Source organism: Asaia sp. W19, from assembly GCF_003994335.1.
GTDB lineage: Bacteria > Pseudomonadota > Alphaproteobacteria > Acetobacterales > Acetobacteraceae > Asaia.
The window spans coordinates 1-115,343 of sequence record NZ_PNQZ01000066.1; the positions used below are offsets into that span (position 1 = coordinate 1).

Sequence of the window (115,343 nt, forward strand, 5' to 3'; positions counted from 1 at the left end):
CCGGGCGCAAAACCATCACCCGCTTTTCCAGGTCATGCTGGCGCTGGGCAATATGTGAATGCCGCAGATCGATATGCCCGGTCTGGAGGTCGGTTATCTCAGGGGCCGGACAGCGAGCGCCAAATTCGACCTGACGTTCAGCCTGACGGATCATGATGGCGGTCTTGGAGGTGAGATCGAGTTCGATACGGATCTGTTCGAGCGCAGCACGGTCAGTGCCATGGCCGAACGCTTCTGCATGATCCTGCAGAGCCTCGTTCTGAAGCCGGATGCGCTGGTAGGGGGGCTGGATATCCTGCTGCCCGAGGAGAGGGAGAAGGTTCTTGTTTCGTGGAACGACACGGCGATGTCGTATCCTGACACGCTGTGCCTGCATGAGTTGATCGAGCAGCAGGTGGCGATGACACCGGATGCACCGGCGGTGAGCTTTGAGGGGCATACGCTCAGCTATGCGGAGCTCAATATCCGGGCCAACCGTCTGGCGCATCATCTGATCGCGCTGGGTATCGGGCCTGACATGCCGGTTGCGGTCTGTCTGGACCGCTCGCCCGAGATGATGATTGCGCTTCTTGCGATCCTCAAGGCGGGCGGGGCCTATCTGCCGCTTGATCCGTCCTATGCCTCGGGCCGCCTGCAGCGTGTTCTTGACGATGCGCGCCCGGCGGTCCTGCTGCACGATGCCTCGGGACTTGCCGCACTGGGGGACTGGGCAGCACACGATACCATCCTGTGCAATGTCTGCGCGCCCGTCACACCCTGGCAGGCCCGGGAGGCAGGCAATCCTGATCGCCACCGTCTGGGACTGACCAGCCGCAACCTCGCCTATATCATCTACACCTCCGGCTCCACAGGGCAGCCAAAGGGGGTTGCGGTCGAGCATGTCAACGCCGTGGCTTTGCACGTTGCGCAAAAGCGTGATTTCGCCGCCACCTGCCGTAGCCGTGTTCTGCAGTTCTCGTCATGCAGTTTCGATGCCAGCATATTCGAAATCGTTATGGCGCTCACCGCAGGTGCAGAACTTTGTCTCATTACCCAGGAGCAGCGACAAAGCATCGAAACACTCTGGCATTTCATGATTCGCGAGAAAATCACGCATACGCTTCTTCCTCAGGCACTATTCAAAATCGATTTTGGCCTGGAATTCAATAATTCTCTCCAATATCTGTTTTTTGGGGGGGAAGCTCTCGGTGCGGATGTTATCACGCGTGTTCATGAAGTAAGTCAGTCCACAGTTATCAACATTTACGGCCCGACCGAAACAACTGTTTATGTCACGCACTGGGAGTGTCCGCGTGACATAACGGGTTTGCATTCTGTGCCGATCGGTCGTCCGATTGCGAATACGCAGCTCTATATTCTCGATCCTGCGGGCCATCCCGTGCCGCCCGGTGTATCAGGAGAGCTGCATATTGGCGGTCATGGTGTGGCGCGTGGCTATCTCAACCAGCCCGAACTGACGGCGGAGCGCTTCATCGCCGATCCCTTCTGCGCGGATGGTCGTGGCAGGCTCTATCGCACAGGCGATCTGGCCTGTTACCAGCCTGATGGGACCATTCTCTTCCTTGGGCGTATCGATCACCAGATCAAGATCCGCGGCTTTCGTGTGGAGCCGGGCGAGATCGAGACAAGGCTGCAGGAACAGCCCGGCCTGCGTGCGGCGGCGGTCATCCTGCGCGAGGACAGGAAGGACGATCCGCGTCTGGTTGCCTATGTGGTGCCGGAGCCGGGGCATGTTCCCGACAGCGCTGCGCTGCGCAATACGCTGGCGCATGAACTGCCCGACTACATGGTGCCGAGCGCCATTGTCGCGCTCGATGCCCTGCCGCTGACGACGAATGGCAAGCTCGACAGAAAGGCCTTGCCGGTTCCGGACTGTACGGCCGTGCAGATCGGACGCGCGCCCCGCACGCCGCGTGAGGCCGTGCTGTGTTCGCTGTTTGCCGAGCTTCTCGATCGCGAGAGCGTGGATATCGATACGAGCTTCTTCGATCTCGGCGGTCACTCCCTGCTGGCGACGCGCCTCATCAGCCGGATCCGCACTATTTTCTCCGTCAGCCTGCCCATACGCATCATCTTCGAGGCCCCCACCGTCTGCGCACTCGCTACCGCCATGGAGAAAATCGAAAATATCGACGGAGGTAGCCTCACCCTAATCAAGGCTGGAGGAGATCGAGAGCCCCTATTCTGTATTCACGGAGGCGCTGGACTTGTTTGGCCATTCCGGAATCTCGTCGACGATAAAGTCGGTGATAAATGTGAGCACAGGGCCATCTACGCTATCCAGGCCCGCGGTCTTGAAGACGGCGAGTGTCTTCCCGCGACCATGATGGAGCTGGTAGCGGATTATGTCGATCAAATCACAAGCAAGCAGCCGAGTGGTCCCTACTATATCTTGGGCTGGTCGTTCGGCGCCGTCGCCGCACATGCAATATGCGAAGCCCTAGAATCGCAAGGACGGGAGGTGGCCCATCTGATAATGCTTGACGGGTATTACGGCGAGATCAACAAGAGGGAGATGGGTACGCGCGCCGACACGGAGATTATTGATATCGCAAAGCGATATGGTCTCGATAATATCGATCATGAGATTATGGTTCGGGTGAATAATGTCTATCAAAATTGCGTTGCACTCCTGATTGGACACAATCCTCGGCCCGTGCAGGCCGATTGCGTGTTTGTGCAGTCGAGACAGTCATTACCCAGTCATGGAGACTTGCCGAACAAACTCTGGAAGCCCTTCGTGTGCAGTGCTTTCGAGGTCATCGAGACCGATATGGACCATTTCGATATGCTCTCGCCTGCGAATGGACGCGAAATCCGGCGCCTCATCCGAAAGTATCTCGGGTAAAGGGATGCAGGGGCATAAGAAGAGACTCCAGACGGTAGATTACACAGATGGCCCGATCTTAGGCCATCTGCTGAAATCATGTCCTGCAATTTTCCTGGGCATTGTGTTTCAGTCGCTCTGCCTGGTGGTAGACACGTATTGCGTTTCCTATTTCAGCGCGCAGGATGTTGCCGCTGTCTCTGCAGTTTTTACACTGTTGCTTCTCACTTCGGTGTTTTCGCAGGTCTTCTCTTCTGGCGGGATTGCCTGCCTCGCTCCTATTATCGGCAGCAAGGATAAGGCAGGATTTCTGAAAGCCGCGGCAGATGCTCTGAACTTTTCGTTAATCATCATGGTCGCCTATCTGGTACTGATCGCTCTATGTTCAGGCACGTATTTGAAGGCGATTGCAACCGACAGTCATGTCGATGCACTATCCAAACAGTATCTTTTGTTTTTCCTTCCCGCTCTTGTGCTCCCTCTGCCGATCGCTGCTATGAGCGCTTTTTTCAGAGCAAGCGGTATGCTAAGCGCACCCGTCGGTGCTCTATTGGTGATGATCGTCATCAACATTGTCCTTGCGCCCTGTCTGACCTTCGGATGGCTGATCTCCTATCCGTTAGGTGTTGTCGGAACCGCTATTGCCAGCTCTGTTTCCAATATAGTTGGCTTGGCGATATTGTTTGCATTATATGTCCGCGGTCATGACTCCTTGATATCGCTCGTACAGATCCCGTCGAGAGAAACAGTGTTTTCCATTTCTCGCGCTGGCATCCCGGCGTCAGGCGAGATTTTGATCATGTTTGTTGTTGGTGCGATTATATACTCACTAGTGAGTCCTTATGGAGCCGATGCTCAGGCCGGTCTCGGAATAGGATCAAGAACATTGCAGTTGTTGTTCTGGCCGGCTCTTTCCGCAGCTTTTGCGACAGCACCGATTATTGGGCAAAATCATGGAATTAAGCACAAAGAAAACATTTTAAAATCTATAAATTATGGCATTATTATTACGTCTATATTGATGTGTATCGGGATGATATTGATCATATTTCTGGGATATATGTTTATCAATGCCATCTCTGCAGATGAAAATATAGAAAAATATGCAATAACGTATATGAAAATAAAATGCCTCAGCTTTGTCCCGTTAGGTATTTCCATGGTGGTCTCCAACGCGCTGCAAGCGCTTGGAAGATCTGGATTGTCTTTCGGTGCAGCGGCCTCGCAGATGTTTCTCTTCGGCGCGCTGCTTGCGTTCCAATCTACCATTTCTGGTTTGTCTTTCGTATCATTGTCTATTGTCGAGGTATCTTCGTACGCTTGCCAAGCCATTCTATCTTTATACCTTCTGTGCTCAGCAATTCGACGCCTGGATTACTGAGTTGGTAGAACTAACGCGCGCATGGTGCGATTGCCTGCCTACGAATGTGATCGTTGCAAAAGCGGATCTCGAAGCTGGTCACTATCCGCTTTCGCAGACGGACGCTTTATCACTGCAACGCGTATCGGCCAGGCGCAGGCTAGAATTTGCTGCAGGCCGAGCTTGCGCGAGAGCGATCTGCTCGATGTTGGGTCGGTACGATGCAAATCTAGGCATTTCCGCCTCCGGTGCTCCTGTATGGCCAAGAGGGCTAGTGGGGACGATTACGCATTCAAGGAAAATGGCTTTAGCCGCGGGCGCATCCGCGAGAGACTACGAGAATATTGGGATCGATACCGAAATCGTGGGGCATATTGAGGACGGAATTTTAGATCTATTGTTTTCCAAGCGCGAAATAGAGTTCGTGGAGTCTCTGCCATATCCTGAGCAGGAGAAGGTCAAGACCGCTCTTTTCTGCTCGAAAGAGGCCTTTTTCAAAGCAAAGACTGCAATGCAGAAGTCGTTTAATAGCCCAAATGAAATTGAAATAGACGTGGATATTTCTACCAAAACTTTTCGCTCTCGGGTCGGTGATTGTACTGACGATATTGGCCTATACTATTTTCACGGGCTACACTGCGTCGCTTTTTATCTCTGTAAGACACAAATTCATATTTAGGTCACGTTAACGGCAGCACGGCAGATCTCGACGACAAGCGCGTCTTCAGTCGACTACGAACGGTACCGATTTCCGCTTAGTTGATCGCTACACGGTGTGGCTGCATTTCAGTGTCCCACTGAGCCTTTTTCTATTGGGAAAATGCTCCTCGATCGGGCCATTGTCGTCTCTTAGGCGGCAATCCATCGATGTAGTCTGAAATTCGTCTTCGTCCCCGTCGGCGCCCTGCGTCCTCAAAAAGCCTAATCCTGCTGATTTCCGGCATCTGGACGAGATTCGTTTCCTGATCCGTGTCTAGCTCGTGTTAACAAAAAACAAGCCAACGCCTTGTCGCGGCGGATTGAGGAAACCGACGAAGAACAAGGCATTCTTGTCGTCACGAGGTGCAGCTTTATCGCAATGGAATCATCGTAAAGAGGTCTTGGATCATCTGATACTTACGGAAACCGTTACCAGTTCCATAGCCCAGCTTTCCCTGGGCTATGGAACTGGTACGGTCATCGAGGCAGCTGCGGCTGTGTAGTCTGAAACCCGCCCCTCTGTGAAGACAGACCCGAAAGGACGTCCCTAATTGCCACATCCGGGGTGGATCGTGCTGATAAAGCCGCTGCGTGATCGACCCCAACCCTCCGAGCAAGCCCACCTTTTGGGCCTGTGGCTCGCGAATAGGCATAGGCTACAGCGTCGCATGGATCATGCGCTGCCAGTCATCACACAGTCCTCAATCTATCGTAGCTTGGAGGAAGGCGTCCCACATGCCATGTTCAGCCTAAAGCCTTCGTTTAGATGGCAGAGGCGGACTAATCAGCGCCGATTGCTGATCCGTCAGGTCACCCCGCGTCATATCTGTCTGCTCGCCCGTTATCCTACTTACACAGAGCTAATTGGATCTCAGGCGGCTCAAATAGGAACTTTTGGGAACGTCGCTAGCTGACTTACCAAGTGCGGGGGAGGCCTCGGACTGCCCCAGAAGAGGCTGGATATCCTTGGGCCCGTCCCAGCGAGAGTGGTAAGCGAACTCGATGGGGCGCAGTTTTAAAATATCCCATTCTCAGAACGATTCCGGGATAATCCCGGTCTGACGTCGCGAAAGCAAAAAAAACTATCAATTACGATAGAACATTTGAGAAAACTATGGATGCCTAACATCAATACCGCAATTGGTCTACATAGCTATTCCCAGTGATTTGAGGTATCTTTCTGTCTACGCGCTTTTTCCTGTTTCTTCCTATTCCCATTCTTGGGTAAACAATCCGGGGAGGCAAGAGCTGATTTCGAAGGTGCTCGTGGCTTGTAATGTGCTCGTCATGGTCGGGTGAATCATTGTACCGATCTGACATGTGATCTCGAGTTGTATGAGCGATTGATGGCTCCTCTATAAATCACAAAATATGCTTAGGGTGATCGATAGGTGGTGGGGATATCGATCATGCGTTGGAACTGGCGACTTCAGGACTCGACATGTTTCCAATTCGATAGGGCTCGTTGGTAAGGCGCTGAAAAGTGACTCTTAAAGGGCTCGGTTGTCTTCATTGGCTCTATGCAACACCTGGACGCTAACGCCACGCAGCAGCTTGTCGTGCAACTGCTGTCGCAAGAAACGATCCAGAGCTGGGCTACCGAAGGCGATCTTCTCATAAGAAGGTAGGTGCCGTTTGTAGCTGATTAGGGGGCGTTCTCATCGCTCGCACCCACCACGCCACGATTGATGCGACGTCGCCGGTGGAAATGCTGAGACGTCCTCTCTGAGATCGAAAGTCGAGAGGGAGGCAAAATCATTGATGATCACATATAATGACCCTCTGCACGGCGCTTGATAAAATTGCACAGGTTCGGCGCATGGCTCAGATGGGTTCGAACTGTTGCAAAAAAAATCTCATAGAAAATCCCGCAGAAGGAAAGTGCCGGCAGACAAGTGAAGACGACATGAGGTCGTTCTCATCGTGTGGTGACATAAGGATCGATATAAGTCTCCTGCTCTTCTGCCAGCCAAGATAGACGAGACCGCTTACGAAGCTTCGTGGCGCATCCCTCGTCCGAATTTACAATCTCGACCATGACGTGGATCCGTGACTGAATGTCGAGACCGAGACGTTTCAATTCGCTCTCGAGCAGGCTGAGAGAGATTTCAAATTTGACCACCCCCGGCTCATTGGAGAGCGTGATATCGCTCGCTCCGGCTTCCGAGCTTGTTGCTCGGGCAGCATTCAAAGAAGCCGAGCAATGGACGTAGGTGAGGGCGTCCCCAACATTGCCTTTATCGGGATGGGGTATCACACCTCGCTCGTGCCTGTCTCGATCACGCATGTGATCTTCCAGCACGCGCTAGATACAGTCCGTCTCCTGGAATGGAATGGAGCACACCATTCCCCATGGCCAAGCGTCCGCGGAGATAGGTGGCGACCGGCCACCCTGTCACCTCTCTGCCGTCATAGGGCGTGTAATCGATGGCACTCTCAAACAGCTCCGGTGAGATCGTTTTGCGAATGGCAGGATCCCATAAAACCAGGTCCGCGTCTGAGCCCGGCGCGATCGTTCCTTTTCTAGGATATAATCCGTAGCGTTTCGCAGGATTTGTGGCAGTAACGCGGACGAAATCTGTCAGATCGATCCGATCTCTGGTTATGGCCGCATCGAACAGAACAGGTAGGCGCGTCCCAAGTCCCGGCATACCATTTGGTATTTTGGAAAAATCGGCATTCCGCCCGTAGCGCGCCTTGCCTGAGGAGCCTTCATAAGTATAGCCACAGTGATCGGAAGAGACGACTGAGATCGTGCCGTCACGCAAAGCGCCCCACATACCCTCGCGTTCTACGGCGCTCCGCAAGGGGGGGCTGCATATGAATTTTGCCCCCTCGAACCCTTCGCGTTTGAGCTCATCTTCGGTCAGGGTCAGATAATGCGTGCATGTTTCTGCCGCTACCTGCACTCCGCGATCGCGCGCACGGGCAATCTCTGCTGCGACTTCCGGGCTCGAAACATGAAATATCTGTATCGGTTGACCGGTAACTTCGCTCAGAGCAATGGCTCGGGATGTGGCCTCGCGTTCGACACTCACTGGCCGCGATGTTGCGTGGCTGTGGGCGTGGATTTTACCCTCAGCTAGATGCTGGGACACCAGAAAGCGTATCGCCTCATAATTCTCGCAGTGGAGGGAGATGATCACGTCGTAAGGAAGTGCGGCAGAAAGCACCTGCAGGACCTGATCATCTGCAAGATGAAACGCGTCATACGTCATGAATACCTTCAGGCCTGCCGCGCCCAGTGCCACGACTTCAGGTATGCCCGTCTCCAACGTTTCCCGATCGGTGCGCGTGATGATTTGATGAATGGCATAGTCACAGCGCGATGCGTGGCCTTTATCGCGATAAGCCAGGAACTGCTCCTTAAGGCCTTTGCCGGGCAAATGGGCTGAGAAACACACAACTGTAGTGGTTCCACCGAGCAGCGCCGAGCCGGTGGCCGAGGCGAAACCGTCCTCATGAACGGTGCCATCCGCCTCATCTTGCTCAATATGGCAATGCCCGTCGACGCCTCCAGGCATCACGAGCAAGCCTGTTGCATCGACTTCTTTGTCGCCATGGAGATGATGTCCCAACGCGGCGATTTTCTCCCCGCTTATGCCGATATCGGCCCTGAAACGGTCGGTGGCGGTAACAATCAGGCCGTTCTTGATAACGAGGTCGTAGCGGGTCATTGCAAGCTCCTTCGAGGGCGGAGGACGTTAGCCGCCGCGTAGAATTTCCATGCAATCTGCAGCGACATTGCGCAGATGCGTGACCATGGCCTGCCGGGCAGCATTCACATCCCCCTCCAGCAAGGCATCGAGAATGGCGAGATGTTCAACAGTCGAGGCGGGCACACGACCAAGCGGGTATGAAACCTCGCAAAGTCTCGTAAGCGTGCGCAGGGAGTCGATCGTACGTACCATCACGCCATTTCCGGTTGTCTTGGGAAAAAGGAGATGAATGCGGTCGTCGAGCTGCCATTGCGCAGCAGTTTGCTCGGGTGTCTCTCCCAGCTCCACAACTTCCGCGCGCAGCGATCCGAGCATATTCCGGTCGAGCCGATCAAAGGAAAGCGCAATGGCTTCGCTTTCGAGGATTTCTCGAATATGGATGCCCTGGAAGAACTCGGCGGCAGAGACATTGCGTACGGCAAACGAGCGTGAGCCCTGTTTGACCAGAAGGTCTTCCGCGGCCAGGCGCATAAGCGCCTCGCGTACCGGTGTCCGCGAGATCTCGAGGTGATCGGCCAGTCTGCCCTCAACGACGGAGGTGCCACCCGGCAGTTTTTTCTCGAGAATCATCTGTCTGATCTGGGTGTAGGCCAGCTCTGCAAGATTCTGCTCGCGTTCAGCAACCCGGTACTCACTCATGCCTCTTCTTCCACTTTCATTGCGGCTTCCAGCGCGTGCTGAAGAACCAGCCATTCATTGGAAGAGAGGATATCAGAAGGTCGTCTGGTGCGGCAGGCGCTCCATTCTCCCATCATGACGAGGCATGCTTTGAGCCGCAACGTGGCCCTGCTGGACGGTGCCTTGCCATAGATCAGGTTGGCGAGCGGCTGGATCGCTTCATGGATCGTACGGGCTTTTGCCATATCGCCGCGCTCGACGGCATTCCAGAGCCGGCATATGGACCGTGGCAGTATGGCAGCGAGGCTGACGAGACTTCCTGTCGTGCCGATCGCAAAACAGGGAAGAAGATGCTCATCTCCCGAGGCCATGATCTGCACATGCGGTGCAACCCGCGCGGCCAGTCTCCTGTGGCGGTCATAGGCATTGGTCTCCCAACTGCCTTCCTTGACCGCAATGACGCCAGGCAGGCCGAGAAGGGTTTCGAGCAAGGGAAGGCTATAGGCCATGCCGCCACTGCCAATGGAGGATTGATACAGCATGACCGGCACCGATGACGCGGCGCATATGGCCTCGTGATGCGCGATAATTGCGGCATCGTCCTGCGCCACCGCCCATGAAAACGGGGGAAAGACGAGAAGGGCATCTGCCCCGGCATCAATAGCGTCCTGCGCATGGAGACAAGCCTCTGCCGTATCTTCGGCCAGAATCCCGCTCACGATCAGACGTCTCTCTCCAAGCGTCTCGCGTGCAACCTGTATGATCTGTTTCTTTTCTTTCCGGGCAAGCAGATGGTTTTCGCCTGCATGCCCGTTGCAGAGAATGCCGCTGATCTCGTCTGTTGCCGTGCAGGAGCGCAGATGAGCGCGCAGCAAGGAAAACTCGATACTCCCTGTCTCATCAAAAGGTACGAGGGTCGCGGCATAGATCCCCCTGAAATGAGAGGCCGTTTCGAAAGACGTCATGACGATCCTGTCAGGAGAGATTGAGGAGGCAGAGAGCCGGCCTTTGTCGGCGGTGGGGGAGTGAAACGACACGGGTCAAATGCCCGTAGGTCGGGGGCGCCCCCGAGGATCCGGTCTGCCAGAAGGCGGGCCATATACGGGCCGCTGGTAAAACCGGAATGGACGGAGCCGATGACGAACCGACTATCGTCCGTACCAAGCGCGCCGATCAGGGGCATAGCGTCAGGTGTTTCCGCCTCCTGCCCGAGCCAGACCCTGAGCACCATGGCGTTTCTGAGCGCGGGAATGACATGCTGGGCCAATCTCACATTGCCGCGCAGGTTTTCGGGTATGACGCGCGTCCCTCCTGCTTCAAGCGTACCTTCTCCCTGCCAACCACCGCCGATGAGAACACTTCCGTTGGTGAATTGCTTCAGCGAGAGCAGGCCGTTGGCGATGCTGATGACGCTGCCCATCACCTTGCTCATGGGCTCAGTGACGACGAGCTGGTTGAACAGACAGCGTATGGGGATGGGAAAACCCATCCAGCGAAGCATTTTCTCGAGCCAGGCACCTCCGCTCGCCACGATGCGCCCGGCACGAACAGGATGGGCGCGCTCACGCAGATAGATCGCGTGATCGCTCCCGTCACCCGTAACGATCCGCTCCACCTCGCTGTGTTCAAGCAGGGTGACGCCTCCTCGTTTCAGTGCGCGTGCATAGGCTGCCCCGACGCGATAGGACGGGATATGGCCGTCCAAAGCGCATGACGCCGCAGCACGTAGTCCCGGATTCAGTCCAGGTTCGATTTCCAGGGCTTTCCGGGCAGAAATAACATCGATTGGTGCGCCCGCTTCCGACCTGACATGCGCACGCGCTCGCAGCAGGGCTTCCTCAGCCTCGGTGAAGGCCAAGGACAGTCCGTGAGTGGAAACAGCGCCTACCGGCTCGCCAAGCCAACGCTCCGCGTCGAGCCACATCTCCCGCCCCCTGATGGCGTGGGGTATCAGTTGAGCGCGGGTCATATGCAGGGTCAGCGTGCCTGCGTTGATTCCCGAGGCAGCGCGAAAGAGCACTCCCCGATCCACGAGCGCCACCTTCATGCCTGCCTGGGCAAGGAATAACGCTGTTGTTGCGCCCATGACGCCCGCGCCAATGACAACGGTGTCGTAGCGTTCGGGGGCGGTTCCGATGGTCACGCTCATAATGGCGCCGCCTTCGGAAGCGGGATATCGTCATAAACGAACTCTCCCGAAATCGTACTCAGTGGAAGCGGGAAAAACGGGGTTCTTGCCGTGAGGATTCCGGTGTCCTGCGGGGATATATCCCCGGACTCCATCAGGATCTGACGCAGCCCGTCCTCGCAGGAGCGCCCCTGGCAGGGGCCCATGCCGCAGCGTGTCCACGCCTTGACCTGATTGACATCTCTTGCCCCTGCCGCGATGGCCTGGCGTACAGCCGAGGCCATGACCTGTTCGCAGCGACACAGGATCGTTGTATCCGGTATGGCAAGAGCGCAGTCATGACCGGACCGCATCAGGCGGCGCATCGTGACGGAAATCGCGGCCAGTTTTTGCAGGCGTCGAAGCGCCGGCGCCGCCAATGAGTCGAATTCGGCCTTGGTTATACGCCCGGTATCAAGCGCGATGGCATGGGCGGTGACAAGTCCTCTGAGCCGTGAAGCCTCCGCGCCCTCTATCCCGGCTGCATCGCCTGTCACATAGAGGTTAGTGATATCGGTGCGCCCCGCCGTATCAGTGACCGGTTTGAAGTAATCTCCTGACGGATCGTATTCATGCCGAGCTCCGGCTGCTCTCGAGAGGAGCGTTGTGGGCTTCAGGCCATCGCCATAGGCCAGTATGCTGGCATTCACGGTCGAGGAGGATTTCCTGCGATCCTTGGGGCAGATTGTCACGAGAACCCCATCTTCCAGATTCTGGATATCCGAGATGCGGGCATTGTAATGGATAGGGATGCGGGCAGCGGTGATCTGCGCCATCCATCGCGTGGCTTCCAGCAGACGCTCGGCGTCGCGATACAATTTCGTACCGAGTTCGATCCATTCCCCCACCCCTGCAGACGACACAATGGCCGCGACCTTGCCGCCAAGCGCAAGCACCTGGTGGGCGACCGAAAAGAGCAGCGGCCCGGATCCAGCCAGGACGATACTCCGACCGGGGAGCGTCCCACCCCCTCTCAGGAGAATGCTTGCACCTGCAAGGCCGATAACCCGCGGTGTCGTCCAGCCCGGTGCAGGAAGGAAACGCTCAACAGCGCCGTTGGCGATAACCAGTCGCTCGGCTCGGAGCTGAGCCATGCCATCGGGGCCAAGCAGATCGAGATCAAATCGCCCCGTCAGCCCCCATATGCGCGTAGCACGACGATGGTCGACCCCGGAAGCAGCAAGATGCTCACGTATCCTGTCGCCCTTTCTCCGTTCCTGGTCCGCACGGATTCTTTCTCTGGCATAGGGTGATGGGGCCCTGAAAACCTGTCCGCCTGCATCGGGCTGATCATCTATGAGCGTGACGGCAAACCCGTATCGAGAGAGTGCCACCGCGCAGGTGGTCCCGGAGACCCCGGCGCCTGCAACCGCGATATCGGGTCTGGGCTCAGAGGCGGTCATAGGGAAGAACCTGCATGTCGGTTTCAACAAAGGTGCGGCAGGCCTGTGCAGGCTTGCCATCAACGATGACACGGCACTCCTGACAAACACCCATGAAGCAAAAAGCCCCGCGCGTACCACGCTGGCCCTGACCCGGCATTCGGCTCTGTCCAAGGGCAAGATATCCAGCCCTGATCAGCGCAGCCGTCAGAGGCTCCCCTTTATAGGCTTCGAGCTTCTTGCCCTTGAAAGTGAGACGCACCAGGGTCACGATATTTCCTTATCAGAACGTTTTGATAGAGAATCTCAGAAACGGGTTTATTATCGTATACAAAGCGTATATTGCGATTAGATGAGGGGCGGGGAATCCGCAAGAGTAAACTCGCATCGGGGCAGGAAATCATCTTATGAGCAGCCTCACGGACAAGGCAGCGCAGAGCGTCAGGTGCGATGCCGGGTTGAATAGGTGTCGTGCCTTGTTCAGGCGTGGCGTCGCTGCGCGCGCGGCTGTTCTCTTCCTGAGTCTCCTCGGGTCTTGTGCTTTTGGTCCCGGGATGGCGCAGGCCCGTGATCTCGACGCGATACGAGCGAGCGGGCATCTGAATATAGGGGTGGAGCCCGGATTGCCCCCATTGGCTGGTTATGATGATCACAATCGCCTTGTGGGTTACGATCTCGATGTCGGCTCGTACCTCGCTCGCGAACTCAGGGTAGAGCCGCGCTTCGTCACGGTGACTTCAAGTGGGCGTATTCTCTATCTTCTGACGGGTAAGGTGGATGTCGTGCTCGGTGGGCTGACACGGACCGCCGATCGTGAGGCCGTCATCGCGTTTTCCGCGCCTCTCTATCGGGAGTCATTCGCGGCCATCATGCCGGGTTTTTCTCCGGTGCAGCATTTTGCCGATCTCACTACGGGCCGTTTTCGTCTGGTTGAGGTGCGTGGCTCCACCGCCGTTTCCTTTATGCGGGCACAGGCGCCCAGAGCGGCAATGCTCGCTCTTGATACATATGAGGATGCGATGCGCGCCCTCGCTCAGGGCCGGGGGGATGCACTGGTCGATGTCATTGACTATGTCGGGCATCTTGTTCCCCAAGATCCTCGCTCCCCCTGGCGCATAGAGAGGGGGTTTGCGCCGTCGGCCGGAGAGGACGGTATCGGGATGAATCCGCGAGACCGCGAACTCATCGCAGAGGTCAACAGGATCATTGAGGCGATGCGCAGGAGTGGCGCATTGCGTTCCATCGACAAGCGCTGGTTCGGTGCGGATACGCATTCAGAATGAGCGGCCTCGATTTTCATCCTGTCATGCTGAAGCTGCCTTTCCTGCTTGGAGGTGTTGGTACGACAATGCTGCTCGCGGGCATTTCCTTTGCTCTGGGTCTGCTTCTGGCGGTGGTGCTGGTGATCATGCGCGTCGATGGGCGTGGTCCGGTGAAACGGCTGAGCGTTATCTACGGGACGGCCCTGACGAATACGCCGCAATTGTCCCAGATCTTTGCGCTGTTTTATTCACTGCCGTTATTCGGCATGACGGTATCGCCTTTCATTTCCGTACTGACGGGCATGGCGCTCAATGCTGCGGCATACCTCGCAGAAATTCTGGCAACTGGTCTGCGAACCGTTCCGCATGCTTATCATGACGCTGCGCTCACGCTTGGGATGAACCGTTTTCAGATTTGGACCCGTGTTCTTCTTCCTCATGCCGGAAGGGCCATGTATCCGGCGCTTTCGAACCACTTCCAGATCATGATCCTCGGCTCCTCGATGGCCTCCATTTTTGGCGTGGAGGATCTGACCGGGCGTGCGTACGATATTGGCACCTCAAGCTTTCGTATCGTCGAAGTAATGAGCGTTACCGCAGGCCTTTATATCATCCTGTCCTTCGTCCTTGGGGGGCTTCTTGCGCTTTTCCATCACCTCTTGGAGCGCAGGGTCTGATGGTTTTCTCGGTCTATGATATCGCCCTTTTCGAACACGCTGTTCTGCGTACGGCCATTCTCTCACTGGGAGGCGGTTTGCTTGGGGTGGCTGGGGGTATTGCCCTGACCGCCATGCGTCTGTCGACTGTGAGATGGCTCCCGGGCCTTGGGCTGGTCGGTGCAGCCTATGTGCAGATCATGCGTCGGATTCCCTTCATCGTGACGCTTTATGGCCTTTTCTTTCTCGCTGGTGCATTGGGTGCCGATATCGGGGCAATGGGCGTGGCAATAGGGGCCATTGGCCTGATCGCCTCGGCCTATCTCTCGGAAATCATCCTGGGCGGTATTCGCACTGTCGGCCCTGAGCAATTCGATTCCGCACTCGCTCTCGACCTTCCTGTCTGGGCGCGCTGGCGCCATGTGGTTCTGCCGCAAGCCATGAGGGCCATTCTCCCGCCGGCAATTGGCTATCTCGTGCTCTTTATCAAGGATACGGCGCTGGCTTCCCAGATTGGTGTCGTGGAACTCAGCCAGGCGGGTGTGATCCTTTCAAGTCGCGGCTTGCCAGCGACACCCGTCTTTATTGTCGTCCTCTCACTATACTTCGCCTTGTCCTATCCGCTGACGCGGCTGAGTCGTGCTCTGGAGAAGCGTCTTGCCCTATCTTGATGTAAGCAATGTTTCTGTTCGAAAGGGTTGTAAGGAGATCCTCGGCGATGTGGGCTTTCAGGCCGGCCGTGGGGAAATCGTCAGCCTGATTGGGCCATCGGGTTCGGGCAAGACAACCATGCTGCGCGCCTTGATCGGGCTGCAGGGCGCTCAGTCGGGCACGGTTACCGTCGACGGACGCAGGATCGACCTCTCGGCGCCCAAGGCTGCCGCCTCTTTGAGACACAAGGCCGCAATCGTGTTTCAGAATTTCGGTCTGTTCGATCACATGTCGGTCCTGCGTAACCTGACCCTGGCACCCACGCTGGTGCATAAGCGGCCTGGCGACGAAGCCGAAAAAGAGGCGCGAACGCTCCTTGAAAGGCTCGGAATCGAGGACAAGGCCAAGTTGTCCCCGCGCGAACTCTCAGGGGGGCAGAAGCAGCGCGTCGCGATTGCCCGTGCCCTGATGCAGCGCCCTGCCTTGCTCCTGCTGGATGAGCCGACATCGGCTCTTGATCCGGCGCGTGTGCGCGAAGTCGGGCATCTGATGCAGGACCTGGCCGCTGAGGGCATGACAATCATTCAGGTTTCACATGCCATGCAGGCTGTGCGCAGCGTGTCGAGCCGCATCATTCTTCTGCAAGAGGGAAGGGTGATCCATGCCGCTGATAGCGCTGACGCCGCCACCCCCGATCATCCGATTGCGCGTTTCATGAATTCACAGGACGCCCAGGACAACATGGCCTGACCGCTTTGAAGGTCGGGGGACATCATTTTCAATTGAGAGTAAAATCATGAAATTTCGCGGCACTTATACGGTGATGATTACGCCTTTTGATCAAGAGGGTCAGGTGGATCTGTCTGTCCTGCGTCGTTTTACCGAATGGCAGATTGCGCAGGGTATTGCTGGTCTGATTCCGCTTGGTTCAACGGGTGAATTTCTGTCCCTTACCGACGAGGAGCGTCATCTCGTTGCCCGTACCGTTATCGAGCAGGCAGATGGTCGCGTTCCCGTTCTGATCGGAACAGGCGCTGAAAACACGCACGATGTCATCCGATACAGCCGCGAGGCTGAAACGCTGGGCGCAGATGGCGTCATGATCATCCCGCCATTTTATTCCACCCCGACCGATGACGAAATCTTCGCGCATTATCGCCTCGTTTCCGAGGCTATCGGCTTGCCGATCATGCTCTACAACAACCCAGCGACAGCCAATGTCGATCTGCGCCCCGAGCTGGTCGCACGGCTTTCGACCCTCGCCAATTGCCGCATGATCAAGGAATCGACAATGGATGTCACGCGTATACGCGACATCCAGCGCCTGTGCGGCGATGACATGGCCGTCTTCGGCGGGATTATGGGATATGAAAGTTTCCTCGAAGGGGCAGTGGGCTGGGTGGCCGTTGCCTCAAACGTCGCGCCGCACGCCATGAGCGAGATCTTCCGCCTTTGTGACGAATATCGCGACATCGCGCAGGCCAAAGCTCTCTATCATCGCTACCTCCCCCTGATCCAGCTTGTTGGCGGACAGGGGTATGTTGCGGGTAGCAAGGCGCTGCTGGGAATGATGGGCCTCGATGTTGGTCTTCCCCGGGCGCCGCGTCTCCCCCTCCCGGAGATGGCGCGCCTCAGGGCGGGCGAAATCGTGCGTGATCTCGATCTCAGGTTTGAGGGCCCGGTCTGAGATGCGGGGGAGGGGATTTATCTGCGCGGCCTTTTTCCTTTGGGTAGCAGCTATCGGGGCACCTTGCGGTTTTTCGTCGGAACTCGTTCCGGACAGAGCGCGTCCGACAAGAGGGGGGGAGGCCGAGATCGATAGCGCGACTGCTTCTGGCCATCTACCCGACGATGGTAACGCCAGCCGTCATGACTCCTGCCCGGTGCTTGATGGGTTGGTCAGGCCGGGAGAACTGGCCCTCGCGACAAATCCCACCTTGCCGCCACTCCAATATGTGGAGCCCTCCGGGGTGCTTGCCGGATTGCGTATCGATCTGGGTAGCGCCCTGGCGAGAAAACTATGCCTGCGAGCGGTCTATCACCGGGCATCCTTCGCCCAGCTCACGCTCGGGCTGCTCGAAAAGCGTTGGGATGTCATCGACACCGGTATGTTTTTCACACGCTATCGCGCGACGCTCATGACAATGGTGCCCTACGAGCTGCAGGCGATCAGTGTGTCGATGCAGGTCGATGATACGAGCAGGATACAGGATATCGCTGCACTTTCCGGGCACTCCGTGGGTGTCGAGATGGGGGGGATGGAGGAGGCTCAGGCCCGCGCCACCGATGAATCTCTGCGGAAATCAGGGCGGGCAGGGCTCGATATCAAGACGTTCCAGAACGTTGGCATTGCTTTTGCTGCGCTACGGGCCGGACAGGTTGCTGCCGTCCTGTCGATAGACGCGGTTGCGCAGCGCAATGCAGAGCAGGGCGGCGTAAAGCCTATATTGCGCGGGTTGTTTCCGACGCCTGTCACTCTGGCCTTTCGCGATCCCGGATTGGCACGTCTCGCGGCAACCGTGCTCGAACATATGCGCGTGAATGGCGAGCTGCTTCGTCTGATGGCGCCCTACGGCGTCGCGCCGTTCGATCATGTGATCATGGCGATCGGCCCCGATATGGCCGCCAGCAGAAGCCGATAAGGAGCCCCTCATGCAGGTCTGGAATTGGCAAGGTTTTTTCTCCTATCTCGAAAGCGGCTATCTTTTCCGTGGCGCGCTGATCACGATAGGTATGACGCTGATTGCGATCATCCTTGGCTTTGTGCTTGGTCTTGTACTGGCGCTGATGAAGCGCTCACCCGTTTTGTGGCTCTCGGCGCCAGCGCGACTTTATGTCTGGTTTTTCAGAGGGACGCCGCTGCTTGTACAGCTGGTGGTTATCTATGCCGGTCTGCCAAAGCTTGATATCCGCCTGAGCGTCTTGAGTTGCTCCATCATCGGGTTGACCCTCAACGAGGGGGCCTATCTTGCCGAGATCATCCGGGCGGGGCTGAATGCAGTCCCCAAGGGGCAAATTGCTGCAGCGCGTGCCTTGGGCCTGAGTGAAAGGCAGATCGCCAGGACGGTGACATTTCCGCAGGCATTCAGACTGATCATCCCGCCACTTGGCAACTCTGTGAACAGCCTGCTCAAGACGACGAGTGTTACTTCCGTGATTTCCATGGAGGAACTCATGCAGCGGGCACAGATCCTTGTGCAGGATCGGTTCATGGTGCTCGAGCTTTTCTCGGTGGCAGCCCTCTACTATCTGGCGATGACAACCGCCTGGGACGCTCTTCAAAGGCGCCTGGAAATCTATGCTGAGCGTCCGTACCGCCGGGAGAAGAGCGTGTCGGTAGGTCAGAAAGGCATTGCCATCGATCTCTCACAAGATGCTCGATAGGGGCATGCGATGCTAGATTTCACGTTCGAGGGCCGTCTGATTACCGCACAGCGCGGTCAGACAGTGAGTGCAGCCCTCCTTTCAGCGGGTGTGCTGGACCATCGTACGGCGTCCGACGGCACGAAGCGCGGTGCCTTTTGCGGCATAGGCGCCTGCCAGGAATGCCTGCTTTCGATTGATGGCGGTATGCCGCAGCGTGGGTGTCTCACCGAGGTCGCGCCGGGCATGAATGTCAGGCGTGCGCTCGCCCTTCCCGTTGACGAGAATGCGCCTGGCGTGTCGTCACAGGAGCCCCAGCGATCCGAAGCAATGCGTCCCGACAATCACGGGATGTCAGATGAAGCGCCGCTTGAAGAGATAGGGTGCGATATTCTGATCGTCGGGGCCGGCCCAGCCGGACTGGTGGTGGCGCGTGAACTCGCCAGAGGCGGGCGCGACGTTCTCCTTGTTGATGAGCGGCATCTTCCGGGCGGTCAGTATTTCAAGCAAAACGCTGTTGCCGCTGCCCAGGGCGACGCTCAAGCGAAGCGCGGAAGTATGCTGATTGAGGAAATGGTACATAGTGGCGCCCGTTATCTGGGCGATACCATGGTCTGGAGCGCTGCACGTGAAACAGATGGCCTGGTGCTAGGTGCAATAAAGGCAGGCCAGGCCTTTTACATCCGGCCTTCCCATCTGGTTATCGCGACAGGCGCGCAGGAAGCGCCGAGAGCGCGCCCCGGCTGGACCTTGCCTGGTGTGATGACCACCGGGGCCATGCAAACATTCGGGCGTGGTTATGAGGTAAGGCCAAAGGGGCCGCTCGTCATTGCGGGTAATGGTCCGCTCAATCTGCAACTGGCGGCAGAATATCTGGCGCATGGGGAGACGCAGATTAGCGTGGTGGAGGCTGCACCGCCACCCTGGCGTCGACTGCGCCAGATGGTTCTGGCCTTCATATGGTCGCCACGTCTGGCCCTGACCGGGGCACGGCATCTTTTGGCCCTCCGGCGAGCGGGGGTTGCGATTTTATGGGCGAGCGCTGCTTCGGCATTTGACGGTAAAGGCTCCTTGCAACGTGTCTGCATTCGGGGGAAGGACGGCAGTGAAAAATGGGTGGAGGCGCGTCTCTGTGCACTTGGTGACGGGTTTCTTCCCGCCAGTGAACTCGCGCGACTTCTGGGCTGCAGGACGCGGATCTCCACGCGTTTCGGGACGCATCCTGAGACCGGCCGCCGTCATGATGGCCGGACGGAGCAGGAAGATATCTCGATTATTGGCGAGGCAGGGAGTTTCGGCGGAGCGACTCTCGCCCAGGCTCAGGGGGTGCTCTGCGCAGATCGCCTTCTGACACCGCATCAGGGAAGCTCGATAAGGGACATAGCGTCCCGACTTGTACGTCGCTCCCTGGCGAGGCTTCGTTATGCTGTGGCTGCGCGCTTCCAATCCACGCTCTGGAAGCTCTATGAGCCGGATATCGTCCTCTCACGGTCCACCGGACATACGATCGTTTGTCGCTGCGAGTGTGTGACAGCCAAAACGGTCATCGAGCGGATCGAGCGCGATCACCTGTCTGATCTTGCCGCGATAAAGCGGGCAACGCGCGCTGGCATGGGCCGATGTCAGGGACGTTTCTGTCAGGCCACGTTGATGCAGTTCCTGCCCCAGCCGGAGGACGTGCAGGCTTTTACCGCCCCACAAATACCGCTTCGACCTGTTCCAATAGGGGCATTGGCGCGTCAGAAGCCCGAATGGCGGGGGCATCGTCGTGTCGAGACCCAGCGAGGGAGACCATCCCCGCGCCCGATCGACAAGACCCGCCATCGTGTCGCCGATGTGGCCGTCATCGGTGGCGGTCTCGTTGGCTTGTTCGCCGCCCGTGCTTTGGCCCAGGCGGGGCAGAAAGTGGTTGTGCTGGAAAAATCACGATTGGGCGCTCTTGCATCAGGGGGAAATGCGGGCAGCCTTCACGCCCAGCTCATGGCGTTCGATCCTGCTGAGGAAGGGGGCGGTGTTTCCTTGCAGGCGAGAACACTGGATCTGCAACGGCGTTCGATTGCGCTATGGCAGGCCCTCAGGCCCGAATTTGATCGCGATATCGAATTGAGTGTCTGCGGTGGTCTGGTGATTGCCGAGACTGATGCTGATATGGCCCGTTTGAGACGAAAGGTCGCGATAGAGCAGCAACTGGGTATTGCGTGCAGCATGGTGGACGCCCAGCAATTGCGTGTCATCGAACCAAAACTCAGGGAGGGTTTTCAGGGCGGAGCCTATTGTCTCGAAGAAGGCAAGATCAATCCCCTGGCAGCCACCCTAGCTCTGGCGCGGCTGCTCCGGGAGCGCGATGTCACGATTGAGGAGGGCCAGCGTGTCCGGGGTCTGAAGCAGGTTTCCAACGGTTTCGAAATCGATATGGATAACGAGGGCTGGTCGGTCGGGGCAGTGATCAATGCAGCCGGAGCCTATGCCGGTGATATCGCCGGTATGCTTGGTCAGTCTCTTCCGGTCTATGGCGCCCCCCTGCAGATGATCGTCACCGAGCCCGTGGCGCCTGTCGTGTCCTCGCTTCTCGCGCATGCCAGTCGGCATCTGACACTCAAGCAGGCGAAAAACGGATCGTTGCTGATTGGAGGCGGCTGGAGTGCCGGGATAGATCCGATACATGGTCATCCTCGTCCCTCGCGCGCCAGTCTCGAGGGAAATCTCTGGGTAGCGCTTCGCCTGCTGCCAGCTCTTTCCGGCGTCCGGGTTGTCAGAAGCTGGGGGGCGATGAACATCGATATCGATGGCGCACCTATTATCGGGGTGCAATGCGATAGGCCGGGATTCTGCTCGGCCGTAACGGCCAATGGCGTCACCCTTGCGCCGCTCATGGGGCAAGCCGCATGCGATCTCGTGCTGGGAAAAGACACAGGACTCGACCTTACCCCGTTTTCGCCTGATCGTTTCAGGAGCAATATTTCATGATCACGCTGGACAAGGTTTCCAAATCCTACGGCGATTTCCCTGTGTTGCAATCTTGCTCGGCAATTATCGGCCGAGGCGAAGTCGTTGTTGTATGTGGCCCCTCGGGTTCGGGTAAATCGACACTCATCAAATGCATCAATGCGATGGAAAACTTCGACGCCGGTCAGATTACTGCCGCAGGTATCGTCGTCGCACCCGGAACACGACCCATGACCGAATTGCGCCGCAAAGTTGGAATGGTGTTCCAGAGTTTTGAGCTTTTTTCGCATTTGACAATCGAGGACAATATCCTTCTGGCGCCGAAACTGGTTCTCAACCGTGGGCGTGACGAAAACAGGATGGTCGCGCAGTCTCTGCTAAAGCGCGTGGGGCTGGGCGAGCATGCAAGAAAATACCCCAGCGCCCTTTCCGGCGGACAGCAGCAGCGCGCCGCCATCGCGCGGGCTTTGGCCATGCAGCCTGAAATCCTGCTTTTCGACGAACCCACCTCTGCGCTCGATCCGGAGATGGTCCAGGAGGTGTTGCAGGTTATGACGGAGCTCGCGAATGATGGCATGACGATGATGTGCGTCACCCATGAAATGGGCTTCGCCCGACAGGTCGCGACACGGATTATCTTCGTCGATCGCGGCCAGATTCTCGATGATTGCAGCGCCGAGGCCTTTTTTGCGGGTCGCTGTTCCGTGAGGGCGCGGTCGTTCCTGACACATACATCTTCCGAGCTGCTCCGGTAAGCAGCGCCTGCCTTTCAGATGAGCTTTTGTCCAGGCGTGACCTGTGCCTGTGCCTGCATTTCACCTGAGGCGCGCCATTCCCTAGCATGATTGCTGGATGGACCCCGTTTCACAGAAAAATACACGGAATCGTAATATTTCGCTTCCTCATCGAACTCTCATTGTATACAAATCGAATATCAAATGAGGACAAGAGGTCGAGGGGAGCTGCGGTGCGCAAACTGGCCCAAAATGACAGGCAGGATTTGTCTGCTGAACTGATCAGTGTCATCGAGCGGAATTTTGAGCGGGAGCAGGTTCCGTTCCTGCAGGAGCTGGTTCGTGTTGCTTCCGACAATCCGGCAGGCGACTGCGCCCCGCATGCGGCCCATACGGCTATCCTGCTTGAGACCATGGGCTTCGAGGTGGAGCGTCATCCGGTCCCTGAGGCAGTTGTGCGCCAGCACGGGATGCTGAGCGTGACCAACCTCGTCATCCGCCGGATGTTTGGTGATGGTAAAGGTCCGGTTTTAGCCTTGAATGCCCATGGCGATGTCGTGCCGCCGGGTGGCGGCTGGACGTGTGATCCCTATGGTGGCACGATTATCGAAGGGCGCCTGTTCGGCCGGGGCGCTGCGGTATCAAAATCCGATTTCTCCACCTACATCTTTGCATTGAGAGCCCTTGCTGAACGCGGGAATGGCCTCAACGGGCAGGTCGAGGTTCACCTTACCTATGACGAGGAGACCGGTGGTCATCTTGGCCCAGGATGGCTGCTCGATCAGGGAATAACCCGCCCCGACTATGTTATCAGCGCAGGCTTCACCTACGATGTGATGATTGCTCATAATGGCAGCTTGCAGCTTGATGTAAGGCTCGCTGGCGTGGCAGCCCATTCGGCCTGGCCTGAAACCGGTCAGGATGCGATCGAAGCATGCACCCGGATCATGCAGGCCCTTTATCAATATCGAGACGGACTTTCCAACATTCGTTCCGCTGTCGAAAAAATAGATACGCCCACTCTGGTAATTGGCGTCATCTCTGGCGGGGTCGCAGCCAATATCGTGCCTGAAATGGCGCAGTTTCGTCTTGAGCGACGTATCCTCCCGGATGAAGATCCCGCCCTGGTCGAAGCCGATCTCAGGACACTGATCCTGGACACCGCAGGCGGAGTCCCCTGCCAGATCGAGCGCCATCTTCTGGCAGATCCACTCGTGCCGTCTGCTGGCCAGACCCCTCTCGTTGAGGCGCTTCAGGACGCCGGTCAGAGTGTTCTGGGTGAACTGATACCGGCGTCCGGCATGCCTCTTTTTACGGATGCCCGCCTCTACGCCAAAGCCGGCATTCCCACTGTCTTGTATGGCGCTGGCCCGAGAGATCCGCGTGAGGCCAATGGTCACCGCGCCAATGAGCACGTGGTTCTTGATGACTTGCGCCGCGCCACAGAGGTCGTCGCGTTGGCGCTGTCGCGTCTCCTTCAGTGAGACTTTTCCTCGCTTTCAAACGCGCCCCTGGGCGCGCGCCGATTTGGGGCACAGCCCCCGTATTCCTGGAAACCGATAATAGGCCGCGCATCTGCGGGATATGGAGCCGACCATGAAGATCAGAAAGCTTGCGCTATACTCAACGATCCTGTCGGTTGGCCTGTGGGGCAATCTGGCTCAGGCACAATCTTCCCCGGAGGTGAAGGCATCCGGCAAGGAGGTGCGTAAGGAACCGTCTCATGCAACGAGCAAGAACGGTCATGGTGCAAAGGCAAGGAAAGCCGCTCAGATCCGCAAGCCAGTCAGTGGCGGTGAGGAAGCGCTGATCGTAACCGGCACGCATTCCACAAATCGCAAGGCGCGACAAAGCACAAGCCCTATTACCGTTCTATCTTCGGCGACGCTGCGTCGTTCGGGGATGCTCAATCTTGCTGACGCACTGACGCGCACCTATCCGTCTATCAATATCAGCACGATGGGCAATGATGCTGGGGCATTGACATCGTTTATCCGTATGCGTGGTCTCAACCCGAACGAGGTTCTGGTGCTGGTCGATGGCAAGCGTCGTCACACCACCGCCAATATCAATGCCGATGCCGGTCCGAACTTCGGTGCGACGCCTGTCGATCTGAACATGCTTCCTTCGAACATGATCGATCATATCGAGATTCTCGAGGACGGCGCGGCGGCGATGTACGGGTCGGACGCCATTGCGGGTGTCGTGAATATCATTACCAAGAAGCAGGACCACGGCGCCTCCATGAGCGCACAGACGGGCGCGAATGCCTATAATGGTGACGGTTGGCAATATCAGCTGAATGCCGATGGCGGGACGAAGCTGGGCAAGGATGGGTTCCTGCATATCGGCGCGCAGATTTACCACACCGATCATTTCGTAACGAATACCGTTGATAACCGCCTTGCTGGCTACGTGCCGGCGGGCGCTGCAAATGAGCTCTATACCGGCTCGGTCAAAGTGCCGAAAAATTCGAACAAGATCATGAGTACACCCGAGGAGACACGCGAAAATCTCGGGATCAATTTTGGCAAGGATATTACCGAAGATCTGTCTTTTTACGGACAGGTTACCTACGCGCATCGTCATGCCGAGGCCTATGAAAATTATCGCGTGCCGTCTGGTACCAGCGCGAGCAATCCGGTCGTGTTCCCCTACGGGTACTCCCCTCTTGAGACCATTGATGAGAATGATTACGCGGCTACGCTGGGACTGAAGGGTGGCCATGTCTTCGGGTTTGACTGGGATCTGAGCACGACCTGGGGTGAGGATCTCGACAAGATCACGGTACAGAACACGACCAACCCCAATATGTATGCGGCGACAGGATACACGCCTACGACGGTGCGGGCTTCGAATTTTCGTATGGCGCAATGGACGAACAACCTGGATTTCAGGCGTAATTTCCGTATCGCGAATGCCGTGCCTGTGACTGTGGCTTTCGGTGGCGAGCATCGTCTTGAGCAATATACCATTCTCGCTGGAGAGCCGGCTTCCTACGAATACGGGGGCACATCCGCGCTGGCCGGCTTGACTCCACAGGATGCCGGGAAATGGGACCGTGACATATGGGCAGGTTATCTGGACGGGGATTTCCATCCTCTGAAGAACTGGGATCTCGATTTCGCCGGCCGGTTCGAGCATTACACCGATGTCGGCAATACCGAGAATGGCAAGGTATCGACACGGTATGATTTCACGCGCCGTATTGGAGTACGCGCGACGATCAGCAACGGCTTCCGGGCGCCCACAATGGCGGAGCAGCACTATAGTGCGATCAATGTCGGTCCGACCTCGGTGCTTGGCTTGCTGCCTGTCTCTTCGGAAGCTGCACGAGCCACAGGGGCGTCGCCGCTGAAGCCAGAGCGTTCGACCAGTGCGAGTGGAGGCATTGTACTGGAGCCGATCGACGGGTTTCATATCGAAACTGACGTGTATCAGATCAATATCCGTGATCGCGTCGTTCAGGGCGGGAATGTGACAGGACCGACGGCGATCGCGGCTTTGTCCAGCCTTGGCGTTTCATTGCCTGCCCTGACCCAACTTTCCGAAAATGCAGTCCAGACCTACTACTTTACCAACGGGGCCAGCACCCGGACACAGGGGTTGGATATCAAGGCAGACTACATGCTGCGCATGCACCGATACGGCAATGTCACACTGTCTATGGCGCTCGACCTCAACAGAACACGGCTCACGCATAACGGAATGTCATCGAGCGGCTCACCCCTCCTGAATGCTCAAAATATTGCCTATCTCACGACTGGTTTTCCACGCAGCAAGATCATCCTGAATGCCTATTGGACCCTGGGGGACTGGGACGTGAATTTGAGGCAGACCCGGTACGGTGAGACTGTCGGTATGATGACGTATCAGGACTGGACCCCAACCGCTGCGATCTGCCCGATTGACGGCAAGCAGTTACAGCAATCCAGCACATGCTTCGCCCAATTCAAGAATACGCCGCGCTGGCTCACCGACCTTGAAGTCGGTTACCGGATTTCACCACGCTGGCACATTGCGGTCGGTGCCAATAATATCTTCAATATTCGTCCCAGAAAACTGCCTGCGGAGCTCAATCAGCTGGGTGGCAATCCTTATGATACGTTCTCCTCCCAAGTGCCGATGACCGGCGGGTACTACTATGGAAGGGTCAATCTCACGCTTTAAGAGTTTTTGAGGCAGTTATTGGAGGCCTGCCCCTAATTTTTTATGTAAATGCCACAGCAAGCTGGACGGGCTTCCGGATACGTTTAATAGAGAAAGCGCTACTTATTCGGAGTGATGGAAATAGATCTCGGCAATATCATCTGAATGCTGCCGTTACGCGGGTTATAGGGATTGATTGGAACATGTACCCCGATTATCGGTGGCATGTTTTAGGAGCTCGGTTGCAGCCTAACATTGTATGAGGCCCATTAGGCTAAGGACTCATAGCCACAACATGAAGGTAGCGGCGAGGCAGATGGCTGAGAAGAAGACGGTCGGGCATCTGTCGTAGCGTGTGGCGACGCGCCTCCGGTCCTTGAGCCGGCCGAACATGATCTCGATACGATTGCGGCGCCGGTTTTGCGTTTGTCGTAGCTCACTGGCGTCGTGCGGGATCTCCGGCCTGGAATGCAGGGTCTGATCCCCTTTTCCTCCAGCTCGTCCCTGAATCAGTCGGCATCATAACCGCGATCAGCCGGGAGCCACTTTGCAGCGGGCAGATCGTCCAACAGGGCGGCAGCCCCGGTGTAATCGCTGGTCTGGCCTACCGTCAGGAAGAACCTGATCGGGCGGCCATTCCTGTCTGTCACCGCGAGCAGTTTCATGTTCATGCCGCCTTTGGTCCGCCCGATCAGGCGGCTTGGCCCCCCTTTTTTATCCGTAGGCTGGAAGCCGTGCGGTGCGCCTTCAGGTAAGTCGCGTCCATCATGATCGTCTGGTGATCCAATCTGCCGACCGCCAGACCATCCATCATCCGGGCAAAGATCCCCATGGCGCCCCAACGTTTCCAACGATTGCAGAGCGTTTTGTGCGAGCCATACTCTCGCGGAGCATCCCGCCAGCGCAGCCCGTTGCGGTTCACGAAGATGATCCCTCTCAATACACGCCGGTCTTCAACACGCGGTCTGCCATGGCTCCTTGGGAAAACCGGCTCCAAACGCGCCATTTGCTCGTCCGTCAGCCAAAACAGGTCGCTCATCTTCAGTCTCCTCAGGGAGCCTGAATCTGATTTACCCCCCCCCCCCAAATCAATGGATCCTGAGCCTAGTCGAGACTGTGTTCCGGAAGCTGTGGAAACAGACTTCCCTAGGAAGTCCGGCTCTCCTTCTGAGACGCGCGAAGGCCTGAGAGAAGCTCGCTGAGCGGACGCCCTTCTTAGTGACGACCAGATCCGGCATCAGCCAGACCTGATCAGGCTTCATGAAAGGCAGAATACCCTTTGCAGTCAGCTCAGGGTGGATTGGTACAATGCGTGTGCCAGTCTGTGTCTTCGGGGAAAATCCAGTCTCGACATTCGGGCGGATCTGGAAGCATGCGACACCCTCAATATTCCCAATGTCGGCGCCTCGCAGGTTGCAGATCTCACCGAGTCTCATACCTGTGTAGGCAGCAATATTGATGATCGCGGCTGCAGGGCGTGCAGAGGGCGTGCGGCTCGACCATGGTGTTGTACTGAGCTGCGCCAGCTCAGCATCGCTGAAGCAGCGTCGTTCGACCTTCTTCGTGACATGGTAGTCCCAGCCCGCCCAGACATTGCGTGACACCAGATCACGCTGCAACAGGAGCGCCCAAAGAGCGGAGAGACGAGAGAAGTGGTTCTTGACCGTCTTGGCGCTGATGGTCTCGAGCTTCTCGGTTTCAGCGCGCGCGACCTCGTCACGGATCGAACGACCGTTGCGCTCCTTGCCGTGGGTGGAGGGAAGACGGAAGAGGAGATCACGGAACTCGCCAGCGGTCTCGCCGGTAATCCGTTCGACCTCCATGTCGCCGAAGGCATCGATGAACAGGTTAAGCGCTTTGCGCGTGCCGCGTTTCGTATCCTCTGAGCGATTGGTATCCGGGTAAATAAAACGCTCCGCAGCCATGCTGACCGTCAGAAGCTTTGAGCGGGAGCCGGAGCTTGCCAGCTTTTTCTTTGGTGTGGTTGTTCCGCGCGGGTCTGGTTCAGCAGTCAGCGGCACTGGGGCGATAGATTCGCTCTTACTTGCCGTTCCGATGTCGACGACGATGCTTTTAAGGAGATTGACCTGAGCGGCCAGATTGGCGGCCTCCGCACGCGCTTCAGGCAGATCCTTCTTCACGATTTTCCGCATCGTTTCGAGCCGCTCGGTATCCTTGGCAAGATAGGGGCCGATGATAGAGAGAAAATGCGTCACGAGGTTGTTGAACTCGAGGAAGCGTACCTGAACCTCTGTCATCTCCCTCTCATGCTTGAGCTCGAGCAGGCGCATTTCGATGGCATGGGCAGACTCGGTATCGCGAACGAAGCTCTCATAAAAAGTGATGATCTCGTCCGGTGTGGGCGGTCGGTCTTTCGAGTCACTCATGGCGCGCACCTTGTCGAAGAACTGTCCGGTTCGGTCATATAGCTGCGCCGCCCGTCTGCGAGCCTCGAGTTTAGCCGAAGTATCAAGCGAAAGGGAGATCTCGGACCGCCCCATGAGAGGCTGGATATCCTTTGGCACGGCCCTGCGAAAATGGTAGCGGGACCCTATCAGACGCAGCATCAAAATTTCCCATTCTGGGAAGAATTCCGGGAAACTCCCGGTTTGACGCGTTGAGAGCCAAAAAACCTATCAATTTCAATGGGATAGTGGTCCGAACTATGGGACTCGAAACCATACAGGTTCGAAACGCACCAAGATAAGGCACTGAAAAACAACCATGTTTCTCAAGCGATGTTGCGTGATAGTGTAGCAGAGTTTGCTACATCCTCAAGCGTCAAATACATGTCGTGAGGCGCTGAATGGTTCTCAGTCCGACCCCATACTTCTTGGCCAAAGCAGTCCCGGTCTCTTCTCCATAGCGCCTGCGGATAGCTTCTTGGGCTTGTCTGCTGAGCGTGGGTTTCCTGCCCATTTTCACGCCACTCTCCATGGCTCTCTTCCTGCCAGATTGGGTGCGGTCGATGATGAGAGCGCGTTCGAACTCGGCAAAGGAAGCGAGGAGGTTCAACGTCAGGCTTCCCATCATGTCATCTCTGATAGTGCCAACCCCTTGGATGGTTGTAGCGATACCTTGCTGTCTGATGTTTTGAATTGAAAACGAAAACGAGTTCGATAGCGGATGGCCCGGTTCGGAGACGGTGTCGGAATAAATCGGTCTTACGCTGTGCGCGGCGCTGCCCCGCCTTCTAGCTGTGAATCTACCACAGAAATCTCGCAGGTCGGAGGTCGCGCTCGCGCCAGCGACACGACGTAACTAACTGCATTCTCGACGACGGGCGCAGCCTTTGGGATACAGAGGGGCACCTTCAAACGTAAAGCCGTAGCTGATAGACGAGTTTTACCTCGTGGTCTCTTGTAGGCTAGCCTGATAGCGTGCACCGCGGTTACAGTATCTCTCCACTTATGGGGGACAGGAGCGATAGTGGGTATTAGGGGATTCACGTCGGTTTTCGCGGCCGGGACTGATCAAGCGCTATCATCTGCGGCATTAGATATTGTGTTTGTTCATGGTTTGTCCGGAGGATTCGAGACAACTTGGAAGGCCGAAAATGGTGCCTTCTGGCCTCAGTGGCTTGCCGATGAGTTCGACTCCGCGAACGTGCACCTTGCTGGATACGATTCCGGTGCTTTCGCCAGTTTTTTACTTGGTAGCGGGGCATCGATCCAAGACCTCGCGAGTATTCTCGCTGATGGACTCATCAGCCTGCCGCACCCAGCAAAGGCGATTGTGCTCATTACCCATAGCCTAGGAGGCCTTATCGTCAAGCAGATGCTTCGCCGGTGTGTCGAGTCCGCGGATAGTCGTTTTCAAAATCTCGCAAAAAAGGTACGCGCCGTCGTTTTTTTGGGGACCCCACATCAGGGCGCAAGCTTGGCCAAGACGTTCGACACAATACTGCGGCCGTTCAAAAGCAGAGCTGCGCAGCAACTCGCCTACAGCAGCGACAATCTCATAGATCTTAATACCTTCTTTTCAAGTTTCGCTGTGCGCGAGAGGGTTGTAGTCCGGCCTTTCTACGAGACTGATAAAACGCAGGGTATCCAAATCGTTGATCGAGTCACCGCCAACCCCAACGTCCACGGTGCCGAGCCTATCGCGGTTCAGGCCGATCATATTAAGATCTGTAAGCCTGAGTCGAAGCAGTCTCTGGTGTATCGGTCAGTCTGCGAGCTCTTGCACTCACTACTTTCACCAAGTCGCAGCCTCGAGGTGGTTACGACGCCTGCCATCAATGACACAAATTCCTCTAGCACGACCCTTCTCTCGTCTCATTCAGCCTCGGAGTGTACGTATGCTCATGCACTAGCCACTCCCGGCGTTCCCGTATCATCCTCTGATGACAGAGTGCCCGACGGTATTACATCCGATATCCTTGAGGACTTCGCCTATTTTACTACAGTCGCATCGGATGATCGTCGCTCGCTTGCGCAAAAACTGCGTGATGCGGATCGCGGATATCAGATTGGTGATGCCACCCGGCGCAAGGAGCGTTTCGCGATGGTGCTCCATCGCCACATAGCACAACCCTCGGCGGTAACTCGTTATATGCAACTATTAGGCGCCATAGAAAGTCGGTTTAGCCGGCATGTACGCCGGCGTATCAGCGAGGGAGCGTCGCTGGAACAAGTCGACTATGCCATTCAGTCGGAAGTGTTAGATCCGTGTGCTCAACAGTTTTCCAATCCGGGTGCCGAGATTTCCTTGGCACTCGTAGATAACGCGCTTTGCTATCTTGCAGGTAATTGTCATGTGAGCTGGGACAAATGACCGAGCTTCGTATTTGGCACGCAGCTCGAGATCCTTATCATTGCGCCTTTCGTATGATCCGTTTGTTGACGTGGAAACACGATAAGCTACCGGTTGCTCAATTGCGTCTGCTCGACATGCTTCTTATGTATCCGTCACTCTCTTTACGAATGAAGTTGCCATCAACTGTGCGGGATAAATTGCGGGCTTTGCATCTGCCACCTATAAAGAAGCTTTTTATTAGTCTACCTAGTACTGCGTCTATCTGGCAGGACCTGCAATTGTACCAGTCGACGGCGCTCAAGCAGTTGGCTGGTCGTAGCTTGCTTGATCGAGACGCTCTACGTGATCACTATGCCGCGCTAGACTCAAACCAGCTTCCCATCCTTTTGCTTAATCGAGTGCATGCCGAGAACGCCGCTCAAGCCGCACTAATGAAATTCCTAATGAATGATATAGCTACGATCTCTGCAAGCGGCCCAGACAATATCTTCAAAAGAGCTGGCGTGCCAGTGAGGGGTTCATTTACGTGAGAAGTCAACTGATTGTCGACCGCATGCTCGTTTATCAAGCGAGCAACGTGCTTTACGACGAGCGCTTTCATCGCGGAGTAAACATAATTCATGGGTCAAACGGCTCGGGTAAATCGACTCTCGCAGATTTTATCTTCTTCGGTCTGGGCGGCGATCTTCGCGAGTGGAAGCCTTACGCATCGCGAGCGGACGCGGTCATGCTACAACTAACCACGCCGCAAGGCACCATCACAACCAAACGTTACATTTCGCCTGACGCTGCGCGACCGATGGACATATACTTCGGCCCTATGGATCAGGCACTGGCTGCCGGGACTGATCTTTGGCGGCGCTATTCATATAGCCGACCCGACAGTGATTACAGTTTCAGCCAAATCCTCTTCCGGGCGATCGGACTGCCCGAGGCGATCAGTGATGGCGCCAGTAATTTGACAATGCATCAAATTCTGCGATTTCTATATGTCGACCAACTTACGCCTATCCAGCGCATCTTTCGCGTCGATCGTTGGGACACTTGGCAGACCCGCCAAGCTATTGGCGAGTTGTTGGCTGGCGTCGGCGGGTACGAGCTTTACGACAAACAAATCTTGCTTCGGGAAGTAGAGAAGAAACATAAGGATGTGTCCGCGACACTGACAAACCTGATGGCAATTGCCTCGGGATACGGTGAAAACATCTTGGTCGATAATATCGAGACAAGTATTGCCTCCGCAAGCCAAGAGCGCGCGACCCTGCTCGCTGCAATCGAAAAGCTCAGCAACGACGAAGATGATGGCGTGGTGATGCGGGAACTGACAGCGGCCCAGGCGGAGGCCCTGAAATCGTTTCGTATAAGCCGTCGCAAAGTGGTGGATTTGACCGATGCGATTGAGACACTAGAGTACGAAATTGCCGATGCCGATGCTTTTCTAGAGCATTTAGACAATTCTTTGCGCGACTTTAACGACGCAGCGCTAACCTTTTCTGCTCTGGGCCGGCTCGACTTCGATTTTTGTCCAGCCTGCTTTGCAGTTGTGAAGGAGAAAGCAACTGGTCACTGTCAGCTGTGTGACGAGCCGCACAAGCCCGGTGCTAATGACTCACGCACATTGGCTGTCAAGCTCGATCTGCAAATGCAGTTGCGCGAGTCAGCTGTTTTACAGGAGCAACGACGTGCAGAACTGAAAACCATGACTACAAACCTGCGCATCGCGAAGGTTGAACTGCGCCGGATTACAACTACGATCGAAGTGTCACGTACAGGGCCGGCAAGCGAGCGTGAGGTCAACATTGCCACTCTGAGCCGCAAAGCAGGCTTCATTGATAGCCAGCTAGAGGTATTGCAAAAACGATTAGAGCTGGGACGCAATATCAGTGCGCTATCGCAACAGAAAGAAAATCTCAACGCTGATATGAATCGTTTAAAACGCCAGATTGAAGCGATTAGACTCTCCCAAGAGCAGAGGAAACACTCTGCATATAAGATGATATCGGACACCGCCAAGGGGCTACTCGACGACGACCTAGAGGAGCATTCCGACTTCGGTAAAGTCGATTACGTCAATTTCAGCTTTGCCGAGGATTGGGTCGCTGTCAACAATGATAAGAACAGAGCAGGCAGCGCGAGTGGCATGGTTGTTCTCAAAAATAGTTTCGCTGCGGCGACTCTGCTTTCGTCGATGACTGATGCTGATTTTTGTCTCCCGCGGTGGATGCTTTTGGACAACATAGAGGATAAAGGGATGGTAGAGGAGCGGTCATGGAATTTCCAACGCTTGTTGGTTTCGCGCTCCTCGCAGAGTGCGCATATTCACCAAGTAATTTTTACCACATCGAAGATTGCGCCAGAGCTGGAAGGTAGTGATCTCGTCGTGGGGCGGAAATATACTAAGAAAGCGCCATCACTCGACTTTATCGGATCTCTCGAGGCGCACAGGGATGCTTGATACGTTTTGCTAGGGTGCGGGGTTGGTGAGCGAATTCACGAACTCTTCCTCGTATTGATAGATAAAAATCGAAAACATCAATATTGGGTTTATCTGACGAAGATTTGGACGGTTAGTATTATGAATATTTTGATTCAAGGTGCCGCGTCAATGCGGGAGTTATCGGCATGAGTAGTAGAATGGTCGGCCGTAGGTATTGCGCATGTAGATATCAGTTCTTTGCTTTTCACGTTTGTCATTAGTCACTTGGTTCCTTCCTCGATCTTCCCGTCTGCTCATCCGGGTAGGAGCACGCAGGTGCTAGTCTTTCTCGCAGTAAATGTCAGAGAGGCGCTCTCCGTTGCTGAGCTGACGTGGCTCTTGTTCGTCACAATTGAATGAAAAATTGGATCTAACTTAGACCTTTCCCAGCTAAAAGAGCAGGAGGCATCACGATTTAGGTGTGGAGTGTGAGTCTACAAAAAACTTGTTCCAGACGTCAGCAGACGTGATAACTGTTTAAAAATTGCATTTTTAGAGGCTCACCTGATGCCGCAATATGACGCTATCACCTTCGATACACAGACTATAGAGCGGCAAGCATTCAATTTTGATGGTCCTCTCTTAGCATCGTTTCGTCAGTTTCATGATGGTAGGATCAAGGTAGTTATCTCCGATGTGGTGGCGGAGGAAATAAAGCGTCATATGATTCCGGTGATTGCAGACGCAAAGGAAAAATACATCAACGCCGTCAAAAAAGTGCAGAAATTCAACCTGATTTCCTCAGAAGCCAGCATTCCGGATTTGATATCTCTATCTCCTGAACAAATTGCGGAGAACCGGTTTTTCAAGTTTATTTCTGATATCGATGCTGAGATATTGCCTGCGGATCCGGTGTCAGCCGCTGAATTATATCGTAGATATACGGCTTCTCTCCCTCCTTTCTCAACGAATTTAAAAAATAAGAAGCACGAATTCCCGGACGCGATAGCCTTGCTCAGTCTCGAGAAGTGGGCTCATCAAGAGGGCAAAAGGATCATAGCGGTAAGTGGGGATAAGGACTGGGAGCTCTTTGCTGAACAAAGTCACCTTATTGACGTTGTAGAGGACCTTTCTGACGGAATATCCAAGCTTCTCGAAAGCACGACAGGATTGAAAGGACTTATCAAGGCCTATTTTCGCGAGGCAAGCGAGGCATACTTGGCCCATGGAGACCAGTTAATCCTCAATTTTCTCAACTCCAGCACTGACGAAATCACCATTGAAGCTGACGGGAATAGCCCGTATGAATTTGAATTAACTACTTACAGTGTCAAATTTCTTTCTTGGGAGGCTAATGTTGAATCCCCAGATGGAATACTGATTTTAGAATCAAAATTGGACCTAGTTCGCGTGAGTGTGAAGTTTATACTGGAGGCTGAAATTAATGGCGAATTTTTGCTAAGTGTTTGGGACTCCATCGATCACGAATTGATCCCTTTGACTGGGAGCGAAGAGCAAGTCACAGAAACACTGGAGGCAACAGCGATTGTGGATTTTGAGAAAGAAGAAGACGGCTCATTTTTTATTTCAAATTTTGAACTCGAACCATCAAGTGTATGGGTAGACTTTGGGGATATTGATCCAGATGCTTCTTTTTACGGGGATTATTGAGACAATTATCATTGAATGAAAATTGGAATATATGTGTGGCGTCACAAATATAAACCCTAGTCAATCTTGATAAGGCTTGATGTTTATTGGTAAATAATTATCTAATCACCATATAGTACGCTTGGTAAATGTAAATCTTATGTAAATAACATATACTAAAAAATAGATAAAGCGCTATCAGAAAATAGATGATTCGCACGACCGTCAGTCTAAACCAGTTGGCCGCAGGGAAGGGGCATTTTGTCGGTTATGAGATCTTCGGAGGCTAGGTCTACATTTTGCTGTTTCTCTTCATTTGAGACTTTACCGTCTCAAAAACACCTGTTTTGGGAATAGTTCATTTTTGCATGGCTGTGAGTCCGGTCATGCAATTATGGGACGGGGTTTGTGATACGGTTTTCAGGAGTTCATGGCGCGCCATGCCGTCATCTTGGAGACGTGCAGGAGCTTGGCGACCTCCCTTGCTGACAGCCCCTGCGCCTTGAGGCGTCTGGCCTGAGCAAGGTCTTCTTCGGGCAGGGAGGGGCGCCTTCCCAGACGTGTTCCTCTGGCCTTCGCCGTCTCCAGCCCTGACATCACACGCTCGCGGATGATGTTGCGCTCGAACTCCGCAAAGCCTGCGAGGAGCAACAGGAACAGCTTGCCTCCGGCGCCTGACGTATCAATGCCGAGATTGAGGATACGCACCGCCACACCTCGTTTTTTCAGCACATCAATAAGGGTCAGCACGTCCAGTGCGTTACGCCCCAGCCTGTCCAGCTTGGCGACAATCAGCGTGTCTCCCGCGTGGAGCTTCCGCACTAGTTTCCTGAGCGCCGGTCGCGTCTTCCATGAGGTCGCCCCCGAGATGGTCTCGGTCACGATGCTGTCCTCGTTCACGCCCTCACGGAGCAAATCCGTGACCTGATTGTCTGTCTGTTGTCGCGATGTGCTTACTCTCGCATAGCCATATTTTCCCATATTCCCGTCCTGTCATTGCGGGACAGCTTTTCGGTACGTCTGCACCCGGTTTCGCCATCCTCCCATTATCGTAACAGAATCAGGTGTTTACGGGATATCCTGGGGGCAGGTTCAGCACTGCACAGGGTGTGTGACGGCCTCATTCTGTTCGGAATGAGCGTCTGTTTTTCCCCTGTTTATCGGGAGGAATACCCTCGGGATGGATATCGAGATTTTCGGTCGCAAGGTTTGGATTTACGGAATCCAGGGACGGGTCAGCGGTTTGCGGTCATGGACCGAGACCCACACCACAACCTCGGGAGGACAGGTCAGGGATTGCGGGCCTGGCGGTCTTCAGGTGGATGCACCAAGGGTCAACGTCCATACCACCCATCACCAGAGCTTCTGGGTCATTTCGCCCTCAGGCCGTGAGTGGCAGGGGAGGGGTAACTATCCCCTGCGGGAAGGTCAGGAGGTGCGTGTTCTCTGGGCGGGCCTCGGTGGTCAAACCACAACGGGTCACGTCGTGATGCATAACCGGACGCTCCAGAAACTCTGGACCAATCCGGTGGATTTACCTGGTGCGCTGAGCTTCCATGGCATCAAGCGCCTGACCCTGAAATATCTTGCCGTGTTGGCTGTGGTGTTCGGCGTCTCCTTGTACTTCCCGCTCACCTACAGCGACGCTGGTGCTGGCGCCTTTTTCAAAGGTCTGTGCGTGTGTCTGGTTCTGGTCGCTATCGGCGCCATGCATCGCCTGCGGATGATACGGGACAACCAGAGCGAAGCTCTCTCCGTCATTCAGAAAGCCGTCGCGAATGACCCAGAGCTTCAACAGTCGCTTTCGGCCTGACGCACAGGGGCTGGCTTTGCCGTTCCGGCGCCCCGTCTTTTTCTTCCCCACCTACATAAGGACTGACATCTCATGAGACCCTTCGGTTCTCTGCTCTCTTTGCTCGTGCTTGCGGGTCTCACCGCCTGTGCCTCGGCTGGTGATGCGTCGATGAAAAACCTCACCGCCTCTGAGGTCGATAGCGCCATCCATGATGGTGTCACGACTGGTGATGAGGTCCAGCGTCGTTTCGGTGCGCCCTCCGAAGTTTCTCAGGAGAACGGGGCCACCATCTGGAGCTACGCCTATACGTCTGGCCGTGAGGATGGTCTTTCCATGGCTCAGGAGGCAGTCGGCCTCAGCTTCATCGGCACACGGACCAATAATGAGAGCAAATCCCTCGATGTCACGCTGAAGAACAACATCGTCCAGTCCCATCGCTTTGCCGTCAAGCATATCAGCGGTGGTAGCGGGGTGAGACAATGACCATGAAACACGCACTCGCCCTTCTCGTCCTGACGATGCCTGTCACGGCGCGGGCCCAGACCATGACCGAATGCATGATGGCGCGAAATCAGGGCATGATAAGCCCTGCCTGTGGCAAACTGCTCGGCCTGTCGGACAGGTCAGCCCAGCCTCCCGAGGATAATGGTGGGGTGCATCTGAAACAGACGCTCTCCTACATGCCTCTGGGCAATCGTCTGGGGAGTGCCAGTATCCTTGGTCTGTCTCTGGGTATGACGCAGGAGAAGGCCACGCAGAGTCTCAGGAGCTGGTGCCTGCGTGACCCGAACATCGTGAACACGGCTATCTCCACCACCTATAAAGGCGCGCATGTCGAGACGCAGTTCTTCCCGCGGCAGATGCAATGCTCCAAAGGCGATGACACCATCGAGATAACGCTTTCCGCTCCTGTGATGGGGTCGGTGGTCACGCAGATAGAGCGGAATGTCTCCTTCGCTCCGGACAGCGCTCCGACCTTTGCAACATTGCAGGAGGAAGTCGCCGGGAAATACGGTCTGCATCTGCCAGTTCCCGGCCCCTATGGGGAAGCCAGTCGCCAGCTCTATGCCAATATGGCAGGTCAGGAGGTCGAGGGGGTAATCCACGCGGTCTCGCCCCGAAGCGAAGACATTTCGACCTATGACGTGCCGGGAGAGACCGGGCTGTTGCAGGTGCGTCTCCAAGGCGTGTCAGGCAATCCGGCCAATATCGGTCATATCAGCTTCGACCTGCACGACATGCGGGCTGAACGCATGGTGGCGAGCGAATTGCTCAAGCAACTCAATGCATCCGTGGATGCGAAATTGGGCAAGGCGTCATCGCTGAAGCCCGAGCTTTGACGCTCTCATCCGGGGGGAGTTATCCCCTCGGCTAACTTGTCCTCTCACACAATGCCCATGATGCCAGACAGGGACGGGCGGGGACTGGCTGATGTGGGACGGGTTGGAGAAGGCGTATGTGAGGCATTGCGTGTTCTGTCGCCTCCGCCTGTGCCTGATTGCACATCATGTGTCTCCATCGCCCCTCTGTCTGCTCTCTGACGCAATGTGCTGACGCGGGCCTTGGCAGAGAGAAGGTTGATGCAGGCAATCTGCATGACCTCGCCATCCTGTGTGTCTGCGAGATAGGCCAGAACCTCTTTCAGGGCCTGCTTCTCCTTCAGATAGTCTTTCACCTCATGCAGGTTCATCCAGTCGCGGTGCTTGTGCTCGCGACTGCGAACAATCCAGTCCGCTATCCATTTCATGGCGTATGAAAAATTGCTGTCATCGCTCATATCGAGTTTGCCGATATCGTGTCGGTGATAGCCCAGAGTCTCCAACGCCTCATCGAAGACGGCTCTGGCCTTGCGGGCTTCTGCCCTGTGCCATGGCGTCCAGAGTGTCACACGGGATTCTGCATCCAGCCAGTTCTGTCTCACTCCAGTCAGGCGCTTCTCATGGCCAGCCCTGATATACGCTGTATCACGCGATTTTGGGTCGGGATGAGGTTCAGCAGGGAGATGAGACCAGCGGGACTGGAAGCTCTCGACCAGCTCGGTCAGCAGGTCAGCGAAACGCTTCTGGCCATGCAAATGGTCGCGGAGTTGCTGTTCCTTCTCTGCCTGCGCTTCGTTGAAATCAATGACGGCCTGCACCTCTGATTGTGTCATGCCCTTGGTAATACTGGCGCGTGTCTTAGGGGATGACGCAGATATGGTTCCAGTCCCTGCGACACTCCGAGTGATGGCGCCGGTTCTCAGGACAGGCCCTGATATTTTTCTCCCGCTTGCTGGTTCAAGGGTCGTGCTGACGGAATCCTCAGAGGAGTTGCGTGGGTCCGGTGAAGGTGTTCCATCCTCAACAGCAGAGGGGTCAACGGGGGTTTCCCCCTTGCCAGTTGGGTCTCGTGATGTGTCACGAGGGCCAGGGCTGGCTATGTCTTCCCTACCTCCCTGACGTATCGCGCTCTGTTCAGGCGTTTCGTGACCAAGAACAAAGGCGCTGAACTCTGATTTGCGAACACCCAGCAGGCGGGACAGTGAGCCCACGATGACGCCATGCTCGTCTTTGAGAAGCACCACGTTGGGCTTTTTGTCTCCTGCCATCAGAGACCAGCCTTGCGAAGATATTGCACTCTGGAAGGCTTGCCAGTCTGTGCTTCCGGCATAGAGGTCACGCAGGACATATTTGATGTCAAAGGGTCTGGCTCCCTGTCTCTGACTGCGTTTGGATTGTGGGTCGGAGAGGACGGAGTTTGGAAGAGCCCCCTCACAGAGCACCTGCAATCTCTCCCGATGTTCTTCCGGGACTGCGTGATACACAGCCAAATTGTGGCGTCCCTTGGTCAGCGCCAGTCCATGCTTCAGTTCAAACAGACGGGCGACTTTTTCCTGTCTTTCATAACGGTGTGACACGTCCAGAACCTTGCCTGTCTCGGGGTTCGTGGTGCGGACCAGAATATGACAGTGGCGGTTATCGGCCTCGTTATCGTGACGTGTCTTGGTGTGGATGACCGCAAGAGCAACATCGGACGCTTTGAATCCGAACTCCTGCGCCAGCATGGTGATGCAGTCTGCAAACTGCTCTGTGGTTAGTTTCTCGCGGGATGAGAGCTGAAAGTGCTGGACGGCATTGACGCGACCAAAAGCCGTGGCATCCGCAATGCAGTCCTCTATGTCCTGACGTCTGCCTTTCCAGACATGGATGCGTTCATTGTCGCCGGTTTTCTCGACGAGGTGATGATAGATGGCGCCGGAACCAGATGCGGTTTTGATGGGGTTGCTCTTGAGTATCATCTGACCCTCCCCAGCACGCGATTGATGCGGGCTTTGAGGTCATCAAGCTCAGGAAGCTTGGAGGTGATCTCCACCTGCTCCCCGCTATTCATGCGCCTAGCAATCTGGTTGAGGTTATTCCCTATGGCAGAGAGTTCCTGACGCAGGGCCAGAAGCTCCTGTGCAATCGAAATCCCTCCAGCCAGTTCGTCTAGCAGAACCCTGCGACACCAGACCGAGATCCTGCGTGTGCCTGCCTTACGTATCAGTCTTTTTCGTGCGTCCGGTGTGACTCTGATGTGTAATGTCTCCGTTTTCATGGTGTGCCCTCGTTTCCGAGAACTATTGTGGAACGGGGTTGTGCAAAGGAGACTCTTTGAGACGCTGAAGTTGGTATCATTTCGATACAAAAATGTTATAAAGAGGCAGATGCGATCAGCGTGAGGGATGGAACTGTGATTTCTGCGTATGAGAATCTCAAAAGAGAGCTGGGCAGTATCTTTGATTTTGATTGCGAATACGTAAAGGAATCTTGGATCGGTTTTTCTGTAAAACTGTCGCTGTGGGGAGTGCTCGGAGCATCGGTGGCAGTTTGCAATGAGATTGGACTATTTTACTATGGTACTGCGAATAAAATTATCGGATCACCTGAGAATTTTTATTTAAAGCCGATTTGGATGATGGCGGTTGTGGTGATCCTCTCGGGACTGCTGTATCTCGTCGTTCCCAGCGAACGCATAGCAAGGCACATAATACTTAAGGAAATTTCCTCTATATTGACCGCTATGATCTCATTCATTTGGTGCCAATCAATATTTTTCCTTGTTACTTCTTTATATCACCTAAGAAATGTCAAGAATCTCTCAAAGTTTGGACAAGAGTTTGAATACTCCTATCTGCATGATTTAGTGCTTTTTGTCCTAATAATGTTCCTCCTGCAGTTTGCAATCACGGCTTTACTGATCGCTCACAAGGCACGTCGGCTTGCCTTCAGCGGGCCTCGCTAAGTATTTTCCCTCAACAGGATGGGTCGGGGATGTGTTCCTGAGGAGGGCTTGGAGGAGGCTGTCCTCTGGAGCCCATACATTCGCAAGGCGGGCTAGAAGCTCGAACACCTTCTTGGTTCTTATATAAACAAGTTGGAACAGGACCAAAATGAAAGACGGTGTTCTCCTGCTTCAGCTCCTTTGAAATCTTGGCAACCTGGGGTGTGTTTTTCTCTCTGAAGTCCTTCACCACTCTGAAATGCAGGGTATGCAGGAACATGGTTTGCAGTCTCTGGATATCACTTTCGGCATAATGGGAATCAGGATGGCGAGCTGACAGCCTGTTTAGTCTCTCATCAGCAAACCCACGCAGAAGCAGGAGAACAGCCCCTCCAGATGTCTTCTGCTTCATCAGTTGTCTGGCTCTACTGATACGCCATTCAGAGAGAGCGCTGGTGTCCTTGCCCTCGTACACCCCCCGGTATCGGCGCTTGATGTCTTTCCTCAGTCCGATGAAGGTCAGGCTGGTTTCAGGCTTGCCATGGTCCTTGGTCGTGTAACGTGAGGCTCTGGCGACATCACGGATATCCTTGATGGCTTCATCACGCCTGTCGCATTCATTTGGGAACGCATCGAGTATCTGTTCCTCGACCCATGCCCTGTGTTCAGGGGAGACATAGAGCTGGATATGATAATGTGGTGTTTCATCCTCATGGAGTTCCAGCGCTGTCATACCCAGCAGGAGAATATCCCTGTGTCGGGCTTTGCGTCTGACACGCTTCCAGCGTCTGCCGATTTCAGCCTTGGCCTGTTCATAGGAGCAGTTGCGGTATTCTCCCGGCAGGGTGAGGGTCAGGAATAATCCGGCGTAGTTGAGGAAGTTGACTGCGAGGTCATGGATGCCATCGGCTATGGCAAGATTTACCGCATAGCTCCTGCGAAGATGGAACTGGCGCAAATCATGAGCTGACAGGCTTCGTTCGGGGTGTTCTGCATCGAAGATGATAATGAAGCTTTTGGCGCTTGCGGTTCTGGCGTTATCGAATGCCTGCTGAACGTCGTCGTGTTCCGGAAGCAGGCCGATAGCCCTGCGGAGATTGCGCCGTAACCTGTTCGCCTTGCGTGTAAAGACACGCCCGGTGATTCGTCTGAGTTCCTTCAGCTCGGCGTGAGATTGAGAGAGGAGGTCGAAGCCTGAAACCAGGTCGTCTGGCTGTGTTTCAACCCATGCGATAACCTCACGGGCGACCTGTTCGGCCTCTTCATAGCAGGCGAGAAAGACGCAGTTTTCTGCGGTTATTCGTATGATTTGGTCTTTATAGAACCCATGCAGGGGATACAGCCTGCGCCAGATATCTGGCCTGTCGGTTTTTATATAACTCTCTATCTCTTCATACTGCACATCATCCTACGCATTCCCCATGCAAAGCCTGGAGATGCGATAAATGATGTATACTGTCTGTCAGCGGTGCAAATCATCCTGATACTCCTTCGTACAGCCGGTCTGGGTTAATTCTGGCTGTAGGTGGGAGTATAGCACCCGAATGGGCGTATTTGTTTGGATGCGGTATATTTCGTCAGCGATACGAACAACCTGTCTGTCTATTGTTGTAGGGCCTTGATGCGCCAGAACTCGGGATAGACGACAGCATCGGCGACCTTTTTCAGGTTCTCGACCTCGATTTCATCGAGATATTCCTTGATGCCGACCGAACGGCTTTGCCCTTCATGTCCAAGAAACTTATCAATCCAGACGTCACGCAGACCACCCTCGCCATGTTCATGGATATTGCGAAGCTTGGTGGAGACGTAGTGACGAAAGGAGTGGAAAACCATCGTGGCAGGGATTCCCAGCCTCTTTTTGTGGGTCGAAAAGTTTCTGCCAAAAAGCCCCGACCGTCTCTTGTCTTTCCCTGAAAAACTCAGCTCGTGGAACAGATAGGCATGACCCGCCTGTTTCGAGCGCATGGCGAAATCGAGAAAGCCCTCGTCAATCAGTCGCTGACAGACAGGAACAACGCGTGTGCCTGCTTCGGTCTTGGGGTTCCATTCGGTCCAGGGTTCTCCCTCTGTGGCCTCATGCTCCTGAATGACGATGCAGGGGATGCCCCTGAGGGTCATGATGTCCTGATTGCGTAGGCGACAGATTTCCTCCACCCGCATACCCGTATAGGCGCCGACACCAACGATGAAGCCAAACGTCTCCTTTGAAATGGATGTGGCAATCTCGAAAGGGGCTTCCGCCAGTCGGGCAAGATGCTCGTCACTCCAGCGGATGCGCCGGAGTTTTTTCTTCGTGTCGAATGACCAGCCTGTGAACAGGTTTCTGTCCACGAGGTCACGCAGGAGATAAAAGCGCCAGATGGCAGACAGGCGTGAGAAGTTGTTTTTGACGGCCTTGCCTGAGACCGTCCTGAGTTTGAGCCGGGTCGATTCCTCCGCCAGTTCGAGGGCGGTCCTTTTGTCGTTCTTTTTTCTGCCGTGGTATTCCGGGAGCTTCTCCATCACCTCCTTGAACCGTCCGGCATCGGCGCCAGTATAGAGGCGTATCTCCTTGTCTCCGCAGACTTCGAGAAAGCGCCTGATGACATTGCGATAACCTCTGAAGTCGGCGTCCTTCCATTTCTGGGAGGAGGCGAGGATGAACGCCTCGCTTGCTTCGGAGAACAGAGGGCTTTTGTCCGGCTCCTTCGGCTTGGTCCAGGTTTCGATATTGCTGAAGTGGCCGAGGATGGCAGACATCTTCTCCTGCACGTCGAATGCGGGAGAGTTTTTCACGATGGTCTGAAGCTCTTCCACGGACTCTTTCGCTGTCTCGACGAAGGTCATGAACTGCTTGTGGTCCCGCATACGATGGAGCAGGTGTTCTGCATTCATGACGCGATACTGGGACCGTAGCGCTGACAACTCGCTCTCATAGGCAGAGATGAGACTGTCGAGCAGAGGCCGGAGCTGGTCATCGACGCTCTCTCTCAGTGAATCATTGATGTCCTGAAAGAGCTCCTGCGTCACGCGATGCACTCCTGAAAACAGCCTGTCCGTGGCCAGAGAGATTGCACAGGCCCGGCTTTTTGCAAGCGATTTGTCGTTCGTGTCGAGCGTGACCCAGAGCTCGCGTCGTCTCATCAGCTCACGCAGATGTGTCGGAATGACACGTCTGAAAACATATCCGGCAGGGCGTCGAACCAGCATTGGAAGGCCATGATGGGGCACCCGGATGTAGCAAAACACCGGGTTCAGGTTGCGGGAACCTGAAAAACACAATAATTTCAATGCTTTATGTGGTGCGAACTATGGGACTCGAACCCATACGCCCTTACGGACTCGAGATTTTAAGTCTCGTGCGTCTACCATTCCGCCAAGTTCGCACAGCACGGCTCTGGCTCTAGCACGGGGGGAGGGGAGTGAAAATCCCCCGGCGATCACCGGCTCGGGTTCGGGTTCAGTTCAGGGCCAGCAGAGCGCTTCCATGTGTCTTAAGCCAGGTCTGTGCGTCAGGTCGGTGCGGGTGAAAGCGATCGACATGAGCCCAGAACGCGCGACTATGGTCAAAATGGGTCATATGCGCGAGCTCGTGAATCATTACATAGCGTCGTACTGATTCAGGCATCAGGGCCAGGCGCCAGTTGAGCATGATCCGCCCTGCGCGGGTGCAACTCCCCCAGCGAGATCTGGCGTTGCTGCATGCGATGGCGCTGGGGGTGCAACCCATCTGTGCCGCGAGCAAGAGTAATTCGCCTGGCAGGCTCAACCCCGCCTGCTTTTTCAGGAAACAGAGAACGCGTTGTTCGAAACGCTCGAGGTTCCCGCCAATCAGGAGATTTTTGTCTTGCAGGCGGGCAGGCTGGCGTTGCTCTGGCGCATGGACAAGCGTCACGGGCCGCCCTGCCACAGGCAGGCTCGCCCCAGGCGCCACAATGAAGCTGGGCGGTAAATCAGCCAGCCTGTCCTTTACCCAGTCCCTATGCGCGTCGAGAAAAGCCTCAGCGCGCTTGAGCGAAACTGTATGCGGATAGGTCACGACCACCTGTCGCCGTGCCGGGTCGATGCGCAGGGAGAGGCGTTTTGCCCGTTTGGTGCGACGCCACAAGACGGGGCAGGTGCTGTCACTCATCAGCGCCGTCGGGTGCGTTTTCGCCGCTTGCGCGCCACCCCTGCCGGGATCTCGGCAGGCCAGTCTACAAGATGGTCTTCAAGCAGCCCGGCATCGCGTTCGCTGATCATACGTCCCTTGCCGGATATGCCTGCCTCATGCACCGAAGCAGCGGAGCCGGAACGCAAAGGATGCCATTCCGGTAGATCCTGCCCGTCACGTATCAGGATATAGGCGCAGCTCGGCGGGAGCCAATCGATATCCGCCAGAACCTCCGGCGTCAGGGACACGCAATCCGGCACCTTGCGAAAGCGCGCGGCGTAACTCGAGCACTGGCATGATTTCAGATCGAGTAGTCGGCAAGCCACATTGGTAAAATAGATGGCATCCGTTTCCTCGTCGCGGAGCTTGTGCAGGCAGCATTTGCCGCAGCCGTCGCAAAGGGACTCCCACTGTTCACGGGTCATATCCGCCAGTGAGACTGTCTGCCAGAAAGGGCGGGGCGTATCAGACATGGGCATGAGGGGGTGTGAGGAAGCACAGCGCGACCCCGATGGCCAGAATCACACAGGAGAGCGCAACAGGCAGGCGCAGCAGAGGGGCCCAGAGATGGCGCAGTCTCGCGGAGGGGCCTGCTCCAAGACCAGATGCCGCGCGTTTGGCCCCGGCAACGCGTTCCCCCGAGAGGCGCAGCGTGACGGGCACCAGGCAGAGCGGAGCCATCATAAACCCGGCGAGTGCCCAGGATCCATGGCCCCAGCGTGCCGCCAGCGCATGGTGCGCCCAGACTCCGCCTAGGAAAATGCCTGTGGCGCCCAACTGGAGCAGCAGCGGGAAAAGTGTTGCAAGTGCAGGGCGAATGGCCAGCAACAGACCGATGCCGAGCACAGCGCCGCCAAGACAGCAAAGCATATCGGCACTCATGGGGCGGAGGTCAGCCAGGCCTGAAGCCGTTTCTGTAACGCGTCGAAATTAAGCGCCCAGAACGTGTCGCTCATGGCCAGAATGCGGGCATCGCGCCCGTCCTGGGGTGCATCCTGGGTGTCGTCATGCAGGGGCGTCTGGTCACGCAGCATTCTGATCACTGCGTCGGTCTGTTCGGACGGAACGTTGCGCGGGATCGCCCAGGAAAGCCTTTGGCGCAGTGATTGGCGCCATTGTGCCGCGAAGGAGATCCGTGGCCCCAGATCCGCCAGTCGGTCATAAGGCGTCGAGAGCATGAGCGCCGCGCCGCTATTCATGATGCGGCTTGCCTCTTCAGGGGTGCGCCACCAGACCAGATAGGGTCTGAGCTGTTCCAGCTTGCGAAAGGCGCGGTCCACTCCGGCGGGTGAGCCGAGAACGGAATAGACATCTCCTGGGGCAACCCCATCGGCCATGAGGGCGATTTCGAGCGTCCCACGCGGGTCGAGGCGCAGCGCGCGCTTGCCGGGATGGCGTGCAATATCCCAGAAGTCTCCCCAATCCGGCGCAGCATCGCCCAAGCGTCCCCTGTCCCAGGCAAGCACGATCGACTCCTCCCCCGCCTGAATGCCGCAGGGTGAGGCCACGTTATTGCGCGTAGGTGCGGATGACGCAGGCTGGGCCGGGGCGGGAAGGCTCTGCACGAGCCCGTCGCGGCAGGCAGCATAAAGCGTGGTGTTATCTACTATCGCCGCGAGCCAGGGCGAAACGCGGGCCGTGGCGGCATCGCGGAGCGTTGTCAGGCTGCCATCCCATTCCCTGAGCGGATAGGGCTGGTCGGGCATCAGAAGTGAATGGGCATCGATGCTCCCGGAGACCACAGCCAGGACTGATTTAGGCGCGGTGCTTCGCGCTGGCTTGGCTGCACGTGCATGACGCGGGCCATGATGCGTATGATGCGGGGTCGCCATCGCAGGACAGGCAAGACCGGAGAGGCAGAGCGTCACCAGCAACATCCACGTCGCGCGCAGGCGCGTGCCACGCGAGCCGTCATCCGGTTTCATGAGGGGAGGTGACGCGTGCAGGAACTGGCCTTTCCGGGCTTGGGTAAGCGTGAGAACGCTTCTTATAGATCGTCTTTCATGGGAAAGGCCACAGCCTGACTGGCCTGCCACGCAAGTTGTAGCGTGGCGCCCGGCTTGATAGCCCGCATGGACTGCAGTAGCGGGCGACGCATGTCGATCTCTGCCCCATCGGCGAGACGCAGCCTGAGCCGAATCTGATCACCTGCGTGAAGCACGGACTGGATGCTCGCCACGAGCGGCGGTGTGTCATCATCACCCGCTACCGTTGTGCCGAAAAGAGGAGTCATGCGGTCAGGGCGCACACAGAGCGTGCATAGGGAATCCTCTTCCAGCGCCTCGTCAGCCATCGCTTCCACCACGCCACCGCAGGCGAGATGGACCCGGGCTATGTCCTCCTCAATGGCGAGGACACGACCGGTCAACAGATTGGCCTCGCCAAACAGACCCGCGCTGCGTGGATCGCTCGGACGTTCGAGCAGCGTGGCGGCGTCGGCGCATTGAATGAGCGTCTCCCGATCGAACAGGGCGATACGCCCCCCGAGCCAGAGTGCATCTTCACGTCCCCGCGCGGCATAGATCATGCTCAGTCCGAGAGCGCGTTGAAGGGTGGAAAGCAATTGCCGCGCCTTGGCTGCGCTGCGCATATCCAGTCCGGAAAGCACGTCGTCCAGCACCAGAATCGCGGGGGCATAGGCCAGAGCGCGTGCCAGCTTGAGGCGTAGGGCCTGTTCTGGCGTCAGGCGATCGGCCCGCGTCGTGGCCAGGGCTTCCAGCCCTGTCAGGGCCATGACGCGTGCGATGCGCGCGTGGAGCGTGTCAGGGCGCGCGCCCTGCACACGCAGCGGAAAGCCGATATTCTCCGATACGCCGAGATGCCCGAACACCGGGTCACGGGGTGAAACCAGGACTATCGGACGGCGCTCGGGGAGGCAGGTCGTCATGTCCTGCCCGGCAAGCAGGATGCGCCCGCCCACAGGCTTGTCGAACCCGGCGAGGATATCACATAGGCGGCTGAGAACCCCTGGCTCCTCTCCCATCAGGCTCAATGCTTCGCCCTCGGTCACCGATAGGGTGAAAGCCTCGCTTCCATAGAAAAGGCAGAGATTGTCAAGGAGCAGGAGAGGTTTGCCGCCTTGCGTCGAAATCGCCATGAAACCTCGCCTCTCCTCCATGCGTTTGTTACGGAACCACTAATTGCGGCTTCGACCGTGCAAGGAGTTGTGACATGAGCAAATCAGACGTCAAGAAATCTCTGGATGTTGCGAGCAAGTCGGCCCAAGACCAGATCGATACGCTGAAGGCTCAGCTAGAGCAGCTTCTGAAGGATCGTATCAATCCTGCGCTGCTCGATGTCGCTGAGCGGGCAGATCACGCGGTCGCCAACGCCCGTGAGATCAAGGATGTGCAGTTGCACAACGCCGAGGCGCGCGTCCGTGCGCGTCCGCTCGCCGCTGTTTTGATTTCTGCGGTCATTGGCTTTATTGCTGGCCGTGTCTCCAAATAGGCTGTCTCCCACCTGAAGCAAGGCGGCCTCTCGTTTTAACCCGTTCCGGAGGCGGGCAGGGTGATCTGGTGCATGCCGGGCCATCCCGTTTGTTTCGCCTCCGAAGCGCTCTTACGTCAAAGGCTAGCGAATCTTCATGAAGGTCATCGATGTCGGGCAAGAGGCCCTGCAGGCTCAAGGCGAGGTCATGCAGCGTGTGGCAATGCGGATCGGACGCCGTATCGCCTATTTTGTCATTGCGGCCATTTTCGGCCTTTTTGCTCTGATTTCGTTCCACGCGGTTCTCTGGGCTTTCGCCTATAGCGTGCTGCATTTCTCTGCATTCGCCGCTGCATGTTCGGTGCTCGGTCTCGATCTCCTTTTCGTGATCATTTTTGCACTGCTGGGGACGCGCAATGTTGCAGACCCCGTCGAATTCGAGGCGCGCCTGCGTCGTGATCGACGCTTCGCGGAATTCAAGCAGACCTTGGCGCTTTCCACCCTCACCGGCCTCCTGATCGGACCGGTTGGACGCTTTACCGGCAAGCAGCTCTTCACCGTCCTGAAGAACATCTTCGCCCGGCGTTGATCGCCTTGACCGTGTTGTGACCGCCATTATCTGAAACCTAATTTAAAATTCAGGTTTGCCTGCTGGCGGCAGCGCAGTGTTTCCCCTATGACCGTCCTGTCACTGCTCCGGGCTGTCGTCTGGAGCTTATCCGGGATCGGTCGGACCACCTGATGTCTGCGCCCCGGTGGCAAGGCGTGTCTCGATCCGCCTTCCATGCCACTGGGCTCTGCTCTCCTCCTCCTGATTCCAGCCGATCGACCCAGGAAGGATGAGGGAGGACGATGCTCGCGGAATTCGATCTTTTCGGCGTCTTCATTTCCCCCATCGCGGTCTATTCGCTTGCCGCCATTCCCGTAACCCTGTTTATCCGCTTCCTGCTATGGCGGACCGGGGCGATCGAGTGGTTCTGGCATGTCGCCCTGTTCGAGGTCGCACTGTATCTGTGTGTGCTCTGTCTGATGGTGCTCTATGTCTGACGGGTCTGCGTCTGGCAGCGCTGCGCGCCTCAAGTGCCTGCCTGCCTCCCCGGCGCGGTTTCCGGTCGCCAATCCCCTGTTCTCCGTTGTGCCCAAGGATAATCTCCCGTGCTGCTCGCCCGTACGCTGATCCGACTCCTCCTGACCTTCGCGGTGCTCGGGGTGACGCTCCTGCTGGGCTACACGCTGTGGGAAACCTATATGATTGCCCCTTGGACCCGTGACGGACGTGTACGCGTCTATGTCGTCGACGCAGCTCCCGAAGTCTCGGGCACCGTTGTGAGCGTGCCGGTCCATGACAATGATTTCGTCCATCGTGGCGACCCGCTTTTCGTGATCGATCCGGTCCGTTTCCGCCTTGCTATCAGAGAAGCCGAGGCCCATCTGGCCAGTGCGGAAGAGGATTTGAAACTGCGCCGCAACGATGCCAAGCGTCGTATGGGCCTGAACGGCATCGTCTCGGCCGAAGAGCAGGAAATCTATAACTCGAATGTCGAGACGCAGGAGGACGCGGTCAATGCAGCGCGGGCCGCGCTCGATGTGGCGCGTCTGAACCTGCAACGTTCCATCGTGTACTCGCCTGTCGAAGGGTATGTCACCAACCTCAATCTGCGCGTGGGTGATTACGCGCATGAGGGCCAGTCCCGCATGGCGGTGATCGACGCGGACAGCTTCTGGATCAACGCCTATTTCGAGGAAACGAAGATGTGGGGCGTTCATGTGGGCGACGTCGCCCGGGTGAAGCTCATGGGGTATCGCGAGATCATCCCTGCCCATGTTGTCTCGATCGCGCGTGGCATCAATGACCAGAACGGTTCCCCCGACAAGCTGGGCCTGCAGGATGTGAATCCTATCTTTACCTGGGTACGTCTCGCACAGCGCATTCCGGTGCGCATCCACCTGGATCGCGTCCCGCCCGAGGTCATTCTGGCAGCAGGCATGACCTGCACGGTGACAGTGGGTACGCCGCCGCAGGGACAGCGGGGACGTCTGACCACATGGCTGCAGAATCATCTCTGATCATGGTTTCTCTTCCACATAGGCTTGCTCTCCTCGCCCTCTCCGTCGTCATGCTTGCCGGGTGCACAGTAGGGCCCAGCTACAAACCCGACCGGATGAAGCTGCCCGACGGCTTCGTGGAAACCGACCATGCCGCGACAGCCGAGGAGATCGCCCGGACCGAAGCCGAAATGAAGGAATGGTGGGGGCAGTATAATGACCCGCTGCTCAACCGTCTGGTCGCTCAGGCCATCAAGGGCAATTACGATCTGCTCATTGCCGATCAGCGGATCATTGCCGGTCGTGCCATGCGCGAGGAAGCTGCCTCGGCCTGGTACCCGCAGCTTGATGTGAATGCAGGGGGCGGGTCCAGTCGCTACTCGATCAACATCGATAACTGGCCGATCCGCCCCGGGAACCCCCAGAACCGTCCCGAGGCCTCGGTTCTGACCTATGGCGCCCAGGCAAGCTGGGAGATCGATGCGTTCGGGCGTATACGGCGCGAGGTCGAGGCGAGCGAGCGCGCCATCGATGTCAGCATCGAAGACCGACGCGCCACGCTCATGACGCTGCTCTCCGATCTGATGCGCGCCTATGTTTCCCTGCGTGGGGCGCAGCTTCGCCTCTCGATCGCCCAGGCGAATGTGAAGAACGCGCAGAGCGAGGTCGACCTCACCAAGCGGCTCTTCCTTGAAGGGATCGGCAACACATTGCAGATCGCTCAGGCCCAGAGCGAACTCGATAGCGAGACAGCCTCGCTCGAGCCGTTCAAGGCCCAGATCGACACACTGAGCCATGGCGTGAGCGTTCTGCTGGGTGACATGCCCGGTGACCTCAAGGCGGAACTCGAAGCTTTACCCAATGGGGTGGCCTCCCTGCCGGAGATGCCGCGTTTTCCCGCAACGCTTCCTTCGATCGTTGTGGCCAATCGGCCCGATATCCGCGCAGCCGAGCGTGGCTATGCCGAGGCGACGGCGCGTATCGGTGTGGCCGTGGCGCAGCTCTATCCCAAATTCTCGATCCCGCTCACGTTCAATCCGAACGCCTCGGCCATGTATCAGGCCTTTCAGGTCAATGCGATGAGCTGGTCGTTCATGATGCTGGCGACCCTGCCGGTCATGCATGGCGGACGTTTCACCTCGCAGGTGGTCGAGGCACGTGCACGCGCCGAAGCCAGCCGCCTGACCTATCGGAAGACCGTCCTCAATGCCTTTCGCGAGGTAGAGGACGCGATGACGTCATGGCTGCATAACGATCACTACGTTGCCCAGCTTCACCAGGCATCGCTCGATAGCGGCCTCGCCGCAGACCGGGCGCGGCGTCTCTACGCAGCCGGTCTGACCGATTACATCAATGTGCTCACCACCCAGCGGACGCTGCTGGGCGCTCAGGATCGCGAGGCCATGGCCCGCACGGCGCGGCTACATGATACGGTGGCGCTTTACACCGCCATGGGGGCCGGCTGGCAGGGTATTGCCCTGCGCGATACGGCCTTGCCAATCGATGCGGCCAAGCAGAGTATTCTGGCCAAGGCGTTCTCTCGCTAGCGCTCTTGAAATACAGGGGCTGGACACAACATTAAACGCATGAATTCTGTAGTATTCACGAAAAACAGGGAGAAACTGGCGTGAAAGATCCTTATGCAGCGCTTGGCCTGACGCGTGGCGCCACGGATAAGGAAATCCGGAGCGCCTATCGCAAGCTCGCCAAGGAGCATCACCCCGACCATAACCCTAACAACAAGAAGGCCGAGGAAGCGTTCAAGGCGGTCGGTGCCGCTTACGGCATTCTGGGCGACAAGGAAAAGCGCGCCCGTTTCGATCGGGGCGAGATCGATGCCGAGGGCAATGAGCGGGGGCCTTTCGGAGGCGGTGGCTTTGGCGGGCAGGGGGGCTTTCATGGGGGTGGCCCAGGAGGCGCGCAATTCAACCAGGAAGATCTTGGCGCATTCTTCTCGGACATGTTCAGCGGTGGCGGCACTGGCGCAGATTTTGGCGGCGGTCCCTTCGGTGGGCGTCGGCGCAGCCGCCGCGGTGCCGATCGCTCCTACACACTGACCGTTTCATTCGAGGACTCTGTGCTGGGCACGACCAGCCGCGTTACCCTGCCCGAAGCGGGTACGGTCGAGGTCAAGATCCCTGCCGGGATTGAAGACGGCCAGACCTTGCGTCTGAACGGCAAGGGCGGCCCCGGCATGGGTGAGAACGCCCCGGCGGGCGATGCGCTGATCACGATCTCAGTCACACCCAGCGCAGTATATACGCGCGATGGGCGTGATCTCAGAGCCAATGTGCCAGTTGATCTCTCGACGGCCATCCTGGGAGGCAAGCTCGTCGTGCCAACGCCCAAGGGGCAGGTCACAATGAAGGTGCCCCCTCATTCCGATACTGGCACCGTGCTGCGTCTGGGCGGTCGTGGCGTGGGAGAGCATGGGTCGCACAAGGCAGGTAATCTCTACGTCACGCTTCAGGTACGCATCGGCACGGTTGATCCGGCCCTTGAGGCGTTCTTTGCCGGGCAGCGCGCCCAGGCGGAGCAGGAGGCCTGACCCGTGCCGGACAGACAGGGGTTCTTCGACTGGAAGCTCATCCTCACGCGTGAGGTGCTGGGGGTCATTACCGCCCTGTTCTTCACCATGCTGCTCATTGGGCTCTGCTATGACGGCATGCGGATCTCGGGGATCTGGTCCGGACTTTAGTCTTTCCATCACGGGGGAGTGTGTTATCTCCGGGCAATCACGTCTCTTTGCCCGGAACCCCTCTTCATGAGTGCATCCTCCCCAACGGAGCTTCCAACGCGACGACAGGCCTTCTCGGTCGTCTTCGCCATAGAGCTGTGGGAACGCTTCGGCTATTACGGCATGCAGGCCGTTCTCACCCTCTATCTGGTTCAACGGCTCGGGCTGAGCGACGTAGCGGCCAATGTCCTGATTGGCGCCTTTGTCGGCCTGACCTATATCACCCCGGTGCTTGGCGGTTATGCGGGTGACCGCATACTCGGACCGCGTCGGACCATGCTCATGGGGGCTTTTGCCCTCGTTTTCGGTTATGCTGCTCTGGCGATGGCCGATCAACATCGTACGCTGCTTTTCTTTGCGATGGCCCTTATTTCGGCAGGTAATGGGCTGTTCAAGCCCAACGCGGCCAATCTGGTGCGGCGCATCTATGAGGGGGACGATGCCGCTCTCGATGCGGCGTTCACGATCTATTATATGTCGGTCAACGTGGGCTCGACGGTGTCGATGCTGCTGACACCGCTTCTGCAGGATCGTTACGGGCCGGCCAGTGCCTTTCTGACCTGTTCAGGCGGGCTGGTCGTGGGGCTGCTCTACTATTTCTGGCGCCGTCGCTGGATCCATCATGCCGGGTCGGCGCTCGACAAGGGACCGTTCCAGACCAAGCCGTTCCTCATCGTGCTGGGTGGTTTCGTCCTGACTGTGCTGGTCCTGACCGGGATCATCGCAAGCCCGGGTATTGCACGCCTTTGTGTCTGGGCGGCCAGTCTGGCGATTGCGCTGCTCTGGGGGCGCCTCTACTGGCGTTCAGGCGCGGCTGCGCGCCCTGGGTTGCGCCTCACCTTCCTGCTTTGCCTCGAAAGCATGGCGTATCTGATCTTTTATCAGCAGATGATGACATCGCTCACCCTTTTTGCCCTGCGTGCGGTCGATGGTGACCTGCGCATCGGTGGGGTCACGCTCGTTCACCTGAGCGCTGGCCAGTTTCAGGCGCTCAATCCGATCTGGATCATGCTCGCGAGCCCGCTTCTGGCGGCACTCTATAACCGTCTTGCTGCGCAGGGCCGAGACCTGTCCCTGGCCCACAAGATGGTGCTTGGCTTCGGGCTTGTGACCCTGGGCTTCCTGATCTGGTGGATTGCGGCGGCGCATGCCCAGAACCTCGTCTCGGCTTGGGTCATGGTGCTTGGATACGGTCTGGTCTCCGTGGCGGAGCTTTTGACCATGGCGCTGGGCCTTGCCATCATCGCACGTTACACCTTGCCTGAAAGCAGCGGGTTCATGATGGGCTCGCTCTACCTGCTCTGGGGCGTGGCCATGTATGCGGGCAGCCTCGTAGCCAATTATGCGGCCGCAACCGGTGCCCCGATGACAGGGGCTGCTGCGGCGGCACTATATGTGCCGCTCTTCCGTGATCTGTTCGTAGCCGGGCTGATCCTGACCGGGGTACTGATTGCCCTGCTGCCGCTGGCCAAGCGTTGGGACTGCGCCCATGTGCAGGCCACCGGCCCCCACGCGACCCCTGCGGTTCCTCCGGCCATGCCGCTCGAGGTTGAGGGCTGAACACTGACCGAGTTTTCGAGGGGCGTCGGGCCGGGTTTTGCCAAGCGTCCCTCAAGCTGCCTATGATCCGGTGTCGCGCCGGACAGGTTTCCTGCTTCGGTGTTCTGTTTGACCCAGTTCAAGAGGACGAAGAGATGAAGCCGAATTCCCGTTTTGCCCTGGCAGGTCTGGCCCTGATGGCCGGTACGGCCGCTCTGCCCCTTCTGCCACAGACCGGGCTGGTCACGCCTGCTCTTGCCGCAAGCGCCCCTGCAGCAACCGCACCTCTGACCCTCAAGATCCTGAAGGTGGAGGGGAACAAGGCAATTTCCACCGACGATATCATGGCGGCACTTCCCTATCACGTGGGCGACACGGTGACGCGTGAGCAGCTCGATGCCGGCGTGCAGAAAGTGGCAGATCTCTATAAGGCCAAGAATCTTGGCGCAAAGTTCAGTGAGAAAGAGCGCTTCGTGAAGAACACGGTGCAGTTCTATCTCGTGATCGAGGAACAGGCCCCCGAGGCCGCCGCGGCACCCGCGCCTTTCGTGCTCGACAGGGTCGAATTCACGGGCAACAAGAAGGTGCCGACGGCTGAGCTCGAAGCGGCAACCGCACTCCGCCCGGGTGCAACGGTGACCGCCGAGGCTGCCAATGCCGATACGGTAGCAATCCAGAAGGTCTACCAGAAGCATGATATGGGCGTACAGATTCAGCCCGTCGCCACCCAGCCGAACCACGACAACCATGTGGTTCTGACCTATCAGATCACGGAGAAATAAGCATCTTCAGGTTCTCGCTCCTTCGGGCTCACTGCCCGGAGGCTGCCTTCTGACGCATGACACGGCCGTCGTCCGGGCGTGATTTCTATCGGTCTAAGCCGCGAAGCGGATATCTTGCGCTTCGTTTCCTGGATCGACCTGTGTGTGCTTAGGGCATGCGCCTGAAGCGTGTTGCGCGCGTTCAGACGCGCTCGAGCGCTTCAAAGAAGGAGGTTTCCAGCCTTGTCGGTTCCAGCGTTCCGGGAAGGTAGAGAGGGTGCTCAGGCCGCCCTCTCTTGCTCAGCCTCATTACATAGAGGGCAATTCCGGCTTCGTGCAGCCTGAGCGCAACCTCATTGCCCCTGTCGCGAAGTGAGGGATGCGTGGGCGAGCCATAGGCGAGGATGACCTTGTCAGCCTCTTTGGCCATGGCGAGTAGGGCGTCGTCATTACCTGGGCCATTTGGATCAGGCACCTCGAGGAGGCGCTTCTGGTCCGTGCATCGATAGGCAAAGCTGTTACCTACGAACATCGCTCCGTAGCCCCAGCTCCGCGCATAGCGCTGGCATTTGGCCACGGTGCGGTCGTCGCCATATTCAGTGGCGACAGACGGGTTCATCATCAACCACATCACGGTGGGCTTGCTGGGGTCCCACACACGATGAAGGCGATAACGATAGCAATCGCCGGAGCCGTCATACGTAGCGGTGCTCACGACGTCATCCTGCAGGCGAAGGGCGGCGGCGGAGCCAACATGATGGGGAGAAGGTCTGTCGGGCATGGTCAGTTTCATCGCGCCCGAGCCTGAACCAGAGCGCGGAAAGGGGTGAGGGGCAACAAGGACCCAGCCAGCTTACTTGCGGCGGTGCCTCATGACATCGGCCTTGAATGTCTTGAGCGCGGCAAGTGCCTTTTGGACATGATTGCCAGGGGTTTCGGAACTGATCGTCTCAATGATCTGACCTTCCGGCGCGATCACATAGGTCACGCGCTGGGCAATATCGAGCATGGGCATCTTGGCGTCATAGAGACGCGTCACTTTCCCATCGCTGTCAGACGCAACCGGAAACTGGCCTTTGATCTGGCTTGCGGAGAAATCGTCGAGCTTGTGGATGTTATCCATCGACACGCCGATCACACTGGCGCCGAGCGCCTTGAATTGCGGCATCGCATCAGCGAAGCCGTGAGCCTCCATCGTGCAGCCTTTGGTGAAGGCAGCAGGGTAGAAATAGAGAACCACAGGGCCCTTCGCCAGCGCGTCGTGCAGTGTATACGGCATTTCCTGCCCATTCTGGGTGGCAGGAAGCGTAAAATCAGGGGCCTCGCTGCCCTGCTTCAGGGCGGCATGGGCAGCGGGAGCAGCAGCAACCAGTGCGAGCGACAGGAGCGTCGCCGGGCGAATCAGAAGCGTGAAACGGGACATGCGAACTCCGCGAGGGGTCAGAACGACGAACCCGGAGAGACGACCACGCAGGGTGTGTCGCGGCCCATCTTCCGGCAGGCTGCCACGGCATTGTCATGCGACAGGTTCACAAGGCGCGCCCGGTAAAGATGCGCGCGCCCCGATTGCACCGTGGAAACCTGACTACGCGCACCGGAAAGCGAAGTTCCGGCGTGGTTCTGCGCCTGGGCAACGGCGCGCGTCGCTTGCACGGCGGAATTATAGGCACCGACCTGAATGGCCCAGCTACCGCTCTGGATGGCACGTGGGGCGGCCTCTGCCGTGCGCTGGGGCGAGCGGAGGACGGGGCGCGGGGTCATGACGGCAAGAACCGGCTCAGCTGAGAGGCTGCGACCGACGGGAATGGGCTGCACGGGGGCGCGTCCCGCCCAGGCCTGCGCCACATTATCGGGCGATTCCGATTCAGCTGGCGCGTTGAGGCTCGCCAACTGGACTGGCGCCGCTGCGGCGGGTGCACTCGAGCTGACACCGCGTGCTGCCCAGGCCGCGCTGACAGACGAGCGCGATGTCGCAGGCGCTTCAGCCACCTGCATGTCCTGCTGATCGGCCCTGTAGGTCGCTGTCTGGGCCTGACGGCGCCAGGCCGCGCGCACCGCAGAAGTATCGGTATCGTTCTGAGCCACCATCGTCGCAGCGTTCGGGTCGTGCTGAGACACGAGCAGATCGGCCGCAGAGCGGTTGCGTGGCCAGATCCCGGCGATCTGCGGTCCGACATGGGCGACATAGCGGCGCGTCTCGCGGGGCAGGGCGCGCCCGCGGCGAAGATAGGAGTCGAGGCTTCCGGGACCGTCATTATAGGCCGCGAGGAAACCCGGCGACCCGTAGATATCATACATCTGGCGTATATAGGCCGTGCCCGCCATGATGTTGTCATGCGGGTCATAGGCGTCATCGCCTAGTGCGTATTGCGAGCGCATGTCGTCATAGGTAGGCGGCATCAGCTGCATCAGGCCCATGGCCCCCGGCGCCGAGGTGGTGAATTGCCCGTTGCGATCAAAGAGACGCCCGCCCGATTCCTGCATCATGACCGAACGGATCCAGGGGGAGGGGACATCGAATCGCTCCGATGCTTCCTCGATATAGGGACCCCAGGGATCTTCCGGCGGGCCGGGAGGGGCGTAATAGGATTTGGCATGATGGCGGTAATTGGCCGCTTCCTGGGCCACCGGCACCTGCGGGCGCTGGGGCCCGTTGGCGCAGGCCGTCAGGAGAGCGGCAGCACCGGTGATGACGAGAAAACGCGTGGTTCGCAATCCCGAAGGACGGAGCCGCCGGGATTCTTCTTGTCCGGCTTTGCTGTTCGAACGGGAGGGACGAATCATGATGCGCTTCACCTGATGCAACCGAGCTTGATCCGCATTCTGCGGCAGGAATACGGCAAAACTACGGAGGGGACTGCAAGAAAGAAAGCAGTAATTGCAGCGAGGGTGCGACAGGCGGGTCTTTTGGCGAGGCTCGGGCGCCCAGGTTGCGAAGAGGGGGGTTATCGGCTACGGCGTGAGCGATTACGGATCTCGCAAGCAAGAAACCAGAATTCCCCCGGAGGGACATGAGCCAGACTCGATATGCCCGCGCGTGGGATGATCTCAGGACAGGTCTCGCTTCGTGGCGGCTGGCCGTGGTTCTGGGGTGGACGGATATTCGCCTGCGCTATCGAGGATCGGCCCTTGGCCCCTTCTGGATGACTATTTCATCGGTCATCATGATAGCGTCGATGGGCGTCATTTACGCCCGACTGTTTCATATGGTGCTGCGCGACTATCTGCCGTTTCTCGCCCTATCCATGTCGCTTTGGCAGGTGGGGCTGGCAAGCATCCTGCAGGAATCCTGTACCTGCTTCATCGACGCGGAATCGACCATACACGCGATGAAGCTGCCCTATTCCCTGCATGCCCTGCGCCTGCTGGTGCGCAATGCCATCGTTTTCGTCCATACAGTCATCGTACCCGTCGGCGTGTTCGTCTTTTATGGTGTCTGGCCGGGGCTGATAAGTCTGGCGGCCCTGCCGGGATTGCTGGTCTGGCTGATAGACGGCTTCGCGGCCTGTCTGCTTCTGGGGGCGCTTTGCGCCCGTTTTCGCGATATCGCCCCCGTCATCGCGGCCTTTCTCCAGATCGCTTTCTACGTCACCCCCATCATCTGGAAGCCCGAGCAGCTCGGTGCGCGTAGCCGGTATCTGGTGCTCAATCCGTTCTATGACCTTCTCGAGATCGTGCGAGGGCCGATTCTGGGGCATCTGCCCAGCCTGTCCATGATCGCCGTCTCGGCTGCTGTCAGCGTGTTCTGGTGTATCCTCGGATTTCTGACCTTTGTCAGAACCCGTGAGAGACTGGCTTTCTGGGTCTGATGACGATGCCTTCGATCACCCTGAGGGATTACTCCCTCGTCTATCCGATGTTTCACGGCAGTGCGCGCTCGTTCAAGAAGAGCGTATTCAAGGGCATGAGGCAAAAGCTGCAGGACCGGCAGAAGGTCGGTGGCAGCATCATCAGCCGTGAGGATACCACGGTCGTTGTCGCGCTGAGTGCGCTGTCCCTGTCGATCCAGAGTGGCGAGCGCGTCGGCCTGATCGGCCATAACGGAGCGGGTAAATCCACGCTGCTCAGGGCTCTGGCAGGGATCTACGAATCCTCCCTGGGTCAGTTGAGCGTCAGGGGCGATGTCCATGCGCTGCTCAGCCCCCAGGCGGGTATGAATACTGACCTCACCGGGCGAGAAAATATCAGGCTCTATGCCCGCACGATCGGGATGGCCCCCGTTGCGGCGCAAAAGCTGGAAGAGGATGTCGAGGAGTTCGCCGAACTCGGGGCCTTTCTCGATTTGCCTGTGCGTCTCTACTCGTCGGGCATGGCCATCCGACTGGGCTTTGGTGTGGCGACGGCCCCGCGTCCTGAAATCCTGCTCATGGATGAGTGGTTCATGGCTGGGGATTCGCGTTTTCAGGAGAAGGCGCGCGAGCGTCTGACGCGGCTCATCGAGCATGTGCGTATTCTGGTCATCACGTCCCATTCCCTGCCGATCCTGAGGAAATGGTGCACACGCATCATCTGGATGGAAGGCGGGCGTATCCGTATGGATGGCCCGCCAGACCTCGTACTCGATGCGTACGAGGCCGCTGGCAAGGGCTGATTCTCAGCCCTTGAAGATGCCCGTGATGGCGCCAAGCAGCTTCAGCGCTTCCTCACGAGGCCGCTGGAAAGTATTGCGACCGATAATGGAGCCGAACCCGCCGCCAGCATGAATGCCACGAATGGTGTCGAGCAGCGCCTCGGTGCTTTCATGCTCCCCGCCCGAGAAGATCACGATACGACGCCCGGCAAAGGTTGACTGCACGACATGGCGCACACGCGCTTCCATCGTCGAAATGTCGATCTTCTGTTCCAGATAGACTGCCTTGGCCGCGGGGAGCGAAAGGGCGTCTGTCGGCGGTTTGACCTTGATGATATGCGCGCCGCATTCGGCAGCCATATGGGCGGCATAGGCACAGATATCGATGGCGGTTTCGCCAGCCTTGTCCAGCATCGGCCCGCGCGGATAGCTCCAGACGATCACGGCAAGCCCCGCCGCCTTGGCCTCCTGCGCCAGCTCACGCAGTTCATTCATCTGATCAAAGCAATATTCGCTGCCCGGATAGATGGTGAACCCGATGGCCGAGCAGCCCAAGCGCAGCGCATCGGCGACTGTGCCGGTTACGGCCTGGTTCTTCTCGGTTGCCAGCGAATTGGAGCTGTTACATTTTAGGATCAGCGGGAGCTGACCGGCAAAAGTGGACGCTCCGGCCTCGAGCATGCCCAGTGGCGCAGCAAAGGCATTGAGCCCGGCCTCAATGGCCAGCGAGAAATGATAATGGGGATCATAGGCCGGTGGGTTAGCCGCAAAGGAGCGAGCCGGTCCATGTTCGAAGCCCTGATCGACTGGCAGAATCACCAACTTGCCGGTTCCGGCCAGAACACCCGTATTCATCAGGCGGACGAGATTGGCCTTGGTGCCGGGATTGTCGGACTCGTAATTGGCGAGAATGGCTTTGACCTGGGGGGTAAGCGACATGCAACGCTCCTGTTTTATTATCGGCAGACCTCATGGGGAGCTGCCTGTGTGCCGTGTTCCTTCTCATAACTGCCACCGGCGCGATCCGTTTCTTGTCCTCTCCATTCTCGCCTTCACAGATGCGATATCAAATTCCGGGCAAATGCATCCGGGGGCGTCGCGCTGCGTTCGCAGTCCAGATCATCCCCCTGCGCATCAACCGTCCTCTTCGACGGATCAAGCCGGGCACGGGGACGTAAGAGGGTCCGCATGCGCCGTTTCGGTCTATTCGCCTGTCTCGCGACGGGCAGCTTCCTGCTCACCGTTCCGTCCAGAGCCGAGCCGATCGTCTTTACCCATGCGCGCGTAATCGATGGGACTGGCTCCCCCGTACGCGAGGACGTCACACTGGTGATCGACCACGGTCAGATCATTTCCATAGGCAGCCGTTCCGGCTCCTCTGACGGTCAGTCGACGAAGACGATCGATCTGCAAGGCAAGACGATCATGCCCGGGCTGATCAGCGATCACAGCCATGTCGGGCTGGTAGACGGGCTTACAACGGCCTCCCGCAATTACACCCGTTCCACCATTCTCGCCGCTCTCGACCAGTATGTCCGGTACGGTGTGCTCACCGTGACCTCCCTTGGGCTGAACAAGTCCCCACTTTTCGATCAACTGCGCCGCGAACAGCATCAGGGCGTGAACCCAGGGGCGGATCTGTTTGGAGTAGATCAAGGTATCGGTGCACCCGGCGGCATGCCGCCCGAGGCGATGATCGACAATATGGGGCGCGATCAGATCTTCAGACCGAAAACGCCACAGGAAGCGCGCCAGGCTGTCGATCATATGGCCGATGAGGGTACGGATTTCGTCAAGGTCTGGCTCGACGATCTGCGTCTGACCAATCCGGGCAAGGCGCCGCTTCCCTTGCTCGGCGCACCCGTCTGGCAGGCCGCGATTGCCGAGGCACATAAGCGGCATCTGCGTGTCGCGGTCCATATTCACGACCTCGACCTCGCCCGTCAGGCGCTCGCCCATGGCGCGGATATCTTGGCTCATGGCGTACGCGACAAAGCTGTGGACGCCTCGCTGATCGCCCAGCTTGCGAGCCGCCATGCCTGGTATATCCCGACGCTCTCTCTGGATGAATCGAGCTATTATTTCGCCGAGCATCCCGAGACGCTGGAGCAGCCCGTCGTGCGTGGCGCCATGTCATCTGCTCTGGCCGATCAGATCGGGCAGGAGACATGGCGCCGCACCATACTCGCGAAACCGGCTACTGAAGCAGCACGCGCCGCCCTCGCCATGAACATGCACAATGTCCTCATCCTGTATCAGGGGGGTGCCCGTATCGGGTTTGGTACGGATTCTGGCGCGACGCCGTTGCGTCTGCCCGGCTTTGCCGAGCATCGCGAACTGGTATTGCTGGTTCATTCAGGACTGACTCCCTTACAGGCCATCAATCTGGCAACGCAGAAAGCCGCCGCGCTGCTCGGGCTGCGCGACAGAGGCGTCCTCGCACCCGGAAAACGCGCCGACTTTCTGGTTATTGACGGCAATCCGGACAAGACCATATCTGATATCGACCTGATCTCTCAGGTCTGGCAGCGCGGCAAGCCCGTTTCGACCGGGCTCGTCGGCAAAGGAAAGACGCTATGAACCGTACTCTCGGATTTCTGCTTGGTGTCACACTGCTTGCATCGCCTGTCGCCGCCTTCGCGCAGCACGCGCCGGGTGGACCCTCAGGTCATTATGCTGATGGAACCGGCAACAGCATGATCGACAGTCTCAATGCGGCCCAGCTCAATGACAATTACAGGGGCCCCTACTACACGCCTGGTCAGGCCCCCCCGCCTTTCCAGCCGGTGCAACTGGCCCCGCATGCGCCACCACCGCCACCACCTCCGCCGGCCCATCACATTCGTCATCATGCGCATCCTCAGGCACCAATGCCCGATAGCCCTCTGCCGCCGCCGTCCCCGCGATGAGGATCTGACCAGGCATGATCCTTGCCGTGATCCTGGCAGGGGGGAGGGGAAGTCGGCTAGGCGGATGCGACAAGCCCCTCCTCCCCCTGGGGCATCATAGCCTGATCGAGGAGATCATCGACAGGGTCACGCCTCAGGTAAGGGGGCTGGCACTTGCCACCAGGCCGGACCAGATCGGGTCGTATGAGCGGTTCAATCTGCCCGTATTGCCCGATCGCTTTGAGGGATTGGGTCCGCTCTGCGGCGTGCTCTCGGCCCTCGAGTGGGGCGCTGAGCGGGGGGCGAGCGGAGTGGTGACGCTGCCTGGTGACACGCCCTTTATTCCGCGTGACTTTATCGAGCGGCTCGTGCCCGGACCCGCCTGTGCGGCAAGAGAGGACCGGGTTCACCCTCTGCTCGCTCTCTGGCCTGTTTCATGCCTCGAGCGTTTCCATGATTATTTTGAGGCGGCGCGCCTATCCGGCATACGTCGCGCGCTCGCCATTCGCCCTTTCGCCGAAGCGATAGGCGTGCGTCCTGTAAGCTTCGACGAGGGCGACGACGACCCGTTCTATAACATCAACACAGCGGAGGATCTTGCTCGCCTCGCGTTGCGCAAGGTCAGTTAAGCCTATCACGCCTCGAAGGGGCAGGTGCGGTCAGTCCGAATTCCCGAAGTGCCGGGACGAAGTTCTCGTTCTCATGTTTGGAGCGTGCAAGCTTGACCAGAGCGAAGCGCTGCAATTCGTGAAGCCCGCCCCATTGAGCGAGCGTCGGCGGCGCAATATTGTCGTGACGTGCCTGTTCCAGAACACAATCCGGCACGCATCGCGCGTCCTGCCACAGAGCCTCCTCATTCTTCGTCAGAAGCTTGAGCGGTTCGTCGCAGGCGGCCGCGATCAGGATTTTGAGGGCTTCGGCGTAGCGAGATCGTTGCTCTGCCGTGTCGAAAGGCGTGTCGAGCAAGGTCTTGCGCTGGGCAGGTGTGAACTGGCTCCATTGGCGCAGGGTCAGCTTGATGGCGCATAGATCAAGCCGCAGCCGAACGCGCATGGGAATGCACCGCAAGCTTCCCGCGAAATCCTGCTCGAAATCGAAGAATGCGGCTTGGGGGTCGAAGGTCATACGGCAGCCATTCTGACAGTCTCGGGTTTGATGAGGCGGTGGGCGCCGCAGAATACCGCAAGCCGGTCTGGCCGTGCGTTGCCAATGAGCGTCATATCAGCCTGACGGGCAATCTGGATGGCGCGATCGGTCGGCGAGGAGACAGCAACGAGCGTCGAGATTCCGATCGTCAGGGCCTTCTCAACCATCTCGTAGGAGCATCGGCTGGTCAGGAGGCAGAACCCCCGGCCCGCATCGCGAGGGGACTGGCTCAACGTGCCAATCAGCTTGTCGAGCGCGTTATGCCGGCCGACATCCTCGCGGACGTAGTGAATTTCGCCATCAGGAGAGGCCCAGGCCGCGGCATGGACCATGTGCACCTTCTGGTTGAGCACCTGCTGCTCTGGCAGAGCGGCCAGTGCCTTGCGAATGGCGGGGACCGGAATACTATAGGCGGGAAGGCTTGGCACGGCGGTCGCGATATCCTCAAGGGAGGTGACGCCGCACAGACCGCAGCTGCTGCCTCCTGTAAGCAGGCGTTGCCCTCTTCGGATCAACCGGCTGAAATCAGCGCCCGAGATACGGATATGCGCGGTAAGCTGATCCTCATGGCGTTCGATATGGCAGGAAACCAGATCGGCCGCGCAGGCAATGATCTTCTCGGTGAGTACGAAGCCGAGCACGAAATCATGCAGATCGAGTGGCGTCACCATCATCACGGCATGGACATGAAAATCGTTGAAGATGAGCGTCAGCGGGATTTCCTCGGCAATGCCGAGTTCGATACGTTCCTGTTCGCCGTCGGGGCCGATGGCAATGGCGTGACGCAGAACATGGGCGGCTGCGAGGCTGTCCGGGCGTATCGTCATGGTCTTCCTGCCGGCACGATCACGCGCACAGGGATTGATTTCGCAGCAGGCGTGCCGCTGATCTCGTCGAAATGGTTCAGCGGCAGGAGCGGATTCAACTCAGGATAATAGCCTGCGATGGCCCCTCTAGGCATGGGATAGGCGACTGCGACCAGGTCCTCTACGCAGCGCTTGATCCCGTCGGTCGAAAGCGTTTCGAGGCTGACCACCATCTCCTGCCGGATGCCGCGATCCTCCATGTCCTCATCGTTCATGAATACGACCATGCGGGTGTTGTAGATGCCGCGATACCGGTCATTCATACTGTAGATCGTGGTGTTGAACTGGTCATGTGAGCGTATGGTGGAGAGACGCAGCATCTCCGAATCCTCAACGCTGTCATCCACGGCAAGACCGGGGAAGAGCAGGAACTGCGCCTTGCCTGTTGCGGTTTTCCACTCGCGTCGGCGTGGCGGAATATCGAGATGGAAACCCTGCTTGTTGCGGATGCGCGCGTTGAAATCGGCGTAGATCTCGGGATAGACGGCCGCGATCTTGTCCCGGATCAAACCGTAATCCGTAGGATAAAGCGCCCAGGGGATGGGGCTTTCGGGCAGGGTTGCCTGCGCCATGCCGCAAACGATGGCGACTTCGGAGAGCAGGTCCGGGCTCGCGGGTTCGAGCACACCACGCGAGGCAGTGACATTCGACATTGCATCCTCGATGGTCACGAATTGCTCGCCCGTTGCCTGACGGTCGATCTCCGAGCGCGCAATGACCGGCAGGATCAGGGCGTCGCGCCCATGGACGATATGCCCGCGATTGAGTTTCGTTGCGATCCCTACGGTCAGATCCAGCCCCCGCATGGCCGCATAGCCACGAGGTGTATCAGGGATGGCATGGACAAAATTGCCGCCCATGCCGATGAAGACCCGCGCCGTACCGGCCAGCATGGCCTCGACCGCGTCCACCGCATGGTGGCCATGAACGCGCGGGGGTTCGAAACCGAATACATCGCGCAGCCGGTCCAGATAGGCTTGGGTCGGCTTCTCGTCGATGCCTACCGTGCGGTCGCCCTGCACGTTCGAATGCCCGCGTATGGGTGCTATGCCTGCACCCTTCTTGCCAAAATTGCCGCGCAGCATCAGAAAAGCGGCAATTTGCTGGATCATCCGCGCACCCTGCTGATGCTGGGTGATGCCCATGCCGAAGCAGATGATGGTGGCGTGTGACTGGGCATAGATGGCGGCTGCCCGCGCGATCTGTGCCCGCTCGATGCCCGATACGTGCTCGATTTCGGCCCAGTCATGGCGCATCACCTCATCGCGCAGCGCAGCAAATCCCTCGGTGTGCGTTGCGATGAAATCGTGATCCAGCAGGGTTTCGCCCAGGGCCTCACGTTCGAACAGGCATTTCATCATGCCCTTGAAAAAGGCAAGATCGCCGCCAATCCGGATATGGACGAACTCGGTGGCGATGGCGGTCGAGCCGCCCGTCGCCATCTGCACCGCGTCCTGAGGCTCGGTAAAGCGGATGAGAGAGCGCTCGGGCATCGGATTGACCACGACGATGGGCACGTTGCGCTTTCGGGCATGGGCCAGCAGCCCCATCATACGTGGTGAGTTGGTGCCCGTATTCTGCCCTACGATGAAAATGGCTTCGGCGTGATCGAAATCATCCATCACCACCGTGCCCTTGCCGATGCCGATGGCACCGGGCAGGCCGCGGCTGGTCGGCTCGTGACACATATTCGAGCAGTCAGGAAAATTATTCGTGCCATAGGCGCGCACGAAGACGGAATACAGGAAAGCTGCTTCGTTCGAGGTCCGCCCCGATGTGTAGAACTCGGCCTGATCGGGAGAGGCGAGTCCGCGCAGATGGGTGCCGATCAGCGTGAAGGCTTCCTGCCAGCTGCAAGGAACGTAATGATCCGTTTGCGCATCGTAGCGCATCGGCTCGGTCAGACGGCCCTGCTCCTCCAGCCAGTGATCGCTTTGTGCCGCAAGAGCCGTTACGCTGTGTTCGGCAAAGAACGCCCGGGTGACGCGCCGCTTGGTGGCCTCTACCGCGAGGCCCTTCACGCCATTTTCGCAAAATTCGATCTTTTTGTGATGCGTCGGGTCCGGGAAGGCACAACTCGGGCATTTGAAGCCGCCCGGCTGGTTCATGGCCAAAAGAGCACGGGAGCCCTTGGTCACTACGGATTGTTCGAGCAGTGCTTTTGCCGTGGCCTTGACCGCCCCCCAGCCCCCGGCGGGATGATGATAGGGCCGGTAGACGGTCTTGCGTTCGGACATGAGGCGGGTCTCCGGTGAAAGGGGCGGCTCTCCATCATAAACGCAGGAATCTTGCCAGCGATGAAACCGGCTCGTCATATCTGCGTGAAGCGTGTCAGAAGCTGCTCACAATCGAGAAGAAGGTGCCGCGCCTCTGGCCGTATTGGGCCTGTGTCACGCCTACCCCGCTCCCATCACGGATCTGGTAGCGATGGTCAAACAGGTTGACCACATCGGCTCGTAATTTCAGCGAACGGCCAAACGGGACTTTCGTGAAACTATGGGCGTAGCCGATATTGAAGATCGCGTAGGAAGGTTGCTTCTCGAGATTGGCAAAGCCACTGCGCAGCCCGTAGCCATAGAGGAAATCGAGATAGGCCATGTCGTACTTGTTGCTGTAGGAAACACCGGCAGAAGAGGTAAATTCCCCCTGGTGATCGAGCTGGATGCCATGGCGACGAACATAGTCGAGTTCAGCGACCTCGAACTGATACTGAGCCGAGTTGATGTCCTTCGCCCAGGTCTTGACGAATGAAAAATTGCCATAGACCGACCAGCCGCCATGGCGCCACGAATTGCCGATTTCCGCGCCATAGACACGCCCTTTGCGATAGCTGAACGGCGCCAGAATGACAGCGCGACCGAACTGTCCCAGATCGCCCTGATCGCGCGCCCATTTGCCAAAGGCATCGAGCGTGATTTGGTAGTCACGCGTGACATGCTGGAGGATCCCGACATCGACGTAATGCGATTTTTCGACGCGCGTGGGCGTGTTCAGCATGGTTTCGGGCGCATTGGTCGTCCCCGCAAATTTGTGCAGCGTGGCGTCGGAAATATATTGCGGTGACGGTGGCGCAAAATAGCGCGAATAGCCGAAATGCACCGTCGTGGAGGGGCTGGCTTTCCAGACCATGTTCGCGCGTGGGCTCACCTGCCCCTCCCGATGGAAGGACGACGCAAAACGGTCATAGCGCAGCCCGTAATTGAAGGTCAGTTTGGAGGTGATGCGATACTCGTCCTGCACATAGGCGCCAGCTTCGACTGCCCAGTTCCCTCCATGATCGATGATGCGCCGGGGGATGGTCGAGCTCTGGGCACCTGTCTCATCCACCGGAAAGGCGAGGGTATCGGTATCGAGTTTTTCGGAGGTGTATTGCCCGAGAAGCCCGAAACGCAGCACATGATGCGGGGCGATGTCGTATGAGTTATCGATCTGTACTCCGCCCGTCGTGAAGTCGTTTACTTCGCGCTGTGAAATGCCGGAGAACGCGAGATCGCGGGTCGGATCGTTGCGGTACCCGATTCGTCCGTACCGGAAATAGGGAGAAACCTGCGTGTTGAGCTTTTCGCCGCTGCGCTGATACGAGAGTACGGCGTAGTAATTCTGCTCGGTCTGGCCGTCACGCAAGAGGCGGGACTGGATGCTCGGATCATCCGGCGCGATAGTGGATGAATGATACAGGATTGGCAGAGCCGTCGTGTTGGGGAGCTGAAAATCGGCATAGGAGGCGCTGGTCAGCAAGCTGATCCGGCTTTCATCGTCGATCTGATACGCGAGATAGCCGAACCCTTTTTCCTGCTGCGTGAAATCATGCACGGCCCGGAAGGAATTGGTGGGGTTTTCTATCCCGAGATCGTTACGGTTGTAGGAAGCCGTGACGAAATAATCCCATCGCCCTTTGGACCCGCCGAGTTGAAGAGACGGGATGAACGTGTTGTAGCTGCCGCCATAGAGCGAGACCTGATTATTCCGGAGCGTATCGCCGGTCTTGGTTTTTACGTCGATCACGCCGGACGTACGAAACCCGAATTGGGCGGGCAGGGTGCCGGTGAGCAGATCGACAGACTGGATGATGCGACTGTCGAGCTCCTGTCCGAACCCGTTGAGTCCCTCAGGCAGGAGGACGCCATTGACGCGATAGGTCAGCCCGCCATGTTCGCCGCGCACATGGACCTCGCCGTAACTGTCCATGACAACGCCGGGCAGGCGGAGCAGGATCTGGCTGAAGGCGGCATTCTCTCCCCCGGGTGTCACCTCGATCTGACGCTGGTCGATCCCGTAGGATACCGCACCCAGCCCCGGCGCGATGCGCCCGCGCCTTTGATCCATATGGGCGGTCACATTGATCGTCTCGGCGATTGTCCCGGCCTGCTTGGGCGGCAGGCGCACAAGGCTGGGTGGCGGAGTGCCAGGTGTGCTGGATCCATTATGTGCGGGGGGCGTGACGGGCAGGGGGCCCGGTTTTGCTTCAGACATTCTGGCAGGATTCTCCGGTTGCCCGGCACACGCAGGATAGGCGCAGGATGGGGCCTTTTCCGGGGCGGATGCGGCATGCGCCGTACCGGCGAGCAGCAGAAAAGCGAAGGGAAGGGCAATGAGCGACGGGTTTCGACGGTCAGGGAGTGAATGAGAAGATACTTCACTCAAACCCGAATACTCATTATCATAGCAATTGCTATATATCTGACTGCATGTCGGCATATTGGGGTCTGAACCTTCTGCGAAAGGGGTGTAAAACAAGGAGGAAAGGGCGCGAGCCCGGGCTTTGTAGGCAGGCGGACGGGCAGTAACCCGTCCCTTTCGTCAGCGCTGACAGCACCGTGAAGCTGGCTCGCCGACAGGTGATTTGACGGTCAGCGCTGGCTTATGCGTGCTCTCCTGGCTGCCAAGCGGTCGGTTGGCGTGGACTGACGCCGCATGAGAGGGCTCAACTCATGATCGTGTCATAGAGCAGCTTGAAATTGAGCATCAGGATAATTCCCGCCACGCTCCAGGAGAGCGCTTTCATCGCAGGGCGAATGGCGAAGCTCCCCATCTTGCGTCGATCGCCAACGAACATGACCAGCGGAATGACAGCAAAAGGTAGCTGCAGAGAGAGCACGACCTGACTGAAGATCAGTAATGTCCCCACGCCGTGATCGCCATACAGGGCCGTCACAACCACGACCGGCAGGATCGCCAGACCGCGGGTGATCAGGCGCCTTGCCCAATGCGGTAGCGTCAGATGCAGAAAGCCCTCCATGACGATCTGCCCGGCCAGCGTGCCCGTAACGGTAGAGTTCGTCCCGGCCGCCAGAAGGGCCACGGCAAAAAGGGTCGAGGCGATCCCCATACCCAGAATGGGCGACAGGAGGCGATAGGCGTCCTCGATCTCGGCAACGTCCTGATGACCCGTGTTGTGAAACGCCGCCGCCGATACAATCAGGATCGCGGCATTGATGAACAGGGCAAGCATGAGGGCGATCGTGCTGTCCAATGTCGCCCAGCGCAGGGCTTCTCGTTTGCCGGGTTCCGTGCGCGGATAGGCCCGTGTCTGCACGATGGACGAATGCAGATACAGATTATGGGGCATTACGGTCGCGCCAATAATGCCGATGGCGATGTAGAGCATCGCCGGATTGGTCACGATTTCTAGGCGTGGCAGGAATCCCGCCATCATGGCGCCGAAAGGCGGAGCCGCCGCCAAAAGCTGTATGGAGAAGCAGAGCGCGATGATGGTCAGCAGCGCGATAATGAACGCTTCGAGATACCGAAATCCCCGGTTCATCAGAAAAAGCACGATGAGCGCATCGAAGGCCGAGATCAGCGCCCCGAAAAGTAGCGGTATGTGAAACAGAAGCTGAAGCGCCACGGCCGTGCCGATCACCTCCGCCAGATCGCAGGCAATGATGGCGATCTCGCAGGTCAGCCAGAGTACCAGCGTGACCGCGGGCGGGAAATGATCTCGACAGGCCTGGGCCAGATCACGCCCTGTGACAATGCCCAGACGTGCCGCAAGGGCCTGAAGCAGGATCGCCATGAGGTTCGAGATCATGATGACAGAAAGCAGCGTGTAGCCGAACTGCGCGCCGCCCTGCAGATCCGTCGCCCAGTTTCCGGGGTCCATATACCCGACGGCCACCATGTAGCCCGGCCCGACAAAAGCAAGAAAGCGCTGGAACCATTGGGCATGATCCGGCGCGACCCGCACGGAAGAGAAGACCTCAGGAAGGCTATGCGCATCGGCGCCCGACCGATGGATCGGGCGGAGCAGAGGCTTGCGTCCGCCCTTGGGGGCGGGGGGCAGTGTTTCCTGGGCGGTAGGCGGGTTAGACATAAGACGGCACTCAAACCCAATGCTTAGAGATATGCAATATACTATATTCAGGATGAACCGATATTCTGGACCGATAACGTCCTGTTGAGCGGGAAGTTGGGGTCGGAAGGAAGCGTATCAGGGGCGAACGGGCAGGCGCAGGCACGCAGGCGCTATATGCAGTCCGCGCCGGCTGGGCGGACTGGTCAGCAACGGGGCGCCATGATGGGGTGACGCAGGCGCTGCGTGGGGTCAGGATGACCCCGCGAGGGACCGGGGAATACAGGCACCCTCAGGTCTGTTGGGCCGCTTTCATCAGGGGCGGGGCTTGCGGTCTATAAGGCCGGTCAGGCCAGCAGCAAGAGCGCGGTCGAAAGCGGCGAGGGTTTCGTCGCTGACGTAATGCTCGATCCCCTCGGCATCGACACGGACCGTTTCCTCGCTGATGCCGAGCGCACGCAGAAAGCTCTCGACGATCCGGTGCCGGTGCTTCGCCTGATTGGCGATCTCCTGTCCCTTCTCGGTCAGGAAGACGCCGCGGTAGGGGCGGCGATGCACGTACCCCTCGCTGGCCAGACGGGTGAGCATCTTTGCCACGGTGGGCTGGGAGACCCCCAGACGCGTGGCGATATCGACCTGGCGCGCCTCATAACCCTCCGCCAGGAGGTCGGCAATCAGCTCGACATAATCCTCGATCAGGGCATTGCGGCGCGCTTCACGGTTGAGCCGAAACCCCTCCGATTGCGTGTCGATATCCGGCAGGGTGATTTCTCCCGTGCCCGGCTGGCGCGTCTGTTTCCCACCTGATCCTGTCTTGGCGTCCTTCATGGGAGGTTCATTGCAGATTACCCGGCCGATCTCAACCGAAGCTGCGTTACGGGATATGTCGCCCTCCGAGCCCGGAAAAGCGCAGCCCATGCAAACTAGTCCATGCAAACTATACGCAATCCCGCGCAACGCGGCGTGAACACGCCCGAGATTGTGTGCCGTGAGGGCGCGTGTCATGTGTGGGTGAAGCTGATCCGGAGCAGCGCGGAGGGAAGAACTGATGGCCGATCTCGACAGCATCATTGCCGAAATCGTGCGTGAAATGCAGACGATCACCGAGCGCGGGCATGTGGCGGATTACATTCCGCCCCTCGCTCGCGTCGATCCGGGGAAGTTCGGCATCGCCGTGATCGATGCCAGCGGACAGGCCCATGTTGCGGGGGATGCTGACGAGGCGTTCTCGATCCAGAGCCTGTCCAAGGTGTTCGGCCTGACCCTGGCCCTCACATTGGAGGGCAGCGAATTATGGAGCCGGGTGCGCCAGGAGCCATCGGGCAGCGCGTTCAACTCCATCGTTCAGCTCGAGAGCGAGCATGGCATTCCGCGCAACCCGTTCATCAATGCGGGGGCCATCGTCATTTCCGATATCCTGGTTTCGCGTCTGGGACGGCTTGGCGCGCGTCAGGCGCTGCTTGATTTCGCCCTCTCGCAATCGGGTAATCCGGAGGGGCTGCATATCGATGAGAACATGGCGGCCCAGGAGCGCGATACAGGGTTTCGCAATGCGGCCCTTGCCAATTACATGCGCACCTTCGGCAATATCAGAAACCCGATCGAGGACACGCTCGACCTCTATTTCCATCAATGTGCCCTCACCATGTCCTGCCGCCAGCTTGCCGGGATAGGCGGCTATCTCATGACGGGCGGCGTCGATCTGCGCACGGGGCGCATGATCACAAGCGTGCCCGATGCGCGCACCATCATGGCGCTGATGATGATGTGCGGCCATTATGACGGCTCAGGCGCCTTTGCCATACGCGTCGGTCTGCCGGGCAAGTCGGGTGTGGGGGGCGGTATCCTGGCCATTGCTCCTGGTCTGGCATCGGTGGCGGTCTGGTCGCCGGGTCTGAATAGCCAGGGCAATTCGCTGCTCGGCACTTTGGCCCTCGAGCGTCTGGTACAGAAGACCGGCTGGTCGGTCTTCAATCCCTTCCCCCTCTCGGTCCAGACCATTCTTTGAGGGGCGACGCTCCCAAAGGGGCAGGAGAAGCCGGATGAGCCGAATTACGTAATTCTCGATCATGGGAGCGCTCATGGCCGGGCATTTCGAGCATCTGGTGCTCCGGCGCCCGTATCGAACCGACCCGGAAGAGGATGGCATACGGCATGTCGAGGCAGTCGCTGCGAGCCAGCAAGCCTCACCCTGCGCCGCAGTGGTTGGGCGGCTGATAGGCTTCTGGACGCCTGCTCTCATTGGTCGCGTCTCCGTGCCGGAATTTCACTTCCATTTCCTCGACGAGGCGGAATCGATCAGTGGTCAAGTACTCGAATTTGCAGCGGAGCGCGCAGTTCTCGGTTTTGAAGAGAAACCGATCATCGAGGTGACCAACCCGCAAAGCGCAGCCTACAAGGCTTTGCCGATCGATCTCGAAAAGCTCGATAACGATGATCCATCGCATCGAGAGATAGAAGCGGGCGCGAGCGTGTCTTGCGCTGGGGCCTGCTCGTGTCATCATGGCCGCTGAAGCGCCTCGTTTTTACGGTCTGACGCCATGCATCCGCTCGATAGTCTCGTCATCCTTCTTTATTTCGCAGGACTGTCCCTGCTGATCTGGCGTGTCAGTCGGCGTGCAGGCGGCTCGGCCAGCGATTTTCTCTCTGCCCATCACGATCTGCCCTGGTGGGCACTCTGCCTGTCGCTCGTCGCGACCGAAACCTCGACGCTCACCTTCATCAGCATTCCGGGCATCGGCTACACGCGGGGTCTGGTTTTCCTCGGGGTGGCTGGTGGGTACGCCATCGGCCGCAGCGCCGTGGCGCTCTGGTTTCTGCCGCGCTATGCAGCAGGGACCATGTCCAGTGCCTATGCTCTGCTTGGTATGCGCTACGGTGCCCCCATGCAGAGACTCGCCTCAGCCGCTTTTCTGATTACGCGGTTTCTGGCTGAGAGCATCCGGCTGCTTGCCGGGGCTCTGCCCATTGTCTGGTTGCTTGCGCAGTCGGGGCTGCCTCTGGGCCGCTGGGGGGTGCTCGCGCTCATCCTGATATTCACGCTTGGGTATACGATGCTCGGCGGATTACGGGCTGTGGTCTGGTCTGATGCCATTCAGCTTGGGGTATATGGGTTCGGTGCGCTGTTCTGCGTGATGTTTCTGGCCCCGACCCTGAGTGGCGCAGGTTGGCAGGCTGCTGCACAAGCGGGGCTGTTGCGTTTTTTCCATCCTACCGGCCCGGGCAACTGGCTCAGTGACCCCTTCACTGTCGGCGCCGCTCTGGTTGGGGGCGCCATTCTGTCTGTCGCGTCTCATGGGACGGACCAACTCATGGTGCAGCGCGTTCTGGCCGCGCGTAGTCTGGGGGCCGCACGTCTGGCCCTGATGGGCAGCGCTGTTGTGGTGGCCTTGTTATTCGGTCTGCTTTCCCTCCTGGGTGTGCAGCTCTGGATTGCACGGGCCGGACAGAGTCTTGTTGCCCAGGGCCTCGCCTCGCCGGATGCACTGTTTCCGCATTTCATGATCGAGAGCCTGCCTGCCGGAATTACGGGCCTGCTGATCGCAGGGGTGTTGAGCGCCACGATGGGATCGCTCTCCTCCACCCTCAATGCCATGGCGGGAGCCAGCCTGACCGATTTCGGGCCTGCTCCACGCAGTCTGATCGAGCGATGCATGAGGGCGCTGGGCTATCGCCCCGGGCCGCTCTCTGCACCGCGCTTCATGACGTTGTTCTGGGGGGGCGTTCTGCTTCTGGGGGCAGCGCTATTCACTATGGGCAGCCAATCAGCGGTCATTCTGGGGCTGACCGTTGCGGGATGGTCCTATGGCCCCACATTGGGCGCCTTTTTCTCAGCACTGTTCCTGCCCGGGCTGGGAAGGCGGGCTGTCATGATTGGGTTCATCGTCTCGCTTGGCCTCATGGCCGTGGTCCTGGTCGTCGGGCAATATGGTGGCCCAGCGATCGCTTTTTCCTGGCTTGTGCCCCTGGGGATCCTGCTCCACCTTGGCGTGGCCGTTCTGGTCAGGCTGCTTTTCCCCGCGCCTGCTCCCGCTCGTCTTGCGTCATCTTCCCCAAACCGCCCGGAGCCTCGTCGTGACTGAAACGCTCGCCTCCCTCCAGACAGAACATCACGACCCGCGCTACGCGACTATAGAGCTCTGGCCAACCGCAACCATTCTTGATGCGCTTGCCGAAGCCCAGATGGCGGCAACGGCGCTCGTGCGCGCCGCCGTACCGGCTTTGGAAACTGCCGTCGAGGCAGCCCTGCCGAGGCTGCGCGCCGGGGGGCGGCTCTTTTATGTGGGCGCCGGTACGGCGGGGCGTGTGGGCATGCAGGATGGTGTGGAGCTTACCCCCACCTATGGCTGGCCCGCCGAACGTCTGGTGATGTTGCTGGCGGGTGGTAATGGCGCCGCGTCAACGGCCGTCGAAGGGGCCGAGGATGACGAGGGCGCCGCCCGCGCTGAGATGGCCGCCCATGAGGTCGGACCAGAAGACGTCGTGTTTGGCATCGCGGCAAGCGGGAACACGCCCTATACCTGTGCCGCCGCGAAGGCGGGTCGGGAGGCGGGCGCCCTGACCATCGGTATCAGCTGCGTGTCCGGGGCACGGCTTCTGCGCGAAGCCGAACTCGGTATCGTGTTGCCGACAGGTTCCGAGGCCGTGGCGGGCTCGACCCGGCTGAAAGCAGGAACGGCCCAGAAGGCTGCGCTCAACCTGCTCTCCACCACGTTGATGATCCGTCTGGGTCATGTCTATCAGGGGCTGATGGTGGATATGCGCGTGACCAATACCAAGCTGGCCCGGCGTGCCATGGGCATGGTGCGCTCTCTGGCTGGAGGAAGTGATGAGGAGATTGGCGCGGCGCTGAAACAGAGCGATGGCAACGTCAAGCGCGCCGTCCTCCTGCGCCACGGCATGAGCCTTGCCGAAGCGGAGAGGGCTCTTGAGGCGGCTCAGGGTGATCTTCACGCTGTTCTGAAATCCTGAACGATCTCGGGGAAGCGGATGAGCAGTTTCGTTTATCGCAGCATCGGCATGATGAGTGGCACGTCGCTCGACGGCGTAGATGCCGCCCTGATCGAGACAGACGGGGTCCAGGTTTTGCGTCGGGGGCACGCGCTGAGCCTTCCCTACCCGGCTTCCCTGCGTCGCGATATCTACGCGCTGTTTGACCGGGCAGCCGCGTTGCAGGGAGATGAGCCTGATCTCCTGGCGGCCGAACAGGCATTGACCGACTTGCATGTCGAGGCGGTGCGTCAGATCCTGGCAGAGGAAGGCGCGGCCGATCTGGTCGGGTTTCACGGTCAGACCCTCTACCACGCGCCCGAAAACGGCCGGACCTGGCAAATCGGCGATGCGACATCGCTGTCACGACAGACGGGCCTGCCCGTGATCCATGATTTCCGCTGCGACGATGTGGCGCATGGGGGAGAGGGCGCACCTTTGGCACCCTGGTATCATGCAGCCTGCCTTGCTCAGGAGGCGGGGCCCGTGGCCATTCTCAATATCGGCGGCGTGGCCAATGTCACTTTTGTCGGGCGCGACGGCGCGGTGCTCGCGGGAGATACAGGACCGGGTAATGCCCTGCTCGATGACTGGGCGCTGCGCCATACGGGGATAGCCTATGATCGCGACGGTGCGCTGGCCCGTGAGGGGACTGTAGATGCGGCGCGCCTCTGGGCGCTCCTTTCACATCCTTTTTTCGACCGTCCGCCGCCGAAATCTCTGGATCGGCAGGCATTCGCCACTGCGCTCGATGTTCTGGCACCTCTCTCGGCGCAAGATGGCGCAGCGACCCTGGTCGCCTTCACCGTACAGGCCATCGCGCGAACCGCGCTGCCGGAGCCGCCGCGCGCCTGGTTCGTCTGTGGCGGTGGACGTCATAATCCGGCGCTGATGCAGGCGCTCGCACAAGCCGTTCCGGGGGAAGTCAGCCCGGTCGAGGTGCTCGGATGGAATGGCGACATGGTGGAGGCCGAGTGCTTCGGCTTTCTCGCCGTGCGCAGTTTGCGCGGCCTGCCTCTATCCGCTCCCGGTATCACGGGGGCGCCCGGGTTTTTCACGGGGGGGCGGTTGAGTTGTGTCGGGATCAGGCCGGAGCTTCTGGTTCGTGGCTAACCGGACGAGGACGCTCTCAGTGCGTCACGGCACATCTGGAACGGGAGAGGGAATGAGGGCGCTCCCCAGGGATTGATCCGTCCGCGAGAGAGGGCAGATTGACACCATGCTCGGGCTGATGCGTTGATGATGTGTAACATTGAATGGATCGATCATGGCCAAAATCATCGCAATTCTCGTGGGCGCTATGGCCCTGACTGCCTGTAACGGGATCGATCACGCCGCTTGCCCGAATGATCCCACGGCATCGTCCTATCAGATCACGAGTGCCAAATCGGTCCTGCATACCTGCAACTGAGCGATGGGGCCGAGTTCCGGCCCCGTTATGCCCCTCATTCTGGGAATGGGGGGCAGGAAATACATCCGTCATAATTATTTAATGGCGTCGCCATATTAATAAATAAGACGTAAATGCGTCACAAAACTATAGTTTGATACAATAGAAACCCTTCGACAGAGTGCGCGCCGATATCGGATGCGTAACGATACGCATGCGGCCAACCAGTCGGAACAGGTTCATGCTGCGTCACATACCCCATCGCACCGCGTCGCTCCTCGCTTGCAGCGCGCTTGGCGCCCTCATTGCGGCCTCACCAGGTATTGCGGCGTCTTCCGGGCGCGCCGGAGCGCATTCTGCACAGAAGGCAAAAAAGCCTGTCGCGACCCCTGCACGGTCTCGTGCGACAGGGGAAAAGGCCCGACCCCGCAGGAGGGTGATGGCGGGAAGGGACGAGAATGTCAGCGTATCAGCCCATCGCGCGGTTTTGGGCGGCGGGCTGATGGCGCGGCAAAGCGTCGCGCGCTCCGTCTCCATGGTGACCCAGGAATACATCGCCAGGCAATCCCCGCTGGTTAATCCCGGGGTCCTGGTATCCAGCCTGCCCGGTGTGCAGGGTACGAATGAGGGGCCACTGAGCACCAGCTCCGAGACCATCCACATAAGGGGCCTCGACCAGACCCAGATCGGCCTGATCTACGAGGGCATGCCTTTGGCCGATCCGTTCACCTATGGCGCCTATACCTCGGCGATGGTGGATAATGAGGATCTGGCGAATGTAGCCGTGAGCCAGGGTTCTTCGGATTTGACAGCGCCCACCTATAATGCCGATGGCGCCCAGATGACCATGAGCCTGCGTCGCCCGGGGGAGCATTTCGCGCTTTATGCCGAGGGTTCGGGCGGCACACACAGCACAAACAAGGAATTCGTGCGCGTCGATACCGGAGAACTCGGCCATAGCGGGGTAACAGGCTTCGTCTCCGGCTCCTATTCCAGCGGCAATCTGTGGCGTGGACCAGGCAGCCTCTATCGTTGGCATCTGGATGCGGCGCTCATGAAGCACTGGACTGCCAGAAGTCATTCCGAGCTCATCTTTGGTTATAATTATGCGAACCAGACCGAGTGGCTCTACCCCAATCTGGCGCAATGGCACCAATACGGCACCAGCTATAATACCCATGGCCAGTACACGCCGGGCGACACGCTATTCTACAAGCTCAACACCAAGGCGACCAATGCCGTGGTTGGTACGATCAAGAACCATATCGACCTTGGCAGCGGGTGGTCTCTTGATGCGCAGCCCTATGCGGTGGAGACCTACGGACCCAATAATTACGGGGCCAATATCCCGATCGCCAACGGGTATCGCGGTACTCAGAAATACGCTGTTCTGGACGGGTATACCCCGCAAGCGGGTTCTGTCACCGCGATTTCGATTCATCCCTGGGTGCAGACATCCAGCGGTCTGAACATGATTGCGGCGTGGAAGCGTGGCATCAACACGCTGAAATTCTCCTACTGGTATTCCTACGCGGTGCATACCGAGTATCAGAACCATTATCCGGTCAACGCGCTCGGACAATATACGCAGAATAACGGCTACCTGACCGTAGGCGGTAAGCCGATTACCCAATATGACATCAACGGGTTTCAGCAGCTCAACGCGCTCGGGCTCGAGGATCAGATCAAGCTTTTTCATGATCGCCTGACCATCGATGCCGGGCTGCGGGCGAACATGATTTCGCGTCAGTTCACCGAGGATCTGCCGGGGTCGACTCCGTATAGATCTGCGAAGAACATGTTCATCCCGGCGCCCCAGCTTCTGATCAGCTATCAGATCGACCCGGATAATCAGGTCTACGTGAATGGAACGACGGGCTACCGCGCGCCCTCATCCTTTCAGGCGCAGGTGCCCGTCTATAGTTTCACGACGCCGGTGCCGGTCACGCAGCCTCTGGCCAATTTTACGCCGGAGTACATGATCGGCGAGGAGATAGGTTTCCGCCATTACGGGCCGGTTATGCTGACGGTGTCGGGCTTCAATTACAATCTTACCCATCACCAGATCAGTTCTGTTTCCTATATTCCGGGCACCAGTATTCTGACTTCCCAGCCGATTGATGCAGGGGGCGAGTCTGCCAAGGGTGTTCAGGCGGAACTTTCCACCCGCCCGTGGCACCATTTCAGCGCCTACGCCTCGGGGCAGTACATGCATACAAGTATCGGGAATAACGTCGCCTATATGGGCGATGTGCTTCCCACAAAGGGCAAGCAGGAAGTTGCGTCACCCAAGTTCCTGGGATCGCTCGGTCTGACTTTCGATGACGGTACGACATTCGGTAATTTCAATTTCCGCTATTCTGACTCGCAATACTCGACGCTCATGAACGATCAGGGCATTCCGGCCTATTTCACCGCCGATGCATCGATCGGCCGTTATCTGCCGCGCTTTGGCAGGGTCAGGCCCAAGGCCATGCTCAGCTTGATGAATCTGGGCGATGTCCATTATCTTTCCTCCGTGACGGGTTTCACCCCGACGGCGGCTACCAAAATCAAGGGGCTGGGGGGCAAGACCCTGGTCGGATCGCAGCCGAATTATGCGGTCGGCAGCGGTTTCACGGCCATAGCAACGGTATCCGCCAGCTTTGAATGAGATCGAAATGGCTTCTACGGGATTGTCTGCATGCTTCGATCAAGGGGGCATCGGGTCGAGGCCGTATCCCGGTGTGCGACTTTCCCCTAGAGGCGGATGACGCCCGTTCTCCTCAGAGGCGAGCAGACGACTATGCCACCACCCGGCTATGCGAATCACAGACGCGCGGGACCTGGGCAGGGTCACGCAGCCGTGACAACTCGAAAGATGACGAGGCGGTAATGTTCCTCTAGGGTCGATTGGAGTTCAAGATCCATCAGAGTGGGCCCCTTTCTCGTCTGGTATACGCCGTTCACACTGAGTGGCGCAGGCTTGAGGGTTGGGAACTCCCGCTCGGGGGAATGCCGCCCATGAGTCCTCTGCGCTGGCAGATGATTGCGCTCTGCTTCGTCGCCAATATCATCAATTTCCTGGACCGATCCAATCTCGCCATTGCCGTACCGAGGATCGAGGCCGAACTGCATCTTTCTTCCTTTGAGATCGGGCTGGGGTTAAGCGCATTCTTCTGGACCTACGCGCTCATGCAGGTGCCGGTGGGATGGATGATCGATCGCTTCGGCGTGCGGCGTTGTCTCGCGGGCTCCGTGCTCTGGTGGTCGGTCTTTACTGCGGCGAGCGCCTTCATCACCGGGTTGCCGAGCCTGCTGGCGGCCAGGCTGATGCTGGGTGTGGGAGAGGCGGGTGCGTTGCCTGGTTTTGCCAAGGTGGTGTTCAACTGGTTCCCGCGCCGCGAGAGAGGATTTGCCAGCAGTATCTTCGATAGCGGATCCCGCGTGGGGTCGGCGCTGGCGCTGCCTCTGGTCGCGTGGCTCGTCGCCGTTGTCGGCTGGCGCCAGTCCTTCATCTGGACGGGGCTGCTCGGTTTCGTTTGGGTCGCTGTCTGGCTGGTCTTGTATCGCGATCCGAAGGACCATGCCCGTGTTACACCGACCCAACTCGCGCTTCTGGAGCAGGAGCAAGGCGGCATACAGGGAGCGTCTGCTCCGGTTTCGCTCAGGTTTCTTCTGCGTCAGCGTACGATATGGGGCATGATGATCGGTTTCTTCTGTCTCAATTTCGCAATTTATTTCTTCATTACCTGGTTCCCTACCTTTCTCATCAAGGCGCGGCACTTCACCCTTGAGGATGTACGGCTCTACGGGCTCTTCCCCGCCCTTTTTGCCATCCCCTTTGGCTGGATCGGCGGTGCGGTGTCCGATTCCCTGCTCCGCCGTGGGTGGAGCGCCACACGCGCGCGCAAGACATGCCTGGTGGGAGGCATGCTTGTCTCCTGTGTCATTGCGTTCGCGCCTCTGGTTGCGAGTTCCTTCACAGCTCTGGTGCTGATGGGGATATCCTATGCAGCGCTTGCCTTCACGGCGGCCAATATCTGGACTCTGCCCGGTGAGGTCGCTCCTTCGGCATCCAATGTCGCCTTGATTGGGGCTTTGCAGAATGGCGCGGCCAATCTGGCAGGAATTGGGATCAGCACGTTCACAGGGGCGATGCTGAGCCTGACCCATGGGTCGTTCGTCCTGCCGCTCGGTATTGCGGGGTTGCTCTGCATCGTGGGCGCCCTGTCCTATCTGTTCCTCATGGGACCGGTCGAGCGGATTGCAGTGCCCGAGGCAACAGCGCCTTCCGCCTGAAAATTCTCACCCTCTGACTTTCGATTGCAAAGGATTTTCTCATGGCCGAGGCCCTCGTCATCCATGCCCCGCATGAACTTCAGATTGAAACGCGTCCTGTTCCGTCTCTGGCACAGGGTGAGGTGCTTGTGCGCGTCGAGGCGGGAGGCATTTGCGGGTCGGATTTGCATTATTATCATCATGGCGGTTTCGGCGCCGTCAGATTGAAACACCCCATGATCCTCGGCCATGAAATCGCCGGTCGTGTTGCGGACAAAGCCCCGGACGTCATGGGGCTCGAGATCGGGGATCTCGTGGCCGTCAATCCGGGGCTGCCCTGTCAGCATTGTGGGCAATGTCTTGCCGGTCGCAGCAACCACTGCACAGATATGCGTTTCTACGGCAGTGCGATGCGCGACCCGCATATCGACGGGGCCTTCCGGCGGGATCTGGTTTGCAAGGCAAGGCAATGCGTCAGGGCGGAACATAAATCCCCGGCTGAACTCGCGCTGTCCGAGCCTTTCGCGGTGGCGCTGCACGCTGTCAGCCGCGCGGGAGCGTTGATGGGCAAACGCGTCCTCGTCACGGGGGCGGGGCCCATAGGCGCGCTCGTGGCGCTTGCTGCGCGGCTGAATGGCGCATGCGAAGTGATCGTGACGGATATTCTGGATGAGCCGCTTGCGGTGGTCCGGCAACTGGGCGCGGATCGGGTGATCAACGGGCGTGTTGCCCCGCAAGCGCTCGCTGAACTTGCCGGGTCGATCGATGTGCTGATCGAGTGTTCGGGCAACGCGCAGGCCCTGCGCGGCGGACTGGCGCTGATGCAGCCCTGCGGGACGATCGTCCAGCTTGGTCTGGGGGACGATGTGACCCTGCCTCAAAGCCGTATCGTCACAGGCGAGCTGACATGGACAGGCTCGTTTCGTTTCAAGGAGGAATTTGCGCTGGCGGTCACCCTGATCGATAGCGGCAGGGCCGATCTTTCGGCGCTGGTAACCCATCGTTTCGCGCTCGATCAGGCCAGTGCGGCTTTCGATCTCGCTTCTGACCGGCGCCAGGCCATGAAGATCCTGCTCGAATTCTGAATGAGGCGACGGGGCTCAGAACTGGGCCCCGATCGTGCCAATGAACTGCCGGGGTGAGGCAACAAAGAGATTGCTGTTATTGTCACCGGATACGGAAGCCGCACCGTACACCCCGCCTATGTAATTCTTGTCGAACAGATTGGTCACGCCGAAACTCGCCTTGAGATGTTCGGCAAAGCCGATGCGCCCGAAATCATGAGAGAGCGTCATATTGGCCAGCCAGTAGGGTGGAATGCTGATATCGTTCAGAAAGGTCATGGGACGCGCGCTGATGTAATTCACGTTGAAATTGAACTGCGTGTTGCGCCAGCTATAGGCAAGGTTCGCCTTGTACATATAGGCGGGATAATACACTTGGCGCTTGCCCTTGAGGCTGTAGAGGCGACCGCCGTAATTGATGCCCGTCCCCTGGTAGCGCGCATCGTTCCAGCTGAAGCTGTTGGTGATCTCCAGTCCCCTGATTGGGCGTATGGCACCCAGAACATCCACCCCATCCATGGTTTCACGCCCTACATTCATATAGGCGTTGCGGGTGTTATTGGCTGTTCCCGCCGTGATGGAAGCAAGACGGTTATAGTAATCGGTATGATAATAATCGATGGTGCCGGTGAAAAGCGCATCGTCATAGCGATAGCCGACGACATAATTCCAGGTGCGTTCCGGCTTGAGGATTTTCTTGTTCGCGTCAAAAACCTGCTGGGCTGGCTGTGAGGCATTGCCAAGTCCCCCCCATGCGGTGCCTGATGCCACCTGAGAGTAGTAGTCATAGGCGCGCAGGTTTTCCGCGATATCCCAATATACCTCGTGATGATCGAGAAAATGATAGTCGAAGCTGAAATGCGGCAGGAACGCGCCCGAGGCCGTCAGTGAACCACGCGCCGGGCGTCGATAATAGGTGTTCCAGCCCTCGGATTTGAGCTGTTGGGTGAAGTCGTTCTTGGTACCGCCATGGGTGGTCTGGGTGAGGGATTTGAACCCTGCCAGGAGGGTCATACCTCTGATGATCGTCCAGCGATCCTGAAGGAAGAACTGGAAGCTGTTCGAGTTGTAGGTATCTTCGAACCAGGTCGCGCCCGTGCCCTTTTTGAGATCGGACATCATGTTATGCGCGGCGGTCGGTGTGTCCTCGTATAGGCGCGCATTGTAGATCCAGCGGTTGTTCTCGTACCACAACCCGCCCTCGACCAGATTGCGATGCGGGGCTTCATAGGAAAATTTCTGCGTGAAGCCGACACGTTGCATCCCAGCGTGCGCACGTTGCAGGGCCATGGGCACACCGCTGACGCTGCCATCCGCCAGAAGCATGGGCACGCCATAGCTGGGTGAGGTCACGAAGTTGTTGGTGCCCCCATAGACGCCGCTCGAGACGTTGCCATAGGCCACCGTGTCGGAATGCAGAAGCGGGGTAAGGTCGAAATGGCCATTGACCGAAGAGAGATAGCTGCGCTGGATCTGCGAGCCATCCCAGGCATAGTTGCCGACTTCATCATTCGACAGGATCCCCTCATAGCCGGGAGGCACCTGCGACGTGAACTGGGCATAATAGGCCCAGAGCTTGGCCTTCTCGTAATCGGGTTTGAGATAGGTAGTGTCTCGCCCAAGCCGCTCCCACATGTTCTTGGTGAGGGACAGATAATTGGCCTGGGTAAAATTCCCATAGCCGAAAAAGCCGGTGATCTTGCCCGTGCTGCCAACTGGCTGAACCAGCTTGGCATCGGCCTGTAATTCACGCTGATAGCCTTCGCCTTTCCACAGTTTGTTTTCCGTGCGCGCGAAGGACGTATAGAATTTCGTGCCGCTCGGGTTCAGTACCCCGCTATCTGCCCGGGCATAGGTCCGAAAGGCGTTATAACTGCCGAAGCTCTGGCTCAATCTTCCCCCGGCCTTGTCCGTCGGGTCCGACGAGGTATAGGTCATGGCCGCCCCCAGAAGCTGGGCAGAGAACGTATCGAGTGAACCGGCTCCTTGCGAGATGGTCATGCCTGCCAGATCATCCTGGATCATGGCCTGGGTGATGGAGACGCCATTCTGGTTGGTGAAGCCTTGCGTCCCCAAGGGAATACCGTCGAGCGTCGCGCCAATCTGGGTCTGGGTGAACCCACGCACATAAAAAGTATTGGCAGCGGTATCGAGGCCGAAAGCGTCGGAAGACGTGAAATTTGCGCCGGGCGTGGTGAGTGCCAGAATCTGCATCGGATTTGTGCCGGGAATGAACCGATCCATGACGGTACGGGTGACGGCTACTTCGGCAGCATGGGAGCGAAGCCGTTTACCGCTCACAGCAATGGTTTCCTTCTCCGGATTTCGGGTCTGACCGGACGTGAGGGACGGATTTCCGATCTTGGCGACATGAGGAGACGTCGCCGCGCGCTGACCGTGCGGAGGATAGGATTTTTGTCGTGCATGGGTCGTCGCCTGCTCCGCCCCAGGCCTGGCGCCGGGAAGCAGGGTCGGAGTTTTCGAGACAGGCGCACCCAGCGCGCTCGCGGTAAGCCAAAACGGCATCAGCACGAAAAAGGGGCGATAACAGCGTATCAGTGCGCGTGGGGTGGGCTTCGACCCATCGGCGGGGTGGGCAGATTGAAGAAATCCCTGACTCCGACGATGCATGTAACAGCCCTTTGACTCTGAAACGAAACCTTACGTTATGATAACGAAAGATGGCGCGTCAATTGGGGGCGAGCGTAAATAACGTGTATCAAGTCAGTATAGTTCGAAGAGAGTTCGCTTTCAGGCAGGGTTCAAACAGTAATGGGTCAGGTCCGTTCACCCGACGTCGCTCCTTCCAAGCATACGGCCCTGTCGATCGAAAACCACGACATCCAGCCCGCAAGATGGGTCATCGAGGATCTCGCGCGCCTTTCTCGCCGCGCTACGGGCGATGAGCGTGCCCAGTCGCGCATCGCCCAGATCCGCGTAGCCCTGTGCGATACTCGCGGCATTGCGCAGGGCTTCATGCTGTGTGGCGGAAAGACCGAGCGGGGCAGCGAGAATCGACAGGGCTGCGGGATCGGCGAGGGTTCGGCTCGAATGCAGATCGAGGTGACCCTGAGCGAGCTTGGTCATTTTTGCCAGTCCTCCGGCGATCGTCAGTCGGGGGACGGGATGGCGGCGCATGTATTTGAGAAACCCCCCTGCGAAATCGCCCATTTCGATCAGCGCAATTTCGGGCAGGGCATAGAGCGCGCTTATGGCCCCCTCCGAGGTCGCCCCTGTGCTGCCTGCGATATGGGTCAGGCCTCCAGCACGCGCTACATCGACGCCGCGATGGATGGAATGGATCCAGGCGGAGCAGGAATAGGGCACCACAATCCCCGTAGTACCCAGCACTGAGAGCCCTCCTAAAATACCCAGGCGGGCATTGAGGGTCTTCTCCGCCAGACGCGCACCATCCGCAATCGACACGGTCACCACGGCATCGGCTCCTTGCGGCGTGATTTGTTCGAGTGCCGTGCGGATCATGGCGCGCGGGACGGGGTTGATCGCAGGCTCGCCGGGGGGCAGCGGCAGGCCGGGTAGGGTGATCGTGCCGACCCCTTCCCCTGCGCGAAACCGGATGCCGCTCCCGCGCGGAGCGCACTCCACATCCACGCGTATCTGTGCACCGTGTGTGACATCCGGATCGTCCCCGGCGTCCTTGATCACGCTGGCCCAGGCGCGGCCTGACTCGGCACCGAGAGAGTCGAGTGCAAATGCCACGTCCTGTCCGCCGGGCAGGGTTATCGTCACCGGATCGGGGGCCTCGCCCCGTACCAGCAGTGACCAGGCAGCCTTGGCGGCCGCGGTGGCGCAACTGCCGGTGGTCCAGCCCCGACGCAGTGGTGTGGTGGGCATCGTGATTGTCAGACCCCCATCCTCAAGGCAATCGCGTTAGACAGCGCGCGCAGGCTCCCGCTGCGCTCAGTTTGTTCATGACATGCCCCCGTGCAAACCGCCAGCAGCCTTGCTGGTTGTGCGAATAATGCGATCGGTCGAAATCACGCAATATCTGGATATCTCGCCTCGTCGCACCACCCGCCTCCCTGAGAAAGGGGCGCCCGCCACAGGGATACGGGCCTGCAAGCAACGCGAGATGGCCCCCCTGTCATCGATGCGTGTCGCGTATGATCGGGGAGCGCAGCCCCATCACGCCCCGAGCCATGCTTTACGGAGGGGCCTCGTGCCCTGCTGTCAGTGCCGACCGCTGTAACGGGCCCCCTATGAGATTCCTATGGAGCGCCTTGGGGGCTGATCTGTCATCCCTATGCGGAACGGCAGGATAAGGGGGGCTCTCAAGGGAGCCCGTCTTCATGCTCGACATTCTCTATGCAGCGCTTGGCCTGTTCGGCTTCGTGCTTTGCCTGGGCTTCATCTCGGTCTGCAAAAGGATCTGACATGACGCCCGATCTCGTTCTCGCCGGTATCGTGACGCTCGGCCTGCTGGCCTATGTCACAGCCGTGCTCCTCCGGCCTGAAAGGTTCTGATCATGACCCTCTCAGGTTGGATCACTATCGCCGTATTCTTTCTCTGCGTTGTTGCGATCACGCGACCACTCGGAGGGTTTCTGAAGCGCGTGCTCGAAGGCGAACGCCATGGTCTCGCGCGTCTTCTCGGGCCGCTGGAGCGGGGCGCTTATCGCCTTGCCGGGATCGACCCGAACCGCGAGCAGTCGTGGTCGCATTACGCGCTCGCCGTCATTCTGTTCAAGATCTTCTGCTTCATTGCGGTCTACGCCTTGTTGCGTCTGCAGGGCGTGTTGCCGTTCAACCCCTCGGGGCTTGGGGCGGTCGCGCCTGACCTGGCCTATAACACCGCGGTCAGCTTCCTGACGAATACCAACTGGCAGAGCTATGGCGGCGAGACGACGCTCAGCCCGCTCAGCCAGATGCTCGCTCTCACCGTTCAGAACTTCGTCTCGGCTGCGGCGGGCATTGCCATTGCAGCGGCGATCATGCGCGGTTTTGTCAGGCGCAGCGCCGTTACGATCGGCAATTTCTGGGTCGATCTGCTGCGGGTGACGCTCTACGTGCTGCTGCCCGGCTGCGTCGTGCTCACGCTGTTCTTCGTGCTTGAAGGCGTGCCACAAACCCTGGCGACAACCGCTTCGGCTTTCACGCTCGAGGGCGGAAACCAGAGCATCGCACTCGGTCCCGTGGCTTCTCAGGAGGCCATCAAGATGCTGGGTACGAATGGCGGCGGGTATTTCAACGTCAACTCCGCCCATCCTTTCGAAAACCCGAATGCACTGACCAATTTCGTTCAGATGCTGTGTATCTTCGCGCTCGGTGCCGGGCTGACCAACATGTTTGGTCGCATGATCGGTCAGGAGAAGCAGGGCTGGGCCATTTTTTCGGCCATGGCGGCGCTCTTTCTCATCGGCGCGGGTGTGCTCTACTGGTCCGAAGCCCATGCAAATCCGCTCTTCGCTTCCCTCGGCCTCGATGGCACGCTGGGGAATATGGAAGGCAAGGAAACGCGCTTTGGCGTCGCCGCCTCGGCGCTCTTCGCCACGGTGACCACCGACGCGTCATGCGGGGCGGTCAATGCCATGCATGAGAGCTTCCTGCCGCTGGGCGGCATGGTGCCGCTCATCAACATGATGCTGGGTGAGGTGATCTTCGGCGGCGTCGGTTCCGGGCTCTATGGGTTTTTGCTTTTTGCGCTCATCGCGGTTTTCATGGCCGGGCTGATGGTCGGTCGCACACCCGAATATCTGGGCAAGAAGATCGAGGCGCGCGAAATCAAGATGACCATGCTGGCCGTGCTCTGCCTGCCGCTCGTCATGCTCGGCTTCACCGCGCTCGCTGTCGTTCTGCCCGCCGGACTCTCTGCGCTTTCCGCAAGCGGACCGCACGGTTTTTCCGAGGCACTTTATGCCTATACCTCGGCGGCAGCCAATAACGGCAGCGCCTTTGCCGGGCTTACGGCCAACAGCTTCTGGAACGTGACCCTTGGCATCGGCATGATGATCGGGCGCTTCTTTGTCATCATTCCCGCCCTGGCCATTGCGGGGTCGATGGCGGCCAAGAAGACAGCCGCCCCAACGCCTGGCACTTTCCCAACCGATAATGGCCTGTTCATCGCGCTTGTTGCCGGGGTGATCGTGATTGTCGGTGGTCTGACCTTTCTTCCTGCACTCGCTCTTGGGCCGATTGTTGAGCATCTCGCGATGCTCCACGGCACCACTTACTAAGAGGCGCCCGTCTCATGATTTCCTTTCCTTCGCCTGCGCCCTCGCCGGAAACCGAGCCGGCGGGTGTTCCGGAACGCCCCACATTGCGCGCCCGATCGGGGGTGCTGAGCGCGGCGCTCATTCTTCCCGCCATGGTCGAAAGTCTGCGCAAGCTCGATCCGCGCGTGATGGTGCGAAATCCGGTCATGTTCGTGGTCGAGATCGTGACCCTGCTCACCACGATCCTGCTGCTGCGCGATCTGTTCAAGGGCGTGCCGCATACGGGGCTCGCGCTCCAGATCACGCTCTGGCTGTGGTTCACCCTGCTTTTCGCCAATTTCGCGGAAGCCATCGCCGAAGGGCGGGGCAAGGCCCAGGCGGACTCCCTGCGTCGGACCCGTACCGAAACGCGGGGCAAGCGGCTTATCCCCAATGATGCGGGGGGGTATTCCCCAGCCGGTCTCTATGAGGAAGTCCCGGCACCCGAACTCAGCGTGGGCGATGTCGTGCTGGTTGAGGCGGGCGACTTCATTCCCAGCGACGGCGAGGTGATCGAGGGCATCGCCTCAGTCGATGAATCAGCCATAACCGGAGAATCCGCACCCGTCATTCGCGAGAGCGGTGGCGACCGCTCAGCCGTCACGGGGGGCACACGCGTTCTGTCCGACTGGGTGATCGTGCGGATCACTGCGGCACAGGGTTCGACGTTTCTCGATCGCATGATCGCTCTGGTCGAAGGGGCGCAGCGTCAGAAGACCCCGAACGAGATCGCGCTGACCATTCTGCTGGCCGGCATGACGCTCATCTTCATCATCGCCGTGGCGACCATTCCCTCCTTCGCGCATTACGCGGGCGGGTCGATTTCCGTCATGGTGCTTGTCGCGCTCTTCGTGACCCTCATCCCCACCACCATTGGCGCCTTGCTCTCGGCCATCGGTATTGCAGGGATGGACCGCCTGATCCGCTTCAATGTGCTCGCCATGTCGGGGCGCGCCGTCGAGGCAGCGGGCGATGTGGATACGCTGCTTCTGGACAAGACCGGCACCATTACCATCGGTGATCGTCAGGCCTGCGCCTTCATTCCTGTTCCCGGCGTGACCGAGCAGCAACTGGGCGATGCCGTGCAGCTCGCCTCGCTGGCCGATGAGACTCCGGAGGGGCGTTCCATCGTGGTTCTGGCCAAGACCCGGTTCGGGCTGCGCGGTCGCGAGCTCAATGCCACGGGAGCGCATTTCGTCCCCTTTACGGCCCAGACGCGCATGAGCGGTGTCGATATCGGCGCACGTCAGATCCGCAAAGGCGCAGTAGAAAGCGTGATCGCCGCAGCAGGCGAGCAAGCTGGCGCCCTCGCCCAGATACGCAGCATTGCGGATGGCATAGCACGACAGGGCGGCACGCCGCTTGCGGTAATGGATGACGGTCGCCTTCTGGGCGTCGTGCATCTGAAAGACGTGGTCAAGGGCGGCATACGCGAACGCTTTGCCGAATTGCGCCGGATGGGCATACGCACGGTCATGATCACGGGTGACAATCCGCTGACCGCCGCCGCGATCGCCGCTGAATCAGGCGTCGATGATTTCCTCGCTCAGGCCACGCCAGAAGCCAAGCTGGCCCTGATCCGTAGCGAGCAGGAATCGGGCAAGCTCGTGGCCATGTGCGGTGACGGCACGAATGATGCCCCCGCGCTGGCCCAGGCCGATGTGGGCGTGGCCATGAATACCGGCACCGTGGCTGCGAGAGAGGCCGGGAACATGGTCGATCTCGACAGCGATCCGACGAAGCTGATCGAGATCGTGGGGATCGGCAAGCAATTGCTCATGACGCGCGGCGCGCTCACCACCTTTTCCATTGCCAATGACGTGGCCAAGTATTTTGCCATCATCCCGGCCATGTTCGTCGGTTTCTACCCAGCGCTTTCGAGCCTCAATATCATGCATCTGGCCACGCCCGAAAGCGCCGTGCTCTCAGCCATCATCTTCAATGCGCTGATCATCATCGCGCTCATTCCTCTGGCCTTGCGCGGCGTGCGCTACCGTCCCGTCGGTGCTGCGGCCCTTCTGCGTCGGAATCTGCTCATCTATGGCGTGGGCGGTCTGATCGTGCCTTTCATCGGGATCAAGCTGATCGATCTCGTCGTGACCCATATCGGTCTGGTCTGAGGAGACCCCCATGGTCCTTTCCCAGTTGCGCCCCGCGCTCGTCCTGTTCCTGCTGCTCTCGGCCCTGACCGGGCTCGTCTATCCTCTGGCCATGACAGCGCTTTCCACCCTGATGATGCCTGACCGTGCCGAAGGGAGTCTGATCTATGACCGGGGCCGCATCATCGGTTCCTCGCTGATCGGGCAGAATTTCACTGCACCTCGCTATTTCCACGGACGCCCCTCGGCCACCATGGGGCCGGACCCGAAGGACGCGAGCAAGACCAGCGCTGCGCCCTATAATGCCTCAGCCTCCCTCGCCTCGAATGCAGGGCCAACCTCCAAAGCATTGCTCGACCGCGTCACTGCCAGCATATCGGCGCTCAACGCCGAGAATCCCGATGCCATGGCGCGTGGCTGGCGCATTCCCGTGGAACTCGTCACGACATCGGCTAGTGGTCTTGATCCTGATCTCTCCCCCGAAGGGGCCTTGTTTCAGGTGCTGCGCGTGGCGAAAGCCCGCAACCTCGACGAGGAGCGTGTGCGTCATCTCGTGATGAGTCAGATACGTCAGCCGCTTCTCGGTTTTCTGGGGGAGCCTCACGTGAATGTTCTGGCGCTGAACCGGGCCCTCGATAGAATGTCACCCTGATGACAATGCGCGCCCTCCATCACCTGCATAGCCCCTTTGCGCGCATATCCGCTTCCAGAGTGGCCGCTCTGGCCCCAAGTGCGAAGCTGGTGAGACCGCGTCCGTGAGTCGGCGCGATTATGACAGACCCGACCCCGATGCCCTGTTGCGTCAGGGATGCGGCGATGCGCGGCGCGGGCGCCTCAAGATCTTTCTGGGGGCCGCTCCGGGTGTCGGCAAGACGTTCGAGATGCTCAGCGCCGCCCAGCAACTGATGCGCGACGGTGTGGATCTTGTAGTTGGGATCGTCGAGACCCATGGCCGGAGCGAGACTGCGGCTCTGGTCGACGGATTGCCTGTCCTGCCCACTCGCCTCATGCCCTATAGGGGGCAGGTGCTGCAGGAACTGGACCTCGATGCGGTCCTCGCGCGTCGCCCGCGTCTGGTGCTGATTGACGAATATGCACATAGCAACGTTCCGGGATCACGCCATCCAAAGCGCTGGATGGATGTCGAGGAAATCCTCCAGGCCGGGATCGATGTTTTTACCACTGTCAATATCCAGCATCTCGAGAGCCTGAATGACGTGGTCGCCTCAATCACGCGTATCCGTGTGCGGGAGACGGTACCGGACAAGGTGGTGGAGCAGGCGGATGAACTCGAACTGATCGATCTCACCCCGAATGACCTTTTGCAGCGCATGCGTGACGGCAAGATCTATGGGGCTCCGATGGCGGGACGCGCCATGCTGCATTACTTCTCGCCGGGTAATCTGACGGCCCTGCGTGAACTCGCTTTGCGTCAGACGGCGCAGCAGGTCGACGCGCAGCTTGTCGATCATATGAAGGCCAATGCCATCGCTGGTCCCTGGGCGGCAGGTGAGCGTGTCATGGTGTGCCTCACGCTTGAGGATGGCGATACCGGATTGCTGCGTTACGGCAAGCGCCTGGCGGACAGGCTCCATGCCCCCTGGATCGTGCTCCATGTCGAGACAAGCCGTGACCTGACCGAGGATGCGCGTGCGCGCATGGCATCGCAGATGCATCTGGCCCAGTCGCTCGGGGCCGAGACCGTGACCGTTCCGGGCCATGACATCGCCCTTGATGCCCTGGCCTATGCGAAGGCGCAGAATGTGACCCAGATCGTTGCGGCGCATCCTGCCGGAACGAACTGGATCGGTCGGCTGAGGCAGATTCTGGGGCGCAGTACCACCGAGCGTCTTATCCAGCGTTCCGAGGGGTTCCCAGTCCATGTCGTGCCCCGCTCGGGTGAGGCGGTAACCGGGCGGCTGCGTGAACGCGTCCGGCCAAGACTTAGTCCCTATCTCGGCAGTTCGGCCATCATGCTGGCGGCATTGGGGCTGGCACTGCTGCTCAGGCAGGGTCTTGAGGTCAGCAATGTCTCGCTGGCCTTCCTGACCGCCATACTCGGCGTTGCTGTGGCTTATGGGCTCTGGCCATCCCTGTGGGCTTCCGTGCTCGGGATGCTCTGTTTCAACTTCTTCTTCCTGCCACCGCTCTACACCCTGACTATCGCTGCGCCGGATAATGTGGTGGCGCTATTCTTCTTCTTTGGCACCGCCCTGATTGCGAGCAATCTGGGCGCTCGGGTACGCAGTCAGGCTGTCGTCGCGCGTCATAGAGCCGAGATCACGCAGTCACTCTATCATTTCAGTCGCACCATCACGGGACTGACCCGGCTGGAGGATCTGCTCTGGTCGGTCAGTCATCAGATTGCGACGCTTCTGAATTGCCGTGTCGTGCTGCTCATGCCTGAAGAGGGCGCCTTGCGCGTTCAGACAGCCTATGATTCCGATTATCCGATCGATCAGGACGGATTTGCAGCCGCAAGCTGGGCGTGGAAAAACAACCGTATTGCCGGTCGTGGCTCGGATAATCTGCCTGGCGTGCGCTGGCTCTTCATTCCCCTGCGCACCGGGCGCGGTCCGGTTGCGCTGCTGGGTCTGGACCGTGACCGGGCGGGCCCCTTGCTGGATGCTGAGGAGCAGAGCCTGCTCGACGCGCTGGGGGATCAGACCGCCTCGGCCATCGAGAGTATCCTGCTCGCGCGTGACCTCGATCGCGTCAGGCTAGACGCGGAAACCGATCGTTTGCGTGGAGCGCTGCTGACGTCGATTTCCCATGATCTGCGTACCCCGCTCGCCTCCATCCTGGGTGCCGCATCGAGCCTGCGCGATTATGGCGAGGCGCTGGGGGAGGCAGGGCGTACGGAATTGCTCGCAACCGTAACCGACGAGGCGGAGCGTCTCAATCGCTTCGTGGGGAATCTGCTCGACATGACCCGGCTTGAAGCGGGGGCGCTACCTTTGCGTCGCGAGGCCGTGGACTGCGCCGAAGTGGCGGCATCAGCCCTTGTACGTGCGACGCGGTTGCTGGAAGGGCATCGGGTCGATTTCGAGGCAGCGCCTGACTTGCCTATGGTGCCGATCGATGCGGTCCTGCTGGAGCAGGCCCTGTTCAATATCCTCGATAACGCCGCCAAATATACAAATCCAGGAACGCAGATCACGATCCGGCTCACTGTCGAGAATGCGCATCTGGTCCTTGCTGTTCTGGATGAGGGGCCAGGTTTCGGCGCACGTGACCCGGCGGTGCTCTTTGCCAAATTCACGCGTTTTGCGGCGGCTGATACCGCGCGGGCGGGTACGGGGCTGGGGCTTGCCATTGCGCGCGGTTTCGTTGAAGCGATGGGCGGAGAGATCACGGCAGCAAACCGTCCTGATCGCGAGGGAGCGGTTTTCACCCTTCGTTTCCCTCTGGCTGAAAAGGCGTCCTGATGAGCGACCCGACCCTTCTGATCGTGGATGATGAACCTGCCATCAGGCGTCTGCTGCGTACCACGCTGGCAAGCCAGTCATGGCGCATTCTCGAAGCCGGTTCGGGCGAGCAGGCCCTGCATTGCGCCGCCGAAACCCCGCCCGATCTCGTCCTGCTCGATCTGGGGCTGCCGGATCTCGATGGTGTGGCGGTACTGCGCCGGTTGCGTCAGGACCGGCCGAATCTGCCCGTGGTCATTCTATCGGTGCGTGACGATGAACGTGGCAAGGTGGCTGCGCTCGAAGCCGGGGCGGATGATTACGTGACTAAGCCCTTCAGCATGGCCGAACTCGTGGCGCGATTGCGCAATGCCCTGCGCCATGGTCTGCAACAGGAAGGCACCCTGCCGCTTTTCACCTCGGGCGATCTGACGATCGACCTTGTGCGCCGTCAGCTATTCCGGGGCGGAAATGAGATACGTCTCTCACCCAGGGAATGGGATATCCTGCGTATGCTGGTGCGCTATGCGGGCCGCGTCCTGACCCATCAGATGATCATGAAGCAGCTTTGGGGCCCGACAAGCGACGTGCAACAGCTGCGGGTCTACATCCGTCAGATCAGGCAGAAGATCGAGCCGGACCCGGAAAGACCCCGGCATATCCTGACAGAGACAGGGGTAGGGTATCGGCTCGTCTAGGGAGGCGCGCGGGCCTTTCCCTGGTGGTGGGACATTATGGGCGCATCGGGAAAATCGAATTGGACGATACCCTCTGGCGCAATGCCATCATGGCGAAAGATGAGGGTCGCGCAGCGTGTCGATCCCGCCAGGTTGATGATAAAGCGGTGGAACCTTTGTCATCCGACGGGCTTGCACGTGCCGGTGTTTCATTTCCCCTTTGGGAAGCGCTCGGAGAAAAACATGTTTACCCATGTCATGATCGGCAGCAATGATCTTGAGCGATCAAGGGTTTTCTATGATGCGACATTTGAGGCTCTGGGCGGCAGCCCAGGCGCGGTGGATGCGAGAGGGCGGCTGATCTACGCTCATGACGGGGGAAGATTGATGATCACGACCCCGATCAACGGGCAGCCTGCTACCGCGGCAAATGGCGGAACTATCGGAATTGCGGCGAAGAGCCCGAACCATGTCCTCGCTTGGCACGAAGCGGGCATCCGCCATGGCGGGACAAGTATTGAGAGCCCCCCCACCGAGCGTCCAAACGGGATATTTGTCGCCTATCTGCGTGACCCGGACGGAAATAAGCTCACGGCGCGCACAGAATTATCCAGGTGATTGGTCCCGCACGACGGCTCACCCCGGGGATTGGCTGGACGGATCAGGACTGATTGGTCGACGGGCGCGCCGTCGACCGAGGAAAGCCTCAAGGCGAGGTAGCCTGATAGGCTTCATGAGGGCGCACCGCGGTCAAGGTTGTGACCTCGATGAAGTAACCGCCCGGAGCCCGGAAATAGAAGCTCCAGGCACCATGTGCCGTCTGTGGAGGCCGGGTCGCCTTCCCATCATTCTGTAGGCGTTCATAAAGGGTGTCGACAGCTTCACGGGATTCCAGGATGAAGCCGATATGCAGAATGTCGAAATGCTCGGGATAGAGGAAGCCTCCCAGTTTCCTGTCGAAATGATTGATGATCAGCACCAGGCCGTCTTCGTCCTGCATGATCGCCATCGTCGTCCCCCGTACGACGAGAGTATGAAGGCCGAAATAGCGCTCGAACATAGCCCGATCGGATTCCGTGTCATGGCTGTAAAGATTGATGTGGTTGAGTTTCATGATCGTGCCTTTCCAGAGAGAAGGCGGACACGAGCCGATCGCGATGCGGACAGCGACGACCGACCACGAACGAGGCCAATCCTCGTTGTGTCCGGCCATGGCCAAGAGCAGGTTCAAGTGCTCAAGCGTGACTGTCTCAAGAGAGACCGCAGGTTGTCACCATACCTGCATCGCTGTCTTTTTAGGCAGGAGCCACTCTAGAGCACGGCTTGAGCGCGTCAAGCGGCTTGAATGGGGCTCCTGCGCTCCCCGGTTTTGCGGCATACCGCGCCAAACTCATGGAGGTACCCGGCGCGCGCGCTGAGTGTAGATCCTGACGCAGCTGTGCCTGTCAGGAGAGAGGCGCCATGGCGCGTCCGGAATGGGTGGTTCTTACCGCGTAGATCGATACGAGATCAGGCGGCAGCGCGCCTATTTCCGTGTAGAGGTCGATCAGCGGTGATCGCGCGCGATCTGCATGCAAAGATGAAACGTCAGCCGGCGTTGACGATCATCATCGCCCATCAAGGAAAATGTCATGTCAGCCAATTCCTCACTGAAGCGCATTTTCTACGCAGGGCTCATGGTGGGTGGTTATTTCCTTCTCCAGGCTGTCATGATCCTCCTGCATGAGTTCACCCATAGTACGATGGGCTGGGCGCTCGGCTATTCCGGCACCCCCATGACCGTGGTCTGGGGAAATCTGATCACCATGCAGGGCTGGGATGAAGGTGTTCCCTATGACGCCTTGTTTCATGGGCGCGGACATAACGCCGAAGCCGCCATAGGCGGTGCGCCACTGGCGATGCACGGTATCTTGGTTGTCATCCTGATTTCGTGCCTGCTCCATGTGAGAGCATGCATCCGGCCCATTGTATTTTTCGCCCTTTACTGGTTTCTGATCCTCAACCTTGCTGAGCTCATTGCTTATCTCTGGATGCGTCCGTTCCTGGCGACAGGAGATACCGGTCGTTTCAACCAGGGGATGGATCTCTCGCCTTGGGGGCTTTTCGCCTGCGGTTCGCTTTTTCTTGCGGGGGCGCTTTGGGTCTTGCACAGCCGGATCTTGCCTGAAGTCGCCTCCGGACTGGGGAGACAGCGCTGGGCGCAGATACTCGTCATAGCGGCCACCGGTTTTGTCTTGTTTCTGTGGGCGAGCGGACTGCGCTTCCTCGTTCTCTACCCCGATCCGCTATGGCGTGTCGGATTGATCGGTCTGGCCTTGTTCATCGCGTGGCTGTTACTCGAACTGCCCAGGGTGAACGGGAAGCGCGTATCTGAATGACCCCCGCGCATTGCGGATCTTCCAGACCGGATCGATCTGTATCGTGATCCCTTTTGTGGGAGAGATCACTTGCGCTGAGGAGCTTGCCCATCCGTCAGGGTTCCAAGGAAGACAATGATTTTCTCGCGCTCTTCCGGCGTCAGGCTGGGCGATTTGCGCGGGCCGAAAGGCGTGTCGGTCTTGTCGATATTGCCCCAATAGCGCCTTGGCAGATCGTCATTGAGCAGAAGAGTCCCATCCGCCTGTCGCGGATAGAATTGAGACGGTTCAATGTCCCTTAGTTCATAGAAATCCATCACCTGACGCAGCGAGGTAAAGGTGCCGTTATGGAAAAACACCTTACGCGTAGCGCTGTTGCGCAGCGATGGGGTGCGGAAGAAGCCGCAATAGGCTTCGGTATGGCCGATATCCGCGCGGCCTGCCGCGCAGAGACCGAGATCGTAGCTGCCTTTCGGGGCGAGGGGGTTACGCGGGGCGGCGAGGGCTTCGTATTGATGGTCGGTAAAGAGCGGCGGTCTGCCTTCCTCATCGACCATGCTCAGATGGCAGGCGGCACAATTGCCTTTCGACGGGTCATTGAAAAGCCGCAGCCCTTCGGCTTCGTCTCTTGTCAGGCGGATTTGTCCCTCAAGCCAGGCATCATAGCGGCTCGAGTAAGGGTGAAAAACTGGTGCTTCAATCTGATAGCGGGCCAGCGCGAAAAGCGCTTCAGCAATCAGCATGTCGTCCGAAGCATGAGCACCCATCAGGCGAAACAGATCGGCACTATAGGGCGCATGGCGCAGGCGAGCGGCGATACCAGTGCGTGTCGCCGCCATTTCGCGAGGGTCGAAGAGCGGCCCGGCGGCCTGGCTTTGCAGCGTGTCGGCCCTGCCGTCCCAGAACAAACCGCCCTGCGGCACCATGGCCTGAGCCGAGACGCCGGTATTACTGGCCGATTTGACGCCTTTAGCGCTGGGCGGCGATGGGGGAGGCGGCGCCGTTTCGCTGGTGGCATTATCGGGGCCGACGCTGAAAGGCGGCTGGCGCTCGCGATAGGTGAGCGAAGGCACGGCGCGGACGCCGAATTTGTCCATCGCCACACCGCCCCTGGCGAAAGCCAGCGCGTTGTCCGGCGCGTAATGCGCACTCGGTACATGGCACGAGGCGCAGGAAAGCTGTCCAGATCCGGAGAGCGCCTTGTCGAAAAACAGCGCCTTGCCGAGTTTCGCCATGGCGGAGAGTGGGACCACTGGAGGGCGGATCAGCGTGACAGGGCAGGGGTTGCCGCCGTCAGGCGCAGGCGCGCAGTCGCGCGCGAAAGCCTGGGGGATGGTCGCGGCGAGAGACCCGATCAACAGCGCCACCGTGATTAGGCGAGACCACGTGTGCGTGGCCTGCGCCTCGCCCTCATCCGTGCGCGCTGTCATCCACGAAAAATCAGAAAGCCTTGGGCGCTTCATGCAGGACTGACCCATCCCTCGGCGCAAGATAGAGCGGCGTGGCGTCCGGCTTGCTCTGAAAGTTGAACATCCCGTCCATATCCTGTGCGTCCTGATCGAAGGACCCTCCGCCGAGACGCGAGCCATCGAGCCAGTTATTCTCGATGAAGCGCAGTACGGAGCTCTGTGTCAGAAGTGTATGGTCAATGGCATTGCGCCTTGCCCAGGGCGACAGCACCAGAAGCGGGGTTCTTGTGCCGGGGCCGCAGCGGCCATTTGCCGGCTTGCCCTTCAGGCCGTTGGGGGCAGATCCCTTGCCGCACTGACCCGGTCCGTCGAGCTGGTCTGCGGATGCGTCATGCGAGTTGTGCTGCACGGGAGTAAAGGCGTGGTCATACCAACCATCGGAATCGTCATAGGCGATGATGATGGCGGTGTCCTTCCATTCCGGGCGTGACTGGATGAAATTGACCAGACGGACTACGCCCTCCTGCTCGTCGAGCGGGTCGGAATAGCCCGCATGGGCGTCCTGGAACGCCGGGAGTTTCAGGAAAGACACGGCAGGCATATGGCCAGCGCGCGTGGCGGCGATGAAATCCTCTAGATCGTACTGATGATTGGCAGGGTCTTTTGTCTTGCCGTCGGCGGCCATCGTCTGGCCGATGGCCTCGACGCCCGATGGTCGCAAGTGCTTCGGGTTGGATGTGCTCGGATAATACTGGAACCAGTTATGATGGGGAATGTAGTCGACAACCGTCTGAGCCACGACGGTGGAATAGGTGGCGCGCTGGCACCCCGTCGTGCCATTGCGGTTATGTGTCGAGAGGTCGAACCCGGCCATGAAGCCGCCCCAGCTGATACCTCTGGCATTCAGCAGGTCGCCTATATTACGCCCCTCCATCCAGACCTGCTCCCCGGGGAGCGAACAGACATCGCCAGTCGGATCGATATCGTTGATCATGGTCATGCTGCCCTGCCCATCCTTGATGAACGGTGAAGGCAGGGCCCGGGTCGAGGGCTTCTGGGCGGAGGCGGTGATATGCAACCCGTTGGTCTGTCCCGAGACGATCTCGAGTGCACCGGGCGTTGAGGGACCGTAAGTATCTGTGTAGGCGTTGTCGCTCATGGCGAAGCGTTGGGCGTACCGCCAGAGCGCTGTGACGGTATTGCCGTCAAAATATCCCATGACCTGACCGCGCGTGGCAAATGCCCCGACGCCGCCCGGTGAGCCTTTGCCTGTATGCAGCGGAAAGAGATCGGCCTTGCCGCCATTATAGGCCATCTGCTCGGCGGTATAGCCGTGGTTCTGGTCTGCCGTACTGGCCTGGCTGCGATCGAGCCGGAACGGCACGGAGGCGTCGGGCCCATTCGCCGGGTTCGTGTTGGGATTGGTGACCAGCAGATTGGACCGCAACAGCGTGTTGGCGGGTGGCGTTCCGAGCTTCGGCATGAATACCGGCTCGCCCTCCGGGTTTGATGCCTGGGGATAGGTCGCGAAATAATGGTCGAACGAGACGTTCTCATCGAAGATCACGATCACATGCTTGATTGGTGTTTTCGTCCGCAGGTCTGATGCGGATAGTGTTTTCACCGGTTCAGGCGCTGCGCGCGTCACGGTAGCCGGGCTGAGGCAGGTCAGAGTGAGAAGGGCAGCAGCAAGAGAGCGTATCGGACGAATCATGGTGTGGGGCGACAATACCTGTTCTGGATGGGGAGCCGCAGCCCCTCTCGCCTGCGCCACATGGCCGCAGGCGGAGGGGCCGCGCAGGGCTCAGGTCTGATCATCGTCGCGCAGCGTCTCTTCGTCCAGAGACATCAATGCGCCGCGACGCGACTGGAAGGAAATCGTGGCCAGTCGATGCTCCCGCCATGCGGCAACAAGCGTCTGACGCCAGCGATCCGAAGGGGCGTTGGGCGTGTCATGCTGAAGCTGAAGTTCCATTGACCTGCTCCTTTTTCCAGAAGAGTGCCGGGGTACGGCGCCTCGATAAAGGATTCATGCAAGGTGGTGTGTGACCGTTCCATGAATTCGCCCGGCCAGAGCGTCTGATCGCGAAAAATGTTCCAGAAAGAAAGGTCAAAACAGGGGCTTGGCTCTGTTTTTTGATGTCCGACCTGCTCGGACTGGTCCTCTGTCGGAGAACGGGATTATGGGGGCGGAATGCCACAATCCCGTTACAGGGTCTCCACGCCCCTTGCCTGTCCACACGGGCCGATGAAATGCTGGCGTGAAACAAGGTGCGAGCAAGCACCGGGAGATGAACCTATGCCGTTGCCCTGTCATGTTCGTCAGGTCCCCTTGAATGCATCAGCGTCGGAGGATGATTGCTTTTCCTGGGGGCTGCCAGACGGGCTTGTCGGACTGATCAGAGGGCCCAAGGCGCAGGCTTATGCGACGGAAAAAGGGCTGAAGGGTGATCTCTCACTCCCATCATCCCTTGAGAAAATCCAGTCCCGAACCCCTATCTCTGTATGTCATGGTGATCTGGATTTGCCCGGAAAGCTGTGCAGCGTCGAGGAAGTCTTGCCGCCATGTCCCTATCCAAAGCTTGGAGCGTCCGACAAAGAACGTGACGCCTTTCGCAAGGCGCAGCGTTTCAGCATTGCCGCCCTGGCTGTGGAAAATGAAACTGACAGGCTTCTGGCTCAGGCCTATCTTGACCTCACAGGCAAGAGCATCCCGATCATCGATCTGCGTGGGATCGATTTCACAGAGAAACTCGCCCAGGCTCGTCGGGCTTTGTGCGGCTTCATGGCACAGCGCCTGACCAAGGATGCCTATATTCCCCGCTTCCAGCCACAGAGGCTCGGGGAAAGTGAGGCGGTTGGGCCGGAAGCGTCCCGATATTACGGCGCACCCTTCATGCCGGTCTCGATGGACTGGCCGCACTGGTGTTACGACGGGAAGATCGGCCCCTGTCTTTTTCACAGTCAGTATCGGTGGGCCGACCTTCCTGAGCCCATCAGGGCATGCTTGCCAGCGGGGATCGAGGCCTTTCTGGTTTTTGTGAATCCGATTATCGAGGACTGGCCCCGGCTCCCTGACAACCCACCATTCACCATTCGTTTCGTCCGCAAGGGCGAGCCGAGGGTATTGCGCCCCATGCCTGTCAGCGGGGATCTCGAACCGCCTTGTGGGAGGAAAATCACGGCGTTCTGCAAGACACGCGATACGGGGATTCTCATGGAATACGAGTCCCGGCCCGATGCGAGGGCAGAGGACAGCGATCTCGTGACGGCGCTTCGATGGTTGGGTTCGGACGCTTTGATGGAGGCAGACGCAGCGCATAGTTTCCTCCTGAGAGGAGAGGAAAGCGCGGTTCCACCCGCCTCGCCCTTGCTGAACTGGGAAGGAGACAAGTTTTTGGGAGAGCCGAACTGGGTTCAGGGCGCCGACTATCAGACCACACCGGATGGCGCTCCAATGATCGCTTTCCTGCACATCGCGAATGATGGAGTGCCGAATCTCAAGGCGCCGCCCGAGGCTCTCTCTCGCTATGGAGCAGGGATCGTGTGGCTGCCCGAGCAGTGGAGACAAGACCAGTCCTATGAGTCCCAGATCAGGATGACCTGGGAACTGGGTTGAATCGCCTTCGATCCTGTCTCACAGGCGGGTTTCAATTGAAGCCCGCCGAGACACCGGCGAAGACGCCAAAACCGTCACCCGGCTGAAACACCGAGAGTTGCTTGCCTGCGGCGATATAGCCCGGCACGACGATCGAGGCGTAATGGGTGTTGGCGAGATTGTTGAAGGATAGGAAGACCTGACGATGTTTGTGCGGCCATTCATATCCGATGGTCGTGTTAAAGATATGGTAGGAGGGCGCGTAATAGGTGTCGTCATAGGAGCCGGAGACCTTGGACGAGACCTGTGTATTGAAATTGGCATAGAGCCCGTTCTTCAGGTCGAGGCGTATTTCCCCCTGATAGAAATGGGCCGGGATGCCGGGCAGGGCATTATGGCCGAACACCGCGTCATGCTTGAAGTGAAAATCCTGCCAGGTATAGGACTGGCGCAGGCCGAGCTTGCCACCTGACCATTTGACGAGATCGGTTTCCAGCGAGGCCTCGACACCCTGATGCGTCGTCGGGCTGGCGTTGGAATAGGTGGCCGCACCGTAAAGCTGGGAGAGGGGCGTCATGACCGAAAGCAGCTCGTTGCGTACGTCCGAATAGTAATAGGAGACGCTCCAGCGATTGTTTTTCCACTCTCCCCGTGTGCCGGCTTCATAGGTCGTGGCGGTCTGGTTATCGAGCTTTACCCCCGAGGCATTGAGTCCTTGTGCCGGACCGGAGGTGTAGAGCGCGCCTGACAGAAGCTGCCAGTCATTGGGCGGCTGAAAGCTGCGGCTGACATTGCCGTAAATCGAAACATGGGGCGAAATCACGTAGCGAAAGCCGCCACGTGGCGTAAAGCCAAGTCCGGAGGTGCCGACAGAGCTCTGAGTGGGATAGGTGACCTCGGTCGAACGCTGCACGAAATCGAGCGCACCGGCCGCCGTCAGCCAGAAATTATGGAAGAGCTCAAAATTGTTCCGGATATGAAAGTAATTATCGGTGCCGCCGTAATTCGAATGGCGCAGCACGGTGCCGAAGGGGATTTTGGCATAAATGCCGGTATTGGTGCGTGAACGATTGGTCTGCCAGGCTTCCAGATCGGTATAGGTATCGATCCCAAAAAGCGTCTCGCTCTTATGGCCCCACATCCTGTCATCGCGACTATAACGCAGCACGCCCGCGACCGTTTTGTAGCCCCAGCGCTGGGCCGTGGCCGTATTTTGGATATCGATCGGCGCATCCTGATAATCGAAACCGAGTTCGAGTTTGGAGCGGTCATCGATCCGGATCGTGGTCATGTCGCCATAGAATTTGCTGCCGGGCTGGATGCGATGACCATGCAGCGTGGCATAAAGCGCCTGAGCCTGTTTCGGGTTGGTCTCGATCTGGTCGCGGGTCAGATAGCCCGGATAGCCGTTCTGCGTCTGGCGATAGCGGAAGAAAAGGCGTGTCGAGACGTTGTCGCTGAAGCGGTAGCCGTAATTCGCGTTAACGCCGAAGCTGCTTGCGGCTGTCTGGGCCTGATAGCCGCCGCGATAGGATTTGGTGATGCTGATATAATAATCGGACTTGCCGATGACGGCGCCGGAGCTGATCTGCTGCTTGTTGTAATTGAAGCTGCCCGCCTCGACACGCGCCTGGAAATGATCTGCCGTATAGCCCGTCGGGGCCACGTAATTGATTGCGCCGCCAAGCTGCAATCCACCGTAATCGAAGGCATTCGCTCCGCGCAGAACCTCCGTGTACTGAATGCCCAGAGTTTCGAAAAGCTCATAAGGCGTGCCTGCCGGGGTGGTGACCGGCAGACCGTCAAACATCAGCAGAATACCGGAGCGGAAATAATTCGTGCCTGTCTGGATGCCCGAGCCACGGATGGACAGACGCAACCCGTCGCCGCCGCCGGAGCTTTGGGCAAACACGCCAGGCTGAAAAGCCAGCAGATCGGCGTTGGTCAGATTGCGGCTGCGCAAAACCTCCTTGGAATTGATGACCGAGACCCCACCCGGCACCGTATCAAGCTGACGTGCCGCGGCAGCAACGGGGGAGAGGCGACGTTGCGAGACTGTGATGGATTCCGCCTTGCCTGCCAGATGCGAGGAGCGTTTGGGATGCGCGACACCGGTACGGGGGGCTCCGGCTTGGGCGCGTGCCGTGTCGTTCACAGGCTTGGTGGCGGCATAGGCCGGGGCGACAGACCCAAGGCCGCCCCCAGCCAGAAGGGCAAGAATGGAGGCGCTGGAAAGATGGCGTCGCGCGGAGACGAGGCCCGGCACAGGGCGAGACAGGGGGCGCAGGGCGAAGTCAGATCGGTGGCGATGTTTCATGGGGTCGATATCCGGAGAATGGGGTCGTGAGCGCGTGAAAAGGTGCGGAGAAGCCTGGTCGGTGAGTCGGTTCAGGATGCTTGGGTGGGGATGGACATCGCATGGACGGGTGTAATGACTGCATGGGATCGTTCTTCATGAATTTACTCATTTCTGGTCGTTTAATACGGGCGGAGATCGGCCGTCCCCGGTCAGGGCGAGCCCTTTTCCCGGGAAGTTCAGCGCATGGGGTTGGAAGGGCAGAGCCGTTCAGGGGCCGACATACTGCGTGGTTCGGCGCGCACCCGGCGCAAGGCGGGGTCGGCATCGGCGTCGTATCCGAAGACTTCCCATCTCAGGACAAGATGAAGAGCGATGCCAAAAACAGGCGCAATCAGGATGACCCAGAAGATCTGCGTCCCAAGGCTCGTATAGAGCCCCGGCAACGCCCACATGGTCAGCGTCCCGCCAAACCCTGCGATGAAATTTGTAAAGCCGATGCCCGTCCCGCGCAGTTCTGTCGGGTAGCTCAGGGTTGGATAGACCATCTGCTGGCATCCTGGGCCGAAACCCTGCGCGAACAGGAACAGGGCAAAACCGGTCATGACCAGCCAGATTCCGGCATATGAGTGCGGCGTGCCGATGACCGCCAGAAGGGCGATGCCTACAACCTGCATCGCGTACCCTGCCAGCGTGATCGGTCGTGAGCCGAAGCTCCGTGTCAGGCGCACGCCAAGCAACCCACCCGTCAGGGCAAAGACCAGATTGAGCAGGATCGAGACACTGAGCACCTCGGTACGATTCATGTGCAGCATCGTTGCGAGCAGACTGGGGGCGCCGAAGGCAATCGCGGCATAGGAGGTTGCGCTGACGAGCTTCATGCCGATGATCAGAAGCGTGCGCGGCAGGAGTGGCCTGCGGAGCAGGGAGAAGGGGCTTGGAGGGGCCTCGGGTTCAGGAGCCACGGTGATATGAAGCACCGGATCGACCCCATGGGTGACGCGCAGGATGGCGGCGGCCTTTTCCAGATCGCCATGACGAGCGATCCAGAGTGGGGATTCGCTCATATAGCGGCTGCGTACCAGAATGATGATCAACGCCGGTACAGCGCCAAAGCCGAGCGAGGCGCGCCATAGCCAGTCGGGATGGCCTGCCGGGACCACCGCATTCAGCGCAAAGACCAGAAGGAAGCACGCGGATGAGGCCGCATACCAGGTCGGGCACCAGGCCGCGGCGCGCCCCGCCTTGCTGCCCTTGCCGGTGAGCTTGGAGAATTCCGAGAGAAACGCCATGGCGACGGGCAGATCCATCCCCACGCCGAACCCCATGGCAAAGCGGGCCAGAATCAGGATGCTGGCAGTCGGGGCCGCAGCGGCCACGAGGGCTGCGATCACGAAGCAGGCCATATCGGCCATGAACACCGCGTAGCGTCCGATCCTGTCGGTCAGCCAGCCGCCTGTGATACTGCCCACGATGGTGCCGGCACTCATGGCGGCGGCGACCATCCCGGTTTGCGAGCCCGTCAGGCCGAAATGCTTCTGCACATCGCCAATGCCGTAGGAGAGGGTGGTCAGGTCGTAGGCATCGAGGAACACGCCCCCCAGAGCGAGCAGGACGATGATATTCGCATGTCCCTTGCCAGAGGGACCACGATTGACCAGGGCAGCGATATCCTCGGCAGAGCGAATGACAGGGCGCTCGGGCGGATGCGGGGGCAGGGCGCTCATGATCGAACCTCGTCGGGAACGCGCTTGTGCGCGGTGTTCAGTTCTGCGGCGAGCTGGCGCGCCACGGATTGGGCGTTCTCGGTCACTTCCGGCAGGCCCATCAACTCCCCGAACGTCCCGCGCGAGAGCGGCCCGGCGATCAGCAGGGGCGCTGTTCCCTGTGCGGTTCCCTGTGCGGTTTCCCGGGCAGGCAGGGCGTGGTAATCGGGGGCGGTATGCAGCCCGAGACCGGTCGGGTCCGGGGCGATATGACCTTGCCCCGCCAGAGTGCGCAGGAATGGCGTGTTAGAGATGATACCTGCATGATCGGGACCGGTCGTATTGACCACATGATCGACAATGAGCGTCTCAGGCGCTTGCCCACGGAACTGAAGCGTTAAAGCGATCCCTTCAGGACCTGCCATTGCCTCGATGACACGGGCCGCCCGGATAGACAGGCGCTTCGAGGCGAGGCCTCGTGTCAGGATCGCGTCGATCTGCGGGGCGATGCGAAAGCGGTGCACATCCCAGAAGGGGCGCAAATGGCGGATGAGCCTTTTGCGCTCGGCAAGATCGAGCACCGACCATAACCTGCGCCCCTGTTTGCGTGTGGCATCGATGATCTCGTGCCAGGAAAGATCGGGATGCTCCCGCAGTGCCGTTCTGACGTTGCGTAGAAGGCCCAGAGCCGTGGGGGCAGGGGCAAGATGCAGGATATCCGACAGTGCCGAGGCCTCTGCCGCATGGGCGCGCGGGCGCAGGCCGCGTCGCGAAACGGCAAGGATCGGCCCCTGATGGCCGCGGGCCTCAAGGCTCGCCACAATATCGGCCATGGTGAGCCCAGTACCGATAATCGCCACGCGATCCTGCGTTGCGATCCGTGCCAGAGCGTCGTCGCGCCAGGGATTGGCCACGACGCGTGCCTCCTGTGCCAGAGGGCGCAAGGCAGCGGGCAAGGCCGGGGCCGGATGGGTGAGGGCGATCACGACATGGGACGCGGTCAGGCCTCCCCCGTCGCTCAGGGTCAGCACCCAGTTCCCGTCATGTCGCGTCACCGCCGTCACGGCGTCACGTTGATGGACGAGCCGTCCTGCGTCCAGAAAAGGCGCGATGCGTGCGGCCAGATACTGACCGAATTGCGCCCGTGCCGGGTAGAGATCGCCCGAGGGCAGAAAGGCGTCCGGGTCTGTTGCGGCAAGCGCATCGAGATCGAGCCAGGCACGAAAATCGCCGGGCACGGCAGTGTCGAGGCTCATTCGCGCGGCGGGCACGTTGATGCGGTGCTGCGCATCGCGTGTGCCATAGGCCAGCCCGGCTCCGAGCTGCGCGCGCGGCTCGATGATCGCTACCGCGCCTGCCCCGAGGTCGGGACGCTGGCGCAGCAGGTGAAACGCCACCATGGTGCCGGTCGCGCCGCCGCCGATAATCGCGACGGGGTAATGAGGGAGCGTGTCGGACATTATGAGGCCGATACCCGCCCGGGACGATGGCTGCCTGCAATCGTCTCGCCGAACGGTCCCATATTGCTGCTGGCCCTCTGTGTCCGCACCGGATGAGCGGTGGGCAGAAGAGGCAGCACCAGTTCACCGAAGCGATAGGCTTCTTCCAGATGCGGATATCCCGAAAGGATGAAGCTGTCGCACCCTGCGCGGCGGTATTCGTCGATACGTTCGGCAATGGTGGCCGGGTCTCCCACCAGTGCCGTGCCGGCACCGCCGCGTACCAGCCCGACACCGGCCCAGAGGTTGGGGCTGATTTCCAGCTTGTCCCGTCGTCCTCCATGCAGGGCGCTCATACGGGCCTGCCCGACTGAATCGAGCCGCGCGAAAACGGATTGCGCTTGCGAAATGGTGGCATCGTCGAGCTTTGAGATCAGCCGGTCGGCCTCGGCCCAGGCCTCCTGAGTGGTCTCGCGCGCAATGACATGAAAGCGTATGCCAAAGCTCACCTCGCGCCCGGTCTTTGCGGCGGCCTCGCGTACGCGGCTGATCTTTTCACGCACGAGAGCGGGAGGCTCGCCCCAGGTGAGATATTTGTCTACGCGCCGTGCCGCGATATCGATCCCGACGTCGGAGGAGCCACCGAAATAGAGCGGGGGGCCGTTTTCCTGATGCGGAGGGAAAAGGAGACGGCCATCGGCGATGCGGAAATGGGGGCCTTCATGCTCTACGGTTTCACCACGCAGCAGGCGGGAATAGATGCCCAGAAACTCCTCCGTAATCGCATAGCGCGTGGCATGGTCATGAAACAGCCCATCACCGCCATTCTCGCGTGGATCGCCGCCGGTCACGACATTGATCAGCAAACGCCCGTTCGAGAGCCGGTCGAGCGTCGAGGTCATGCGTGCGGCCAAGGTAGGAGATTGCAAGCCGGGGCGCACGGCCACGAGAAATTTCAGACGTTCTGTCGAAGTGATGAGCGAGGACGCCACCACCCAGGAATCTTCGCAGCTCCGTCCTGTGGGCAGGAGAACGCCATAATAGCCAAGCGAGTCCGCCGCGCGTGCAATTTGCTGCAGATAGGGCAGGTCGACTGCGCGACCGCCTTCGCTCGTACCGAGATAGCGGCTATCGCCATGGGTTGGTAGGAACCAGAGCACGTTGATCTTTTCCGGCGCCGAGAGGGCCGCGGAAGTGTCGAAGGACGAGAGACCTTCTGGCGCACGGGCGAACGGGGAGGATACGAATGAAGACGCGAAGGAAGGAAGGCGGGTCATGGCAGGGCGCTTTCTTTCTGCACGGTCTGTTGCCGACCGCTTGATGCTGAAGCAGTTTTGGGGAGGGGGGCGTTCTGGCCGATCCCGGCAGGGCCGGGCCATGACGCAGGGGCGCTGCGATACAGGGCAGCGGGATGGGTGTCGGGCAGCCGGTCGCGCCCTGTGAGTCGATGGCGCAATGTCTCGCCCCGCACAGGGGCAGGGGGCAGCCTGCCGCGACGGCGCAGTTCCGGCGCGATCAACGTGGCATAATCATCGAGGGTTTCGTGGCTGTGATACTGGCGCAGATTGATGCCATCGATCCCGTCCTCATCCAACCAGGCTTCGATATCATCGGCAATCTGCTCGGGCGTACCTGCCCGGAAGAACCGCCCCTCATCGAAGCTGGCAATCTGGGCGAGGGCGGCACCGACCGTCTGCTCGGCAGCGAAGCGACGGCCCATATTGCCGATTGCGCGTCCGCTCCTGGCCAGGGCCTCGCCCAGAGTCAGCGACGGATCGAACTGGCGCAGATCGATCTCTGCCTGTGCGTGAACCAAGGCACCTTCCTCGGAATAGAGCGCGCGATAACGGGAGAGCTTGGCCTGAGCCTCTTCTTCGGTACGCCCGGCAATCAACCCCGCCATCACGTAGAATTTCAGCTCGGCAGGATCACGACCCTGGGCGGCGGCTGCCTCGCGGGTACGGGCGATGGCACGACGCACCTCCTCCTGTGTCCTGCCGCCAATGAACACGGCTTCGGCATGACGGGCGGCGGTTTGCAGACCGCGAGGCGAGCCGGTCGCCTGGAACAGCACAGGGGTGCGCTGCCGCGTGGGCTGCACGAGATGGGGGCCTCCGACGCGAAAATGAGCGCCTTCGTGATGGATATGGCGCACGCGCTCGGGATCGGCATAGCGGTCACCCGCACGATCCTCGATCACGGCACCGTCTTCCCAGCTGCCCTCCCAGAGCTTGTAGAGGACTTCAAGATATTCATCCGCCCGGTCATAGCGGCTGTCATGCTCGAGTTCGCCATCGAGGCCAAAATTGCGCGCGGCATTGGGCAGATAGGAGGTGACGACATTCCATCCCACCCGTCCCTCGGTCAGCAGATCGAGCGTGCTCATGCGCCGCGCGAAAGCGAAGGGCGGTTCATAGGTGGTCGAAAACGTGGCCGCAAAACCGAGCGTGGTGGTCACGGCTGCCATGGCGGGGATGAGCGAGAGCGGATCGAGATTGGGGATCTGAAGCCCCAGACGCAACGAGGCGTCCAGACCGCCGAAACGATCATAGATCCCGATCACATCGGCAAGAAAGATCGCGTCCATACCGGCCTGTTCGGCCTTGCGCGCCGTGTCGAGCCAGAACGCCATTTCGCCGAAGCGGTGGCGGTTATTCCCCTCCTCGCGCCACATGCCGTGCACGATATGGCTCACACAGGCCATTTCAAACAGATTGACGTGCAGGGTCTTGCGGGGGGCGAGCGGGGAATGGGTCATGCGGCGTCTCCCTGACGGTTGGCCTCGGCTAGGCGACGCAGCCCGTCACGATAGGGCGTCCACAGGCGTGTGCCGTTCAGGGCAACATCGCCAAGCTCGCGCTGGCGTTGGGCTGCTGGGTTATGAGAGGCGAGGGTGCGAGCATTGCGCCAATGGCGGTCGAGCCTCAGCGTCTCGGAGGTGGCCGACGCCCCTCCGACCTCGAAGAGAAGGGTGGCCGCCTCGAGCGTCTGCTGGGCGATGATCTGCTGCGCCTTGAAGATCTCCTCCTGAGCGCGCTCGATGGCATCGTCGTCGTGTTGGCCTGCAAGGAAGAGCGGCTCGATGGCCTCAAGCGCGCGCGCTCCTTGATCGGCCAGCACTGCAGTCGAATAGGCGAGAGAGGACAGACGCCCCACCACGCCCTGCACCACGGGATCATGTTTCTGCACTGATTTGCCGGGCACACCGAAAACACGCTCGCGCGGGCGTACGAAAGCCAGCGCATCACGCAGCACGGCCTGGGCGATGCCGGCCAGAGTGGTATTGTGGAATTGCTGGTAATAGGCGCCGAGAAAAGGCTGGCTGGGCGGCGTGTCGGCGGGGGCACGCTCGACGATCTGGGCGGGGGCGATAGCGACCTGCTCGAAGAGGGTCGTGCCACTGCCCGTCAGGCGCTGGCCGAACCCGTCCCAATCATCCACGCGTGTCACACCCGGTGCATCGGCAGGCACCAGTACGCGGACGCGGTCGCCCGCCAGACTGGCCCAAACGATGATCCAGTCGGCATAAAGCGTGCCGGTAGAGTAGTATTTACGTCCGTTCAGAACGAGACCGTTCGGTCCGTCTGTCACCTCGGTGGTCACGCTGGTCTCATTGCCGCGCTCGGCCATGGCCGCACCGAAAATCTGGTTGTCGCGTATCAGACCGCGCCACCGCTCGGCATCGGGCAAGCCCGCGCGTAGTGTTTCGACAAAGGCGAAATGCGCGCGGAAGATCTGCGGGATGTTGGAATCCGCACTGGCGAGGTCACGTAATACGCGGAACGTATCGGTCAGCCCGAAACCAAGCCCGCCTCGTTCCGACTCAAGACGCAGGCGCCCAAATCCGGCATGCGCGAGCGTCCTGACAACCGCGTCGGCTGGCTGCCTCTCGCGGTCTCGTCCGACGGCGCCTTCAGAAATGGAACGAAAATGTTCTGTGAAATCCATGACACCAATCTCACCGAGGATCATAGCGGGAAAGCTATTTCACTTTGATAAACGTTATTATTTTGAAATAACAAAACGGAATGACATGCTCTGTCAACGATGATTCTCGTTAATTTTGAAAACCACTATAAAAAACAGTGCAAATGGAATGGTGTAAATGAAATGGTCTGGCCTTCCTGGTCCGGAAGCAGGACAGAATGCTTCGAGCCATGATGCGGGACGAGTAAGGCTGATCGATCAGGCCCGTTGCGACATTTCCGAAGGGAGATTTTGACGTGGCAGCGCTTTGCAGCATTCCCGCAACGCGAAAAGGAGCGCTAGAAGAGAGAAGAGACGCTGACGGGCAAGGAAGGAGACAGGCAGATGGCGGATGAAGCCTATCTCGGGGAATGGAAAGCCGCGATCAGCCGGAATACCGGAGCGCTCTATCTCGCCATTGTCGAGGCTATCGCGCATTCGATCCGGAAGGGAGATCTGCAGGAAGGGGAGAAACTGCCACCCCAGCGGGTCATTGCGACGCGGCTTGGTACAAATCTGAGCACAGTGACCCGGGCGATCTCCGAGGCCCAGAAGCGCGGCCTGCTGGATGCCACGATCGGACGCGGAACATTCGTTCGGATCAATGCTGGTGAGGGGTCCTGGCGGCAGACCGATGCAAGTGTCATCGATCTGACAATGAATTCGCCACCCTTGCCACGCGACCCCGCATTACAGGCTATGATCCAGGGAGAGATCGGCGCGATCTTTCGCCATCAGGATGTGCAGTCTGTCATGTCCTATCGTGTTACAGGCGGAACGCAACAGGACCGGCAGCTTGCGGCACAATGGTTGCAGCCCGTTCTCGGCCGCCGTCGTGCGGGAGAGATCCTGATCGTGCCCGGTGCCCAGGTAGCGCTTTCTGCCATCATGAGTTCTCTCGTGAAGCCGGGTGAGGCCATCGTCACGGATCAGTTGACCTATCCGGGAATGCGGGCGATCGCGGCGCAGCTTGGTTACGTGTTGCTCGGCACGGAACAGGACCATGAGGGGCTGATCCCCGAGGCACTGGACGAGCTCTGTGCCCGACATCGGCCGCGCGTCCTTTATTGCACCCCGACCCTCCACAACCCGACCACAGCAACCTGGTCAGTCGACCGTCGCGAGGCGGTTCTGGCCATTGCCCGCCGACATCAGGTGCAGATTGTCGAGGATGATCCTTACAGCCTGTTGCTCAAGGCGCCACCTCCAACCCTGGCCATGCTCGATCCATCACGGGTGCTCTATGTGGCGACCCTTTCCAAGGTGCTCAGTCCCGGATTGCGTACGGCCTATATCGTCCTGCCAGGCGCAGAAATGACGCGGCGTATCACGGCGGGAGTCAGGGCTATATGTCAGGCCAAGGCGGGGCTTCTGGACGCCCTCGTCTCACGCTGGATCGAGACCGGACTTGCCCAGCACTGCCTGCGTAGTATCCGGGACGAACTGACCCAGCGTCACCAGACCCTGCGCCAGATCATGGGAGCGCGCGTGGCCGATAAAAGCCCGAGCCCGCATGTCTGGCTGCCTCTGCCGGAATGGTGGAGCAGCGCCGATTTCGTGGCTTTCGCGCGCCGTCAGGGCCTCGCTCTCGTGCCGAGTTCGGTCTTTGCCGTCAACGGGCCCCCGCCTGCCGCCGTGCGTATGGCGCTGGGGAGCGCGCCCGATCTGGCGGGGCTGCGTGAGTCTCTCATCAGTCTGCGTTCCGTACTCGATTATCGTCCCGCCATAGGTTTTTCCGACATCGTCTGAAGCGAGACGAAGTGATGTTGCGATCACGAAAAAGAGAGAATAAAAGGCAATATTTTCAATGGCATGGATGGATCGGGGGAAAATGTTTCGTCTTTTTCGGGTGATTGTACCGCCTTGTCGTCGTCAATCCCGATGAGGATCGCCCATTGATTTCATTGTATGGTTATGTGGACCAGACAATTTTTTGCATCAGGCGTCAAATTCGGGCATGGTGCCTCGAACTTCCCGCAGGGCCATACGGGTATTGCGGGGCAGAAAATCGGAACTTGATATTCCTTTGGCGCCGGACCGGTCGATCAATGCCGACGCCTCTCTCACGGAGAGCCAGAATGAGCGCAGAACTCGCCAACCCGACTTTGGAGATGCAGGAAAAATCGGCCCTGCGTCGCTTGCGCTATCGTATGGGGGCCATGGTGGTCGGTGTGCTGATGTTCCATGTCTGCCTCGCCTGGGCCATTGCAGGCACGTCGGTCGACATGCAGGATCATTTCCACACCAATTTCTGGGCGCTAGGGGCAACGCTTTTCTGGGCGATCTTCGCCGTCTACAACATGAGCGTTTCGTGAGCGGAGCGTACGAGACGCCATCAGGTTATCCCGCCCGCGCCTGATCGCTTACCGGGGAGGCAGCCGCGATCACCTCCCCATAAAGCTGCTCATAGGCGTCGATCATGCGGTCAAGGGTGAAACAGGAAGTCACCCTCCCTCTTGGTGTGCTACGCTCGATCGTTCGCGCTTCCCGAATGGCGCAGGCGAGGGCTGAAACATCCTGTGCCGGCGCGAAACGCCCTGCCTCGTCGCCGATGATTTCGCGCGCAGCTCCCTGATCGAAGGCCGCAATGGGAAGGCCACTCGCCATGGCCTCGATCGCTACCAGGCCGAACGGCTCATCCCAGCACGGCGTGAAGAGAAACAAGGCCGCC

Annotated in this window: 98 protein-coding genes, 1 tRNA gene and 1 pseudogene (1 of these 100 running past the window's edge); 56 read left to right on the plus strand and 44 right to left on the minus strand. The window is 58.8% G+C overall.

Going from position 1 to position 115,343, the window contains the following annotated elements:
- Positions 1–58: 58 nt before the first annotated feature.
- From C0V97_RS13655 to C0V97_RS13665, 3 genes are read left to right on the plus strand one after another with little or no spacing between them, the layout of a single operon-like run.
- The gene (locus C0V97_RS13655; RefSeq protein WP_127103130.1) at positions 59–2,848 is read left to right on the plus strand and encodes a non-ribosomal peptide synthetase; all 2,790 of its coding nucleotides are present in this window, start codon (positions 59–61) and stop codon (positions 2,846–2,848) included.
- On the plus strand, positions 2,805–4,208 hold the full coding sequence (locus C0V97_RS13660) for an MATE family efflux transporter (RefSeq protein WP_158625424.1): 1,404 nt from the start codon (positions 2,805–2,807) through the stop codon (positions 4,206–4,208). Before C0V97_RS13655 ends, C0V97_RS13660 begins: the two co-directional genes overlap by 44 nt.
- 1 nt (position 4,209) lies before the next feature.
- The gene (locus C0V97_RS13665; RefSeq protein ID WP_127103132.1) at positions 4,210–4,866 is read left to right on the plus strand and encodes a 4'-phosphopantetheinyl transferase; all 657 of its coding nucleotides are present in this window, start codon (positions 4,210–4,212) and stop codon (positions 4,864–4,866) included.
- 1,938 nt (positions 4,867–6,804) lie between these two features.
- On the opposite strand, the gene C0V97_RS13670 is transcribed toward C0V97_RS13665, so the two are convergent.
- Genes C0V97_RS13670 through C0V97_RS13700 form a run of 7 tightly spaced genes read right to left on the minus strand, consistent with a single transcriptional unit; the run spans position 6,805 to position 13,043 of the window.
- On the minus strand, positions 6,805–7,173 hold the full coding sequence (locus tag C0V97_RS13670; protein WP_127103133.1) for a hypothetical protein: 369 nt from the start codon (positions 7,171–7,173) through the stop codon (positions 6,805–6,807).
- Positions 7,166–8,563, minus strand: coding sequence for a dihydropyrimidinase (gene hydA, locus C0V97_RS13675; protein ID WP_127103134.1), 1,398 nt, complete (start codon positions 8,561–8,563; stop codon positions 7,166–7,168). The genes C0V97_RS13670 and hydA overlap by 8 nt, the downstream gene beginning before the upstream one ends.
- A 27-nt stretch (positions 8,564–8,590) precedes the next feature.
- On the minus strand, positions 8,591–9,244 hold the full coding sequence (locus C0V97_RS13680; protein WP_127103135.1) for a GntR family transcriptional regulator: 654 nt from the start codon (positions 9,242–9,244) through the stop codon (positions 8,591–8,593).
- Positions 9,241–10,188, minus strand: a complete 948-nt coding sequence (locus C0V97_RS13685; RefSeq protein WP_127103136.1) for a dihydrodipicolinate synthase family protein — start codon at positions 10,186–10,188, stop codon at positions 9,241–9,243. Before C0V97_RS13685 ends, C0V97_RS13680 begins: the two co-directional genes overlap by 4 nt.
- The gene (locus C0V97_RS13690; protein ID WP_127103137.1) at positions 10,185–11,372 is read right to left on the minus strand and encodes an FAD-binding oxidoreductase; all 1,188 of its coding nucleotides are present in this window, start codon (positions 11,370–11,372) and stop codon (positions 10,185–10,187) included. Before C0V97_RS13690 ends, C0V97_RS13685 begins: the two co-directional genes overlap by 4 nt.
- Positions 11,369–12,793, minus strand: a complete 1,425-nt coding sequence (locus tag C0V97_RS13695; protein WP_127103138.1) for an NAD(P)/FAD-dependent oxidoreductase — start codon at positions 12,791–12,793, stop codon at positions 11,369–11,371. Before C0V97_RS13695 ends, C0V97_RS13690 begins: the two co-directional genes overlap by 4 nt.
- Positions 12,780–13,043, minus strand: coding sequence for a 2Fe-2S iron-sulfur cluster-binding protein (locus tag C0V97_RS13700; RefSeq protein WP_233582173.1), 264 nt, complete (start codon positions 13,041–13,043; stop codon positions 12,780–12,782). The genes C0V97_RS13695 and C0V97_RS13700 overlap by 14 nt, the downstream gene beginning before the upstream one ends.
- A 136-nt stretch (positions 13,044–13,179) precedes the next feature.
- Between C0V97_RS13700 and C0V97_RS13705 the strand changes: the two genes are divergently transcribed.
- The 11 genes from C0V97_RS13705 to C0V97_RS13755 all read left to right on the plus strand — a co-directional run bounded on the left by C0V97_RS13705 (position 13,180) and on the right by C0V97_RS13755 (position 26,554).
- Positions 13,180–14,055, plus strand: coding sequence for a transporter substrate-binding domain-containing protein (locus C0V97_RS13705; RefSeq protein WP_127103139.1), 876 nt, complete (start codon positions 13,180–13,182; stop codon positions 14,053–14,055).
- Entirely contained in the window at positions 14,052–14,711 is a 660-nt protein-coding gene (locus C0V97_RS13710; protein ID WP_127103140.1) for an amino acid ABC transporter permease, read from the plus strand. Before C0V97_RS13705 ends, C0V97_RS13710 begins: the two co-directional genes overlap by 4 nt.
- Positions 14,711–15,361: an amino acid ABC transporter permease gene (locus C0V97_RS13715; protein WP_233582174.1), complete on the plus strand. Its 651-nt coding sequence runs from the start codon at positions 14,711–14,713 to the stop codon at positions 15,359–15,361. The genes C0V97_RS13710 and C0V97_RS13715 overlap by 1 nt, the downstream gene beginning before the upstream one ends.
- 49 nt (positions 15,362–15,410) lie before the next feature.
- The gene (locus C0V97_RS13720; RefSeq protein WP_233582175.1) at positions 15,411–16,091 is read left to right on the plus strand and encodes an amino acid ABC transporter ATP-binding protein; all 681 of its coding nucleotides are present in this window, start codon (positions 15,411–15,413) and stop codon (positions 16,089–16,091) included.
- A 46-nt stretch (positions 16,092–16,137) separates the two neighbouring features.
- A complete protein-coding gene (gene dapA, locus C0V97_RS13725) occupies positions 16,138–17,028 on the plus strand; it encodes a 4-hydroxy-tetrahydrodipicolinate synthase (protein WP_127103142.1) in 891 nt (296 codons plus the stop codon).
- 196 nt (positions 17,029–17,224) lie between these two features.
- Complete coding sequence (locus C0V97_RS13730) at positions 17,225–17,983, plus strand: transporter substrate-binding domain-containing protein (protein ID WP_233582176.1); 759 nt, start codon at positions 17,225–17,227, stop codon at positions 17,981–17,983.
- A 10-nt stretch (positions 17,984–17,993) separates the two neighbouring features.
- Positions 17,994–18,725 carry an amino acid ABC transporter permease gene (locus C0V97_RS13735; protein ID WP_127103144.1) on the plus strand — a complete coding sequence of 244 codons (732 nt, stop codon included), beginning with the start codon at positions 17,994–17,996 and terminating at the stop codon, positions 18,723–18,725.
- Between the two features lie 9 nt (positions 18,726–18,734).
- Positions 18,735–21,671: an FAD-dependent oxidoreductase gene (locus C0V97_RS13740; RefSeq protein WP_127103145.1), complete on the plus strand. Its 2,937-nt coding sequence runs from the start codon at positions 18,735–18,737 to the stop codon at positions 21,669–21,671.
- Positions 21,668–22,405, plus strand: a complete 738-nt coding sequence (locus C0V97_RS13745) for an amino acid ABC transporter ATP-binding protein (RefSeq protein ID WP_127103146.1) — start codon at positions 21,668–21,670, stop codon at positions 22,403–22,405. The genes C0V97_RS13740 and C0V97_RS13745 overlap by 4 nt, the downstream gene beginning before the upstream one ends.
- A 245-nt stretch (positions 22,406–22,650) precedes the next feature.
- A complete protein-coding gene (locus C0V97_RS13750; RefSeq protein WP_233582177.1) occupies positions 22,651–23,868 on the plus strand; it encodes a M20/M25/M40 family metallo-hydrolase in 1,218 nt (405 codons plus the stop codon).
- Between the two features lie 112 nt (positions 23,869–23,980).
- Positions 23,981–26,554 carry a TonB-dependent siderophore receptor gene (locus tag C0V97_RS13755; protein ID WP_127103148.1) on the plus strand — a complete coding sequence of 858 codons (2,574 nt, stop codon included), beginning with the start codon at positions 23,981–23,983 and terminating at the stop codon, positions 26,552–26,554.
- Positions 26,555–26,815: 261 nt separating this feature from the next.
- Here C0V97_RS13755 and C0V97_RS13760 read toward each other — a convergent pair.
- The 3 genes and pseudogenes from C0V97_RS13760 to C0V97_RS18965 form a co-directional block, all read right to left on the minus strand.
- A pseudogene (locus C0V97_RS13760) lies at positions 26,816–27,572 on the minus strand (IS5 family transposase).
- A 49-nt stretch (positions 27,573–27,621) separates the two neighbouring features.
- The gene (locus C0V97_RS13765) at positions 27,622–29,100 is read right to left on the minus strand and encodes a DUF6538 domain-containing protein (RefSeq protein ID WP_127103149.1); all 1,479 of its coding nucleotides are present in this window, start codon (positions 29,098–29,100) and stop codon (positions 27,622–27,624) included.
- Between the two features lie 214 nt (positions 29,101–29,314).
- Positions 29,315–29,758 carry a recombinase family protein gene (locus C0V97_RS18965; protein WP_370265752.1) on the minus strand — a complete coding sequence of 148 codons (444 nt, stop codon included), beginning with the start codon at positions 29,756–29,758 and terminating at the stop codon, positions 29,315–29,317.
- A 204-nt stretch (positions 29,759–29,962) separates the two neighbouring features.
- Here C0V97_RS18965 and C0V97_RS13775 point away from each other — a divergent pair, with 204 nt between their 5' ends.
- From C0V97_RS13775 to C0V97_RS13790, 4 genes are all read left to right on the plus strand, one after another.
- Positions 29,963–31,309: an ABC-three component system protein gene (locus tag C0V97_RS13775; RefSeq protein ID WP_158625425.1), complete on the plus strand. Its 1,347-nt coding sequence runs from the start codon at positions 29,963–29,965 to the stop codon at positions 31,307–31,309.
- Positions 31,306–31,821 carry an ABC-three component system middle component 5 gene (locus C0V97_RS13780; protein ID WP_127103151.1) on the plus strand — a complete coding sequence of 172 codons (516 nt, stop codon included), beginning with the start codon at positions 31,306–31,308 and terminating at the stop codon, positions 31,819–31,821. Before C0V97_RS13775 ends, C0V97_RS13780 begins: the two co-directional genes overlap by 4 nt.
- The gene (locus C0V97_RS13785) at positions 31,818–33,746 is read left to right on the plus strand and encodes an AAA family ATPase (RefSeq protein WP_127103152.1); all 1,929 of its coding nucleotides are present in this window, start codon (positions 31,818–31,820) and stop codon (positions 33,744–33,746) included. Before C0V97_RS13780 ends, C0V97_RS13785 begins: the two co-directional genes overlap by 4 nt.
- A 528-nt stretch (positions 33,747–34,274) precedes the next feature.
- A complete protein-coding gene (locus tag C0V97_RS13790; RefSeq protein ID WP_127103153.1) occupies positions 34,275–35,378 on the plus strand; it encodes a PIN domain-containing protein in 1,104 nt (367 codons plus the stop codon).
- Positions 35,379–35,777: 399 nt separating this feature from the next.
- Here C0V97_RS13790 and C0V97_RS13795 read toward each other — a convergent pair whose 3' ends face one another.
- Entirely contained in the window at positions 35,778–36,338 is a 561-nt protein-coding gene (locus C0V97_RS13795; protein WP_127103154.1) for a recombinase family protein, read from the minus strand.
- A gap of 199 nt (positions 36,339–36,537) precedes the next feature.
- Between C0V97_RS13795 and C0V97_RS13800 the strand changes: the two genes are divergently transcribed.
- From C0V97_RS13800 to C0V97_RS13810, 3 genes are all read left to right on the plus strand, one after another.
- Positions 36,538–37,170 (plus strand): hypothetical protein, encoded by a 633-nt coding sequence (locus tag C0V97_RS13800; RefSeq protein WP_127103155.1) that lies wholly within the window; start codon positions 36,538–36,540, stop codon positions 37,168–37,170.
- Between the two features lie 72 nt (positions 37,171–37,242).
- Complete coding sequence (locus tag C0V97_RS13805) at positions 37,243–37,635, plus strand: hypothetical protein (protein ID WP_127103156.1); 393 nt, start codon at positions 37,243–37,245, stop codon at positions 37,633–37,635.
- The gene (locus tag C0V97_RS13810; protein WP_127103157.1) at positions 37,632–38,492 is read left to right on the plus strand and encodes a hypothetical protein; all 861 of its coding nucleotides are present in this window, start codon (positions 37,632–37,634) and stop codon (positions 38,490–38,492) included. The genes C0V97_RS13805 and C0V97_RS13810 overlap by 4 nt, the downstream gene beginning before the upstream one ends.
- A 44-nt stretch (positions 38,493–38,536) precedes the next feature.
- Here the strand turns inward: C0V97_RS13810 and C0V97_RS13815 are convergent, their stop codons facing one another.
- Entirely contained in the window at positions 38,537–40,429 is a 1,893-nt protein-coding gene (locus C0V97_RS13815) for a relaxase/mobilization nuclease domain-containing protein (protein WP_127103158.1), read from the minus strand.
- Positions 40,426–40,728 carry a plasmid mobilization relaxosome protein MobC gene (gene mobC, locus C0V97_RS13820; RefSeq protein WP_127103159.1) on the minus strand — a complete coding sequence of 101 codons (303 nt, stop codon included), beginning with the start codon at positions 40,726–40,728 and terminating at the stop codon, positions 40,426–40,428. The genes C0V97_RS13815 and mobC overlap by 4 nt, the downstream gene beginning before the upstream one ends.
- A 135-nt stretch (positions 40,729–40,863) precedes the next feature.
- Between mobC and C0V97_RS13825 the strand changes: the two genes are divergently transcribed.
- Positions 40,864–41,415, plus strand: coding sequence for a hypothetical protein (locus tag C0V97_RS13825; protein ID WP_127103160.1), 552 nt, complete (start codon positions 40,864–40,866; stop codon positions 41,413–41,415).
- 10 nt (positions 41,416–41,425) lie between these two features.
- Here the strand turns inward: C0V97_RS13825 and C0V97_RS13830 are convergent, their stop codons facing one another.
- From C0V97_RS13830 to C0V97_RS13865, 8 genes are all read right to left on the minus strand, one after another.
- On the minus strand, positions 41,426–42,796 hold the full coding sequence (locus C0V97_RS13830; RefSeq protein ID WP_127103161.1) for a hypothetical protein: 1,371 nt from the start codon (positions 42,794–42,796) through the stop codon (positions 41,426–41,428).
- Between the two features lie 200 nt (positions 42,797–42,996).
- Positions 42,997–44,586 carry a DUF6538 domain-containing protein gene (locus C0V97_RS13835; RefSeq protein WP_127103162.1) on the minus strand — a complete coding sequence of 530 codons (1,590 nt, stop codon included), beginning with the start codon at positions 44,584–44,586 and terminating at the stop codon, positions 42,997–42,999.
- Between the two features lie 90 nt (positions 44,587–44,676).
- A tRNA-Leu gene (locus tag C0V97_RS13840) sits at positions 44,677–44,762 on the minus strand.
- A gap of 74 nt (positions 44,763–44,836) precedes the next feature.
- Positions 44,837–45,508, minus strand: a complete 672-nt coding sequence (locus C0V97_RS13845) for a M48 family metallopeptidase (protein ID WP_127103163.1) — start codon at positions 45,506–45,508, stop codon at positions 44,837–44,839.
- Complete coding sequence (locus C0V97_RS13850; RefSeq protein WP_127103164.1) at positions 45,508–46,002, minus strand: YcgN family cysteine cluster protein; 495 nt, start codon at positions 46,000–46,002, stop codon at positions 45,508–45,510. The genes C0V97_RS13845 and C0V97_RS13850 overlap by 1 nt, the downstream gene beginning before the upstream one ends.
- Positions 45,995–46,411: a hypothetical protein gene (locus C0V97_RS13855; protein ID WP_127103165.1), complete on the minus strand. Its 417-nt coding sequence runs from the start codon at positions 46,409–46,411 to the stop codon at positions 45,995–45,997. Before C0V97_RS13855 ends, C0V97_RS13850 begins: the two co-directional genes overlap by 8 nt.
- Entirely contained in the window at positions 46,408–47,454 is a 1,047-nt protein-coding gene (locus C0V97_RS13860) for an extracellular solute-binding protein (protein ID WP_233582178.1), read from the minus strand. The genes C0V97_RS13855 and C0V97_RS13860 overlap by 4 nt, the downstream gene beginning before the upstream one ends.
- A gap of 62 nt (positions 47,455–47,516) precedes the next feature.
- Complete coding sequence (locus C0V97_RS13865; protein ID WP_158625426.1) at positions 47,517–48,626, minus strand: ABC transporter ATP-binding protein; 1,110 nt, start codon at positions 48,624–48,626, stop codon at positions 47,517–47,519.
- Positions 48,627–48,700: 74 nt separating this feature from the next.
- On the opposite strand from C0V97_RS13865, the gene C0V97_RS13870 reads away from it, so the two are divergent.
- The 9 genes from C0V97_RS13870 (at position 48,701) to C0V97_RS13905 (ending at position 56,062) form a co-directional block, all read left to right on the plus strand.
- Positions 48,701–48,979, plus strand: a complete 279-nt coding sequence (locus C0V97_RS13870; protein WP_127103167.1) for a hypothetical protein — start codon at positions 48,701–48,703, stop codon at positions 48,977–48,979.
- 136 nt (positions 48,980–49,115) lie between these two features.
- Positions 49,116–49,547, plus strand: coding sequence for a phage holin family protein (locus C0V97_RS13875; protein WP_127103168.1), 432 nt, complete (start codon positions 49,116–49,118; stop codon positions 49,545–49,547).
- Between the two features lie 263 nt (positions 49,548–49,810).
- Positions 49,811–50,005, plus strand: coding sequence for a DUF1656 domain-containing protein (locus tag C0V97_RS13880; RefSeq protein ID WP_127103169.1), 195 nt, complete (start codon positions 49,811–49,813; stop codon positions 50,003–50,005).
- Positions 50,006–50,113: 108 nt separating this feature from the next.
- On the plus strand, positions 50,114–51,025 hold the full coding sequence (locus tag C0V97_RS13885) for an HlyD family secretion protein (RefSeq protein WP_127103170.1): 912 nt from the start codon (positions 50,114–50,116) through the stop codon (positions 51,023–51,025).
- 2 nt (positions 51,026–51,027) lie between these two features.
- On the plus strand, positions 51,028–52,551 hold the full coding sequence (locus C0V97_RS13890; RefSeq protein ID WP_127103260.1) for an efflux transporter outer membrane subunit: 1,524 nt from the start codon (positions 51,028–51,030) through the stop codon (positions 52,549–52,551).
- An 80-nt stretch (positions 52,552–52,631) separates the two neighbouring features.
- Positions 52,632–53,552, plus strand: coding sequence for a DnaJ C-terminal domain-containing protein (locus C0V97_RS13895; protein WP_127103171.1), 921 nt, complete (start codon positions 52,632–52,634; stop codon positions 53,550–53,552).
- A 3-nt stretch (positions 53,553–53,555) separates the two neighbouring features.
- On the plus strand, positions 53,556–53,702 hold the full coding sequence (locus tag C0V97_RS18405; RefSeq protein ID WP_158625427.1) for a hypothetical protein: 147 nt from the start codon (positions 53,556–53,558) through the stop codon (positions 53,700–53,702).
- A gap of 66 nt (positions 53,703–53,768) precedes the next feature.
- On the plus strand, positions 53,769–55,301 hold the full coding sequence (locus C0V97_RS13900; protein WP_127103172.1) for a peptide MFS transporter: 1,533 nt from the start codon (positions 53,769–53,771) through the stop codon (positions 55,299–55,301).
- A gap of 134 nt (positions 55,302–55,435) precedes the next feature.
- On the plus strand, positions 55,436–56,062 hold the full coding sequence (locus tag C0V97_RS13905) for a POTRA domain-containing protein (RefSeq protein WP_158625428.1): 627 nt from the start codon (positions 55,436–55,438) through the stop codon (positions 56,060–56,062).
- A 181-nt stretch (positions 56,063–56,243) separates the two neighbouring features.
- On the opposite strand, the gene C0V97_RS13910 is transcribed toward C0V97_RS13905, so the two are convergent.
- The 3 genes from C0V97_RS13910 to C0V97_RS13920 form a co-directional block, all read right to left on the minus strand.
- Complete coding sequence (locus tag C0V97_RS13910; RefSeq protein WP_233582179.1) at positions 56,244–56,822, minus strand: DUF1643 domain-containing protein; 579 nt, start codon at positions 56,820–56,822, stop codon at positions 56,244–56,246.
- A gap of 72 nt (positions 56,823–56,894) precedes the next feature.
- Complete coding sequence (locus C0V97_RS13915; protein WP_127103175.1) at positions 56,895–57,464, minus strand: peroxiredoxin; 570 nt, start codon at positions 57,462–57,464, stop codon at positions 56,895–56,897.
- A gap of 17 nt (positions 57,465–57,481) precedes the next feature.
- Positions 57,482–58,825, minus strand: a complete 1,344-nt coding sequence (locus C0V97_RS13920; protein ID WP_127103176.1) for a transglycosylase SLT domain-containing protein — start codon at positions 58,823–58,825, stop codon at positions 57,482–57,484.
- A 227-nt stretch (positions 58,826–59,052) separates the two neighbouring features.
- Between C0V97_RS13920 and C0V97_RS13925 the strand changes: the two genes are divergently transcribed.
- Both C0V97_RS13925 and C0V97_RS13930 read left to right on the plus strand, forming a co-directional pair.
- Entirely contained in the window at positions 59,053–59,850 is a 798-nt protein-coding gene (locus C0V97_RS13925) for an ABC transporter permease (protein ID WP_127103177.1), read from the plus strand.
- 5 nt (positions 59,851–59,855) lie between these two features.
- Positions 59,856–60,632: an ABC transporter ATP-binding protein gene (locus C0V97_RS13930; RefSeq protein WP_127103261.1), complete on the plus strand. Its 777-nt coding sequence runs from the start codon at positions 59,856–59,858 to the stop codon at positions 60,630–60,632.
- Positions 60,633–60,635: 3 nt separating this feature from the next.
- Here C0V97_RS13930 and C0V97_RS13935 read toward each other — a convergent pair whose 3' ends face one another.
- A complete protein-coding gene (locus C0V97_RS13935; protein ID WP_127103178.1) occupies positions 60,636–61,550 on the minus strand; it encodes a class I fructose-bisphosphate aldolase in 915 nt (304 codons plus the stop codon).
- Positions 61,551–61,799: 249 nt separating this feature from the next.
- Here C0V97_RS13935 and C0V97_RS13940 point away from each other — a divergent pair, with 249 nt between their 5' ends.
- Genes C0V97_RS13940 through C0V97_RS13950 form a run of 3 tightly spaced genes read left to right on the plus strand, consistent with a single transcriptional unit; the run spans position 61,800 to position 64,128 of the window.
- Positions 61,800–63,191 (plus strand): amidohydrolase family protein, encoded by a 1,392-nt coding sequence (locus C0V97_RS13940; protein WP_127103179.1) that lies wholly within the window; start codon positions 61,800–61,802, stop codon positions 63,189–63,191.
- On the plus strand, positions 63,188–63,520 hold the full coding sequence (locus tag C0V97_RS13945; RefSeq protein ID WP_127103180.1) for a hypothetical protein: 333 nt from the start codon (positions 63,188–63,190) through the stop codon (positions 63,518–63,520). The genes C0V97_RS13940 and C0V97_RS13945 overlap by 4 nt, the downstream gene beginning before the upstream one ends.
- A gap of 14 nt (positions 63,521–63,534) precedes the next feature.
- Entirely contained in the window at positions 63,535–64,128 is a 594-nt protein-coding gene (locus tag C0V97_RS13950; RefSeq protein WP_127103181.1) for a molybdenum cofactor guanylyltransferase, read from the plus strand.
- Here C0V97_RS13950 and C0V97_RS13955 read toward each other — a convergent pair.
- The 6 genes from C0V97_RS13955 to mntR all read right to left on the minus strand — a co-directional run bounded on the left by C0V97_RS13955 (position 64,121) and on the right by mntR (position 72,631).
- Positions 64,121–64,624, minus strand: a complete 504-nt coding sequence (locus C0V97_RS13955) for a nitrate reductase associated protein (protein ID WP_127103182.1) — start codon at positions 64,622–64,624, stop codon at positions 64,121–64,123. The two genes, C0V97_RS13950 and C0V97_RS13955, sit on opposite strands and share 8 nt — an antisense overlap.
- Positions 64,621–65,472 carry a formate dehydrogenase accessory sulfurtransferase FdhD gene (gene fdhD, locus C0V97_RS13960; protein ID WP_127103183.1) on the minus strand — a complete coding sequence of 284 codons (852 nt, stop codon included), beginning with the start codon at positions 65,470–65,472 and terminating at the stop codon, positions 64,621–64,623. Before fdhD ends, C0V97_RS13955 begins: the two co-directional genes overlap by 4 nt.
- Positions 65,469–67,748 carry an FdhF/YdeP family oxidoreductase gene (locus C0V97_RS13965; protein ID WP_127103184.1) on the minus strand — a complete coding sequence of 760 codons (2,280 nt, stop codon included), beginning with the start codon at positions 67,746–67,748 and terminating at the stop codon, positions 65,469–65,471. The genes fdhD and C0V97_RS13965 overlap by 4 nt, the downstream gene beginning before the upstream one ends.
- Positions 67,749–67,842: 94 nt before the next feature.
- Complete coding sequence (locus C0V97_RS13970; RefSeq protein ID WP_233582180.1) at positions 67,843–70,155, minus strand: TonB-dependent receptor; 2,313 nt, start codon at positions 70,153–70,155, stop codon at positions 67,843–67,845.
- Positions 70,156–70,435: 280 nt separating this feature from the next.
- Positions 70,436–71,824, minus strand: a complete 1,389-nt coding sequence (locus C0V97_RS13975; RefSeq protein ID WP_127103185.1) for an Nramp family divalent metal transporter — start codon at positions 71,822–71,824, stop codon at positions 70,436–70,438.
- Between the two features lie 294 nt (positions 71,825–72,118).
- Entirely contained in the window at positions 72,119–72,631 is a 513-nt protein-coding gene (gene mntR / locus C0V97_RS13980) for a manganese-binding transcriptional regulator MntR (protein ID WP_127103186.1), read from the minus strand.
- A gap of 220 nt (positions 72,632–72,851) precedes the next feature.
- On the opposite strand from mntR, the gene C0V97_RS13985 reads away from it, so the two are divergent.
- The 9 genes from C0V97_RS13985 to C0V97_RS14020 all read left to right on the plus strand — a co-directional run bounded on the left by C0V97_RS13985 (position 72,852) and on the right by C0V97_RS14020 (position 83,527).
- Complete coding sequence (locus tag C0V97_RS13985; RefSeq protein WP_127103187.1) at positions 72,852–73,811, plus strand: glutaminase; 960 nt, start codon at positions 72,852–72,854, stop codon at positions 73,809–73,811.
- 73 nt (positions 73,812–73,884) lie between these two features.
- Positions 73,885–74,316: an acetolactate decarboxylase gene (locus C0V97_RS13990; protein ID WP_158625429.1), complete on the plus strand. Its 432-nt coding sequence runs from the start codon at positions 73,885–73,887 to the stop codon at positions 74,314–74,316.
- A 27-nt stretch (positions 74,317–74,343) separates the two neighbouring features.
- Positions 74,344–75,885, plus strand: a complete 1,542-nt coding sequence (locus C0V97_RS13995) for a sodium:solute symporter (protein ID WP_127103189.1) — start codon at positions 74,344–74,346, stop codon at positions 75,883–75,885.
- Positions 75,878–76,774 (plus strand): N-acetylmuramic acid 6-phosphate etherase, encoded by an 897-nt coding sequence (locus tag C0V97_RS14000; RefSeq protein WP_199751908.1) that lies wholly within the window; start codon positions 75,878–75,880, stop codon positions 76,772–76,774. Before C0V97_RS13995 ends, C0V97_RS14000 begins: the two co-directional genes overlap by 8 nt.
- Before the next feature lie 18 nt (positions 76,775–76,792).
- On the plus strand, positions 76,793–77,905 hold the full coding sequence (locus C0V97_RS14005) for an anhydro-N-acetylmuramic acid kinase (RefSeq protein ID WP_127103191.1): 1,113 nt from the start codon (positions 76,793–76,795) through the stop codon (positions 77,903–77,905).
- Between the two features lie 154 nt (positions 77,906–78,059).
- Entirely contained in the window at positions 78,060–78,203 is a 144-nt protein-coding gene (locus C0V97_RS18410; protein WP_158625430.1) for a hypothetical protein, read from the plus strand.
- A 220-nt stretch (positions 78,204–78,423) separates the two neighbouring features.
- On the plus strand, positions 78,424–80,835 hold the full coding sequence (locus C0V97_RS14010; RefSeq protein ID WP_233582181.1) for a TonB-dependent receptor: 2,412 nt from the start codon (positions 78,424–78,426) through the stop codon (positions 80,833–80,835).
- A gap of 350 nt (positions 80,836–81,185) precedes the next feature.
- Positions 81,186–82,463 (plus strand): MFS transporter, encoded by a 1,278-nt coding sequence (locus tag C0V97_RS14015; RefSeq protein ID WP_127103192.1) that lies wholly within the window; start codon positions 81,186–81,188, stop codon positions 82,461–82,463.
- Between the two features lie 41 nt (positions 82,464–82,504).
- Complete coding sequence (locus tag C0V97_RS14020; RefSeq protein WP_127103193.1) at positions 82,505–83,527, plus strand: L-idonate 5-dehydrogenase; 1,023 nt, start codon at positions 82,505–82,507, stop codon at positions 83,525–83,527.
- A gap of 15 nt (positions 83,528–83,542) precedes the next feature.
- On the opposite strand, the gene C0V97_RS14025 is transcribed toward C0V97_RS14020, so the two are convergent.
- Both C0V97_RS14025 and C0V97_RS14030 read right to left on the minus strand, forming a co-directional pair.
- Positions 83,543–86,032 carry a TonB-dependent receptor domain-containing protein gene (locus tag C0V97_RS14025; protein ID WP_127103263.1) on the minus strand — a complete coding sequence of 830 codons (2,490 nt, stop codon included), beginning with the start codon at positions 86,030–86,032 and terminating at the stop codon, positions 83,543–83,545.
- A 261-nt stretch (positions 86,033–86,293) separates the two neighbouring features.
- Complete coding sequence (locus tag C0V97_RS14030) at positions 86,294–87,361, minus strand: cobalt-precorrin-5B (C(1))-methyltransferase (protein WP_127103194.1); 1,068 nt, start codon at positions 87,359–87,361, stop codon at positions 86,294–86,296.
- Between the two features lie 540 nt (positions 87,362–87,901).
- Here C0V97_RS14030 and C0V97_RS14035 point away from each other — a divergent pair.
- The 7 genes from C0V97_RS14035 (at position 87,902) to C0V97_RS14065 (ending at position 96,519) form a co-directional block, all read left to right on the plus strand.
- Positions 87,902–87,991: a potassium-transporting ATPase subunit F gene (locus tag C0V97_RS14035; protein WP_127103195.1), complete on the plus strand. Its 90-nt coding sequence runs from the start codon at positions 87,902–87,904 to the stop codon at positions 87,989–87,991.
- Positions 87,992–87,993: 2 nt separating this feature from the next.
- On the plus strand, positions 87,994–89,700 hold the full coding sequence (gene kdpA, locus C0V97_RS14040; RefSeq protein ID WP_127103196.1) for a potassium-transporting ATPase subunit KdpA: 1,707 nt from the start codon (positions 87,994–87,996) through the stop codon (positions 89,698–89,700).
- 131 nt (positions 89,701–89,831) lie between these two features.
- Positions 89,832–91,838 carry a potassium-transporting ATPase subunit KdpB gene (kdpB, locus tag C0V97_RS14045; protein WP_233582190.1) on the plus strand — a complete coding sequence of 669 codons (2,007 nt, stop codon included), beginning with the start codon at positions 89,832–89,834 and terminating at the stop codon, positions 91,836–91,838.
- 10 nt (positions 91,839–91,848) lie between these two features.
- Positions 91,849–92,469 carry a potassium-transporting ATPase subunit KdpC gene (gene kdpC / locus C0V97_RS14050; protein ID WP_127103198.1) on the plus strand — a complete coding sequence of 207 codons (621 nt, stop codon included), beginning with the start codon at positions 91,849–91,851 and terminating at the stop codon, positions 92,467–92,469.
- A 103-nt stretch (positions 92,470–92,572) separates the two neighbouring features.
- Positions 92,573–95,245, plus strand: a complete 2,673-nt coding sequence (locus C0V97_RS14055) for a sensor histidine kinase KdpD (RefSeq protein WP_127103199.1) — start codon at positions 92,573–92,575, stop codon at positions 95,243–95,245.
- A complete protein-coding gene (locus tag C0V97_RS14060; RefSeq protein ID WP_127103200.1) occupies positions 95,245–95,922 on the plus strand; it encodes a response regulator in 678 nt (225 codons plus the stop codon). The genes C0V97_RS14055 and C0V97_RS14060 overlap by 1 nt, the downstream gene beginning before the upstream one ends.
- Before the next feature lie 222 nt (positions 95,923–96,144).
- Entirely contained in the window at positions 96,145–96,519 is a 375-nt protein-coding gene (locus C0V97_RS14065; RefSeq protein ID WP_127103201.1) for a VOC family protein, read from the plus strand.
- Between the two features lie 88 nt (positions 96,520–96,607).
- Here C0V97_RS14065 and C0V97_RS14070 read toward each other — a convergent pair whose 3' ends face one another.
- Positions 96,608–97,015: a VOC family protein gene (locus C0V97_RS14070; protein ID WP_127103202.1), complete on the minus strand. Its 408-nt coding sequence runs from the start codon at positions 97,013–97,015 to the stop codon at positions 96,608–96,610.
- A gap of 517 nt (positions 97,016–97,532) precedes the next feature.
- Between C0V97_RS14070 and C0V97_RS14075 the strand changes: the two genes are divergently transcribed.
- The gene (locus C0V97_RS14075) at positions 97,533–98,279 is read left to right on the plus strand and encodes a hypothetical protein (RefSeq protein WP_127103203.1); all 747 of its coding nucleotides are present in this window, start codon (positions 97,533–97,535) and stop codon (positions 98,277–98,279) included.
- 65 nt (positions 98,280–98,344) lie between these two features.
- Here C0V97_RS14075 and C0V97_RS14080 read toward each other — a convergent pair whose 3' ends face one another.
- From C0V97_RS14080 to C0V97_RS18415, 3 genes are all read right to left on the minus strand, one after another.
- The gene (locus C0V97_RS14080) at positions 98,345–99,688 is read right to left on the minus strand and encodes a cytochrome-c peroxidase (RefSeq protein ID WP_127103204.1); all 1,344 of its coding nucleotides are present in this window, start codon (positions 99,686–99,688) and stop codon (positions 98,345–98,347) included.
- A gap of 10 nt (positions 99,689–99,698) precedes the next feature.
- Positions 99,699–101,381 (minus strand): phospholipase C, encoded by a 1,683-nt coding sequence (locus C0V97_RS14085; protein ID WP_127103205.1) that lies wholly within the window; start codon positions 101,379–101,381, stop codon positions 99,699–99,701.
- Positions 101,382–101,471: 90 nt separating this feature from the next.
- On the minus strand, positions 101,472–101,642 hold the full coding sequence (locus C0V97_RS18415; RefSeq protein ID WP_158625431.1) for a hypothetical protein: 171 nt from the start codon (positions 101,640–101,642) through the stop codon (positions 101,472–101,474).
- 324 nt (positions 101,643–101,966) lie between these two features.
- Here C0V97_RS18415 and C0V97_RS14090 point away from each other — a divergent pair, with 324 nt between their 5' ends.
- Positions 101,967–103,286: a hypothetical protein gene (locus tag C0V97_RS14090; RefSeq protein WP_127103206.1), complete on the plus strand. Its 1,320-nt coding sequence runs from the start codon at positions 101,967–101,969 to the stop codon at positions 103,284–103,286.
- A 31-nt stretch (positions 103,287–103,317) separates the two neighbouring features.
- On the opposite strand, the gene C0V97_RS14095 is transcribed toward C0V97_RS14090, so the two are convergent.
- The 6 genes from C0V97_RS14095 to C0V97_RS14120 form a co-directional block, all read right to left on the minus strand.
- Entirely contained in the window at positions 103,318–105,582 is a 2,265-nt protein-coding gene (locus tag C0V97_RS14095; protein WP_233582182.1) for a TonB-dependent receptor domain-containing protein, read from the minus strand.
- Between the two features lie 218 nt (positions 105,583–105,800).
- Positions 105,801–107,288, minus strand: a complete 1,488-nt coding sequence (locus C0V97_RS14100) for an MFS transporter (RefSeq protein ID WP_127103207.1) — start codon at positions 107,286–107,288, stop codon at positions 105,801–105,803.
- Positions 107,285–108,727, minus strand: coding sequence for an FAD/NAD(P)-binding protein (locus tag C0V97_RS14105; protein ID WP_127103208.1), 1,443 nt, complete (start codon positions 108,725–108,727; stop codon positions 107,285–107,287). The genes C0V97_RS14100 and C0V97_RS14105 overlap by 4 nt, the downstream gene beginning before the upstream one ends.
- On the minus strand, positions 108,727–109,872 hold the full coding sequence (ssuD, locus tag C0V97_RS14110; protein ID WP_233582191.1) for an FMNH2-dependent alkanesulfonate monooxygenase: 1,146 nt from the start codon (positions 109,870–109,872) through the stop codon (positions 108,727–108,729). Before ssuD ends, C0V97_RS14105 begins: the two co-directional genes overlap by 1 nt.
- A 107-nt stretch (positions 109,873–109,979) precedes the next feature.
- A complete protein-coding gene (locus tag C0V97_RS14115) occupies positions 109,980–111,464 on the minus strand; it encodes an NtaA/DmoA family FMN-dependent monooxygenase (protein ID WP_233582183.1) in 1,485 nt (494 codons plus the stop codon).
- Entirely contained in the window at positions 111,461–112,654 is a 1,194-nt protein-coding gene (locus C0V97_RS14120; protein WP_127103210.1) for an acyl-CoA dehydrogenase family protein, read from the minus strand. Before C0V97_RS14120 ends, C0V97_RS14115 begins: the two co-directional genes overlap by 4 nt.
- Before the next feature lie 363 nt (positions 112,655–113,017).
- Here C0V97_RS14120 and C0V97_RS14125 point away from each other — a divergent pair, with 363 nt between their 5' ends.
- The gene (locus C0V97_RS14125) at positions 113,018–114,421 is read left to right on the plus strand and encodes a PLP-dependent aminotransferase family protein (RefSeq protein ID WP_127103211.1); all 1,404 of its coding nucleotides are present in this window, start codon (positions 113,018–113,020) and stop codon (positions 114,419–114,421) included.
- A 329-nt stretch (positions 114,422–114,750) separates the two neighbouring features.
- On the plus strand, positions 114,751–114,987 hold the full coding sequence (locus C0V97_RS14130; RefSeq protein WP_127103212.1) for a hypothetical protein: 237 nt from the start codon (positions 114,751–114,753) through the stop codon (positions 114,985–114,987).
- Positions 114,988–115,012: 25 nt separating this feature from the next.
- Here the strand turns inward: C0V97_RS14130 and C0V97_RS14135 are convergent, their stop codons facing one another.
- Positions 115,013–115,343: the 3' end of a glycosyltransferase gene (locus C0V97_RS14135; protein WP_199751887.1), read on the minus strand. Its footprint extends 773 nt past the window's final position; only the last 331 of its 1,104 coding nucleotides appear in the window; its start codon lies beyond the right edge, outside the window — the gene reads right to left on this strand; it ends in the stop codon at positions 115,013–115,015.

Coding starts and splice junctions, on each gene's coding strand:
- C0V97_RS13655 (WP_127103130.1), top strand. CDS start 59: ATGCCGCAGATCGATATGCCCGGTCTGGAGGTCGGTTATCTCAGGGGC.
- C0V97_RS13660 (WP_158625424.1), top strand. CDS start 2,805: ATGGACGCGAAATCCGGCGCCTCATCCGAAAGTATCTCGGGTAAAGGG.
- C0V97_RS13670 (WP_127103133.1), bottom strand. CDS start 7,173: ATGCGTGATCGAGACAGGCACGAGCGAGGTGTGATACCCCATCCCGAT.
- hydA (WP_127103134.1), bottom strand. CDS start 8,563: ATGACCCGCTACGACCTCGTTATCAAGAACGGCCTGATTGTTACCGCC.
- C0V97_RS13680 (WP_127103135.1), bottom strand. CDS start 9,244: ATGAGTGAGTACCGGGTTGCTGAACGCGAGCAGAATCTTGCAGAGCTG.
- C0V97_RS13685 (WP_127103136.1), bottom strand. CDS start 10,188: ATGACGTCTTTCGAAACGGCCTCTCATTTCAGGGGGATCTATGCCGCG.
- C0V97_RS13690 (WP_127103137.1), bottom strand. CDS start 11,372: ATGAGCGTGACCATCGGAACCGCCCCCGAACGCTACGACACCGTTGTC.
- C0V97_RS13695 (WP_127103138.1), bottom strand. CDS start 12,793: ATGACCGCCTCTGAGCCCAGACCCGATATCGCGGTTGCAGGCGCCGGG.
- C0V97_RS13705 (WP_127103139.1), top strand. CDS start 13,180: ATGAGCAGCCTCACGGACAAGGCAGCGCAGAGCGTCAGGTGCGATGCC.
- C0V97_RS13710 (WP_127103140.1), top strand. CDS start 14,052: ATGAGCGGCCTCGATTTTCATCCTGTCATGCTGAAGCTGCCTTTCCTG.
- C0V97_RS13715 (WP_233582174.1), top strand. CDS start 14,711: ATGGTTTTCTCGGTCTATGATATCGCCCTTTTCGAACACGCTGTTCTG.
- dapA (WP_127103142.1), top strand. CDS start 16,138: ATGAAATTTCGCGGCACTTATACGGTGATGATTACGCCTTTTGATCAA.
- C0V97_RS13735 (WP_127103144.1), top strand. CDS start 17,994: ATGCAGGTCTGGAATTGGCAAGGTTTTTTCTCCTATCTCGAAAGCGGC.
- C0V97_RS13740 (WP_127103145.1), top strand. CDS start 18,735: ATGCTAGATTTCACGTTCGAGGGCCGTCTGATTACCGCACAGCGCGGT.
- C0V97_RS13745 (WP_127103146.1), top strand. CDS start 21,668: ATGATCACGCTGGACAAGGTTTCCAAATCCTACGGCGATTTCCCTGTG.
- C0V97_RS13755 (WP_127103148.1), top strand. CDS start 23,981: ATGAAGATCAGAAAGCTTGCGCTATACTCAACGATCCTGTCGGTTGGC.
- C0V97_RS13765 (WP_127103149.1), bottom strand. CDS start 29,100: ATGCTGCGTCTGATAGGGTCCCGCTACCATTTTCGCAGGGCCGTGCCA.
- C0V97_RS13780 (WP_127103151.1), top strand. CDS start 31,306: ATGACCGAGCTTCGTATTTGGCACGCAGCTCGAGATCCTTATCATTGC.
- C0V97_RS13790 (WP_127103153.1), top strand. CDS start 34,275: ATGCCGCAATATGACGCTATCACCTTCGATACACAGACTATAGAGCGG.
- C0V97_RS13795 (WP_127103154.1), bottom strand. CDS start 36,338: ATGGGAAAATATGGCTATGCGAGAGTAAGCACATCGCGACAACAGACA.
- C0V97_RS13800 (WP_127103155.1), top strand. CDS start 36,538: ATGGATATCGAGATTTTCGGTCGCAAGGTTTGGATTTACGGAATCCAG.
- C0V97_RS13805 (WP_127103156.1), top strand. CDS start 37,243: ATGAGACCCTTCGGTTCTCTGCTCTCTTTGCTCGTGCTTGCGGGTCTC.
- C0V97_RS13810 (WP_127103157.1), top strand. CDS start 37,632: ATGACCATGAAACACGCACTCGCCCTTCTCGTCCTGACGATGCCTGTC.
- C0V97_RS13815 (WP_127103158.1), bottom strand. CDS start 40,429: ATGATACTCAAGAGCAACCCCATCAAAACCGCATCTGGTTCCGGCGCC.
- mobC (WP_127103159.1), bottom strand. CDS start 40,728: ATGAAAACGGAGACATTACACATCAGAGTCACACCGGACGCACGAAAA.
- C0V97_RS13835 (WP_127103162.1), bottom strand. CDS start 44,586: ATGCTGGTTCGACGCCCTGCCGGATATGTTTTCAGACGTGTCATTCCG.
- C0V97_RS13845 (WP_127103163.1), bottom strand. CDS start 45,508: ATGAGTGACAGCACCTGCCCCGTCTTGTGGCGTCGCACCAAACGGGCA.
- C0V97_RS13850 (WP_127103164.1), bottom strand. CDS start 46,002: ATGTCTGATACGCCCCGCCCTTTCTGGCAGACAGTCTCACTGGCGGAT.
- C0V97_RS13855 (WP_127103165.1), bottom strand. CDS start 46,411: ATGAGTGCCGATATGCTTTGCTGTCTTGGCGGCGCTGTGCTCGGCATC.
- C0V97_RS13860 (WP_233582178.1), bottom strand. CDS start 47,454: ATGAAACCGGATGACGGCTCGCGTGGCACGCGCCTGCGCGCGACGTGG.
- C0V97_RS13865 (WP_158625426.1), bottom strand. CDS start 48,626: ATGGCGATTTCGACGCAAGGCGGCAAACCTCTCCTGCTCCTTGACAAT.
- C0V97_RS13870 (WP_127103167.1), top strand. CDS start 48,701: ATGAGCAAATCAGACGTCAAGAAATCTCTGGATGTTGCGAGCAAGTCG.
- C0V97_RS13875 (WP_127103168.1), top strand. CDS start 49,116: ATGAAGGTCATCGATGTCGGGCAAGAGGCCCTGCAGGCTCAAGGCGAG.
- C0V97_RS13880 (WP_127103169.1), top strand. CDS start 49,811: ATGCTCGCGGAATTCGATCTTTTCGGCGTCTTCATTTCCCCCATCGCG.
- C0V97_RS13890 (WP_127103260.1), top strand. CDS start 51,028: ATGGTTTCTCTTCCACATAGGCTTGCTCTCCTCGCCCTCTCCGTCGTC.
- C0V97_RS13900 (WP_127103172.1), top strand. CDS start 53,769: ATGAGTGCATCCTCCCCAACGGAGCTTCCAACGCGACGACAGGCCTTC.
- C0V97_RS13905 (WP_158625428.1), top strand. CDS start 55,436: ATGAAGCCGAATTCCCGTTTTGCCCTGGCAGGTCTGGCCCTGATGGCC.
- C0V97_RS13910 (WP_233582179.1), bottom strand. CDS start 56,822: ATGCCCGACAGACCTTCTCCCCATCATGTTGGCTCCGCCGCCGCCCTT.
- C0V97_RS13915 (WP_127103175.1), bottom strand. CDS start 57,464: ATGTCCCGTTTCACGCTTCTGATTCGCCCGGCGACGCTCCTGTCGCTC.
- C0V97_RS13920 (WP_127103176.1), bottom strand. CDS start 58,825: ATGATTCGTCCCTCCCGTTCGAACAGCAAAGCCGGACAAGAAGAATCC.
- C0V97_RS13925 (WP_127103177.1), top strand. CDS start 59,053: ATGAGCCAGACTCGATATGCCCGCGCGTGGGATGATCTCAGGACAGGT.
- C0V97_RS13930 (WP_127103261.1), top strand. CDS start 59,856: ATGCCTTCGATCACCCTGAGGGATTACTCCCTCGTCTATCCGATGTTT.
- C0V97_RS13935 (WP_127103178.1), bottom strand. CDS start 61,550: ATGTCGCTTACCCCCCAGGTCAAAGCCATTCTCGCCAATTACGAGTCC.
- C0V97_RS13940 (WP_127103179.1), top strand. CDS start 61,800: ATGCGCCGTTTCGGTCTATTCGCCTGTCTCGCGACGGGCAGCTTCCTG.
- C0V97_RS13945 (WP_127103180.1), top strand. CDS start 63,188: ATGAACCGTACTCTCGGATTTCTGCTTGGTGTCACACTGCTTGCATCG.
- C0V97_RS13950 (WP_127103181.1), top strand. CDS start 63,535: ATGATCCTTGCCGTGATCCTGGCAGGGGGGAGGGGAAGTCGGCTAGGC.
- C0V97_RS13955 (WP_127103182.1), bottom strand. CDS start 64,624: ATGACCTTCGACCCCCAAGCCGCATTCTTCGATTTCGAGCAGGATTTC.
- fdhD (WP_127103183.1), bottom strand. CDS start 65,472: ATGACGATACGCCCGGACAGCCTCGCAGCCGCCCATGTTCTGCGTCAC.
- C0V97_RS13965 (WP_127103184.1), bottom strand. CDS start 67,748: ATGTCCGAACGCAAGACCGTCTACCGGCCCTATCATCATCCCGCCGGG.
- C0V97_RS13975 (WP_127103185.1), bottom strand. CDS start 71,824: ATGTCTAACCCGCCTACCGCCCAGGAAACACTGCCCCCCGCCCCCAAG.
- mntR (WP_127103186.1), bottom strand. CDS start 72,631: ATGAAGGACGCCAAGACAGGATCAGGTGGGAAACAGACGCGCCAGCCG.
- C0V97_RS13985 (WP_127103187.1), top strand. CDS start 72,852: ATGGCCGATCTCGACAGCATCATTGCCGAAATCGTGCGTGAAATGCAG.
- C0V97_RS13990 (WP_158625429.1), top strand. CDS start 73,885: ATGGCCGGGCATTTCGAGCATCTGGTGCTCCGGCGCCCGTATCGAACC.
- C0V97_RS13995 (WP_127103189.1), top strand. CDS start 74,344: ATGCATCCGCTCGATAGTCTCGTCATCCTTCTTTATTTCGCAGGACTG.
- C0V97_RS14005 (WP_127103191.1), top strand. CDS start 76,793: ATGAGCAGTTTCGTTTATCGCAGCATCGGCATGATGAGTGGCACGTCG.
- C0V97_RS18410 (WP_158625430.1), top strand. CDS start 78,060: ATGGCCAAAATCATCGCAATTCTCGTGGGCGCTATGGCCCTGACTGCC.
- C0V97_RS14010 (WP_233582181.1), top strand. CDS start 78,424: ATGCTGCGTCACATACCCCATCGCACCGCGTCGCTCCTCGCTTGCAGC.
- C0V97_RS14015 (WP_127103192.1), top strand. CDS start 81,186: ATGAGTCCTCTGCGCTGGCAGATGATTGCGCTCTGCTTCGTCGCCAAT.
- C0V97_RS14020 (WP_127103193.1), top strand. CDS start 82,505: ATGGCCGAGGCCCTCGTCATCCATGCCCCGCATGAACTTCAGATTGAA.
- C0V97_RS14025 (WP_127103263.1), bottom strand. CDS start 86,032: ATGCCGTTTTGGCTTACCGCGAGCGCGCTGGGTGCGCCTGTCTCGAAA.
- C0V97_RS14030 (WP_127103194.1), bottom strand. CDS start 87,361: ATGCCCACCACACCACTGCGTCGGGGCTGGACCACCGGCAGTTGCGCC.
- C0V97_RS14035 (WP_127103195.1), top strand. CDS start 87,902: ATGACGCCCGATCTCGTTCTCGCCGGTATCGTGACGCTCGGCCTGCTG.
- kdpA (WP_127103196.1), top strand. CDS start 87,994: ATGACCCTCTCAGGTTGGATCACTATCGCCGTATTCTTTCTCTGCGTT.
- kdpB (WP_233582190.1), top strand. CDS start 89,832: ATGGTCGAAAGTCTGCGCAAGCTCGATCCGCGCGTGATGGTGCGAAAT.
- kdpC (WP_127103198.1), top strand. CDS start 91,849: ATGGTCCTTTCCCAGTTGCGCCCCGCGCTCGTCCTGTTCCTGCTGCTC.
- C0V97_RS14060 (WP_127103200.1), top strand. CDS start 95,245: ATGAGCGACCCGACCCTTCTGATCGTGGATGATGAACCTGCCATCAGG.
- C0V97_RS14065 (WP_127103201.1), top strand. CDS start 96,145: ATGTTTACCCATGTCATGATCGGCAGCAATGATCTTGAGCGATCAAGG.
- C0V97_RS14070 (WP_127103202.1), bottom strand. CDS start 97,015: ATGAAACTCAACCACATCAATCTTTACAGCCATGACACGGAATCCGAT.
- C0V97_RS14075 (WP_127103203.1), top strand. CDS start 97,533: ATGTCAGCCAATTCCTCACTGAAGCGCATTTTCTACGCAGGGCTCATG.
- C0V97_RS14080 (WP_127103204.1), bottom strand. CDS start 99,688: ATGACAGCGCGCACGGATGAGGGCGAGGCGCAGGCCACGCACACGTGG.
- C0V97_RS14085 (WP_127103205.1), bottom strand. CDS start 101,381: ATGATTCGTCCGATACGCTCTCTTGCTGCTGCCCTTCTCACTCTGACC.
- C0V97_RS18415 (WP_158625431.1), bottom strand. CDS start 101,642: ATGGAACTTCAGCTTCAGCATGACACGCCCAACGCCCCTTCGGATCGC.
- C0V97_RS14090 (WP_127103206.1), top strand. CDS start 101,967: ATGCCGTTGCCCTGTCATGTTCGTCAGGTCCCCTTGAATGCATCAGCG.
- C0V97_RS14095 (WP_233582182.1), bottom strand. CDS start 105,582: ATGAAACATCGCCACCGATCTGACTTCGCCCTGCGCCCCCTGTCTCGC.
- C0V97_RS14100 (WP_127103207.1), bottom strand. CDS start 107,288: ATGAGCGCCCTGCCCCCGCATCCGCCCGAGCGCCCTGTCATTCGCTCT.
- C0V97_RS14105 (WP_127103208.1), bottom strand. CDS start 108,727: ATGTCCGACACGCTCCCTCATTACCCCGTCGCGATTATCGGCGGCGGC.
- C0V97_RS14115 (WP_233582183.1), bottom strand. CDS start 111,464: ATGACCCATTCCCCGCTCGCCCCCCGCAAGACCCTGCACGTCAATCTG.
- C0V97_RS14120 (WP_127103210.1), bottom strand. CDS start 112,654: ATGGATTTCACAGAACATTTTCGTTCCATTTCTGAAGGCGCCGTCGGA.
- C0V97_RS14125 (WP_127103211.1), top strand. CDS start 113,018: ATGGCGGATGAAGCCTATCTCGGGGAATGGAAAGCCGCGATCAGCCGG.
- C0V97_RS14130 (WP_127103212.1), top strand. CDS start 114,751: ATGAGCGCAGAACTCGCCAACCCGACTTTGGAGATGCAGGAAAAATCG.